The 87,500-nt window shown below is 70.9% G+C and carries 85 protein-coding genes, 1 rRNA gene and 3 pseudogenes (1 of these 89 running past the window's edge); 6 read left to right on the top strand and 83 right to left on the bottom strand.

Annotated elements, in window-relative coordinates; translation table 11 throughout:
- Together E6G06_06555 and E6G06_06550 are read right to left on the bottom strand one after the other, a co-directional pair.
- Positions 1-470, bottom strand: a 16S ribosomal RNA gene (locus E6G06_06555); it reaches 1,060 nt to the left of the window's first position.
- A 386-nt stretch (positions 471-856) separates the two neighbouring features.
- Positions 857-2,152 (bottom strand): tyrosine--tRNA ligase, encoded by a 1,296-nt coding sequence (locus E6G06_06550; protein ID TML92402.1) that lies wholly within the window; start codon positions 2,150-2,152, stop codon positions 857-859.
- A gap of 33 nt (positions 2,153-2,185) precedes the next feature.
- Between E6G06_06550 and E6G06_06545 the strand changes: the two genes are divergently transcribed.
- Positions 2,186-4,513 carry a PBP1A family penicillin-binding protein gene (locus E6G06_06545; protein ID TML92401.1) on the top strand — a complete coding sequence of 776 codons (2,328 nt, stop codon included), beginning with the start codon at positions 2,186-2,188 and terminating at the stop codon, positions 4,511-4,513.
- On the opposite strand, the gene E6G06_06540 is transcribed toward E6G06_06545, so the two are convergent.
- The 16 genes from E6G06_06540 to E6G06_06465 form a co-directional block, all read right to left on the bottom strand.
- Positions 4,500-5,099 (bottom strand): DNA-3-methyladenine glycosylase, encoded by a 600-nt coding sequence (locus tag E6G06_06540; protein ID TML92400.1) that lies wholly within the window; start codon positions 5,097-5,099, stop codon positions 4,500-4,502. The genes E6G06_06545 and E6G06_06540 overlap by 14 nt on opposite strands.
- Positions 5,096-6,490 carry an argininosuccinate lyase gene (gene argH, locus E6G06_06535; protein ID TML92399.1) on the bottom strand — a complete coding sequence of 465 codons (1,395 nt, stop codon included), beginning with the start codon at positions 6,488-6,490 and terminating at the stop codon, positions 5,096-5,098. The genes E6G06_06540 and argH overlap by 4 nt, the downstream gene beginning before the upstream one ends.
- Complete coding sequence (locus E6G06_06530; GenBank protein ID TML92398.1) at positions 6,487-7,704, bottom strand: argininosuccinate synthase; 1,218 nt, start codon at positions 7,702-7,704, stop codon at positions 6,487-6,489. The genes argH and E6G06_06530 overlap by 4 nt, the downstream gene beginning before the upstream one ends.
- Before the next feature lie 20 nt (positions 7,705-7,724).
- On the bottom strand, positions 7,725-8,258 hold the full coding sequence (gene argR, locus E6G06_06525) for an arginine repressor (GenBank protein TML92397.1): 534 nt from the start codon (positions 8,256-8,258) through the stop codon (positions 7,725-7,727).
- Entirely contained in the window at positions 8,189-9,001 is an 813-nt protein-coding gene (gene argF / locus E6G06_06520; GenBank protein TML92416.1) for an ornithine carbamoyltransferase, read from the bottom strand. Before argF ends, argR begins: the two co-directional genes overlap by 70 nt.
- A gap of 41 nt (positions 9,002-9,042) precedes the next feature.
- The gene (locus E6G06_06515; protein TML92415.1) at positions 9,043-10,173 is read right to left on the bottom strand and encodes an acetylornithine transaminase; all 1,131 of its coding nucleotides are present in this window, start codon (positions 10,171-10,173) and stop codon (positions 9,043-9,045) included.
- A 14-nt stretch (positions 10,174-10,187) separates the two neighbouring features.
- Positions 10,188-11,036 (bottom strand): acetylglutamate kinase, encoded by an 849-nt coding sequence (argB, locus tag E6G06_06510; protein TML92396.1) that lies wholly within the window; start codon positions 11,034-11,036, stop codon positions 10,188-10,190.
- 220 nt (positions 11,037-11,256) lie between these two features.
- On the bottom strand, positions 11,257-12,420 hold the full coding sequence (argJ, locus tag E6G06_06505; protein TML92395.1) for a bifunctional glutamate N-acetyltransferase/amino-acid acetyltransferase ArgJ: 1,164 nt from the start codon (positions 12,418-12,420) through the stop codon (positions 11,257-11,259).
- Positions 12,421-12,583: 163 nt separating this feature from the next.
- Positions 12,584-13,600, bottom strand: a complete 1,017-nt coding sequence (locus tag E6G06_06500) for an N-acetyl-gamma-glutamyl-phosphate reductase (protein TML92394.1) — start codon at positions 13,598-13,600, stop codon at positions 12,584-12,586.
- Positions 13,601-13,659: 59 nt separating this feature from the next.
- Positions 13,660-16,026: a phenylalanine--tRNA ligase subunit beta gene (locus E6G06_06495; protein TML92393.1), complete on the bottom strand. Its 2,367-nt coding sequence runs from the start codon at positions 16,024-16,026 to the stop codon at positions 13,660-13,662.
- 9 nt (positions 16,027-16,035) lie between these two features.
- Positions 16,036-17,049, bottom strand: a complete 1,014-nt coding sequence (gene pheS / locus E6G06_06490; protein TML92392.1) for a phenylalanine--tRNA ligase subunit alpha — start codon at positions 17,047-17,049, stop codon at positions 16,036-16,038.
- Complete coding sequence (locus E6G06_06485; GenBank protein ID TML92391.1) at positions 17,046-18,101, bottom strand: PAS domain-containing protein; 1,056 nt, start codon at positions 18,099-18,101, stop codon at positions 17,046-17,048. Before E6G06_06485 ends, pheS begins: the two co-directional genes overlap by 4 nt.
- A complete protein-coding gene (locus E6G06_06480; protein ID TML92390.1) occupies positions 18,098-19,060 on the bottom strand; it encodes an RNA methyltransferase in 963 nt (320 codons plus the stop codon). Before E6G06_06480 ends, E6G06_06485 begins: the two co-directional genes overlap by 4 nt.
- Positions 18,877-19,239 carry a 50S ribosomal protein L20 gene (gene rplT, locus E6G06_06475; GenBank protein TML92389.1) on the bottom strand — a complete coding sequence of 121 codons (363 nt, stop codon included), beginning with the start codon at positions 19,237-19,239 and terminating at the stop codon, positions 18,877-18,879. The genes E6G06_06480 and rplT overlap by 184 nt, the downstream gene beginning before the upstream one ends.
- Positions 19,240-19,340: 101 nt before the next feature.
- Positions 19,341-19,535 (bottom strand): 50S ribosomal protein L35, encoded by a 195-nt coding sequence (rpmI, locus tag E6G06_06470; GenBank protein ID TML92388.1) that lies wholly within the window; start codon positions 19,533-19,535, stop codon positions 19,341-19,343.
- A 1-nt stretch (position 19,536) separates the two neighbouring features.
- Positions 19,537-20,112, bottom strand: a complete 576-nt coding sequence (locus E6G06_06465) for a translation initiation factor IF-3 (GenBank protein TML92387.1) — start codon at positions 20,110-20,112, stop codon at positions 19,537-19,539.
- A 230-nt stretch (positions 20,113-20,342) separates the two neighbouring features.
- Between E6G06_06465 and E6G06_06460 the strand changes: the two genes are divergently transcribed.
- The gene (locus E6G06_06460) at positions 20,343-20,723 is read left to right on the top strand and encodes a hypothetical protein (GenBank protein ID TML92386.1); all 381 of its coding nucleotides are present in this window, start codon (positions 20,343-20,345) and stop codon (positions 20,721-20,723) included.
- A 4-nt stretch (positions 20,724-20,727) separates the two neighbouring features.
- Here the strand turns inward: E6G06_06460 and E6G06_06455 are convergent, their stop codons facing one another.
- The 38 genes from E6G06_06455 to E6G06_06270 form a co-directional block, all read right to left on the bottom strand.
- Positions 20,728-20,940 (bottom strand): hypothetical protein, encoded by a 213-nt coding sequence (locus E6G06_06455; protein ID TML92385.1) that lies wholly within the window; start codon positions 20,938-20,940, stop codon positions 20,728-20,730.
- Positions 20,940-21,815: an ATP phosphoribosyltransferase gene (locus tag E6G06_06450; protein TML92384.1), complete on the bottom strand. Its 876-nt coding sequence runs from the start codon at positions 21,813-21,815 to the stop codon at positions 20,940-20,942. Before E6G06_06450 ends, E6G06_06455 begins: the two co-directional genes overlap by 1 nt.
- A gap of 22 nt (positions 21,816-21,837) precedes the next feature.
- Positions 21,838-22,335 carry a 6,7-dimethyl-8-ribityllumazine synthase gene (locus E6G06_06445; protein ID TML92383.1) on the bottom strand — a complete coding sequence of 166 codons (498 nt, stop codon included), beginning with the start codon at positions 22,333-22,335 and terminating at the stop codon, positions 21,838-21,840.
- A complete protein-coding gene (locus E6G06_06440; protein TML92382.1) occupies positions 22,322-23,542 on the bottom strand; it encodes a bifunctional 3,4-dihydroxy-2-butanone-4-phosphate synthase/GTP cyclohydrolase II in 1,221 nt (406 codons plus the stop codon). Before E6G06_06440 ends, E6G06_06445 begins: the two co-directional genes overlap by 14 nt.
- Positions 23,543-23,577: 35 nt before the next feature.
- On the bottom strand, positions 23,578-24,159 hold the full coding sequence (locus tag E6G06_06435; GenBank protein TML92381.1) for a riboflavin synthase: 582 nt from the start codon (positions 24,157-24,159) through the stop codon (positions 23,578-23,580).
- Entirely contained in the window at positions 24,144-25,151 is a 1,008-nt protein-coding gene (ribD, locus tag E6G06_06430) for a bifunctional diaminohydroxyphosphoribosylaminopyrimidine deaminase/5-amino-6-(5-phosphoribosylamino)uracil reductase RibD (GenBank protein TML92414.1), read from the bottom strand. Before ribD ends, E6G06_06435 begins: the two co-directional genes overlap by 16 nt.
- A gap of 23 nt (positions 25,152-25,174) precedes the next feature.
- Positions 25,175-25,660 carry a MogA/MoaB family molybdenum cofactor biosynthesis protein gene (locus tag E6G06_06425; protein TML92380.1) on the bottom strand — a complete coding sequence of 162 codons (486 nt, stop codon included), beginning with the start codon at positions 25,658-25,660 and terminating at the stop codon, positions 25,175-25,177.
- Positions 25,657-26,304 carry a ribulose-phosphate 3-epimerase gene (gene rpe, locus E6G06_06420; protein TML92379.1) on the bottom strand — a complete coding sequence of 216 codons (648 nt, stop codon included), beginning with the start codon at positions 26,302-26,304 and terminating at the stop codon, positions 25,657-25,659. The genes E6G06_06425 and rpe overlap by 4 nt, the downstream gene beginning before the upstream one ends.
- A 9-nt stretch (positions 26,305-26,313) precedes the next feature.
- Entirely contained in the window at positions 26,314-27,441 is a 1,128-nt protein-coding gene (locus tag E6G06_06415) for a hypothetical protein (GenBank protein TML92378.1), read from the bottom strand.
- Complete coding sequence (locus tag E6G06_06410; protein TML92413.1) at positions 27,438-28,259, bottom strand: methionyl-tRNA formyltransferase; 822 nt, start codon at positions 28,257-28,259, stop codon at positions 27,438-27,440. The genes E6G06_06415 and E6G06_06410 overlap by 4 nt, the downstream gene beginning before the upstream one ends.
- A 2-nt stretch (positions 28,260-28,261) precedes the next feature.
- Positions 28,262-28,792: a peptide deformylase gene (gene def, locus E6G06_06405; GenBank protein TML92377.1), complete on the bottom strand. Its 531-nt coding sequence runs from the start codon at positions 28,790-28,792 to the stop codon at positions 28,262-28,264.
- A 9-nt stretch (positions 28,793-28,801) separates the two neighbouring features.
- On the bottom strand, positions 28,802-30,409 hold the full coding sequence (locus tag E6G06_06400; protein ID TML92376.1) for a hypothetical protein: 1,608 nt from the start codon (positions 30,407-30,409) through the stop codon (positions 28,802-28,804).
- Positions 30,410-30,666: 257 nt separating this feature from the next.
- On the bottom strand, positions 30,667-31,863 hold the full coding sequence (locus E6G06_06395; protein TML92375.1) for a methionine adenosyltransferase: 1,197 nt from the start codon (positions 31,861-31,863) through the stop codon (positions 30,667-30,669).
- Positions 31,860-33,113, bottom strand: a complete 1,254-nt coding sequence (coaBC, locus tag E6G06_06390) for a bifunctional phosphopantothenoylcysteine decarboxylase/phosphopantothenate--cysteine ligase CoaBC (GenBank protein ID TML92412.1) — start codon at positions 33,111-33,113, stop codon at positions 31,860-31,862. The genes E6G06_06395 and coaBC overlap by 4 nt, the downstream gene beginning before the upstream one ends.
- Before the next feature lie 17 nt (positions 33,114-33,130).
- Positions 33,131-33,379, bottom strand: a complete 249-nt coding sequence (gene rpoZ, locus E6G06_06385; protein ID TML92411.1) for a DNA-directed RNA polymerase subunit omega — start codon at positions 33,377-33,379, stop codon at positions 33,131-33,133.
- Positions 33,380-33,406: 27 nt separating this feature from the next.
- Positions 33,407-33,919, bottom strand: coding sequence for a guanylate kinase (locus E6G06_06380; protein TML92410.1), 513 nt, complete (start codon positions 33,917-33,919; stop codon positions 33,407-33,409).
- Positions 33,920-34,030: 111 nt separating this feature from the next.
- Positions 34,031-34,858, bottom strand: coding sequence for a hypothetical protein (locus tag E6G06_06375; protein TML92374.1), 828 nt, complete (start codon positions 34,856-34,858; stop codon positions 34,031-34,033).
- Complete coding sequence (locus E6G06_06370; protein TML92373.1) at positions 34,855-35,529, bottom strand: hypothetical protein; 675 nt, start codon at positions 35,527-35,529, stop codon at positions 34,855-34,857. The genes E6G06_06375 and E6G06_06370 overlap by 4 nt, the downstream gene beginning before the upstream one ends.
- Positions 35,495-35,815, bottom strand: a complete 321-nt coding sequence (locus tag E6G06_06365) for an integration host factor (GenBank protein TML92372.1) — start codon at positions 35,813-35,815, stop codon at positions 35,495-35,497. The genes E6G06_06370 and E6G06_06365 overlap by 35 nt, the downstream gene beginning before the upstream one ends.
- A gap of 27 nt (positions 35,816-35,842) precedes the next feature.
- Complete coding sequence (gene pyrF / locus E6G06_06360) at positions 35,843-36,538, bottom strand: orotidine-5'-phosphate decarboxylase (protein TML92371.1); 696 nt, start codon at positions 36,536-36,538, stop codon at positions 35,843-35,845.
- Complete coding sequence (locus tag E6G06_06355; protein ID TML92409.1) at positions 36,531-37,394, bottom strand: dihydroorotate dehydrogenase; 864 nt, start codon at positions 37,392-37,394, stop codon at positions 36,531-36,533. The genes pyrF and E6G06_06355 overlap by 8 nt, the downstream gene beginning before the upstream one ends.
- 44 nt (positions 37,395-37,438) lie before the next feature.
- Positions 37,439-40,720 carry a carbamoyl-phosphate synthase large subunit gene (gene carB, locus E6G06_06350; GenBank protein ID TML92370.1) on the bottom strand — a complete coding sequence of 1,094 codons (3,282 nt, stop codon included), beginning with the start codon at positions 40,718-40,720 and terminating at the stop codon, positions 37,439-37,441.
- Entirely contained in the window at positions 40,720-41,853 is a 1,134-nt protein-coding gene (gene carA / locus E6G06_06345; protein TML92369.1) for a glutamine-hydrolyzing carbamoyl-phosphate synthase small subunit, read from the bottom strand. The genes carB and carA overlap by 1 nt, the downstream gene beginning before the upstream one ends.
- A complete protein-coding gene (locus E6G06_06340; protein ID TML92368.1) occupies positions 41,850-43,142 on the bottom strand; it encodes a dihydroorotase in 1,293 nt (430 codons plus the stop codon). The genes carA and E6G06_06340 overlap by 4 nt, the downstream gene beginning before the upstream one ends.
- Positions 43,126-44,058 carry an aspartate carbamoyltransferase catalytic subunit gene (locus E6G06_06335; protein TML92367.1) on the bottom strand — a complete coding sequence of 311 codons (933 nt, stop codon included), beginning with the start codon at positions 44,056-44,058 and terminating at the stop codon, positions 43,126-43,128. The genes E6G06_06340 and E6G06_06335 overlap by 17 nt, the downstream gene beginning before the upstream one ends.
- Positions 44,055-44,561 carry a bifunctional pyr operon transcriptional regulator/uracil phosphoribosyltransferase PyrR gene (gene pyrR, locus E6G06_06330; protein TML92408.1) on the bottom strand — a complete coding sequence of 169 codons (507 nt, stop codon included), beginning with the start codon at positions 44,559-44,561 and terminating at the stop codon, positions 44,055-44,057. The genes E6G06_06335 and pyrR overlap by 4 nt, the downstream gene beginning before the upstream one ends.
- A 125-nt stretch (positions 44,562-44,686) precedes the next feature.
- On the bottom strand, positions 44,687-45,109 hold the full coding sequence (gene nusB / locus E6G06_06325) for a transcription antitermination factor NusB (GenBank protein ID TML92366.1): 423 nt from the start codon (positions 45,107-45,109) through the stop codon (positions 44,687-44,689).
- A 16-nt stretch (positions 45,110-45,125) separates the two neighbouring features.
- A complete protein-coding gene (gene efp, locus E6G06_06320; protein ID TML92407.1) occupies positions 45,126-45,656 on the bottom strand; it encodes an elongation factor P in 531 nt (176 codons plus the stop codon).
- Between the two features lie 29 nt (positions 45,657-45,685).
- Entirely contained in the window at positions 45,686-46,777 is a 1,092-nt protein-coding gene (locus tag E6G06_06315) for an aminopeptidase P family protein (GenBank protein ID TML92406.1), read from the bottom strand.
- Positions 46,778-46,800: 23 nt separating this feature from the next.
- Positions 46,801-47,229 carry a 3-dehydroquinate dehydratase gene (locus tag E6G06_06310; protein TML92405.1) on the bottom strand — a complete coding sequence of 143 codons (429 nt, stop codon included), beginning with the start codon at positions 47,227-47,229 and terminating at the stop codon, positions 46,801-46,803.
- A gap of 20 nt (positions 47,230-47,249) precedes the next feature.
- The gene (locus E6G06_06305) at positions 47,250-48,257 is read right to left on the bottom strand and encodes a 3-dehydroquinate synthase (protein TML92365.1); all 1,008 of its coding nucleotides are present in this window, start codon (positions 48,255-48,257) and stop codon (positions 47,250-47,252) included.
- Complete coding sequence (locus E6G06_06300) at positions 48,254-48,811, bottom strand: shikimate kinase (GenBank protein TML92364.1); 558 nt, start codon at positions 48,809-48,811, stop codon at positions 48,254-48,256. The genes E6G06_06305 and E6G06_06300 overlap by 4 nt, the downstream gene beginning before the upstream one ends.
- Positions 48,808-49,962 (bottom strand): chorismate synthase, encoded by a 1,155-nt coding sequence (aroC, locus tag E6G06_06295; protein TML92363.1) that lies wholly within the window; start codon positions 49,960-49,962, stop codon positions 48,808-48,810. Before aroC ends, E6G06_06300 begins: the two co-directional genes overlap by 4 nt.
- A 20-nt stretch (positions 49,963-49,982) precedes the next feature.
- Positions 49,983-50,633, bottom strand: coding sequence for a hypothetical protein (locus tag E6G06_06290; GenBank protein ID TML92362.1), 651 nt, complete (start codon positions 50,631-50,633; stop codon positions 49,983-49,985).
- Entirely contained in the window at positions 50,633-51,313 is a 681-nt protein-coding gene (locus E6G06_06285) for a hypothetical protein (protein ID TML92361.1), read from the bottom strand. The genes E6G06_06290 and E6G06_06285 overlap by 1 nt, the downstream gene beginning before the upstream one ends.
- Entirely contained in the window at positions 51,310-53,028 is a 1,719-nt protein-coding gene (gene pilM, locus E6G06_06280; protein TML92360.1) for a type IV pilus assembly protein PilM, read from the bottom strand. Before pilM ends, E6G06_06285 begins: the two co-directional genes overlap by 4 nt.
- On the bottom strand, positions 53,028-53,204 hold the full coding sequence (locus tag E6G06_06275; GenBank protein TML92359.1) for a helix-turn-helix domain-containing protein: 177 nt from the start codon (positions 53,202-53,204) through the stop codon (positions 53,028-53,030). The genes pilM and E6G06_06275 overlap by 1 nt, the downstream gene beginning before the upstream one ends.
- Before the next feature lie 99 nt (positions 53,205-53,303).
- Positions 53,304-54,089: a prepilin peptidase gene (locus tag E6G06_06270; protein TML92358.1), complete on the bottom strand. Its 786-nt coding sequence runs from the start codon at positions 54,087-54,089 to the stop codon at positions 53,304-53,306.
- A 61-nt stretch (positions 54,090-54,150) separates the two neighbouring features.
- Here E6G06_06270 and E6G06_06265 point away from each other — a divergent pair, with 61 nt between their 5' ends.
- Positions 54,151-55,830, top strand: a complete 1,680-nt coding sequence (locus E6G06_06265) for a hypothetical protein (protein TML92357.1) — start codon at positions 54,151-54,153, stop codon at positions 55,828-55,830.
- Between the two features lie 27 nt (positions 55,831-55,857).
- Here E6G06_06265 and E6G06_06260 read toward each other — a convergent pair whose 3' ends face one another.
- From E6G06_06260 to E6G06_06250, 3 genes are read right to left on the bottom strand one after another with little or no spacing between them, the layout of a single operon-like run.
- Entirely contained in the window at positions 55,858-56,478 is a 621-nt protein-coding gene (locus tag E6G06_06260) for a prepilin-type N-terminal cleavage/methylation domain-containing protein (protein ID TML92356.1), read from the bottom strand.
- Positions 56,479-57,009: a type II secretion system protein gene (locus E6G06_06255; protein ID TML92355.1), complete on the bottom strand. Its 531-nt coding sequence runs from the start codon at positions 57,007-57,009 to the stop codon at positions 56,479-56,481.
- Positions 57,010-57,065: 56 nt separating this feature from the next.
- Positions 57,066-58,106 carry an esterase gene (locus E6G06_06250; protein TML92354.1) on the bottom strand — a complete coding sequence of 347 codons (1,041 nt, stop codon included), beginning with the start codon at positions 58,104-58,106 and terminating at the stop codon, positions 57,066-57,068.
- A 257-nt stretch (positions 58,107-58,363) separates the two neighbouring features.
- On the opposite strand from E6G06_06250, the gene E6G06_06245 reads away from it, so the two are divergent.
- Entirely contained in the window at positions 58,364-58,978 is a 615-nt protein-coding gene (locus E6G06_06245) for a methyltransferase (GenBank protein TML92353.1), read from the top strand.
- 3 nt (positions 58,979-58,981) lie between these two features.
- Here E6G06_06245 and E6G06_06240 read toward each other — a convergent pair whose 3' ends face one another.
- Positions 58,982-60,181: a Dyp-type peroxidase gene (locus E6G06_06240; GenBank protein TML92352.1), complete on the bottom strand. Its 1,200-nt coding sequence runs from the start codon at positions 60,179-60,181 to the stop codon at positions 58,982-58,984.
- A gap of 269 nt (positions 60,182-60,450) precedes the next feature.
- Between E6G06_06240 and E6G06_06235 the strand changes: the two genes are divergently transcribed.
- A complete protein-coding gene (locus E6G06_06235) occupies positions 60,451-62,019 on the top strand; it encodes a hypothetical protein (protein TML92351.1) in 1,569 nt (522 codons plus the stop codon).
- Between the two features lie 44 nt (positions 62,020-62,063).
- On the opposite strand, the gene E6G06_06230 is transcribed toward E6G06_06235, so the two are convergent.
- From E6G06_06230 to E6G06_06215, 4 genes are all read right to left on the bottom strand, one after another.
- Positions 62,064-63,215: an RNA polymerase subunit sigma-24 gene (locus E6G06_06230; protein ID TML92350.1), complete on the bottom strand. Its 1,152-nt coding sequence runs from the start codon at positions 63,213-63,215 to the stop codon at positions 62,064-62,066.
- A 2-nt stretch (positions 63,216-63,217) separates the two neighbouring features.
- Positions 63,218-63,625 carry a hypothetical protein gene (locus E6G06_06225; protein ID TML92349.1) on the bottom strand — a complete coding sequence of 136 codons (408 nt, stop codon included), beginning with the start codon at positions 63,623-63,625 and terminating at the stop codon, positions 63,218-63,220.
- Positions 63,626-63,768: 143 nt separating this feature from the next.
- A complete protein-coding gene (locus E6G06_06220; GenBank protein ID TML92348.1) occupies positions 63,769-64,920 on the bottom strand; it encodes a hypothetical protein in 1,152 nt (383 codons plus the stop codon).
- A 173-nt stretch (positions 64,921-65,093) separates the two neighbouring features.
- On the bottom strand, positions 65,094-66,230 hold the full coding sequence (locus E6G06_06215) for a DUF222 domain-containing protein (protein ID TML92347.1): 1,137 nt from the start codon (positions 66,228-66,230) through the stop codon (positions 65,094-65,096).
- A 357-nt stretch (positions 66,231-66,587) separates the two neighbouring features.
- Between E6G06_06215 and E6G06_06210 the strand changes: the two genes are divergently transcribed.
- Complete coding sequence (locus tag E6G06_06210; GenBank protein TML92346.1) at positions 66,588-69,935, top strand: LuxR family transcriptional regulator; 3,348 nt, start codon at positions 66,588-66,590, stop codon at positions 69,933-69,935.
- An 18-nt stretch (positions 69,936-69,953) separates the two neighbouring features.
- On the opposite strand, the pseudogene E6G06_06205 reads toward E6G06_06210, so the two are convergent.
- From E6G06_06205 to kaiC, 19 genes and pseudogenes are all read right to left on the bottom strand, one after another.
- Positions 69,954-71,164, bottom strand: a pseudogene (locus tag E6G06_06205) (type II secretion system F family protein).
- Positions 71,165-72,301 carry a type IV pilus twitching motility protein PilT gene (locus E6G06_06200; GenBank protein ID TML92345.1) on the bottom strand — a complete coding sequence of 379 codons (1,137 nt, stop codon included), beginning with the start codon at positions 72,299-72,301 and terminating at the stop codon, positions 71,165-71,167.
- Between the two features lie 25 nt (positions 72,302-72,326).
- Complete coding sequence (locus E6G06_06195; GenBank protein ID TML92344.1) at positions 72,327-72,752, bottom strand: hypothetical protein; 426 nt, start codon at positions 72,750-72,752, stop codon at positions 72,327-72,329.
- 55 nt (positions 72,753-72,807) lie between these two features.
- Positions 72,808-74,478, bottom strand: a complete 1,671-nt coding sequence (locus tag E6G06_06190; protein TML92343.1) for a type II secretion system protein GspE — start codon at positions 74,476-74,478, stop codon at positions 72,808-72,810.
- Between the two features lie 82 nt (positions 74,479-74,560).
- A complete protein-coding gene (locus E6G06_06185) occupies positions 74,561-75,571 on the bottom strand; it encodes a DUF4388 domain-containing protein (protein ID TML92342.1) in 1,011 nt (336 codons plus the stop codon).
- Positions 75,572-75,577: 6 nt separating this feature from the next.
- Positions 75,578-76,549 carry a shikimate dehydrogenase gene (locus E6G06_06180; GenBank protein ID TML92341.1) on the bottom strand — a complete coding sequence of 324 codons (972 nt, stop codon included), beginning with the start codon at positions 76,547-76,549 and terminating at the stop codon, positions 75,578-75,580.
- Complete coding sequence (mltG, locus tag E6G06_06175; GenBank protein ID TML92340.1) at positions 76,441-77,616, bottom strand: endolytic transglycosylase MltG; 1,176 nt, start codon at positions 77,614-77,616, stop codon at positions 76,441-76,443. Before mltG ends, E6G06_06180 begins: the two co-directional genes overlap by 109 nt.
- Positions 77,534-77,950 carry a Holliday junction resolvase RuvX gene (gene ruvX, locus E6G06_06170; GenBank protein TML92339.1) on the bottom strand — a complete coding sequence of 139 codons (417 nt, stop codon included), beginning with the start codon at positions 77,948-77,950 and terminating at the stop codon, positions 77,534-77,536. The genes mltG and ruvX overlap by 83 nt, the downstream gene beginning before the upstream one ends.
- The gene (alaS, locus tag E6G06_06165; protein ID TML92338.1) at positions 77,947-80,520 is read right to left on the bottom strand and encodes an alanine--tRNA ligase; all 2,574 of its coding nucleotides are present in this window, start codon (positions 80,518-80,520) and stop codon (positions 77,947-77,949) included. The genes ruvX and alaS overlap by 4 nt, the downstream gene beginning before the upstream one ends.
- Before the next feature lie 6 nt (positions 80,521-80,526).
- A complete protein-coding gene (locus tag E6G06_06160; protein ID TML92337.1) occupies positions 80,527-80,772 on the bottom strand; it encodes a hypothetical protein in 246 nt (81 codons plus the stop codon).
- A gap of 3 nt (positions 80,773-80,775) precedes the next feature.
- The gene (locus E6G06_06155; GenBank protein TML92336.1) at positions 80,776-81,132 is read right to left on the bottom strand and encodes a hypothetical protein; all 357 of its coding nucleotides are present in this window, start codon (positions 81,130-81,132) and stop codon (positions 80,776-80,778) included.
- A 33-nt stretch (positions 81,133-81,165) separates the two neighbouring features.
- Complete coding sequence (locus tag E6G06_06150) at positions 81,166-82,527, bottom strand: replication-associated recombination protein A (protein ID TML92335.1); 1,362 nt, start codon at positions 82,525-82,527, stop codon at positions 81,166-81,168.
- 18 nt (positions 82,528-82,545) lie between these two features.
- Positions 82,546-84,021, bottom strand: coding sequence for a chromosomal replication initiator protein DnaA (dnaA, locus tag E6G06_06145; protein ID TML92334.1), 1,476 nt, complete (start codon positions 84,019-84,021; stop codon positions 82,546-82,548).
- Positions 84,018-84,338 (bottom strand): hypothetical protein, encoded by a 321-nt coding sequence (locus E6G06_06140; protein ID TML92333.1) that lies wholly within the window; start codon positions 84,336-84,338, stop codon positions 84,018-84,020. Before E6G06_06140 ends, dnaA begins: the two co-directional genes overlap by 4 nt.
- A 109-nt stretch (positions 84,339-84,447) precedes the next feature.
- Entirely contained in the window at positions 84,448-84,648 is a 201-nt protein-coding gene (locus E6G06_06135; protein TML92332.1) for a hypothetical protein, read from the bottom strand.
- A 136-nt stretch (positions 84,649-84,784) separates the two neighbouring features.
- The gene (locus tag E6G06_06130) at positions 84,785-85,279 is read right to left on the bottom strand and encodes an ATP-binding protein (protein TML92404.1); all 495 of its coding nucleotides are present in this window, start codon (positions 85,277-85,279) and stop codon (positions 84,785-84,787) included.
- A pseudogene (locus E6G06_06125) lies at positions 85,280-85,594 on the bottom strand (hypothetical protein).
- A 36-nt stretch (positions 85,595-85,630) separates the two neighbouring features.
- Positions 85,631-85,876, bottom strand: a pseudogene (locus E6G06_06120) (PAS domain-containing protein).
- Positions 85,873-87,402, bottom strand: coding sequence for a circadian clock protein KaiC (kaiC, locus tag E6G06_06115; protein ID TML92331.1), 1,530 nt, complete (start codon positions 87,400-87,402; stop codon positions 85,873-85,875). The pseudogene E6G06_06120 and the gene kaiC overlap by 4 nt, the downstream one beginning before the upstream one ends.
- Positions 87,403-87,500: the final 98 nt, after the last annotated feature.

Here is an 87,500-nt window from a genome sequence, read left to right as displayed (position 1 = left end):
CAGGTACCGTCAATTTCGTCCCTGCTGAAAGGGGTTTACAACCCGAGAGCCTTCATCCCCCACGCGGCGTTGCTGCGTCAGGCTTTCGCCCATTGCGCAAGATTCCCCACTGCTGCCTCCCGTAGGAGTCTGGGCCGTGTCTCAGTCCCAGTGTGGCTGGTCGTCCTCTCAGACCAGCTAGCCGTCGTTGCCTTGGTAGGCCGTTACCCCACCAACAAGCTGATAGCCCGCGAGCCCCTCCCGAAGCGGAATCCATTTCCTCACCGAACCATGTGGCCTGGTGGGGACATCCGGTATTAGCACCGGTTTCCCGGTGTTATCCCGGTCTTCGGGACAGGTTGCTCACGTGTTACTCACCCGTTCGCCGCTCGGTCTTCCCTGGTGTTGCCACCAGTTGGACCTCGCTCGACTTGCATGTGTTAAGCACGCCGCCAGCGTTCGTCCTGAGCCAGGATCAAACTCTCCATCGAGATCTCGGGCCCTGGCGGGCCGGTGAGATCGGAGAGCCGGCTCCGGGGTGACTGACCCCATCGCCGACTGGCACCAAGACGGATGTGTTGTCCGTTTCAGTGCAATTGACTTGCGATCACCGAGGTGATCGCCCGCACTGGCTTTTGGCTTTCCTCTGTTCCGTTTTCAAGGAGCGATGAACGCCCGTAGGGACACACGTCTCCCGAGGGAGTGTCCGTGTCCCGGACTATCAGTGTGACGTGAAACGATGTCAGCGAGGGTTGCCGAGCCCCTGCCCGCGATGCGGGCTTCCCGGCACTTCCTCCCGCCGCTCTGTTCTCAAACGGGGGTTCTCAGACCAGGGTCCGAAACCCGAGAGCAGCGCAACCGAGTGAGTATAGCGTGCCTAGTCGAACTCGACCACCAGGTAGTTGTGCTTGCCTCTGCGGAGCACCACCCAGCGGTCGTGGAACAGATCGGCGCGCGTCACCCGCCGGTCGTCGTCGGTCACGGGCGTGCCGTTCACGTGCAGGGCCCCCGCCTTGATGTCACGACGGGCGGCCGAGCGGGACGGCTCGAGGCCACCGTGCGCGGCCAGCTCCACCACGGGCAGTCCGCTGCCGTCGAGATCGGCGCGGGGACGGGTCGCTGAGGGCGCGTCGCCGAACACCTCACGGAACAGGTGCTCGTCGAGCTCGGCGAGCTCCCCGTCACCGAACAGCACCCGTGCCGCCCGTACCGCGGCGCCGGCGTCGCTGTCGCCGTGGACGAGCGCGGTGACCTCCTTGGCCAGCGCCTGCTGCGCCTCCCGGCGCTCCGGATGGTCGGTGGTCGCCTGGTCGAGCTCGCGGATGCGGGCGTGGTCGAGCCACGTGAAGTAGCGCAGATAGCTCGTCACCATGGCGTCGTCGGTGCGTACGAAGAACTGATAGAGCTGGTACGGCGACGTGCGCTCCGGGTCGAGCCACACCGTGCCGGTCTCGGTCTTGCCGAGCTTGGTGCCATCGGCGCTGAGCACGAGCGGCGACGTCAGCCCGAACGCCTGCACGTCGCGCAGCTTGCGGATGAGCTCGACGCCCATCGTGATGTTGCCCCACTGGTCGCTGCCACCGAACTGCAGCCGGCAGCCGTAGGTGTCGCGCAGGTGCAGGAAGTCGTAGGCCTGCAACAGCATGTAGCTGAACTCCGTGTAGGAGATCCCCTGATCGCGCCCCTCGAACCGGGTCTTCACCGACTCCTTCGCCACCATCTGGTTCACGGTGAAGTGCTTGCCGACGTCGCGCAGGAAGTCGAGGACCCGCAGTTCCCCCAGCCACTCACGGTTGTCGACCAGGAGGCCCCGTCCGCCGGAGAGGTCGACGAAGCGCTCGAGCTGGCCGCGCACGGCCCTGAGGTTCGCCTCCAACTGCTCGCCCGTGAGGAGCGCGCGCTCCGCCGTCTTGCCCCCGGGGTCGCCGATCATGCCCGTGCCGCCGCCGGCGAGCACGATGGGGCGGTGGCCCGCCTCCTGGAAGCGCCGCAGGGTGCACAGCTGCATCAGGTTCCCCACCTGCAGGCTCGGCTGCGTCGGGTCGAAGCCCGCATAGACAGTGACGGGCTCGGCCGCCAGCAGCGTGGCGAGCGCGTCGCGATCGGTGACCTGGTAGAGCAGGCCCCGCCATTCGAGCTCCGGGAGCACGTCGACGGGAGCGGCGGGGTCCACGGACGAGCACGGTAGCTGAGGGACAATGGAGCCGTGCACAGGTGGATGCTGCGCGCGCTCGCGGCCGTCGGGTGCACGACACTCGGCGTGGCGGCCACCGGCGCCTGCTCGTACACCACGCCGTCGCTCGACCCGACACCGACCGTCACCCGCCAGACGTCGAAGGTGCTCGCCGCCGACGGCACCCTGCTCACGACCCTCCACGGCGAGGAGAACCGCGAGACGGTCCCGCTGTCGGAGATCCCGAAGGTGCTTCGCGACGCCGTCGTCGCGATCGAGGACGAGCGGTTCTGGGAGCACAAGGGCGTGGACCTGCGCGCCACGCTGCGCGCCGCCTACGAGGACGCGTCCAAGGGCAGGGTGCTCCAGGGCGGGTCGACGATCACCCAGCAGTACGTCAAGAACGCGATGCTCGGCTCGGAGCGCACGGTGGGCCGCAAGGTCCGCGAGGCCGCGCTCGCCTACCACCTCGAGCACCGCGTCACCAAGGAGAAGATCCTCGAGCGCTACCTCAACACCATCTACTTCGGGAACAGCGCCTACGGCGTACAGGCCGCGTCCACCACGTACTTCAACATCCCCGTGAGCCAGCTCGACGTCGCGCAGGCGGCGTTCCTCGCGGGAGTGATCAGCGCCCCCTCCGCCTACGACCCCTTCGTCCATCCAGCGTCCGCCCAGAAGCGGCGCGACGAGGTGCTCGACAAGATGGTCGCGCTGCACCGGCTGGGGCCCGATGTCGCCACCCCGGCCAAGGCCGCCGCGCTCGGCGTCAACCGGCCCACCGCATCGGAGCGCTACCCCGCCGCGTACTTCGTGGACGAGGTGAAGCGCGAGCTCCTCACCGACCCGATCTTCGGCGCCGGCGCGACGCCCGCGGCCCGGGTCGCCAGCGTGTTCGGCGGAGGCCTGCGCGTCCACACCACGCTCGACCCCCGCCGCCAACTCGCTGCGGAGGACGCGGTCTCCAAGGTGCTCGTCCGGCCGGAGAGCGACCCGTCCGCCGCAGTCGTGTCCATCGACCCGCGTAGCGGCTACGTGCAGGCGATGGTCGGGGGGCGCGACTTCTTCGGCGCGGGCCCGCACGACAAGGTCAACCTGGCCACCCAGGCCCAGCGGCAGGCCGGCTCTGCGTTCAAACCGATCGTCCTGGCGGCCGCGCTCCTCGACGGCATCTCGCTGAGCCGCTCCTACCGGGCGCCCCCCGAGATCGAGATCCCCGTCACCCGTCAGAAGCCGTGGAAGGTGCGCAACTACGAGGGCGGTGGCGGCGGCCGCATGAACCTGGTCGAGGCCACCGTCCACTCCAGCAACACCGTCTACGCCCAGCTGATCATGGAGGTCGGGCCCGCGAACGCCATGGGGTTGGCCCGGCGCATGGGCATCGCGTCCCCGCTCCAGCCGTATCCCGCGGCCGTCCTCGGCACCAACGACGTCACGCCGCTCGACATGGCGTCCGCGTACTCGACGCTCGCGGCGCGAGGCGTGCACGTGCCCCCCGTGCTCATCACCAAGGTGACCAAGGCAGATGGCACGGTGCTGTACCAGCACCAGCACCACGAGGATCGGGTGCTGCCCGAGTCGGTCGTCGACGCCGAGGTCCCCGTGCTCGAGCAGGTGGTGCGGCGAGGCACCGGCGTCAACGCCCGCATCGGGCGGCCGGTCGCGGGCAAGACCGGCACGAGCGAGAAGTGGAACGACGGATGGTTCGTCGGCTTCACGCCCGAGCTGGTGACGGCGGTCTGGGTGGGCTTCCCCGAAGGACAGGTCTCGATGGTTCCGCCGCGCACCCGCGTGCGCGTCACGGGCGGCACCTGGCCCGCCGAGATCTGGCAGCTCTACAGCACCACCGCGATGGCCGACCTGCCCGTGACACCGTTCCCGGTCGGCCGGACGGCTCCCGCGCAGCCCGCGGCGAACGGCTCGGCCTTCCCGCCGGGCGCGGTGGTGAAGGAGGTGGCGCGCGTGATCGGGATGATCGCGCCGCGCGCCGAGGACACGCTGTCGCGCGACGGCTGGCGGGTGGTGCGCACGGACGTGCCCAACGGCGACTACCCGCCGGGCTATGTCGTCGCCCAGTCGCCGTGCGCGGGCTGCCAGGCGATCGCGGCCTCGACCGTGACGATCTCGGTGAGCAAGGGCGCCGCCGACCTCGTCGTGGTGCCCAACCTGCTGGGGCTGACCGCGGACGAGGCGCGAACGACGTTGGTCGGAGACGACCTCCGAGCCGTATTGCTCGTCCGCGCCGAACCACCGGCCGCAGGCGCCGGCGGCCGCCGGGGCCTGGTCTGGAAGCAGAACCCGCCCGCCGACGCGGCCGCCGACCGAGGCGCGGCGGTGACGGTCTACGTCAACCCGAGCTGACCGGGCGCGACAGGCCGACCGCGCCGGCGACGTGCCACCGCCACGGGTGCTCGTCGCCGCGTCCGGGCGCGAGACCGATCCGGGTGGTGACGACCGGTCGCGCCGGCGGCGGGGTGCCGTCGTCGATGATCACGACTCCACGGTCGCCCGTGACCAGGTCGGCCCCGTCGAAGGCCCGGCCGAGGCCGAAGGCTGCGCACAGCTTGGCGGGGCCGTTGCAGAGGTCGGTGTCGCGACGGGCCGCGGGTCGGTTCCGCCGCATGTGGCCCAACCCGCTCAGCGGCGTGAGGCCGCGCAACAGCACGGCCACCCCCTCGCCTTCCTCGCCGCACACCGCGTTCGCGCAGAAGTGCATCCCGTAGGTGAAGTAGACGTACAGCAGACCGGGGCGCCCGAACATCGTCGCGTTGCGATTCGTGCGACCCCGGTACGCGTGACTGCCGGGGTCGATCGGGCCGCAGTACGCCTCGACCTCGACGATGCGCCCCGTCCGCCGCCCGCGCACGAGCACCTTGTTAAGCAGTTCGGGAGCCACCGCGCGCGGGTCGCGCCGGTAGAACGCGCGCGGCGGGCGCGCGGCCGTCAACCGTCTGCCGCGTCGAGACGCGCTCGATCGCGCGCCAGGTGATCACGAAACTGCTTCATCTGCTCGGCCACGGCCGCGGGCCCTGCACCGCCCGGCGTGCGACGTCGGCTGACGGCGACGCCCGGCTCCAACAGGCGCACGGCCTCGTCGTCGAAGGCGGGGTGCGCCTCCACCAGCTCGGTCAGCGGCACGTGACGTTCGAGCGCGTCGCGCACGAGGGCGCCCACCAGCGCGTGGGCGTCGCGGAAGGGCGTACCCTTCCCCACGAGGTGGTCGGCCAGGTCGACGGCCGCCGCCTCGGGCCGCTCGGCGGCCGCGCCCATGCGGTCGGCGTCGAAGGTGGCCGTGGCCAGCAGTCCCCCGAGCGCGGCCAGGGCAAGGACCACCTGGTCGACCGCGTCGAAGAGCGGCTCCTTGTCCTCCTGCAGGTCGCGGTTGTACGCGAGCGGCAAACCCTTGAGGGTGGTGAGGACGGCCGTGAGATGACCCACGAGGCGGCCCGCCTTTCCCCTCGCCAACTCGGCCACGTCGGGGTTCTTCTTCTGCGGCAGCATCGAAGAACCGGTGGCGTAGGCGTCGGCCAGATGGAGGAAGCCGAACTCCTCGGTCGACCACAGCACGACCTCCTCGCCGATGCGACTGAGGTGCACGCCGAGCAGGGCGAGGTCGAAGAGCGCCTCCGCGACGAAGTCGCGATCGCTCACCGCGTCGATGGAGTTCTCGAACCGGCGGGCGAAGCCGAGGTCGGCCGCCACACCGTCGGGGTCGAGCGCCAGCGACGAGCCTGCGAGCGCGCCCGCGCCGAGCGGCGACACGTCGAGGCGGCGCCGAGTGTCGAGCAAGCGGTCGACGTCGCGCGACAGCGCCCACGCGTGGGCGAGCAGATGATGGGCGAGCGGCACCGGCTGGGCCCGTTGCATGTGCGTGTAGCCCGGCAGCTGGATGTCGGCGGCCATCGCCGCCTTGGCCCGATCGTGCAGGACCTGCTGCAGCTCGACGACCCTGCCGGCGACCTCGAGCAGGGCGCGCTTGGCGAACAGCCGCACGTCGGTGGCGACCTGGTCGTTGCGGCTGCGTCCGGTGTGGAGCTTGGCCCCGGCCGGACCCGCCAGCTCCGTGACCCGCCGCTCGATCGCGGTATGCACGTCCTCGTCACCGGGACCGAACTTGAAGGTGCCCTGGGCGAGCTCCTCCTCGACGCGGTCGAGCGCGGTCAGCACGATGCCGACCTCGTCGTGGGTCATCACCCCGGCGCGCTCGAGCCCGCGCACGTGGGCGCGCGACCCGGCGAGGTCGTCGGGTGCGAGTCGGAGGTCGAAGCCGAGGCTCGAGGTGAAGGCGATGAGCTCCTCGGCCGGCTCGGCACCGAACCGGCCCTGCCACAGCGTCATTGGCGTTCGTCGCGCCGGCGGGGCTCGCCGCTCAGGGCCTGGCGCGCCGCCCAGGTCTCGACGCCGAGACCCCAGAGCCGCACGAAGCCCTCGGAGTGGTCGTGGCGGAAGCGGTCGGCGGCCTCGTAGGTCGCCAGCCCGTAGTCGTAGAGCCCCACCTCGCTCCGCCGCCCCACTGCGAGGCAGCGACCGGGCACCTCGCAGCGAAGCCGCACCTCGCCGGTGACGAAGCGCTGGCTCTCGTCGACGAACGCGTCGAGCGCCTGCTTCAGCGGCGAGAACCAGAGACCGTCGTACACGAGGTCGGCGTAGCGCGGCTCGAGGCGCGCCTTCTCGTGGGCCAGGTCACGTTCGAGGGTGATGTCCTCGAGATCGGCGTGCGCCATCAGGAGCGCGAGCGCACCGGGGCACTCGTAGACCTCTCGGCTCTTGATGCCCACCCGCCGGTTCTCGACCATGTCGATCCTCCCCCAACCGTACGACCCCACCACGCGTGTCACCTCGTCGACCAGCTCGTGAAGCGGCAGAACGCGGCCGTCGATCGCCACGGGCACGCCCTGCTCGAAGCGCAGGACGAGCTCGGTGGGCTCGGTGGCCGTCGGAGTCGTGAGCTCGTAGACCTCCTCCGGCGGCTGCTCCCACGGATCCTCGAGGATGCCGCACTCGATGGTGCGGCCCCAGAGGTTCTGGTCGATGGAGTACGGGCTCGCCTTCGTGACCGTGATCGGGATGTCGAAGCGCTCGGCGTACTCGATCGACTGCTCGCGGGTGAGGCCCCAGCCGCGCACCGGCGCCACCACGTCGAGGTCGGGCGCGAGCGCGCGCGTCGACACCTCGAAGCGCACCTGGTCGTTGCCCTTGCCCGTGCACCCGTGAGCGACGGCATCGGCACCGTGCTCGCGTGCCGCCGCGACCATGTGCTTGGCGATCAGCGGACGCGAGAGCGCGGACACCAACGGGTACTTGCCCTCGTACTTCGCGTTCGCCTTGAGGGCGGGTGCCACGAAATCGCGCGCGAACTCCTCGCGACAGTCGACGACGACAGCCTCGACCGCGCCCGCCGCGAGCGCCCGACGGCGGATCTCGTCGAAGTCGCCTCCCTGGCCCACGTCGGCGGCCAGCGCGATCACCTCCACCCCGAGCTCCTCCCCCAGCCAGCGCACCGCGACCGACGTGTCGAGGCCACCGCTGTACGCCAGCACCACCCGCTTCAAAGTCCCACCTTCCTCATCGTTCAGAGACCCGCGAGCGCGCTCAAGCGCCGGGCAACCTTGGCGCCGCCTGCCCGCTCCGACACCACGACCATCAGCGTGTCGTCGCCCGCCACCGTACCCAGGACGTCGGCCAGTCCCGCACGGTCGATCGCGCTGGCGACGACATGGGCCGACCCGGGCGGTGTGCGCAGGATCACCAGGTTGGCGGAGTGCGCCACCTCCACCACCCAGTCGCCGAACACCCGCTTGAGATGGTCCTCGGGGGCGATCCGCTCCTTCGCGTGCTCGGGGATGGCGTAGACGGTGTCGCCGCCCGGCACCCGCACCTTGACCGCGCCCAGCTCGTCGAGGTCACGCGAGACGGTTGCCTGTGTGGCGAGCACGCCGTCGGCTGCGAGCAGCTCGACCGCCTGCGCCTGGCTGGACACGGCGTGGTTCTCCAGCAGGCGGGCCAGCCGGTGCTGGCGTTGCGGCTTCGCCAGCCTCAAGCGTGCTCCAGGAGCCACAGGAGCAGACCGCGCTGCGCGTGCAGGCGGTTCCGCGCCTGCTGCCACACCGCGCTCTGCGGCCCGTCGATCACCTCGGCGGCCACCTCTTCACCCCGGTGGGCAGGGAGGCAGTGCAGGAAGATCGCGTCCGGCCGGGCCTGCTGCATGAGCTGCGGGGTCACCGTGAACCCCGCGAACGCGCGCCGGCGGGCCACCGCCTCGTCCTCGCGCCCCATCGACGCCCACACGTCGGTGCAGACGACGTTCGCCTCCTTCACCGCCTCGACCGGGTCGTCGGTGACGTGGGCCGGCACGCCGGGCTCGTAGCCCGAAGGCGTGGCCACGCGCATCTCCATCCCGGCCCGGTCGGCCGCCAGCACCAACGAGCGGCACACGTTGTTGCCGTCGCCCACCCACGCCACGGTCAGGCCCGCGAGCGATCCGAAGCGCTGCCGGATGGTCAACAGGTCGGCCAGGGACTGGCATGGATGGGCGTCGTCAGAGAGCAGGTTCACGACCGGCACCGTCGCCGCGGTGGCCAATCGCAGCACCTTGCTGTGCTCGAAGACCCGCGCCGCGATGACCGCGTGGTAGCACGACAAGGTGCGCGCCACGTCCTCCACGCTCTCGCGGCTGTCGAAGCCCAACTCGTCGCCGCGCATGCTGATGGGATGGCCACCCAGTTGCACCACGGCCATCTCCATCGAGTTGCGGGTGCGGTTGGACGGCTTCTCGAACAACAGGGCCGCACCGAGTCCGGCCAGCACCGGTGGCGGCGACGGTTGCTCGGCGCGGTCGAGCACGGCCATCAGCTCCTCGGCCGAGAGGTCGTCGACGTCGAGGAAGTGCCTCACGCGAGGACCGCCGTCAGGATGGAGACGGCTTCGTCGACCTCGTCGTCGGTGACGAGAAGCGACGGGGCCAGCCGCACCGCCGACTCGGTCACCGCGTTCACCACGAGGCCGGCGTCGAGGGCAGCCGCCACCGCGTCGCGACTCGGGCGGTCGCGCAGCTCGGCGGCCACCAGCAGACCGAGCCCGCGCACGCGGGCGATGGCCGCGATCGAGTCGAGCCCCTTTGTGAGCCGCGCACCTGCCGCAGTCGCACGCGCCCGCACGTCCTCGCGCTGCATCACCTCGAGCACCGCGCGCGCCGCCGAGGTCGCGAGCGGCTGCCCGCCGAAGGTCGTGGCGTGGTCGCCGGGCACGAAGGCGGCGGCCACGTCGTCGCGCGCCCAGCACGCACCGATGGGCACGCCGTTGCCGAGCGCCTTCGCCATGGTGACGACGTCGGGTTCGACGCCGAGGTGCTGGAAGCCGAACCACTTTCCCGTGCGCCCGAGACCCGTCTGCACCTCGTCGACGATGAGGAGGCACCCGCGCTCGTCGCACAGGCGCCGCACGCCCTGGAAGTACGCCGGCGTGGCGGGGTTCACCCCGCCCTCCCCCTGCACCGGCTCGAGCAGCACCGCGGCGACGACCGACGCGTCGAGGCTGGCGTCCAGCGCGTCGAGGTCGTCCCACGCGACATGGCGGAAGCCTTCCGGCAGGGGTTGGAAGGGCTCGTGCTTCTGGGGCTGGCCGGTCGCGTGCAGCGTGGCGAGCGTGCGCCCGTGGAACGACCCGTAGGCGCTGACGACCGCGTAGCGACCTGGTCCGGCCCACTTGCGCGCCAGCTTGATGGCGCATTCGTTGGCCTCGGCCCCCGAGTTGCAGAAGAACACGCGCCCGGAGGGTCCCCCGACGAGGCGGTCGAGAGTGGCCGCCACCTCGGGTCCGACGGTGGTGCCGAACAGGTTCGACACGTGCAGCAGGGTGCGGGCCTGGTCGCACAGCGCGTCGGCCACCTCGGGGTGGGCGTGGCCGAGCGACGTGACGGCCAGTCCCCCCAGGAAGTCGAGGTAGCACTTGCCGTCGGCGTCCCACAGACGCGCGCCTTCACCGCGCACGAACGTCACCGGCGGCTCCGGGTACGTGGGCATCAGCGGGCTGGAGCTCACGGGCTCACCATGGTGCCGACGCCTTCGGGCGTGAAGATCTCGAGCAGCAGGGCGTGCGGCATCCGCCCGTCGAGGATGTGGGCGTGGCCCACGCCCTTGCGCACGGCCCGCACGCACGATGTGACCTTCGGGATCATCCCGCCTTCGAGCGCGCCCGAGTCGATCATGGCCTCCAGCTCGTCGACCGCGATCGACGAGACGAGGGTGGCGGGGTCGTCGGCGTCCCTGCGCAGGCCCTCGACGTTGGTGAGGTACACGAGCTTCTCCGCGCCGAGCGCTTCAGCCACCGCGCCGGCCGCCGTGTCGGCGTTGATGTTGTACGCCTGGCCACCGACGTCGCTGCCGATGGTGGCGACCACGGGGATGAGGCCCTGGGCGAGCACGCGCTCGAGGATGGATGCGTTTACGGTGTCGACGTCGCCCACGAAGCCGAGCTCGGGCGAGCGCGCGGTGGCCGTGATGAGGCCCGCGTCCTCGCCCGACATCCCGACGGCCAAGGGGTCGTGCACGTTGATGGCAGACACGATGTCGCGGTTCACCTTGCCCACCAGCACCATGCGGGCGATGTCGAGTGTGTCCGCGTCGGTGACGCGCAGACCATCGCGAAACTCGGGCTCCTTGCCGAGCCGCGCCATGAGCTGACCGATCTGAGGCCCGCCACCGTGCACGACGACCGGTCGCATGCCGACCGAGCGCATGAGCACGATGTCCTGCGCGAACAGCACCGCCTGCGCGGGATCGTCCATGGCCGCACCGCCGTACTTGACGACCACGACCTTGTCCCAGAACCGCCGGATGTACGGCAACGCCTCCGCCAACACATGCGCCTTCCCCGACGCATTCACAAGCAGAGCACCGGCCGAAGGCCGGTTCCTTTCAGCTGCGCGAATGGGTGGGACGCCGGACGAGCAGCCGAAGGCCCGCGCGAGGACGGGTGGCCCGTAGGGAGGGCCCCGTCCGGGAGGGGCCCCGAAGGGGAAGATCGCGGACGGGAGGGACCCTGAGGGACAGGACCCGTCCGGGGGCGTTCCCGGGTGACCCGAGCCGTCCGGCGTCTCGGGAACCTCATGAGGTCCTCATGTTCTCGTCGATGTACGCCGGCGTGAGGTCGTTGGTGAGCATGCTGGCCTCCGCATCGCCCATGCCGAGGTGGGCGACGATCTCGACGTGGCGGCCGGCGAGATGCCCGCGGACCGAGGCGGCGTCGTGGTCGACGGCCACGCCGTCGCTCGCCACCACCGTGTCGCCGTACGCGACCGACGCCCGCTCGGGATCGAAGCCCACCCCCGCGCTGCCCAGCTCGCTCATGACCCGGCCCCAGTAGGGGTCGGCGCCGAACAGCGAGCACTTCACGAGCTGGCTCTCGGCCACCTTGCGCGCCGCGCGTCGCGCGTCGTCGACCGACTGCGCCCCCTTGACCCGCACGCGTACCACCCTGGTGGCGCCCTCCGCGTCACCTGCCATCTGCTCGGCAAGGTCGCGACAGGCGCGAGCCACCGCGTCGCGCAGCGAGTCCGCGCTCGCGGGACCGGCCCGCCCCCCGGCCAGGATGATGACGGTGTCGTTGGTCGACGTGCACCCGTCGACCGAGAGCGAGTTGAAGGACTCGTCCATCGCGTCGACGAGCGCGGCGCGCAGCGTCGACGGATCGCACGCCGCGTCGGTCGTGAGCACCGCGAGCATCGTCGCCATGTCGGGCGCGAGCATCGCCGCGCCCTTCGCCATACCGCCCACCGTGAAGCCGTGACCCCGCACCACCACCTCCTTGCGGTGGGTGTCGGTGGTGCGGATGGCTTCGGCCGCGTCGCCTCCACCGTCGGGCGACCGACCGCGCACGAGAGGTTTCACCCCATTTTCGATCGCGGTCATCGGCAACGGGATGCCGATGAGTCCCGTCGAGCAGACCAACACCTCTTCGACGGCGCAGCCGAGCTCACCCGCGACGAGCGCGCACATGCGCTCCGCGTCGTCGTGGCCCGGCTTGCCGGTGGCGGCATTGGCGTTGCCGCTGTTGAGCACCACCGCAGCGGCCCGCCCCCACGTCGCACCCAGGTGGGCGCGACTGACCAACACCGGCGCGGCCGTGGCCAGGTTCGAGGTGAACACCGCCGCCGCGCTCACGGGCGATGCGTCGTCGGTCGCCACGAGCGCCAGGTCGGGCACCCCCCCGGCCTTGATCCCGCAATGCACCCCCGCGGCGACGAACCCGGCAGCAGCAGTGACGCTCACGAGAACACCACCGGCCGAACCGGCAACCGAGCCGGTGGGCGGGTGGCCCGTAGGGAGGGCCCCGTCGGGGAGGGGCCCCGAGGGGGAGGATCCCGGACGGGAGGGACCCTGAGGGACAGGACCCGCCCGCCGGCGGAAGCGGGACCCGCGAACCCGCGACCCCTCACGGGTACACCCCCACGGTCGGGAGCCCGGCCGTCTCGTCGAGCCCGAGGAGCAGGTTGGCGCACTGGATCGCCTGCCCGCTCGCACCCTTGACCAGGTTGTCGATGGCGCAGAGCACGACGACCCAGCCCGTGCGCGCGTCGAAGCGGGCCGTGAGGTGCGCGGTGTTCGATCCCCACGTCGCCTTGGTCGACGGCGGTTCCTCGGACACGACCACGAACGGCTCCGCGTCGTAACGCGCGTGGAGCAGCTCGAGCAGAGACGCCGTCGACGTCGCGCCGCGCGGACGCGCGTAACACGTGGCCAGGATGCCGCGGGTCATCGGAGCCAGGTGCGGGGTGAAGAGCACCGACGCCCGGCTCGCCTGCTCGATCTCGGGCGTGTGCCGGTGGTCGAGCAACCCGTAGGCCGTGAAGTCCTCGTTGGCCGTGCCGAAGTGCGTCGTCTGCTTCAGGCTCCGGCCGGCGCCCGACACCCCGCTGGCCGCGTCGACGACCACCCCGCCAGGGTCGATCGTGCCTGCCGCCACCAACGGCGCCAGCGCGAGCGCAGCTGCGGTCGGGTAGCACCCTGCCGCGGCCACGGCATCGGCGGCCGCGATCTCGGGCCGGAACAGCTCGGGCAGTCCGTAGGCGAAGTCCGCGATCAGGTCGGGGCACTGGTGGGCCTCGCCGTACCACTGGCGGTACACGGCCGGGTCGCGCAAGCGGAAGTCGGCGGCCAGGTCGACGACCCGGCCGACTCGCTTGCGCAGCTCGGGCATGAGCTGCTGCGATTCACCGTGGGGCAGGCCGCAGAAGACGAGGTCGAGGCCGTCGGCCGCGCTCGCGTCGTAGCGGCCGAACGTGAGCGACGGATAGGCGGCCGAAAGGCTCGGGTACACCGCCGCCACCCGGTTGCCCGCCTGGGTGTCGCCTGTGGCCCACGCCACGTCCAGCTCGGGATGGGCGGCCAGGAGCCGCAGCAGCTCGGCCCCCGTATAGCCCGAGGCACCCACGATGCCGGTCCGGTGCATCCCCCGACTATACGTGGTTGCGCATAATCATGCAGGACAGTGCCGGCGCAAGGGCCCGCTCACCCCCGGAGGCGCGCGGGATGGGTGGCCTCGACCGCGTCGATGCACCGGCGACGCGCCTCGGCCACCTCGTCGTCCGTGAGCGTGCGGTCGAGGGCGCAGAAGCTGAGGCGGTAGGCGAGGCTCCGCCTGCCCTCGGCGAGCCCTGGGCCGCGGTAGACGTCGAAGAGCCGGAGGTCGTCGAGCAGGGGCCCGCCCGCTTCGCGGAGGGTCGCCTCCACCGCGGCCGCGGGCGTCGACTCCTCGACCTCGAAGGCCAGGTCGATGTCGTTCGACGGAAAGCGGCTGACGGGTCGCGCCTGGTCGCTCCGGCGGGCGGTGGCGAGCAAGCGGCCGAGATCGCACTCGATCCACCCGACGCGTCCGGCGATCGCGTGGGCCTGCAGCACGTCGGGGTCGACCTCACCGACCACGCCCAGCTCCTCGCCGTTGCGGTCGAGCAGCCGCGCCGTGCGCGTGGGGTGCAGGCCGGCAACACGCCCCGCATCGAGCCGGACGCCGTCGAGCCGGAGCGCGCCGGCAAGGACACTCCACACGCGCGCGGCTCCCACCGCGTCGCCACCGAGACCGGTGAGCACGACCGCCAGACGCTCGCGCTCGTCGGGCAGCGGCTGCTCGGGCGACTCGGGCCTCGGGTACACGTTCCCGATCTCGAACAGCCGGAGGTCGTGGCGCTGGTGGGAGTGGTTGAACGTGACCGCCCGGAGCATCCCCGGCAACATCGACGTGCGCAGCACCGACTCCTCGCGCACGAGCGGGTTCGTCAGCACGAGCGGGCGGTCGTCCAGACCGGCGCGCTCGAGGTCGCCCGGCGCGAGGAGCGACAGACCGAACGCCTCCGTGCACCCGGCGCCGAGGAGGATGTCGCGCACGAGGCGCCGCTCGCGCTGGTAAGGCGTGAGGTTCCCGACGAGGGGGCTCGGCGGCACCGTGCGTTCGATGTTGGCGTAGCCGTGGTGGCGGGCCACCTCCTCGATGACGTCGATCTCGCGCTCGGAGTCGGGCCGGAACGTCGGGATCTCGACCTCGTTCAGGCCGTCGCCCACCGGCTCGGTGCGGAAGCCGATGGGGGTGAGGTAGCTGCGAACCTGCGCGTCGCTCAGCTGCGTACCGAGGATCGCGTTCACGCGGGCGGTGCGCACCTCGACCCGGCGGGGCGTCGGCAGGTACCTCGGGGCGTCGACCACGAACGGGCCCGCCTGCACGGCGGCGTCGGGCAGCAGCTCGCAGAAGCGGGCGATCGCGCGGTCGACGCTCTCGGGGTCGCACCCCCGCTCGAACCGCACCGAGGCCTCGCTCCGCACGCCGACTCGCTTGGCCGTGCGCGCGATCGCCATGGGCGTGAAGTAGGCGGCCTCGAGCAAGACGGTCGTCGTGTCGGTGGCGATCTCCGACGAAGCACCGCCCATGATCCCCGCGATTCCGACCGGCGTGGATTCGGCGTCGCAAATCAGGCAGTCGGGCGACGGGCCCTCGCCCAGGACACGCTCCACGCCGTCGAGCGTCACCAGCCGCTCGCCCGGGCGGGCGGCGCGCACGCGGAGTCCCCCGCCCGGCAGGCGCGCCAGGTCGTAGGGGTGCGTCGGCTGGCCCAGCTCGAGCATCACGTAGTTCGACGCATCGACGACATTGTTGATCGGTCGCATGCCCGCGACCGTGAGCCGCCGCTGCACCATTCGCGACGACGCCGTCACCTTCACCCCGCCGAGCACCGTGGCCGAGAAGCGTGGGCACAGCTCGGGGCTCTCGATCTCGATGTTGACCTCGGTGCCCGGTCCGGGTGGTGACGGGTCGGGCAGGACGAACGGGAGACGGAGCTTGGCTGCGACGTCGCGTGCCACACCCGCCATGCACAGGGCATCGGGACGATTGGTCTCGATGTCGAGGTCGAACACGACGTCGGGGGTGAGGCCGAGCGCCTCGGCGAGGGTCTGACCCGGTGTGCCCGTCGCGAGCACCATGATCCCCTCGGCGTCGTGACCGAGATGGAGCTCACGCGCCGAGCAGATCATCCCGTTCGACTCGACGCCCTTCAGCTTGCGCCGCGTGATCTCGACGTCGCCCGGCAACACCGCGCCGACGCGCGCCAGCGCGACGAGATCGCCGGCCCCGAAGTTGCGCGCCCCGCACACGACCTCCACGACGTCGCCCGGACCCGCGTCGAGGGCGACGCGCTGGATGTAGTCGGCCCCCGCGATCGGGCCGACTTCCAACACCCTGGCCACCACCACGTCGTCGAGGCCCTTCCCCACCGTCTCGACTCCGTCCACCACGAGGCCGAGCTCGTTGAACGTGTCGGTCAGCGCGCGGGCATCGTCGCCCAGGTCGGGCGCGAAATCGCGGAGCCACGAGAGGGGGACGAGCATGAGTCGATCCTAAAACTGGGACAGGAAGCGGATGTCGTTGTCGAGGAAGACACGCATGTCCTCCAGCCCGTACTTCATCTGGGCGAGGCGGTCGATGCCGAAGCCGAAGGCGAAGCCCGACCACTCCTCGGCATCGATGCCGACCGCGGCGAAGACGTTGGGATCGACCATGCCGCAGCCCCCCAGCTCGATCCAGCCGGTGTGCGAGCACGTGCGGCACCCGCTGCCCCCGCAGACGTGGCAGGTGACCTCAAACTCGGCGGATGGCTCGGTGAACGGGAAGAAGCCGGGCCGGAGGCGGGAGTGGCGGCCGGGGCCGAAGTATTCGCCGGTGAACAGCTCGATGGTGCCGGCCAGGTCGCCGAACGTGATGTCGCGGTCGACGACCAGCCCCTCGATCTGGCTGAAGCCGGGCAGGTGGCGCGCATCGGGGGTGTCGCGCCGGTGGGACTTGCCGGGTATCACCGTGTAGATGGGCGGCGGCTGCGACTCCATCACCCGGATCTGGACGGGCGAGGTGTGGGTGCGCAACAGCGTGGACTCCGGGGCACCCCAGTCGAGGAACAGCGTGTCGTGCATGCTGCGCGCCGGGTGTCCGGGCGGGAAGTTGAGCGCCTCGAAGTTGTACCAGTCGGTCTCGACGTGGGGGCCCTCGCTCACCGTGAACCCCATTCCGACGAACAGGTCCTCGAGGACCTGCTGGGTGCGCGTCACGAGATGCAGGTGGCCACGGCCGAACGGGTCGGGCGGCACCTCGGTGAGATCCAGGCGATCCGCCGCCAGCTGTGCCTCGCGCTCCAGCGCACCGTGGGCGGCGCGCGACTCGGCGAACCAACGCTCGAGCTCGTCTCGCGCCTCATTGAGCCGGCGACCCGCCTCCCGCCGTCGATCGGGCTCGAGGCCGCCCAGCTGGCGGTGCAGTCGCGCCAGGCGGCCGCGCTTGCCCACCACCTCCTGCTCGGGCAGGTCGGGAGCCTGCGCGCGGATGGCCTCGATCTCGGCCACCACCTCGTCGAACGTCATGCCCGGTGCCGCTCCTCCACACCGCCGGACGGCAGGGTGAAGCGGAAGGTCGAGCCCTGCCCCATCACCGACTGGGCCGTCAGCTTGCCACCGTGGGCCTCGACCAGCCCGCGACTTATCCAGAGACCGAGCCCGGAGCCCGTCGGACGGGTCTCCGCGCTGCGGTAGAACTTGTCGAAGACCCGGTGCAGCTCGTGCTCCGGGATGCCCGCACCCTGGTCGACAACCGCCAGCGCCACCTCGTCGATGCCGACCTGGCCGAGCACCCGCAGGCCACGCGGGTCCGCGTACTTCGTCGCGTTCTCCACCAGGTTGGTGAGCACCTGCTCGACCTTGTCGGGGTCGGCCCACACCGCGGGGAAGCCCTCGGGGAACGACGTCTCCGCCTCGAGCTCGGCGTACTCGAGCTGGAGCTTCTCGACGACCGCGGCGGCGACGTCGACCAGGTTGACGAGCTGGCGACGCAGCACCAGCCGTCCACTCTCCAACCGGCTGATGTCGAGCAGCTCGGTGACCAGGCGCGTCACACGATCGGCGTCGTGGTGCACCTGCTCGAGCATCATCTTCTTCTGTTCGTCACCGAGTCGGTCCCAGCGGTTGAGGAGCAGGCTCGTGTAGCCCTTCACCGACGTGAGTGGCGACCGGAGCTCGTGGCTGACGGTAGACACGATCTCGATACCCGACGCACTCGAGCGACCGCGCCGTTCGGCGTCGCGCAGCACGAGGATGGCGCCCACGAGCGCGCCCCGTTCATCGCGCTCGTAACGGCCGGTGAGGTTCACCTTCAGCTCGCGGTCCCCGGCACCGCGCAGCCGCACCTCTTGCTCGGGGATGCGGCTCACGCTGCGCAATCGGGCCGAGGAGTGCCAGCCGCTGTCGACCAGCGGCTTGCCGTTGCGCGCGCGCGGGTCGAACAGGTCCTCGCAGCGCCGGCCGACCATCTCTTCGAGGCGCAGACCGGTCAGGAGCTCGGTGGCGGCATTCGACCCCACGACACGACGTTGGGCGTCCAGCTGCAGCACCGCGTCGGGGAAACGGTCCACGTCGATCATCGGGACCGCCGTTGGCGCGCCGCCTCGAAGCAGAGCACCGCCGCCGCCATGCCGACGTTCAGCGAATCGGTGCGGCCCACCATGGGGATGGTGACGCGCCGGTCCAGGCACGCGTCGATCGCTTCCGGCAGGCCGTTGGCCTCGTTGCCGAGCGCGAACGCCACCGGCGCGCGCAGGTCGACCTCGTCAGGGGCGTCACCACCCCGGGCCACCGTGCCCAATCGCTGCAGCCCCGCCGTCCCCAGCCGCTCGAGTACCTCCACCGGTTCCCCTCCGGCCACCACGGGGACGTGAAAGAGCGCGCCCGCCGACGCGCGTACCACCTTCGGGTTGTACAGGTCGACGGAACCGTCGCAGCAGACTACCCCTCCGGCCCCCGCGCCCTCGGCGCTCCGGAGCACGGTTCCGAGGTTGCCCGGGTCACGGATGTCGACGCACACCACCACCAGTGTGGCGGGCAGAACGGCATCGAGCGCGACATCTACGAAGCCGACGACGCCGACGACCGATTGCGGGGTGACGGTGTCGGCGACCCGTTCCATCACGCCGGGCTCGAGCTCGAACACCGGCACCGCCGCCTCGCGGGCCCGATCGACCGTCGGGTCCTCGGTGCCGGCGACCACGAACACCGCTTCGACAACGACGCCCGCGGCCAACGCCTCCGCGAGGACGCGCGAGCCCTCGAGGACGAAGGTCCTCTCGTCGTGGCGAGCCCGGCGACGCTCGACCAGGCGTCGGAGCCGCTGGACCTTCGGGTGGCGGAAGCCGAGCACGCTCAGCTGGCTTGACGCGCTCCCTCCGCCACCTTCACGAGGGCGGCGAATGCGGCGGGATCGGAGACGGCGAGGTCCGCCAGGATCTTGCGGTCGACCTCGACCCCTGCGATGCGGAGGCCGGAGATGAAGCGGCTGTAGCTCATCCCGTTCTGGCGGGCGGCCGCGTTGATGCGCTGGATCCACAGCTGTCGGAAGTCGCCCTTGCGCGCCCGGCGATCGCGGTACGCGTACTGCAGCGAGTGCATCACCTGCTCGCTGGCGGCGCGGAAGGACCGGCTCTTGTTGCCGTAGTACCCCTGCGCGCGCTCGAGCACCGCACGACGGTGCTTCTTGCTGTGGACGGCGCGTTTCACCCTTGCCATCGGACGCTCCTTTCGGGACGGTGGGAGGAGAAGCCGGCAGCGGGAGGCTCCGCTTGCTGGGACGGGCTTCCTGGCGGCTCGGCTTCGTGGAGGCGGACTCGCTAGAGGCCGAGCAGGCGCTTCACGTTGGCCCGGTCGCCGCCCGTGACCTCCACGTCGCGGGCGAGGCGACGGGTGCGCACGGACGACTTCTTCTCGTAGTTGTGGCCCCGGAAGGCCTTGCGGCGCATCAGCTTGCCGCTGCCGGTCACCCGGAACCGCTTGGCCAGACCCCGGTGCGTCTTCATCTTGGGCATCTCAGCTCTCCTGCTCGCTGGGGACCGGCTGGTCGCCGTTGGGATGTGCCTCCGACGCGGCCGCCTTCGCGGCCGCCTGCTGGGCCCGCTTGTCGGGTGCGAGCACCATGATCATGTTGCGTCCGTCGAGCTTCGGGTGCGCCTCGATCTTCGCCAGCGGATGCAGTTGCTCGGCGATCTTGTCGAGTATCCGCTTGCCCAGCTCGGGATGTGCCATCTCTCGTCCCCGGAACATGATCGTGATCTTCACCTTGTGCCCGTGGCCCAGGAACTGGCCGACCTTGCGCGTCTTGGTGTCGAAGTCGCCCTCGCTGATCTTGGGCCGGTACTTCATCTCCTTGATCGCGACGTTCGTCGCGCGCCGTCTCGACTCCTTCACCCGCTGCGCGGCTTCGTACTTGAACTTTCCGTAGTCCATGATCCGGCAGACGGGTGGGTTCGATTGCGCAGCCACCTCGACCAGGTCGAGATCGAGCTCGCGGGCGATGTGGAGGGCCTCGGGGAGCGGTTTGATCCCCAGCTGCTCCCCATCAGCGGAGATGAGGCGAACCTCGCGAGCCCTGATGCGATCGTTGATCCTGGGCTCATTGGTGGCCGGTGCGGCTATGCGGCATCACTCCTTGGCGACGGTCGTCGAACCGTCCGCTCCGTTCGCGCGGAATCCGTGCACGCGAAAAAGGCGGACGTCGGGAAAGCAACGTCCGCCCTCGGCGGTCGATCGACCCGGTGCACCAGCGACGAGCTGCCGGCCGGGTGGGGGTTCGCGACCCCGCTTTCCGTCTTCTGTTGTGGGTTTAGGGTAGCAGCATGGGCACGATCTGGACACCAAGCGGCGAGCGACCGGTGGGGCGCGACGAGCCGTCGGCCGAGGCTGCACCCGAGCCCGAACCGGAGCTGAGCGACGAACAGATCGCGGCAGAGATGGCCGAGGCGCAGCGGCAGTTGCTCGCCGCGCCGGTCTCTGTCGTCGTCGCCAACCACTGCATCGGTCTCTTCCAACTGGCCGCGCTCCACCTCAACCAACCCGAGCCCGACCTGGTGCAGGCATCGGTGGCGATCGACGCCCTCGCAGCCATCGTCGAGACGCTCGGGTCGCGCCTCGGCGACGACGAGTCCACGCTGCGCGACGCGCTGGCGCAGCTGCGTCTCGCCTTCGTGCAGGTGACGAAGGCGACAGGCGGCACCTGAACCGCTACGCGCGCGGCGCCACATGTGCCGCCTCCCACGTCCCCAGGTGCCCGGGACGAACCTCGAAGCTCACGGGCGTGCCCGCCGCGATCGTGCGGCTGCCGTCGGCGACCTGGGTACAGTGGAAGAGCCAGCGCTCGTCTCCGGCCTCGACCCAGCCGATGCCGCGTCCCTCGTCGAACTCGGCGACACGCCCTTGCACGACGCGTCCCCCCATCAGTGCACGATCTTGGAGATGGGCAGCTCGATGATGTCGGTGGCGCCGTGGTCCTTGAGAGCAGGGATGAGCGTGTTGATGTCGGACTTGGGCACGACCGTCTCCACCGCGTAGCCGCCTTCGCCGAACAGCTTCGACACGGTGGGTGACTTGAGCGCGGGCAGGATCTCGATGATGCCGTCGAGGTCGACCTCGGCCACGTTGAGCTTGACGAGGACGCGCCCGCGCGCCTCCAGCGTCCCCTCGAGCAGTGACTGGATCTGGCTCATGGCGTGACGCTTCGGCAGGTCTTCGTAGGCCGCCGGGTTGGCGATGAGCTCGGTGAACGACACGAGGATCGTGTCGATGATGCGAAGGCCCGCGGCGCGCAGCGCGCTCCCCGTCTCGGTGAGGTCGACGATGGCATCGACGATGTCGGGAACCTTGGCCTCGGTGGCGCCGTAGGAGAGGCGGATGTCGACGTCGAGGCCGTGCCGCGTGAAGAAGCGGCGCGTGAGCTCGGGGAACTCGGTGGAGACGCGCGCGCCGCGCTTGAGGTACTCGATGCGCTCGACCCCGGAGTCCGCGTGCACGGCCACGACGATCCGCACGGGTCGCGCGGTGGCCTTCGAGTAGTGGAGCTGACAGAGCGAGACGACGTCACTGCCCGTCTCCTCGATCCAGTCGCGGCCGGTGATGCCGATGTCGAACAGTCCCTCGGCGACGTAGCGCGGGATCTCCTGCGGGCGCAGGATGCGCACCTCGTCGATGCGCGGGTCGGCGATCGTGGCGCGGTAGGTGACGTCGGAGGAGCGCTGCACCCCGAGGTCGGCCTCGTCGAAGAGCTCGAGGGTGGCGCGCTCGAGCGAGCCCTTCGGGAGGACGAGCTTCAGCATCCGGTCGACCGGCCCGACCCGGTCAGGTCGTGCCCTTCGGCAGCTGGCGCAGGAGGTCGACCATCTCGATCGCAGTCATGGCCGCCTCGAAGCCCTTGTTGCCCGCCTTGGTTCCCGCCCGCTCGATCGCCTGCTCGATGGTGTCGGTGGTGAGCACGCCGAACACGACCGGGACGCCGGTGTCGAGCTGGGCCCGCTGGATGCCTGCCGCGCACTGCCCGGCCACGTGCTCGTAGTGCCCGGTGGCGCCACGGATGACCGCGCCGAGGCAGATGACCGCGTCGAAGTCGCCCGAGGCGGCGAAGCGCTGGGCCACGAGCGGGAGCTCGAAGGCGCCCGGCGCCCACGCGACCGTCACGGACGCGTCGTCGACGCCGTGGCGCAGCAGACCGTCGCGGCAACCGGCGAGCAGACGCTCGGTGATGAGGTCGTTGAAGCGCGCGCATGCGATGGCGACTCGCAGCCCCTCGCCGCGCAGCTGGCCGCTCACATCGGCGGCTCCCCGGCTATAGGACGTCATCGAGGCCCTCCAACAGGTGGCCCATCCGCGCCTTCTTGGTGCGGAGATAGTGGATGTTGTGGGGGTTGGGCTCGACCTCGAGCGGCACCCGCTCGATGATCTCCAGGCCGAATCCCTCGAGTCCACCGTACTTGGCCGGGTTGTTGGTCAGTAACCGCATTGTCGTGATGCCCAGGTCGACGAGGATCTGAGCCCCGATGCCGTACTCACGACTGTCCACCGGCAGGCCCAGACGGAGGTTGGCGTCGACGGTGTCGGCGCCTTCGTCCTGCAACTTGTAGGCCGCGAGCTTGTGGGCGATGCCGATGCCCCTGCCCTCGTGGCCCCGCAGGTACACGACCGCGCCCAACCCCTGCTCGGCGATGCGTTGCATCGACGCCTCGAGCTGCGGGCCGCAGTCGCAGCGCAGCGAGCCGAAGACGTCGCCCGTGAGGCACTCGCTGTGCATGCGCACGAGCACGTTCTCCTCACCCTGCACCGCCCCCTTGACGAAGGCGAGGTGCTGGTCCTGGTTCAGGACCGATTCGTACGCGTAGCAGGTGAACTCGCCCCACTCGGTTGGTATCGGGGCCTCGGCGATGCGCTTGACCAGCTTCTCGCGCTGGCGCCGGTGACGGATGAGATCGGCGATGGAGATGAGCAGCAGCTCGTGCTCCTCGCAGAAGCGCTCCAGGTCGGGCAGCCGCGCCATGTCGGTCTTCTTCTCGTCGACCACCTCGCACAGCACGCCCGCCGGGTAGAGGCCCGCCATGCGCGCCAGGTCGACCGCCGCCTCGGTGTGGCCGGCGCGCTTGAGCACGCCGCCTTCGCGATAGCGAAGGGGATAGATGTGACCGGGGCGGGCGAGGTCGCCGGGACGGGTGGCCGGATCGATGAGCGCCTGAATGGTGGTCGAGCGGTCGAAGGCCGAGATACCGGTGCTCGTGCCCTGCCGGGCGTCGACGGAGACGGTGAACGCGGTGCGGTTCGACTCGGTGTTCACCGGGACCATCAGCGGCAGGTCGAGCTCGTCGAGCCGGTCGCCCGTCATGGGCACGCAGATCACACCGGAGGTGTGTTGGAGGAAGAACGCGATCTTCTCGGGAGTCGCGGCTTCCGCAGCCATGATGAGGTCGCCCTCGTTCTCGCGCTCCTCGTCGTCGGTGACGACCACGATCTCGCCGCGGCCCACGGCCGCGATCGCATCTTCGACCCGGGCGAACGGCATCGGTCTCTCCTTCACATCACTCTCCGGCACATCACTCACTCCGGCACAGCTGGATCTTGGTGGTGCAGCAGTCGTTCGACGTACTTGGCCATGACGTCGACCTCCACGTTGACGCGCCCGCCCCGGCCCTTCCGGCCGAACGTGGTGACGGCCATGGTGTGTGGGATCACGGCCACGGTGAACCCGTCGTCGAGTGGCTGCACGACCGTGAGGCTGCACCCATCGACGGTGATCGAGCCCTTCTCCACGACGTAGCGGATGAGCTCGGCGGGCACGCGCACCCTGAGGTCGGGCGCGGGCTCGACGATCTCACCGACGGCGACGACGTGGCCCTGCACGAGATGCCCGCCGACACGGTCTGCCAACCGCAGCGGGCGCTCGAGGTTCACGGAGTCACCCGGGCGCAGGTCGTCGAGGTTGGTGCGCGAGAGGGTCTCGTCGACTGCGTGCGCCTCCCACCACCCCGCCCCGACCTCGGTGACGGTCACGCAGCAGCCGTTGACCGCGATCGAGTCGCCGATCTTCGCGTCCTCACTCGTCAGCGGGGCGTGGAAGCGGAAGCGGCCGCCGTCGCGCGTCTCGACCCGGCCCAGCTCCTCGACTATCCCGGTGAACACGATTCCCCCGTGACCGGCGCGAGCTCGACCCTCAGGTCGCCGCCGAGCTGCTCGACCGACTCGATGCGGCCGCGCCACACCTCGGCGATCGTCGCCGCGCCGGGACCCGCGAACAGCGGCCGGGAGTCGTCGCCGCCGGACAACGCGGGCGCCAGGTACAGCACATAGCGGTCGACGAGGCCGGCCCGATGGAAGGCGCCCGCCACGGTGGCGCCGCCCTCCACCAGGAGCTGCACGACGTCGCGCTGCCCCAGCTCGTCGAGCACGCCGTCGAGCCCGCCGCTCAGCTCGACGCACGGCTGACAGCGCGCGCCCGCTGGTGCGCTGCCGAGCACGACGCGCAACGGATCGCGGACGTCACTCCGTCCGGCCCCGGCGGCGGGCGCCGGACGGGCGGTCAGCGCGGGGTCGTCGGCCTTCACCGTGCCCGCCCCGACGAGCACTGCGTCGCTCTCGGCCCGCAACCGATGGGCGTCGGCGCGCGCCGCCTCACCGGTGATCCACTGACTCGTGCCGTCGGGCGCCGCGATACGGCCGTCGAGCGTGGCGGCCAGCTTGAGCACGACCCAGGGACGGCCCGTTGTGCGGTGCTTGATGTACGGCGCGAGCTGCGCACGCGCCTCGCGCGCGCACACGCCGAGCGTGACTTCGATGCCGGCCGCGCGCAGACGGGCGACCCCCCGCCCGTGCACCCGCGGGTCGGGGTCGTCGATCGCGACGACGACCCGCCGCACGCCCGCGGCCACCAACGCGTCCGCGCACGGCGCGGTGCGGCCGGTGTGCGAACAGGGCTCGAGCGTGACCCAGAGGGTGGCACCGCGTGCCGCGTCGCCCGCCCGTTCGAGCGCGACCGCCTCTGCGTGGGCCTGGCCCGGAGGCAGGGTCGCGCCTTCGAAGGTGTGACCGTCGACACTCTCGACGACGCAGCCGACCCAGGGATTGGGATGCGCGGTGGCGCGCACCGATGCGCCCAGCTCGATCGCCCGTCGCATGGCTCGCTCGTCGTCCACCACCATCAAGTGTGGTGGCTCGTGGGCTCGTCGGCCAACAGCCGCAGCGCGTGGGGCAGGATGTCGAGCACGCCGGAGAGGCACTCGACCGCACCGGTCGGCGAACCCGGCGTGTTCAAGACGATGCAGCGCCCGATGGTGCCGGCCGCGTTGCGCGACAAGCGCCCCTTGTCGCGGTTCACCGCGAGCATGCCGAGGATCAGGCCCGGAGCCTCGCGCTCGAGCACCCGCCGGGTCCCCTCCGGCGTGAGGTCGCGTGGCGAGAACCCGGTGCCGCCCGTCGTCACGATCAGCCCTGCGAAGCCCTGCGCCATCGACGTGATCGCGCTGGCCACCTCGTCGATGCCGTCGCTCACAACGCCCCGACTCACGACCTCGAACCCGTTCGCCGCCAGCTGGTCGGCCAGGGCGCGACCCGACTCGTCCTCGCGCGTGCCCGCGACCACACCGTCCGACACGGTGAGCACCTTGGCGCGCAACGAGCGGCTCACCCGATGGCCGCGCGCAACCGACGCGCCGCGCCGAGCGCGTCGTCGGCACCGAAGATGGCGTTCCCCGCCACGAACGTGTCGGCCCCGGCCGCGGCGGCGACCGGGGCGGTCTCCTCGTTGATGCCCCCGTCGACCTGCAGCGCCACCCGCAGTCCGCGGCGGTCGATCGCTTCCCGCGCCCGGGCCACCTTGGGCATCACCTCGTGCATGAACGTCTGGCCACCGAAGCCGGGGTGCACCGTCATGAGGAGCAGCAGGTCGATCTGGTCGAGATAGGGCTCGGCCGCTTCGAACGGTGTCTCCGGGTTGACGGCCAGGCCGACGTCGAGGTGCAGACGACGCATCTCCGCACACAGCTCAGCGGTGCCGTCGATCTCGACGTGCACCGAGCATCCGTTCGCACCCGCGTCGGCGAACGCCTCGAGGTAGTCGCAGGGGTTGTCGATCATGAGGTGACAATCGAGGTAGAGCGCGGTGTGGGGGCGCAACGACTTCACGACTGGCGGCCCGATGGTGAGGTTGGGCACGAAGTGGCCGTCCATCACGTCGACGTGGAGCAGGTCGGCCTCGGGTGTGACGTCGTCGATCTCGCGTGCGAGCGCGGCGAAGTCCGCGGACAGAATCGACGGAGCCAGGCGCGCCATGGGGCGATCCTACCGACGCCGCTTCAGGCCGAGCAGGAACATCCCGTCGGTGCCGGCCGTCTGTGGCAACAGCCGGGCGCCGCGACCCGCGGGCATCCACGGCTCCTCCGGCGGATCGAGCGCGAGGAGCTCGGGACGCGCGACGGCCAGCCAGTCGTCGACGGCCGTCGTCTCCGTGCGCGTCAAGGTGCAGACCGCGTAGAAGACCGTTCCTCCGGGGCGCACCATGTCGGCGGCGGCGACGAGCAGCTCGCGTTGGAGGACGGCGAGGGTGTCGACATCCTCCGGTTGCACGTGCCAGCGGGCGTCGGGGCGCCGGCGAAGCACCCCGAGACCGGAGCACGGGGCATCGACGAGCACCCGGTCGAACGTGCCGGCGCGGTGCGGCGGACGGCGGCCGTCGGCGATCAAGGTGGCGAGGCTCGTCGCGCCGAGCCGCCTCGCGTTGGCCGCGACCAGGCGGGCGCGACCGGGGCGCACGTCGGCCGCGGTCACCGATGCACCCGTCGCCGCCATCAACGTCGCCTTGCCCCCGGGCGCGGCACACACGTCGGCGACCCGCTCACCCGGCTTGGCATCGACGTAGTCCGCCACCCATTGCGACGCCCGGTCCTGCACGTAGCCGTCAGCGCGCTCGTCCACCTCTCCCGCCACGTTCATCTGCTGCAGGGCGCCGAGGGCGCAGTCCGCGCCGAGGTCCGCGGCCAATCGGGCCACCATCCAGTCGGGGTAGCTCAGCCGGGTCGGCGGATCGGGCCAGCGCACGGGCTCGGATGCGACCTTGCGCAACACCGCGTTGACGAGCCCGCGGGCGCGCTCGGGCGCGAGGTCGACAGAGGTGGCCACCGCCGCGTGCGCAGGGGTACGGAGGAAGACGAGCTGGTAGGAGCCGAGGCGCAGCACGTTGCGCACGATCGGCTCGATCCGCTCCGGTTCCTTCACGAAACGGCCCGCGACCCAATCACATGCCCGACGCATGCGCGTCGTCCCGTACACGAGCTCGGTGACGAACGCGCGATCGCGCGCGCCAAGGCGGCTGCCGTGGAGCATCGGCGGGAGCACGAGGTTGGCGTAGGCGCCTTCGGTGTCGATGCGGAGCAGCGCGTCGAGCGCGACCCGGCGGGCGGACGGGGTCATGTCCCGAGTGCTTCGCCGGGCTGCCACCGGGCCCCTCGGGCCCAGTCGGATGCGTTCATGCGGCCCTTGCCTTCAGGCTGCACCACGAGCAGCTCGAGCTCACCGTCGTGCACGCGCGCCCGATGCACCTTGAGCCGCTTGCCGCGGAAGGTCGTCCACGCGCCGCCGACGCGCACCACCCGCTCGAGCTGCTCGGGCGGTTGCGACCAGTCGAGGCGCAGCTCCTGCGGTGCCAGCTTCTCCGCGTACGTCGGCTCGCCCACCTGGGGCCTGGGCTCCGGCAGGCCGCGCCCATCCGAGGCATGACGGAGCAGCTGCAGCAACAGGTTCGTGCCCAGCCCGGTGAGCCGGGCGCGCAGCTCCGCGGCCGTCTCGTGGGGCAGGACCTGCACGACGTGCTCGGCGTAGATGGGGCCGGTGTCGAGGTTCTCCTCCAACCGCATGATGCCGACACCCGTGGTGAGGTCGCCCGCGAGGATGGCGCGCTCGACCGGCGCGGCACCGCGCCAACGTGGGAGCAGGGAGAAATGCATGTTGATCATGGGCACCGCGTCGAGCACCGGCTTCTTGATGAGTCGCCCGAAGGCGACGACCACCGCGAGATCGGCACCTGCGTCGACCACGTCGTCGACCTTGTCGGTGACGGGCAGGCCCAGCTCGAGCGCGGCCGCCTTGACCGGGCTGGGGAGCAGCGCTCCGCCGCGCCCGCGGCGTTTGTCGGGGCGGCTCACGACGAGGAGCACATCGTGGCCGTCGGCCACCAGTGCCCGAAGGGGCGGGACGCCCACCTCGGGCGTGCCCAGGTAGGCCAGCCGCAGGGCTACAAGGCTCCTGCGCGCTCGGACCGGGGCGGATCGACCGGAAGCCCGAGCGCGCGCTGTCGCAGGATGCGGCGCGCCTCCTTCTGCTGGTCCGGCTCGAGGTGCTGGAGCAGGAGCACGCCGTCGAGGTGGTCGAGCTCGTGCTGGAACAGCCGGGCCAGCAGCTCGTCGGCCTCCAGGGAGACCTCGTTGCCGTCGAGGTCGAGGCCGGTGAGGTGGACCTCCTTGGGCCGCACGATCGGCCACGAGAGCTCGGGCACCGACAGGCACCCTTCCTCGAAGGTCCACTCGCCACGGCTCTCGTCGATGACCGGGTTCACGAGCACGTCGGCGCCGTCGCCGATGTCGTAGACGAAGAGTCGCTTCTGCACACCCACCTGCGGGGCGGCCAGCCCGACACCCGGCGCGGCGTGCATGGTGGTGATCATGTCCTCGGCCAGGCGCACCAGCGTGGCGTCGATGTTCTCCACCTCCGACGCGCGCTGTCGGAGGACGGGGTCGCCGAACAGGCGGATGGTGTACGGAGCCACGACGCCAGACTAGCGGGACGGGTCCACGTTCACGCGCAGCCGCCCCGTCGGTCTGGGCGCCATCGCGAGCGCGTCGCACAGCCGTTCGTGGTCGGGCGCCCGCACGAGCCAACGTCCGTCCGCCGGCCCCAGGATCTCGAGGCCCGTCACCGTCCCTTGCGCCGACAGGGCGCGCAGCGTGTCGACGTAGGCGCCGGCTGCCTCACCGGAGACCATCGCCATCGCGGTGACGGGCGGGAACCGGAGCTGGGCCCGACGGGCGCGCTCCGGCGCGATCAGCCGGTCGGGGTCGGCGTGCACCGCGGCGCTGATGACCTCGTGGTCGGGCAGCCGGGTCTGCAGGAGGAGACGCCCGCCCCCGGCGCGACCACCGACCAGGCGCGCCGCGCGCGCGAGCAGCGCCATGGCCTGTTCGGCCGCCCGGTAGCGCGGCGCCAACAGCTCCTGGTCGAGGTCGAGGAACACGACCACGTCGGCGCTGCGCACGCGGTGCAGCACCGCTTCGGTGCCCACGAGGATGGGAGCTCGCTGCTTGCTGGCGCCGTCGGCAGTTACCTCCGCGACGGGCCGGCGCACGAGCGCCTCGAGCTCCTCCGCGGCGCGCGTCACACCCATGCGAAGCGTCTTGAGCCGGGCGCTGCCGCACGCGGCGCAAACCGACGGACGCGTCGTGCCGCACCGCGTGCAGCGCAAGCCCTCACCGTCCTGTTGCATGGCCGCTCCACAAGCCTCGCAACGCACGAGCTCGCCGCATGCGACGCACGCGAGGAGGCGGGCGCGGCCCTTGCGGTTCAGGACGCACACCACGCGCTGCGCATGACGTGCGACCGTGACCAGGCGCTCTGAGAACAGCCCGAGACCCGGTGGCTCCCGGCGCCGGTCGACCACCTCGACGATCGGCCAGCCGGCGCGCTCGTCGGCTCGCGTTGGCGTGATCAACGCGCCCGCGTCGAGCGCCTCGAGCGATGGACACGGCGACACGAGCGTGCAAGGCGCTCCGGCGCGATGGGCGCGCTCGACCGCGACGTCTCGCGCGTGCCATGTCGGCGCCCGCTCCTCCTGGTAGGCCTCGTCGTGCTCGTCCAACACGAGCACGGCATCGAGGCGCGGACGCGGCGCCCATGCCGCGGCCCGCGTGCCGATCGCGACGCAGCCCCCGGACGTGGCGCGGGACCAGTCGTCTGGCAACAGCGCGGTCGCCACGCCCTCCGTGCGCAGCCGACCGGCCAGGCTCGTCGCCATCGCGTGGTTCGGCGCGAGCACGAGCGCTTCGCCCGAACCGGCAGCGTCGCGTACGAGCGGGAGGAGGTCGGCCGCGGGGGGCACGCGCCTGACCTCGACGGGGTGCGCGGCACCTGGCCCCGGTGCCGCGACCGCATCGACGCGCGTGCGCACGACCCGTGGGGGTGACGCGGTGCGGAGGAACACCGCGGTGCGACCCGCCCAACGCCACGACGCCCACCGCGACAGATCGACGAGCTCGGGCGCGGGCCCGTCGCCGGTCACCTTGGCGATCGGCTTCAGCGGGCGGTCGGGGGGCATGTCGTCGAGCGCCACCACCCAGCCGCCCACCCGCCGCCCGTGCAGCTCGACGCGGACGATCGTGCCCACTCGCACGGCCGACGCGAGGTGCTCGGGGACGAGGTAGTCGAACGCCTTGTCGAGCCCGGCGACGTCGGGGACGACCGTGGCGACGGTCAGCCGCCCGACGACGTGACCTCCGCGCCGGCGGGGTTGGGGTCCCCGCCGGCATAGTGATGAGCGCTTGCGCGAAGGCAGATCACCTCAGGCACTGTGCACCTCGCCCGCGCCGGCAGGGTTGGGGTCCCCGCCGGCACCGCGATGAGCGCTTGCGCGAAGAGCCATCAGCAGAGTCAGCTCAAGCCCAGGGCCCGCTTCACGTCGTCGAGACGGTTGAGGCGCTCCCAGGTGAACTCCTTGTCGGACCGTCCGAAGTGACCGTAGGCCGCGGTGCGCTTGTAGATGGGCCGGCGCAGGTCGAGGTCGCGGATGATCGCCGCGGGCCGCAGGTCGAACACCTCCGGCACCATCGCCTCGATGCGACCCGGGTCGACGGTCTCGGTGCCGAACGTCTCGACCATCACCGAGACGGGTCGGGCGACGCCGATGGCGTAGGCCACCTGGATCTCGCACCTGCGGGCCGCGCCCGACCCGACCACGTGCTTGGCCACCCAGCGCGCCGCGTAGGCGGCCGAGCGGTCGACCTTGCTCGGGTCCTTGCCCGAGAAGGCCCCGCCGCCGTGGCGGGCAGCGCCGCCGTAGGTGTCGACGATGATCTTGCGGCCGGTGAGGCCCGTGTCCGCGTGCGGGCCCCCCAGCTCGAAGAGGCCGGTGGGGTTGGCCAGGATCTCGTAGCGGTCGTCCGCGAACTGGCTGGGCAGCAGCGGATGGATGACGTGATCGCGCAGATCGGGCTTGAGGAGGGTCTCGATGTCGATGCCGGGCTGGTGCTGGGTCGAGATGAGCACGGTCTTCAGCGCCGTCGGCCGGCCGTCCTCGTAGTCGACGGTGACCTGGGTCTTGCCGTCGGGGCGCAGGTAGGGCAGCACCCCGGCCTTCCGCACCTCGGCCATGCGCTGGGCGAGGCGGTGGGCGAGCCAGATCGGGAGCGGCATGAGGTCGTCGGTCTCGTCGCACGCGAAGCCGAACATCATCCCCTGATCGCCGGCGCCCTGCGCGTTGAGGATGTCCTCGCCGCTCGTGCCCGTGCGCACCTCCTGGGCGAGGTCGACGCCCTGGGCGATGTCGGGCGACTGCTCGTCGATCGCGGTGATGACCCCGCAGGTGTTTCCGTCGAAGCCGTAGGACTCTCGGTCGTAGCCGATGCCGCAGACCGTCTCGCGCACGATCTTGGGGATGTCGACGTAGGCCTTGGTGCTGATCTCACCCGCGACCACGACCAGTCCGGTGGTCAGGAGCGTCTCGCACGCCACCCGTCCGTGGGGGTCCTCGGCCATGATGGCGTCGAGGATCGCGTCGGATACCTGGTCGGCCATCTTGTCGGGATGGCCCTCGGTGACCGATTCCGAGGTGAACGTCCAACGGCTCACGTGTCGCTCTCCTTGTTTCCTGGGTGGTTGCCTGTGCCGGGGCTCGCCTGTCGCCGCGGCGACGTGGCGTGCCGGCGCAGGGAGACGACGGCGTCGAGCACCGCTCGCGCCACGTCCCGCTTGTCGACGAGGGCCGTATCCTGCTCGAAACCGTCGCGGCCCACCATGTGGACGCGGTTGGTGTCGTGCTCGAAGCCGACCTCGGCTGCGGCGACGTCGTTGCCAACGATCAGGTCGACGCCCTTCGCGTGCAGCTTCTCGGCCGCCTGGGTGCGCATGTCGCGCGTCTCGGCGGCGAAGCCAACGAGCGTCTGGCCCGGCGTCCGCCGCCGGCCGAGCTCGGCCAGGATGTCGAGGGTCGGCTCGAGCACGAGCTCGGGCACGCCGTCGGCCTTCTTCAGCTTCTCCGGGGCCGACGCCTTGGGGCGGAAGTCCGCCACGGCCGCCGCCATCACCACGACATCGGCCTCCCCCGCCCCGTCGAGCACTGCCTTCTCCATGTCCGCGGCCGTCTCGACCCGCACGACCACGGCACCCGAGGGTACCGGGAGGCCCACGGTGGTGACCAACGTGACCTCGGCGCCGCGCGCCGCCGCCTCGTGCGCCAGCGCGTGGCCCTGCTTCCCCGACGAGCGGTTGCCGACGTAGCGCACCGGGTCGATGGGCTCGCGGGTGCCCCCGGCGCTGACCAGGACCCGTAGGCCGGCGAAGTCCTGCGGGGCGAGGACGCGCTCGACCGCCGCCACGATCGTGCCCGGCTCGGGCAGGCGTCCGGCGCCGATGTCGCCGCCTGCCAGACGGCCGGTCGCGGGCTCGACGACATGCACGCCCCGGCGCCGGAGGGTTGCGAGGTTGTCCTGCGTCGCCGGGTGCTCCCACATCTCGGTGTGCATGGCGGGGCACACGACGACGGGCGCACGGGTGGCGAGGAGCGTGGCGGTGAGCAGGTCGTTGGAGATCCCTGCGGCGTAGGACCCGATCAGGCGTGCGGTGGCGGGAACGACCACGACCACGTCGGCCGACCGGCCGAGGCGCGTGTGCGGGATCGGGTCGCGTTCGGACCAGAGCGAGGTCTGCACGGGCTCCGACGCGAGGGCCGACAGTGTGACCTCACCGAGGAAGCGGGTGGCACCCCTCGTCATCACCGGAGAGACGTGCGCGCCGGCGTCGACGAGCCGGCGACAGACCTCGACGGCCTTGTAGGCGGCGATCCCGCCACAGACGCCCAGCACGACGCGGCGCCCGGCCAGTGCGCCCGCCACGACGCCTACTTGATCGCTTCCTCGACCTCGTCGGGGCGCTGATAGGTGATCTTGTCGGCCGCGATCTCCTCGAGGGCGATCGACAGGGGCTTGCGCGAGACCGACGCCACCTGCGGGGGAACGATCGACCCCAGGCCCTCGCCCAACTGGCTGAAGTAGGAGTTGATCTGACGGCCACGCTTGGACGACAGGCTCACGAGGGTGAACTTCGAGTCCACCTTCTCGAGGAGCTGCTCGATCGGGGGGTACATCATCGTGGCGCGCTGCGCTAACGGGGCCATTTACGTGGTTTCTCCAGACGAAGACCGCTTCCGGTGCTGCTCGAGGATAGCAGCCACCTCCTCGACCGCCCGGCCCAGGTCGTCGTTGACGATCACGTGATCGGCCATCGCCCGCCCGACGGAGTCGAGCTCTTCCGCCTTGGCGACGCGGTCCCGGATCCGCTCGGGTGCGTCACCACGTCCCCGCAGGCGCGCCTCCTGCACGGAGCGCGAAGGCGGCACCACGAAGAGGAGGATGGCGTCGGGGTGCAGCTGCTTGACCTGCCGGGCGCCCTCGAGCTCGATCTCGAGCAGGACGTCACGGCCCGCCGGCGGCTCGAGCGTCGGCGTGCCGTACAGCGCGCCGAGGAAGTCCTCCCACTCGAGGAAGCCCCCGTCGTCGATCCGCCGCTGGAAGGTGGCCCGGTCGACGAACTCGTACCAGTCGCCCGGCTCGTCGGGCCGGGGCGGGCGGGTGGTCCACGAGCGGCTGAGCCAGAGACGGGCGTCCCGCTGGAGGAGCGCGGACACCATGGCCCCTTTTCCCGCCCCGCCGGGGCCGGCGATGATCACGATCACCGCGGTCCTCCCCCCATGCGTGTCGTGCTCAACCGTCGTCAGGACGGCGGGCTGCGCCGAGGTGGGTCAGCGCTCGCGGACCGCCTGCAGCTCCCGTACCGGGAAGTCGAGCGTGCCGACGGTCTGGAGCCCCTCCTCGATCGCGCCCTGCTCGCCGTTGGTTGCGTTCCACGTGGCCGTCCATTGCTGGCGCACGGTAACGCGGTAGGCGCCGTCGGCCTGGTACGGGTGCCTGATCTCGCCTGTCGGCCAGGCACCGCCCTGGCTCGTGAGCCCGTGCGCGAACGAGCCGTCGCCCCAGTCGACCTCGTAGCGGCTGTGAGGGGTGATGGTGATCGTGTAGCCGAGGGCGTTGAACGTCCACGTGCCCGGTTCGCGTTCGCCGCCGATCTCGAGGTACGCCTCCTTGCCCACGATCCCCCACCCGGGCGCGATGCGCGGCGCGGGCGGTGGCAACTTCACCTGGTCGCGCCACAGGGCCAGCGCGACCGCGCCGGCGGAGAGCCGGGGCGGCACCGGTGCGCTGCCGGAGCACAACGGGTAGTTGCGCAGCAACCGCAGCACGCGCGCCTCGGCGTCGAGCGCGGCCCGGGAGTTGCCCGCGCCGAGCACGAACCGCTGGCCCACCTGCACACAGCTCCCGCCGAGTGTCGCGTCGAACCGCAACTGCACGTCCATGAGGTAGTTCGCCGGGTCGTTCCTCGGGTCGTTCGGATCGAAGGAGACGCGAACGACCCGTCGACGAATAGCGCCCGGTCCCTCGCCCGTGCCCTCTCGGCCGCGAGCGTCGATGACGTCGTTCCCCCCTGGCTGAACGTCGAACTCGGCAGCGAATCCCGCACTCGGGAGCAGGACAGCGGCGAGCGACGTCACGCAACCAGCAACCAACTTCATACGCATGGGTTCGTAGGCTCCTCTCCGGTACTCGTCGCCCCATCGAGTCCGATCATCCAAGCCGTCGGATTCCTACGAGCGGGATCGAGCTCGGGCTTCTTCAGCCCGAAGCCGATGTAGCCCTTCTTGAGCTCATCTGTCGGTGGCACCTTGAGAATCGGTCCAAAGTCCCTCGTGACCGCCGCAAACACGCAATCACCCGTGACCTTGATGATCCGGTCGATCCTGGTCACCGGATCCTCCGGGTGAGCCCTCAACTCGATCATCTCCTGCGCGGCGCTCCGGCCGTATGACGACTGCACCCGGTCGAACTGCGGATCGAGATAAATCGCGCGTATGCGCTCATAGAACGCGCGATTGGGCTCCCGCGCGCCCACGAGCGCTCGAACGGCATCCCCTTCGACGTGGTCGAGGACGTCGATGACCGCTTGGACGTAGGCGACGTCGATGACGGCCGGTACCCGGTCGACGGGGACGACCGACGTCGTCGTGGCCGGCGGCTCCTTGCGCACGGTGGCCGACGGTGCGCGCGTCGTGTCGTCGCCATGGTCGGAGCAGCCGACGACGGCGAGCACTCCCACGAGCACCGCGGTCACCCCCCTCCTCAGTGACCTTGACCTCATGTGAACCCCAGGGTCAGGCCTGCGCGAACTCCTTGAGCAGCGCCTCACGCTGCTGAGCGCCGAGCCCGCGGACCCGGCGGGTGTCGCTGATGCCGATCTCGTCCATGTAGCGGCGGGCCTTGACCTTGCCCACGCCGGGGAGCGATTCGAGCACACTGACGACTTTCATCTTGCCGATCACGTCGTCGCGCTCAGCTGAGTCGAGCAGCTCGCGCAGGGTCGTCGACCCCATCTTGAGCTTCTCCTTGAGCTCGGCGCGCTGGCGACGCGCCGCAGCGGCCTTCTGGAGCGCGGCTTGGCGTTGATCCGGCGTGAGAGCGGGAGGCAACGGCATGGTTCGGCACCCTAGCGCGCTCGCTGCTCAGGTCAACCCGGCGAGCAGCGCCTCGGCCGCAGCGGCCCGGTCGGACGCCAGCGTGACGGCCCGGCCGATGACCACGAGGTCGGCGCCCGCGTCGAACGCCTGCTGCGGTGTCGCGGCGCGCGCCTGGTCGTGCGTCTCGGTGCCCTCGGCGCGGATGCCCGTCACCGCCACGAGCAGACGCGGCGCCAGCTGCTTCGCCTCTTGCGCGTCGGCCGCCGCGCAGACGACCCCGCCACACTTCCCTTCGACCGCCGAAGCGACGCGCTGACCCAGTATGTGCGCCGGCGCGCCTCTGTCACTGGTGAGCACCGTGACCGCGAGCGCGGTCGCCGGTGGAAGTCCGGCGGCATGCGCGCCGTCGTTGAGCCCGTCGACGCCCGCGCGGAGCATCACCGGCCCGCCATGCGCATGGAGCGTGAGGTAGCTCGCTCCGAAAGAGCCGATCACGCGCGCCGCCTTGTTGACCGTCGTGGGGATGTCGTGCAGCTTCAGGTCGAGGAACACCTTGAAGCCCGCCTCTGACAACAGTCCGACAACGTCGGGGCCGGCTGCCGCGAACAGCTCGAGCCCGACCTTGGCCACACCGAACCAGGGCTTCACGTCGCGGGCCATGCGCAGAGCCACCACCAGGTCGTCGACGTCGAGCGCGACGGCCAGCTTGTCGCGCCGGTCGTTGTTCGACTCGTTACTCATGCGCAGCTCCGATCAGGTCAGGCACTCGCCGCACGCCATGCTGGTCGCACCAGCGCGTGAGTTGGTGGACCACCCGCAGGGGCGTCCGGGGATCGTAGAACGTGGCCGTGCCGACCTCGACCGCGTTCGCCCCTGCGAGCAACAGCTCCACTGCGTGGTCTCCGGTCGCAACCCCGCCGACGCCGACGATGGCCGCGTCCGGGAACGCCTCGCGGCACTCGTAGACGGCGCGCACCGCGACCGGGCGAATGGCCGGTCCCGACAGGCCTCCCCCGCCCGCGCCGAGTCGGGGGCGGCGGGTCTCGGGGTCGATCGCCATCCCCATCACGGTGTTCGTCAACGTCAGTGCGTCGGCCCCCGCGCGCAACGCGGCGTCCGCGATCTCGACGAGGTCGGTGACGTTCGGGCTCAACTTCGCCCAACGCGGCCGGTCGCAGACGCGCGTCGCGTCGATCGCGTCGGCGGTCGCCGAGGCCGAGTGCGCGAACATCCGCCGACGGTCTTCCACGTTGGGGCACGACACGTTGACCTCGACCGCGATCACCGCAGGTGGCGCGTCGACCAGCAGCTTGGCGGCGAGCGCGAAGTCCTCGACGGTGAAGCCCCAGATGCTCGCGACCACACGCGCGCCGGCGCGTGCGAGCGCAGGGAGCTCGTCGGCGAGCCAGGCCTCGACACCGGGGTTCTGGAGCCCGACGCTGTTGAGCATTCCCGCGTCGGTCTCGTGCAGGCGCGGGGCGGGGTTGCCCGCCCATGGCGATGCCGACAGTGACTTGACGACGACCGCACCGAGCGCCGAGAGCTCGAAGTAGCGACCGAGCTCGTCCGCGTGACCCGACGTGCCGGACGCCGTCATCACCGGGTTGGACAACGTCACCGAGCCCACGCGCGTGGCGAGGTCTACAGCGGCAGACGTAGCTGATCACCCCGGTGGAACTCCTGCAGGCTGCGCACGCGCAAGCCGTGCGCCGACCAGTCGGCCACACCCGCGACCGCGGCCAGCGCCGCCGCCGCGGTCGTGAGGCACGGGATGCCGTGCACGCTGGCCGCCAGCCGGATGTAGGCGCCGTCGGCGCGAGGGCCCCGGCCCCGGGGCGTGTTGACGACCAGGTCGATCTTCCCGGCCGCAATCAGGTCGACCGCGTTCGACGAGCCCTCCCCCATCTTCGGCACCACGCCGGCGACGGGCACGCCCTGCTGACGCAAGGCGTCGGCCGTCCCGGCCGTGGCGACGACGGAGAAGCCCAGATCGACGAAGCGGCGGGCGGCGAGGATCCCGCCGGGCTTGTCGCGATCGTTGAGCGACATGAACACGGTGCCCTTCTCCGGGAGGCGGTCGCCCGCGGCGATCTGGCTCTTGGCGAAGGCGAGGCCGAAGGTGACGTCGACGCCCATCACCTCGCCGGTGGAGCGCATCTCCGGTCCCAGCAGCGTGTCGACGTCGGGGAAGCGGTTGAACGGCAGCACGGCCTCCTTCACCGACACGTGCCCGCCCGTCACCGCGGGGCGTAGCAGTCCCTCGGTCCGCAGCTCCGCGAGCGTGGCGCCGACCATGACCCGCGCCGCCACCTTGGCAAGGGGCACGCCGGTCGCCTTCGCAACGAACGGCACGGTCCGCGACGCGCGCGGGTTGGCCTCGATGACGAACACCTGTCCCTGCTTGACCGCATACTGCACGTTCACGAGGCCGATCACACCGAGCTCTTCCGCGATGTTGCGCGTGTGTGTCTCGATCACCTCGACGACCGCGTTGGACAGGTTCTGCGGCGGGATGACGCACGCGCTGTCACCCGAGTGCACGCCCGCCTCCTCGACGTGCTCCATCACCGCGCCGATCACGACCTCGCCGGTGCCGTCGCGCACCGCGTCGACGTCGACCTCGGTCGCGTCCTCGAGGAACCGGTCGATCAGCACGGGGCGCTCGGCCGAGAGCCCGCCTTCCCGGCCCAGCGAGCCGAAACCCGCGAGCTCGGCCATCGCCCGCCGCAGCCCGTTCTCGTCGTACACGATCTCCATGGCGCGCCCGCCGAGCACGTACGAGGGCCGCACGAGCGCGGGGTAGCCAACGCGCCCCACCACCGCGAGCGCGTCGTCGACGGTGGCGGCCGTGCCCCCGGCGGGTTGGGGGATCTCGAGCCGGGCACACAGCGCGTTCCACCGCTCGCGGTCCTCGGCCAGGTCGATGGACTCGGGGCTGGTTCCGAGGACCGACCCCTCGGGCAGCCGCCCGGCGAGCTTGAGCGGTGTCTGGCCGCCGAGCGACACGATCACGCCGTCGGGCCGCTCGGCCTCGAGCACGTTCATCACGTCCTCGTAGGTGAGGGGCTCGAAGTAGAGCCGGTCGCTCGTGTCGTAGTCGGTGGAGACGGTCTCGGGGTTGCAATTGACCATCACCGTCTCGTAGCCCGCGTCGCGCAACGCGAAGGACGCGTGCACGCAGCAGTAGTCGAACTCGATGCCCTGCCCGATACGGTTCGGGCCCGAGCCGAGGATGACGACCTTGCGCCGGTCGTTCCGCTGCACCTCGTCCTCGTCCTCGTAGGTCGAGTAGTGGTAGGGCGTCTTCGCGTCGAACTCGGCACCGCACGTGTCGACGGTCTTGAAGGTGGCGCCGACACCGAGCTCCAGTCGTCGGGCACGCACCGCGTCCTCGCCCACGCTCCAGAGCCACCCCAGCTGGGCATCGCTGAAGCCGAGGCGCTTGACCCTGCGCCAGCCGCGTCTGGTCATGTCGTCGACGCGCACGTCGGCGAGCCACGCCCGCGCCTCGGTGATCATGGCGATCTGGTCGAGGAACCAGGGGTCGACGCGCGTGGCCGCGTAGAGCCGCTCGACGGTGATGCCCCGGCGCAGGGCGGCCTCGAGTTGGAAGGGACGGTCGGGGGTGGCGATGGCGGCCCGTCGAACCAGCTCGTCGTCGTCCAGGTCGTCGAGCGTCGCCTCCGCTGGATCGCAGTTGAGGCCCCAGCGACCGTGCTCGAGCGAGCGCAGGCCCTTCTGCAGCGACTCCGTGAACGTGCGCCCGATGGCCATGGCCTCGCCGACGGACTGCATTCGGGTGCCGAGCACGTCGGAGCTTCCGGGGAACTTCTCGAACGCCCAGCGGGGCACCTTCGTGACCACGTAGTCGATGGTGGGCTCGAAGCTGGCGGGCGTCTCGCGGGTGATGTCGTTGGCGATCTCGTCGAGCGTGTAGCCCACCGCGAGCCGAGCTGCGATCTTGGCGATCGGGAAACCGGTCGCCTTCGACGCGAGGGCGCTGCTGCGCGACACGCGCGGGTTCATCTCGATCACCACCAGCTCGCCGTCGTCGGGGTTCACCGCGAACTGGATGTTGGAGCCGCCGGTGTCGACACCGATGCGCCGGATGCACGCGAAGCCGGCGTCGCGCATGCGCTGGTACTCGACGTCGGAGAGCGTCTGCGCCGGCGCCACGGTGATCGAGTCACCGGTGTGGACGCCCATCGGATCGAGGTTCTCGATGGAGCACACGACGACGCAGTTGTCGGCCCGGTCGCGCATGACCTCGAGCTCGTACTCCTTCCAGCCCGCGATGCTCCGCTCGATGAGGATCTCGGAGATGGGGCTGGCTGCGAGGCCGACCTCAGCGATGCGATGGAGCTCGTCGGCATTCGCCGCGATCCCCGACCCCTTGCCACCGAGGATGAACGAGGGCCGCACGATCACGGGGTAACCGACGTCGTCGCCGATCCGCTCGGCCTCCTCAAGCGAGTAGGCGAAGCCCGAGGCGGGCACCGCCAGACCGATCTCCGTCATGGCGGTCTTGAAGCGCTCGCGGTCCTCCGCGGTGCGGATCGCCTCGACGCTCGCGCCGATGAGCTCCACGCCGTAGCGGTCGAGCACGCCGTTGTCCGCGAGCTCCATCGCCAGGTTGAGCGCGGTCTGGCCGCCGACGGTGGGGAGCAGGGCGTCGGGACGCTCGCGCTCGACGATGGCCGTGAGCACCTCGACGTCGAGGGGCTCGATGTAGGTGCGGTGGGCGAAGTCGGGGTCGGTCATGATCGTGGCCGGGTTGGAGTTGGCCAGCACGACGCGATAGCCCTCCTCGCCGAGCACACGGCAGGCCTGCGTCCCCGAGTAGTCGAACTCGCACGCCTGGCCGATCACGATGGGACCGCTGCCGATCAGCAGGATCGTCCGCAGGTCGTCGCGCTTCGGCATTACGCGCCCGCTCGCATCAGGGCGCGGAACTGCTCGAACAGATAGCGGGCGTCGTGCGGACCGGGCCCCGCCTCCGGGTGGTACTGCACCCCGAATGCCGGCACGTCGCGACACCGCAGGCCCTCGATCACACCGTCGTTCAGGTTGACGTGGGTGACGTCGGCACCCGCGATCGAGCCCTCGACGACCGCGTAGTTGTGGTTCTGACTCGTGATCTCGACCGCGCCCGTCTCCACCCGACGTACCGGGTGGTTGCCGCCGTGGTGACCGAACTTCAGCTTGAACGTGTCACCGTCGAGCGCGCGCGCGAGCAGCTGGTGACCGAGGCAGATGCCGAAGACGGGGACCCGGCCCAGCAGCCCCCGGATGGTGTCGACCGCGTACGTGACCGCAGCCGGGTCGCCCGGACCGTTCGACAGGAACACGCCGTGGGGGGCGCGGGCGATCACGTCGTCCGCCGCGGTCGAGGCGGGCACCACCTCGACGGTGGCGACGTGGGCGAGGTGGCGGAGGATCGTCGTCTTGATGCCGTAGTCGAAGGCGACGACGTGCAGCGGGTAGCCGTCGCGCTCGGCTCCCGCCGCCGCGTCCACGACATAGGGCGCCTCGCACGTGACGGTGGCGACGAGGTCGACACCGTCGGTGCCGGGCTCGTCCATCGCCGCCTGCTTCAGCTCTCGCTCGCCCACGCCGGCGTCTGCGCCGGCGCCGACGGGACCGAACGCGCACGGCATGGCCCCCGCCTCGCGGATGTGGCGGGTGAGGCGGCGGGTGTCGACGCCGGCGATGCCCGGCACGCCGTGGCGCGTGAGCCAGGTGCCCAGGTCGTCGACCGCGCGCCAGCTGGACGGGCGCCGGGCCAGCTCGCGCACGACGACGCCACGACAGTGCGGCCGGCGGCTCTCGTGGTCGTCGGGGCTGACCCCGTAGTTGCCGATGTGCGGGTAGGTGAACGCGATCACCTGGCCCGCATAGGACGGGTCGGTGATGACCTCCTGATAGCCCGACAGAACGGTGTTGAACACCACCTCGCCGGTGGCAACGCCGCCGGGCGGCACCGCCCCGATCGCCTCGCCCTCGAACGTGGTGCCGTCGCCCAGGACGAGCAGCGCCTCCCGCCGCGGCGGGCTCACCGCTGCGCCTGTCCGTCGATCACGACCGCCTCGCCGCCGAGGACGGTGTGGCGCACGCGGCCGGTCAGCTTGCGCCCCCCGTACGGCGTGTTGCGGCTGCGGCTCGCCAGCTTCTCGGGCTCGACCACCCACACGGTCGCCGGGTCGATGACGCACAGGTGGGCGGGGCGGCCCTCGGCGACCGGCCCGCCGTGCTCGGCCTCGAGGCCTGCGATGCGCGCCGGCTGCCACGACAGGAGCGCGAGCACGCGCTCGAGCGGGAGGCTCAACTCGGTAAGCGCGAGCGCCAGGGCGGTCTCGAGCCCGAGCATGCCCGGCGGCGCCTCGTCGAAGGGTGCCTCCTTGTCCTCCTGCGTGTGGGGCGCATGGTCGGTGGCGATGGCGTCGAGCGTGCCGTCGCCGAGCGCGACCCGCACCGCTTCGACATCGGCGGTCGGGCGCAGCGGGGGGTTGACCTTGAAGACGGGGTCGTACGACGCGACGACCGAGTCGTCCAGCGTGAAGTGGTGGGGCGCGGCCTCGGCGGTGACGGGCAGGCCCGCGCCCTTGGCCGCGCGCACCGCGTCGAGCGCCGCCGCGACCGACAGGTGCAGGAAGTGCATGCGCGTCCCGGTCAGCCGCGCCAACGCGATGTCGCGCAGCACCATCAGCTCCTCGGCCTCGGCCGGAACGCCGGGGATGCCGAGGTGGCTCGACCACTCACCTTCGTGCATGTGCCCGCCGCTCGCCAGCGCCGCGTCCTCGCAGTGCTGGGCGAGCGTGATGTCGAGCGCGGAGGCGTACTCGAGCGCGCGGCGCATGAGCCGCGAGTCCTGCACGCCCGCACCGTCGTCGGTGAAGAGGCGCACGCCCAGCGCCGCCATCTCGGCCAGCGGCGCCAGTCGCTGCCCCGCCCGGCCCACGGTGATGGCGCCCGCCACGTGCACGTCGCACGCCGCCGTCGAACCCAGGTCGAGCACCTCGCGGACGACGGCTGCGCAGTCGATGGCCGGGTCGGTGTTGGGCATCGCGACGACGGCCGTGTAGCCCCCGAGCGCGGCGGCGCGGGCGCCGGTGTCGACTGTCTCCGCCTCTTCACGGCCGGGTTGACGGAGATGCGCGTGCAGGTCGACGAGGCCGGGCGCGACCGTGCAGCCCGACGCGTCGAGCACCTCGGCACGCGCCGGCGGGTCGATGTCGTCGGCCACGGCGACGATGTGTCCGGCGCGCACGAGCACGTCGGCGCGCCGCGTGCCGGTGGCGTCGACCACCGTGCCGCCGCGGACGACGAGGTCACGCACCACGGCCAACCCCCGTCGACCCGAGCATGAGGAACAGCACGGCCATCCGCACTGCGACCCCGTTGGCCACCTGCCGGGTGATCATCGACCTCGGCAGGTCGGCCACGTCGGCCGCGATCTCGACACCGCGGTTCATCGGACCGGGGTGCATGACGAGGGCGTCGTCGGACAGGAGCCGCGCCCGCTCGCGCGTGAGCCCGTAGCGGGCGGTGTACTCCCGCAACGAGGGCAGGAGCGACTCGATCTGGCGCTCCTTCTGCATGCGCAGGAGGTAGACCACGTCGGCCTTGGGCAGCACGCCGTCGAGGTCGTGGCTCACGGCGACGGGCCAACCCGTGAGGTTGGGCGGGAGGAGCGTCGGTGGCGCGACCAGCGTGACTTCGGCGCCGAGTCCGGTGAAGGCGAGCACGTTGGAGCGGGCGACGCGCGAGTGCTTCACGTCGCCGACGATGGCGATCCGCAACCCCGCGAGCGAGCCGCGCGACTGGCGGATCGTGTAACAGTCGAGCAGGGCCTGGGTGGGGTGCTCGTGCCAGCCGTCGCCCGCGTTGATCACCGGCGCGTCCACCCACCGGGCGATCTGCCACGGCACCCCCGCCGACGCGTGGCGCACGACGACCGCGTCGATGCCCATCGCCTCGATCGTCTCGACCGTGTCGCGCAGCGACTCGCCCTTCTTCACCGACGAGGTCGACACCGAGAAGTTCATGGTGTCGGCCGACAGCCGCTTGGCCGCGGTCTCGAAGGACAGCCGGGTGCGCGTCGACTCCTCGAAGAAGAGCGAGACGACCGTGCGCCCCCGCAGCGTGGGGACCTTGGGGATCGCCCGCTCGCTCACCTCGACGAAGGAGTCGGTGAGACGGAGGATCTCGTCGATCTCGTCGAGCCCGAGGTCGGCGATCGACAGCAGGTGCTTGCCTGTCATCGGGTCCGCCGCACCTCGCCCAGCTCCACGCCGTCGCGGGTGACGCTCACCATCTCGTCGCGACGCGTCGGCAGGTTCTTGCCCACGTAGTCGGGACGGATCGGCAGCTCGCGGTGGCCCCGGTCGACCATGACCGCCAGCTGCACCGAGCGGGGCCGGCCGTAGTAGTTCAGGGCGTCGAGCGCGGCCCGCACCGTGCGCCCGGTGAACAACACGTCGTCGACCAGCACCACCACCTCGCCGGTGAGGTCGAAGGGGATGTCGGTGGGCGCCTCCGGCATGACCGGGCGGATCCCGATGTCGTCGCGGTGGAGGGCGACGTCGAGCCGGCCCACGGGCACCTCGGTGCCTTCGATGTCGCGCAGCACCTCCGCCAGCCGGCTCGCCAGCGGCACGCCGCCGGTCTGCAGGCCGATGACGATGACGTGCTCGAGCCCGTGGTTGTGCTCGACGACCTCGTGGGCGATGCGGGTGACGGCCCGACGCAGGTCGTCGGGGCCCATGACCCGGGTGCGGGGAACGAAAACGCCCCCGTACGGGGGCGCTGCGGCGCGTTCTCGCTCGGCCAAGCCTGGCTCCTGTCATCCGTGCCGGCCTCGCGGAACCGGCGTTAACGGTTGTGCGCAGGTTAGCGCGGCGCTCCCGCCTCGCCCCGCACCTCTTCCGCGATGCGGCCGAGCATGCCGTTCACGAAGCGGCCCGACTCGTCGGTGGAGTAGCGCTGGGCCAGCTCGACCGCCTCGGAGATCACGGCGCCGGTGGGCACGTCGGGCCGGTGGAGCAGCTCGTAGACGCCCATCCGGAGGAGGGTGCGGTCGACCGTCGGCATGCGCTCGAGCGACCAGTCGCGGGCGAAGCGACGGATGTAGTCGTCGACCTCCGCCTGATGGTCGCCCACCCCACGCACCAGCTCGGCCGCGAAAGGCTCGGGCTCGACCGGCAGCTCGGCCAGCACCTCGGCCGGCTTGCAGCTCTTGGCCTCCGCCTCGTAGAGGAGCGACAGCGCCCGCTCCCGCGCCTGACGCCGGCTGCCCAGCGGCCCCGCGCTCACCGGCTCGCCCGTCACGTCATGCCCGCGTGAGGTACTCGCCGGAGCGGGTGTCGACCTTGATGCGGTCGCCGGTGTTCACGAACAGCGGCACCTGCACGACGAGCCCGGTCTCGACCGTCGCCGGCTTGCGCCCGGCGGAGCTGCGGTCGCCCTGGACGCCGGGCTCGGTCTGGACGACCGCGAGCTCGACCGCGGCCGGAAGGTCGGTGCCGACGACCTCGTCGCGGTACATCTGCAGCACTGCCGTGTCGCCCGGCTTCAGGTACTTCACCGCGTCGCCGAGCGTCGTCGCCTCGATGTGCAGCTGGTCGTAGGTCACGTTGTCCATGAACACGAAGCTCTCGTCACCCTCGCGGTAGAGGTACTGCATCTCGCGCTTGTCGATGATCGCCTGCTCGAGCTTCTCGTCGGCCCGATAGGTGCGATCGAGCACCGCCCCGGTGCGGACGTTCTTCAGCTTCGTGCGTACGAACGCGCCACCCTTGCCCGGCTTGACGTGTTGGAACTCGACCACGGTGAACAGGCCCTCCGGGAGGGCGATGGCCATGCCGTTCTTGAGGTCGTTGGTCGAGATGCTCACGCGACGACGAGGTCCTTCGGCGCGTGGGTGAGCGGTGAGCACCCGCGATCGGTCACGATCACGGTGTCCTCGATGCGCACGCCACCCTCGTGGGGCAGGTAGACGCCGGGCTCGACGGTCACCACGTGACCCGACATCAGCGTGTCGGTCGAGGCCGACGAGACCCGGGGTGCTTCGTGGATCTCGAGGCCGACGCCGTGGCCGGTGCCGTGGACGAACGCGTCGGCCCAGCCCGCGTCGGCGATCACCGCACGGCATGCCTCGTCGACCTGCCTGCCGGAGACACCCGCGGCCACCGCGGCCACGCCCGCCCGCTGACTCGCGGTCACGACCTCGACCATGCGCCTGGCGGTGGCCGAGGTGGGCTCTCCGACGCACACGGTACGAGTCATGTCGGAGCAGTAGCCGTCGACGACCGCGCCGAAGTCGATCACCACCAGCTCCCCCCGCTCGATACGCCGGGTCGACGGCCGGGCGTGCGGCTTGGCGCCGTTGGGACCCGCAGCCACGATCGTCTCGAACGACGGGCCCGACGCGCCTGCGCGCCGCATCTCGACTTCGAGCGCGAGCGCCACTTCCCGCTCCTCGGGTCGCGCCGCGAGCATCGGCAGCACCGTCGCCAGCGCGCCATCGGCGGCCGCGGCCGCGGCCCGCACCCGCGCCACCTCACCCTCGTCCTTCAGCCCGCGCAGCCCCTCGACCAGGCCGGCCGTCGGCACCAGCTCGGTTCCCGGGAACGAGTCGGACGCGAAGCGCCGCTGCTGCGCCCAGGTCACGGACTCCGCTTCGAGCCCGAGCCGCTGCACCCCCGTGGCCCCCGCCTGGAGCGCAGCCTGCTGACCGGTCATGGTCGTCGACACCTCGATGGTCGCCGCCACCCCGGCTGCGCCGAGCTGCTCGGCCGACTGCTCGCCGTAACGCCCATCCGTGACGAAGACGAGATCGTCCGCCCGCACGAGCAGCAGCGCCGCCGACCCCGTGAAGCCCGTGAGGTAGCGGATGTTCACGAGCCGGGTGACGAGCAACGCGTCGCACCCCGCGTCTGCGAGAGAGGTGCGCAGCCGGTCGGCTCGCCGGGCGGTCGCCATGGGCGGGAGGGTGAGGACGGACGTCACTTCAGCAACCTTGCCACCGCCTCGACCGCCAGCGCGTAACCCTGCCCTCGGAAGCCCACGATGCACCCGGTGGCCACGGGGGCGATCACCGAGATGTTCCGCCACGGCTCGCGCGCGTTGGGGTTCGAGAGGTGCAGCTCGACCACGATCCCGTCGAAGCTGGCCAGCGCGTCGTGCAGGGACCACCCGTAGTGCGTCAGCGCCGCCGCATTGACGATGATTGCGGCGCACCGACCCCGCGCCCGCTGCACCGCGTCCACCAACTCGCCCTCGTGGTTCGACTGCACGTGCTCGAGCTCGAGCCCGTGGTCGGCCGCCGTCGTGCGCGCCGTGCGCACGTGGTCGTCGAGCGTCTCGGTGCCGTAGACCTCGGGCTCCCGCTCCCCCAACAGGTTCAGGTTGGGACCGGAGAGCAGCAGGACCACCCGCTCGCTTCGGTCCTCGCTCACGTGAGCTCCTTCAGCGCGGCCACGACGTCGTCGCGCTCGATGTCGGGCACGACCTCGACGCCGCGCGGCCCGTCGAGCACGAACGTGTGCCCGGCCCGCGCCTTCTTGTCGCGCGCCATCAGGTCGACCAGGTCGTCGAGCTGTCGGGTCGCGCCCGGGGGGAGCTTGGTCGGCAGGTCGTAGCCGCCGACCACCGCGTGGTGCTCGGCGACGCGTGCTTCGTCGATGCGACCGACGCGCTGCGCGAGGTGGGCCGCGAAGACCAGCCCGACCGCGACCGCCTCGCCATGACGCAGGTCGTACCCGCCGGCCGTCTCGAGGGCATGGCCCAACGTGTGGCCGTAGTTGAGGAGCGCGCGCAACCCGGACTCGCGCTCGTCCGCGGCGACGATCGCGGCTTTGCAGCGGACGCACGCGGCAATGGCTTCATCGAGCGCCAGGTCGGGGAGTCGCTCGACGCCGAGGAACGCGTACTTCGCCATCTCGCCGAGGCCGCTGCGGTACTCCCGCGGCGGCAGGGTCTCGAGCACCTCGGTGTCGCACAGCACCGCGGCAGGTTGCCAGAACGCGCCCACCAGGTTCTTCCCCTCGGGAAGGTTCACGCCCGTCTTGCCACCGATGGCCGCGTCGACCTGGGCGAGCAGCGACGTCGCCACGTGCACGACCGGCAGGCCCCGGTGGTACACGGCTGCGGCGAAGCCGACCGTGTCGGTCACGACGCCGCCACCGACGGAGACGATGGCGTCGGCCCGGTTGAGGCCCCACCGCGAGAACTGGCGGCAGAGCTCCTCGACCGTCTCGAGGTCCTTCGCCCGCTCGCCGTCGCCCATGAGGAACGTGCGTTGCTCGAGCCCGGTGTCGACGACGACGTCGATGCCCCGCTGGGTGACGACCGCCGCCCGGTGCACGCCCATCGGCATCACCTCGAGCAAGCGGTGGCGGGCGCCCACCCCGATGATGACGTCATAGGAGCGGTCGTCCAGCGACACCGGCACGGTGATCACGCCACCAGCTCCGCGATCCGCGCCGCGGCCTCGTCGGGCGAGAGCTCGCCGACGTCGAGGACGGCGTCCGCCACCTCCCGGTACAGCGGGGTGCGCTCGGCGTCGAGCCGGCGCAGGACACCCAACGCGTCATCGCCGAGCAGCGGCCGGTGGTCGTGGTCGCCCACCCGCGTCGCCAGCACCTCGGGCCGGGCGCGCAGCCAGACCACGGTGCCCGCCCGAGCGAGCAGCTCCCGGTTGCGCGCGTCGAGGACGACACCTCCGGCGGCGGCGATGACCGAGCGCGCGGGCGACCCGACGGCCGCGGCGAGCGCCTCCGCCTCCAGTCGCCGGAACGCAGGCTCGCCGTCGGTCTCGAAGATCTCGCGCACGGTGCGGCCGTGGCGGCGCTCGATCTGCTCGTCGCTGTCGACGAACGCCAGGCCCAGGCGGCCGGCCAGCTGCCGCCCCACCCGGGTCTTTCCCGAGCCCATCATCCCGACGAGCACGACGTGGTCGGCGCCGCTTGTTTGGACCGAGCTGCGCGCCTCCGCTCCGCTTCGGTGCTCGCTCACTCGAGGGCGCCGAGGAACCCGTCGCGATTGCGCACGAGCTCGTCGACGGAATCGCCGCCGAACTTCCGCAGGGCCTCCGACGCGAGCACGAGCGCCACCATCGTCTCGGCCACCACGCCCATGGCGGGCACGGCGGTGACGTCGGTGCGCTCCTTGAACGACACCGTCTCCTCCTTGGTCGCCACGTCGACCGTCTTGAGCACCGGACGGTTGAGCGTGGCCAGGGGCTTCATGGCGGCGCGCGCGACGAGCAGCGCCCCCGTCGACATCCCTCCCTCGGTGCCGCCGGCGCGGTCCGAGTCGCGGCGGTACTCCCCCGAGGCATCGTCCCAGCTGATGGGGTCGTGGGCCTCCGAGCCCCGCCGGCCGGCGACGTCGAAGCCCTCACCGAGCTCGACGCCCTTCACCGCCTGAATGCTCATGAGCGCCTGCGCGAGCAGCCCGTCGAGCCTACGGTCCCAGTGCACGTGGCTGCCCAGGCCGACGGACACGCCGTACGCGAGGACCTCGACGACCCCCCCGACCGAGTCACCCGCCTTCGCGGCCGCCTTCACCTCCGCGATCATGGCGGCCTCGGCCTCGCGGTCGAAGCAGCGCACGGGTGACTCGTCGACGCGCGCCAGGTCGTGCGGCTCGGGCCGGGCGGCCGCCTTGCTCTCCACCGGGCCGAGCTGCACCACGTGCGACAACACCGAGACGCCCAGGCGGGCGAGCAGCGCCTTCGCGCAGGTGCCGGCGGCCACGCGCGCGGCCGTCTCGCGCGCCGACGCCCGCTCGAGCACGTTGCGGGCGTCGTCGAAGCCGTACTTCTGCATCCCCGCCAGGTCGGCGTGGCCCGGGCGGGGCTGGGTCAACGGGCGCTCGGTGCGTCCCGGGGCGGGCGACATCTCGTCCTCCCACTTGGGCCACTCGGTGTTGCCGATGAGGATCCCCACCGGCGCGCCGAGGGTGGTGCCGTGCCGGACACCGGCCACCAGCGTGACGTCGTCCTGCTCGAAGCGCATGCGCGGCCCGCGGCCGAAGCCGAGCCGGCGCCGGGCCAGCTCCGCCTGCACCTCCTCGACCGTGAGGGGCAGGCCCGCGGGAAGGCCCTCGACGATGACCATGAGGGCCCGTCCGTGCGACTCGCCCGCGGTGAGGAACCTCAACATCGATCGCCAGGCTACGCCGACTACTTCAGGACCTCTTCGCCTTTGCAGAGGCGAAAGCGCTCGTCACCGAACAGGAAGCTTCCGCAGGTGCCCTCGAGGGAGACGACCTTGTAGCTGCCTGCGAACTCCTCCCCCGCTGCCAGCTGTGTGTAGACGGTGCTGTTCACGCGCACGTCGGCCACGGTGGCGCCACCCAGCTGGTAGACGTCGAGGAGGGCGACACGCTGACTCGAGCGTGGCTCGGTCCCGGCGCCGCTGGCACCGCCGCCGCCGTCGGTGGCGGGGATGGTCGTTCCCGTGCCACCGCCGGTGGCTCCGGTCGGGCTGCCCGGTGCGGTCGTACCCGTTGTGCCGCCGCCACCCGCGCCGGGCGTGCCGTTCGGCGGCTGGAAGGGGTTCTTGCTCCCGAAGACCTCGAACGTCTCCTCGGGCGCGGATGCCGTCGTCGTGGTCGTGGCCTTGGCCGTCGTCGGTGTGGTGATGGGCGGCGGCAGCGCCTCCTTGTTGCCCTTGCCGTCGCCGCTGAGCAGCAGTGGCCGGACGACGAAGAACAGGAGCATCGCGAGCGCGAGGAAGGCGCCGAGGACGATGAGCGCGCGCCGGTTCGGGTCCATCGGTGCTCTCGTCCGCTCGCGCGCGGCCGGTGCGTCGGGTGTGACGGGCTCGGTCATCAGGGGCTCGTCGTCGTCGTGGCGGAACCGGGCGCGGTGGTCGTGGTCGCCCCGCCCGGTGTGATCGGTGCGCCCGTCGTACCCGCGACCGGCGTGGCCTCGCGTACGAACATCCGGGCGCTGATGGAGACCGTCAGCCCCGTGGAGGTCCCCGTCTGCGCGGCTCCGGTGAGGCCGAGCGAGTCGATCACGACGAGGCGCGGGAGCCCGTCGAGGCGGTTGACGAAGTCGACGACCTGGAAGTAGCCGCCCGAGATCGACAGCTGCAGGTTGATGGCCGCGGGCCGCGCCCCGGCAGCGGGCGTCGTCGGGGAGGCCGGCGCGGACGACCCGGCCGGGCCCGTCGCGGGTGCAGGCGGCGATGGCGAGATCGACAGGAACTGGATGCCGGAGACGTTGGCGGCGGTGTTCGCGTCGAGGATGAACTGCGCCAGGTTGGGCTCGTCGGGGATCGCCACCCGCAGGTTCTCCAGCTGCGCCCGCTTCTGCGGCTCCTGCTGCTGGAGGCTCTTGAAGCGCGCGATCCGGACCTGCAGGTCCTGTTGCTCGCTCTCCGCCTGCTTCTTGCGTTCGTTGGCCTTGGAGATCTTCGATCCCTGCGGGCTCCACAGGAAGACGAACCAGATCACGAGGACGGCGAGCGCCGCCCCCACCCCGATCATCAGCGGACGCCTGCTCACGAGCCGCCCCCGAGGTACTTGTCGCGCCGGTCGTTCCCCGACTTGGCCTGGGGCGTGAGGGTCGCGGTGGACGAGAACGTGACCGTGCCTCCGTTCTCGCCCGACCGGGTCGACGAGGACAGCCAGAGGCCGCTGAGCGACTGCAGGTCACCCACCCGGAGCAGCCAGCGTGCCGCCGAGCTCTGGTCGAACCCCTGGCCGGTCACGTTGATCGAGCCCACGCCTGTCGTCCCCGCGCTGGGCGCGCTCCCGCGGACCGGGGCCTGACCGCTGCTCTTCTGACCGGTGAACGCGGTCAGCCAGACGTCGTTGGGCAGAACGGTCGCGATCTCCTGGAGGAGCCGGGTCCAGGCCACGTCGTCGGAGAGCGCCGACTCCACCATCGCCCGCCGTTCCTGCAGCTGGGTGTCGACGGTCGTCACCTGTGACAGGCGCGCCGCGTCCTGACGGAGCGCGCTCGCCGCCGCCTCGGCCCGTTCGGCCTTGTCGCGTGCGCTGGACACCTGGGTGCGACGTCCGACGTAGGCGACGAGCAGGAGCACGGCCAACACGACCACGGACACCACGACGAGCGACGATTGCCGGCGCCGCTCGCGGACGACCGCGACGTCGGGCGGCAGCAGCGACATGCGCCGCGCCGCGCCCTCCGTCGGGTGACCCGCGAGCGCGAGCCCGATCGGCACCGTGAGGAGCGGCTCGCTGTCGATCAGCCGGTCCTCGGGGATGCCGACGCGTCCGACGCGCACGCCGAGCAAGGGGTGGCCGATCTCGACCGGGACATGGAGCACCTGCCGCAACCGGTCGGCCAACCCCGGCACCTGGCTCCCGCCGCCGGTCAGCAGCACACGGCTGATCTCCCCACCGTCGGCGGCCTGCGCCCGGTAGTAGTCGATCGAGCCCCGCACCTCCTCGACGAACGGAGACAGGCGGTCGGTCGTGATGCGCCCGGCACGCGCCTCGAGCTCGTCGGCCGAGCCCGCGTCGGCGCGACGCTTCAGGTCCTCGGCGGTGTCGGGGTCGATGTGCAGCTCCGAGGCGATGGCCTCGGTGATCTCGTTGCCGCCGGTGATCAGCATGCGCACGAACCGCGGCACGCCCCGCTCGTGCACGACCACGTTGGTGACGCCGCCGCCGACGCAGACGATCGCCTCGTTCGCCGGTCCCGTCTCGCCGAACGAGAGCTCGGTCGAGGCCAGCGCGCGGATGAGGGCGAACGGGATCACGTCGACGAGCGACGCGGAGAGGCCGGCTCCGTCGATCGCCGCCAGCAGTGAGCGCACCATGTCGCTCTGCGCCGCGACCAGCAGGATCCGCATCATCGGCTCCTGCTCGGGCCCCACGAACTGCTCGACGATCTGGAAGTCGAGGATGGCCTCGTCCACCGGGATGGGGATCAGCTCTTGAACCTGATACCGCAGCGCCGACCGCAGGTCCTCCTCCGCCATGGCGGGCAGATCGGCCTGGCGCACGATCACCCGCTGGTTGGCCACCCCGACGACGACGTCGCGACCCTTGAACCCGGCCTCGGTCCAGAGACGGCGGATCGCGGCGGCGACCGCCGGCGGGTCGACGACCTCGCCGTCGCTGACCGCGCCGAGGGGCAGGGCCACCTGGCCGAAGCGGTTGAGCACCGGCTGGTCGCCGCGGCCGAGGGCCATCTCCGCGGCCCGGACCGCGTGGGTGCCGATGTCGAGGCCGACGCTGCGGACCGGCATCAGGCGATGCCCCTGCTCAGGTAGGAGTTGACGTCACCCTGGCGGAGGCGGTAGCTGCGCCCCACCCGGATCGCCCGGAGGTCGCCTGCCTGGATCAGCCGGTAGACCGTCATGTTCGACACGCGCATGCGCGCCGCGACTTCTCTCACGGTCAGCAGGCGGTCTTCACTGGGCACGTACGTCCTCGCGCGTTCGGACCCCAGCCCATCTTCAACGTTAGACAACACCAATCACAGCGTCAACATCGGCAACACAGGCAACAGACCTGAATTTCCTCATCGCCCGAAGTAGGCGGTCAGGATCGGGGACCCCACGAAGATGGCGACCACCGTCCCCCCGGCCAGGAAGGGCCCGAAGGGGATGTGGTCCTTGCGGGTCCGTAGGCGCAGCCCCATGAGGGTCAGCCCCACGATCGACCCGAGGGCGAAGCCCAGGAACAGGCCCAGGAAGACGTGGCCGTAGGGGTACGGGTCGAGCCAGCCGAGGAAGAGCCCGAGGATGAACGCAAGGCGGACGTCGCCGAAGCCCATGCCCCGCCCGCCCGAGGCCACGTGGGCGACGAACAGCACGGTCCACGCGCCGGCGCCGCCGATGAGCGCGTGCTGCAACGGCTCCCATCGGTGCTGGGCCGCGGCCGCCATCGCGAGGAGCGGCAGGGCGATGGCGATCGTCGGGTACACGATGCGGTTCGGGATGATGTACAGCTCGAGGTCGATGGCGCTGATCGCCAGCAGCGAGGCGAACAGCACGAGGTACGCGGGCAGGTCCCACGACGCCCCGAACCGGAGCGCACCGGCCACGAACAGCGCGGCCGTCGCCAACTCCACCAGCGGGTAGCGGATGGAGATCGACGCGCCGCACTGGCGACACTTCCCTCGCAGCAGCAGCCACGACACGATGGGGATGTTGTCGCGCGCCGAGACCGGGTGGTCGCATTGCGGGCAGCGGGAGCGCGGCGCCACCACGGACTCCTTGCGCGGGACCCGGTGGATCACCACGTTGAGGAACGAGCCGACAGCGAGGCCCAACACCCCGCAGACCGCGGCCAGCAGCGCGTTCACGCGGCGAAGGCTACCGGCGGGATCCCACCGTGCCGTGTCATCGTGACCGTACCCTTCGGGCGTGCGGCGCCCTGCTCTGGCCGTGTTCGCGGGTGCGCTCGCATTCCTGCTTCCCCTTCTCTTCTCGACCGTCGTGATGGGCACGTTCTGGTCGCCGCGCTTCGCGCTGCTGGCCGTCGAGGCCGCGGTCGGACTCCCCGTCCTCGTCACCCTCCTGCGCTCTGATGGTCGGCGGGCGGCGGTCGCGGCCTTAGCGTTCGCGGCCTGGGCGCTGGTCTCCTTCGCCTGGGCGCCCAACCGGACGCTCGCCTTCTGGGGCGCGTTCCTCTGGGGGACGGGCGCACTCTTCGTGTTGGCCCTCGTCGGGTGCTGGGCGGTCGGCGTCGCGGCCGGGCCCCGCGCCACTGCGTGGGTCGAGAAGGCGCTCCTCGTCGGCGCAGGGGCCAACGCGGTGGTCGCCGTCCTGCAGACGACGACCGACCTCTCGTCCTTTCAGCTGTGGCGGGTCGACGGCCGCTCCTCGGGGTTCTGGGGCAACCCCGTCTACCTGTCCGGCTTCCTCCTGGGCGCCGTCTGGCTGGTCGTCCCCCGCCTCCGGGCCCGCCCGGCCGCGTGGGGGCCGTTCACGGTGCTGCTCGCCGCCGCCCTGCAGGTCGCGGGCGGGCGCTTCGCGGCCGCGCTGCTCGCGGCCGCGGTCGCGGGAGCGTGGCGCGTCGCCGGCGGGCGCACGGCCGCGCTGCTCGCCGTGTGTCTGGGCGCGGGCCTGCTCCTCGGCGCCGGCCTCGCACTGCAACACGGCGGGGTGAGCGTGGCCAGCCGGGCGAGCGTCGCCTCGGCCACCGGCGTCCGGCCCCGGCTCGAGTCATGGTTGTCGGCCCGCCACGCCATCGCCGAACGTCCCCTGCTGGGGCACGGGCCGGGTCGCTACCGCGGGGCCACGGGCCCCTTCCGCACGATGCGCCTCGCCCGGGACGAGGGGCCGGACCGCCTCTACGCGGACGCCCACAACCTCGTCGTCGAGTACGGGGTCACGACCGGGCTCCCGGGGCTCGGGCTGCTCCTCGCGTGGCTGGGTCTGGCGATCCGGCGCGCCGGCTGGCGCGCACCACTCGCCGGCTTCGCCCTCCTCGTGCTCGCCATGCACCTCCTCGAGCCGCAGAACGTCGGGTTGACGCCGCTCGCGCTCCTTGCCCTCGGCGCGGCGGCGCCCCTGGCCGCTCCACCGGCCGCACGTCTCCCGAGCGGGCTGCGCGCCGTCGTGATCGCCGCCGGAGTCGCGCTCGCCGGAGTCATCCTGCTGGGCACGTACCGGTTCGAGCAGGCGCGGCTCGACTTCCGGCTCGCCGACGCCCGCCAGGCGCGCGAGCTGCTGCCCCCGTGGCCGGAGGTGCGCGACCAGACCGCGCGCATCTACAGCTTCCGGGGCAAGTCGGAGCGAGACACGGCACTGCTCGCCCGTGCCCGGCGGTGGCGCGGGGCGGCGGCGCGTGCCGATCCGGACGACCCGTCGTGGTGGAACGACCTCGCCGAAGCCGAGCTCAACGCCAAGCTGCTCCCCGCCGCCACCCGTCATTTCGGCGAGGCGCTTCGACGCAACCCCTGGTCGGCACGGGCGATGAACGGCCTCGGGCGCATCGCGCTCGTCGAGGGTCACCGCTCGCGCGCCCAGTCGCTCTTCCGCCGGTCACTCCGTGCCGACTCCGACCAGCGCGCGATCCGCCAGATGCTGGCCGGCGGGTGATCCCGCGGGATCACCCGCCGGCGTCGACTACCAGCTGCTCGTCATCGCCGTGGTGTCGTTGGGAACCGAGCCGGAGCACGGCGAGCTCGTCTGCAGGTACTGCGTCCCCGGTGCCCCGGTCGTGTCCCGCACCCAGAAGCACTTCCCCGACCCGCTCTGGGCTCCCACCACGAGTGTCGTCGCGGGCGTGCCGTACACCTTGATGTAGACGATGTTGCCGGTCGCCGCCATCGACGCGGCCGTGTTCGTGTAGGAGAGCGACGGCTCGATCGCGGTCATGTCCGAGGCCTGCTCGGTGTACGCCTGACCATCGGTGAAGAAGGTCTTCTCCGCGGTCAGCGCGTTCCGCACGTTCGATTGCGCGGCGCGGTCCTGGGCCCGCTGCCGGGCGCCGAGGAAGGTGGGGATGGCGATGGCGATCAGGATGGCGATGATCAGCACCACCACCATGAGCTCGATGAGCGTGAAGCCCCGCTCCTCCCGCTCCGACCGCTGGCAAAGACGTTCGATCACTTCAGGTTTCTCCTTGGATGACGGGCGCGAACGGGCGAAGAGCCCATTCCGCAGCTGTTGCGGCTGCTCCGTCACTTGATCGTCCCGACCCGGCCATGGCTTGATGGCCATTCTCGAATAGCCCGATCGGCCCATTCAGCTCGAGCTCCAGCCGTCCGACCAGCCGGGATCGGCCGGATCGGGCACCGGGCAGGCGGCGGAGCCCGGGACCTTGCGGTCGTAGAACGTGCCTGCGGTGGCGCCGCCCATGACGTCCTTCAGGTAGAAGCAGCGGCCCTCCTTCGTGCGCCCGATCACGACGACGGTCTGGGCCGTCGACGGCGTGTCGAACGTGGCGATGAAGACGGAGCGGTCGCTCGACGCGCCGTCGAGCGGGGTCGTGGTCCAGGTCAGAGACGGCTCGACCGCGACCATCTCGACCGGATCGGCCGTGTACTGCAGTCGCTCGTTGTAGTAGATGCGCGTCGCCGAGAAGGCGTTGCGCACGTTGCCCTGCGTGGCCCGGTCGCCGGCCGTGCGGCGCGCGCCGAGGAACGTCGGGATCGCGATGGCCATGAGGATGGCGATGACCAACACGACCACGGACAGCTCGATGAGCGAGAAGCCCTGCTCGTCCTCCTGCTTCCGACCGGCTCGCATGCCATCCCTATCGGCCCGTCCGGCCATCCCACTTCATAGGCCGGGTGGGTCACTGTGCACCCCCGATCGGACTAGTCCTCCCCTCACCTGGGTGCGTGCGCGGGGGCCTCCCCGGCCGTCCGGTGGCGCGACACGTACTCGGCGAAGTTCCACGCCGGATGGCCGGCACCGCCGTCCAGGAACCTCGTCGCCGCCCGCCGGCCACTGTCGTAGAGCTGCTGCTGGATGGTCCGGTCGATGTCGAAGTCCGTGGCGCGCACACTGAGGGTGTCCACGAAGATCGTACGGGCGACGACCGCAGGATCGTCGAGGTGCTGTTGGTCGTGGAAGCTCGTCATCGTCGCGAGCATGGCGCGGGCGAGGCTGAAGGCGCCGTGGACGTCGTTGGGAACGCCCTGGAGCGCACCCGCGCGACTCGACAGCTTGATCCCGAAGGTGGGCCAGCGGGGGGGCGCGCCGTCGGCGCGATCGAACACGTCGACGGGGAAGTTCGAGAGCATGCCGCCGTCGACCAACCAGCAGGTCTGGCCGACCAGGCGGTCCTTCAGCTTCACCGGCTCGTAGAAGAACGGGATGGACATGCTCGCCCGCACTGCATCGACGACCGGCACCGCGAAGGGGTCGAGCCCGTAGCGCTCCCGATAGTCCCACGGCAGGCGCCGCAGGCGTCCCTGGGAGACGTCCGAGGCCATCACCACCAGGCGGTACGCCTGCTCGCGGGGGAACGATCCCCCTCGATCGTCGACGACGAGGTCCGCGAACGTACGCACCCCGAGGTCGCCGAGCAGGTCGCGGAGCCAGCCGCGCAGGTACTCGCCGCGGTAGATGCCTTCGTCCACGAGGACCGACGTCGCCTTGCCGAGCGGGCCGAGGTGGTCGAGCAGGTCGCCGTCACGAAAGCGCCGGTAGTCGACGGTGTTCATCACCTCGCGCAGATCGGGGGCGCGCAGACCGCCCGCGACCAGCGCTCCGACGATGGCACCCGCCGAGGTCCCCGCGACGCGGCGGAACCCGTAGCCGCGCTCTTCCAGCACCGAGATCGCACCGACGAGCGCGATGCCCTTGACGCCCCCACCCTCCAGCACGAGGTCGGCGGCCAGCTGACGCGATCGGCTCCCTGTCATGAGTGGGATGTCGGACGTTCCGCGCCCCCGGGTAAGGCGTTCGTGTCCCGGCGCTACCCTCGGTCGGTGCCCCATGGCGCGTTCGTGGTGGTGGCGGCGGCGCGGGGTCATCGCCGAGTGGCGGTCGACGAGCTGCGCGCCCGCGGAGCCATGTCGGTCGAGGAACGCTCGGTGGCACACGACCGCGCCCTGGTCTACGCCCGCTTCGCCCACGATTCCTCCGCCCGCCGGGTCGTCGCGGACCTGCGCTCGCGTGGCTGGCCCGCGGTCGTCCGCCCCGTGGGCGGCGGTCACCTGGCCGCCTGGCACGCCAACACGCGCCCGGTCGTCGTCGACGATCGACTGTCGGTGTGCTTCCCGTGGACGGAGGTCGACCGGGAGGGGGCGGGTCTCCTCGTCGAGATCGACCCGGGGCCGGCGTTCGGGGCCGGTGGTCATCCGTCGACCGTGCTGTTGCTGGTCGAGCTCGCGCGTCGGATGACGTGGGGTGCGGGAGCGGGGTGCTGTCGGTGAGCGCGGCGCTTCTCGGCGCGGCGTCGGTCACCGCGGTCGACGTCGACAAGGGGGCGATCGTGTCCACCCGCGCCAACGCGGCGCGCAACGGCGTGGGCGCCACCGTCGTCGCGTCGACAACGCCGGCAGCCGAGCTGACAGGCACGTTCGACGTGATCGTCGCCAACATCGGCGCCGCGACCCTCATCGAGCTCGCCCCCGCGCTGCAGCCGCGCCTCGCGCCGCGGGGCTGGCTGGGGCTGAGTGGCCTCTCACCCGCGCAGGTGTCGGTGGTAGCCGCCGCCTATCGCCCGACGCGCGTGATCGCCACGCCTACTCGCGACGACTGGGCCGCGGTGGTGGTCACGCCTGACGGCTGACCTCTAACGCAGGCCGGCGTCGAGCGCCTCGACCGACGGCGCGAAGTAGAACGAGCCCGAGGCCGGGTTGCTGAAGTCGGTCAGACGATCGCGCACGCCGCCGTCCGCGCCGTACATCGCCCGGAGCCGTTCGCGCAGGGGCGCCTGCGTCTTGCAGAAGGCCATGAAGTAGAGGCCGACGTCGCCGGTGTGCAGCGCGTACGGCGTCGAGCGGCGGACGAGCTCGTCGCGCTTGGGCTTGGTGGCGTCGGCGGTAGCGCCTTCACGCAGCTCCACGTGGGCGACGTGTGACGTCTCCGGCTGCTCGTCGAGGCGGGTCGACTCGGCCTTGGTGCGGCCGAAGACCGCCTCCTGCTCCTTGACCGGCAGCTTCTCCCACGCCTCGAGATCATGGACCCAGCGCTGGGCGTTGATGAAGCTGCCACCGGCGCCGGGCTCGCCGTCGGGCACGACCGCGGCGGCCCGCTCGGCGGCTTCGCCCTGCGGGTTGCCCGTGCCGTCGATGAAGCCGGTCATGTCGAGCGACGCGCCGTAGATGAAGGTGATCGTCTCGCGGGCGACCGCCATGTGACCCTTCAGGGCCTGGCGGGCGTCCCACTGCGCCTTCCAGTTGCGGTCCTTGTGAGCGCTCGTCATCCAGAAGAGCAGCTCCTCCTGCGTCCCTTTCGCCTCGCGGCCGCTGCCGTCGGTGGACTTGATGGTCTCGAAGGGCTGGAAGTCGTTCGGCATCTCCGCGCCGATGTCGGCCAGCAGCGTGGGCCCGAACCCCAGCACCAGGTTGATGTCCTGGTCGGCGCACGCGGCGCGGAGGTCGCGCACCACGCCCTTGATCGTCGCCAGATCGGCACCTTCGGTGCGGCTGAGATGGACGTACCACTGGTGCTCACCCATGTCGTTGAAGATCGCCGGTTGAGCCGTGGGCATGCTTCCTCCCTCTCTGGGATCCACGTCGGGATCCGTCCGATCGTCCGCGCCGCCGGCATGTTCGCGCAGACTCGCTCTGCCCCGCGCAACGGGCGCCCGTCTGCGATTCCGAGAGTTCCCTTCGGGGTACGCGTCGATGCCCGGCGGAACCCCGCACCGAAGACCAGCGGACCACACGCAGAGGAGAGGCCCCGTGACGGACGACCCGGACGACCTGCGCCACGACGACCCGGAGGGCGGCCACGACCCCGACGCGCTCGAGGAGGGCGCTCGCCGCATGGGAGCGACGAAGGCCGGCGACGAGACCGAGCGAGATCCCGATCCCACCGGCGACCACGACCCCGAGGCGCTCGAGGACGCGGCGGACAAGATGGGAGCCGACCCGGAGTAGAACCCACATCCTCGCTCTCTGTGACCACACAGTGACGCTGAGTCGAAAGACCTATTGCGGACGTTGGAACCCTTCGTAGCATTCATCCCAGTTGCGAGCACGACCGGGGGCGGCGCTGCGGGGACGGGTGCGAGTGGATCTGCGGCGGGGTGGACGCGTGTTGTCCGCCTCAGCCATCGGGGCGGCCCTGCTGGGCGCGCTGGCGACGCAGGCCGCCGCCGCGCCGGTCGCGCAGGGATTCCGCGACCGGTCCTACGCCGGCACCACCGCGCCGACCGCGGAGAAGCCGCAGAGCAAGCTCTGGTTCCACGACGGCAGCTGGTGGGGCGTCCTCTTCCGTCCGTCGAACGCGGGTGGGGGCAAGTTCACGATCCAGAGGCTCGACCTCGCCACCCAGACCTGGGTCGACACCGGGGTCGCCGCGGACAGACGCGAGAGCGTGCACCTCGACGCGCTCTCCGACGGCAACAAGCTCTATGTCGCGTCGTCACGCGGGAGCGCGAATCCGTCGCTCAACCGCAAGGTCCGGGTCTGGGGCTACACCTATGACGCGACCGCGCGGGCGTACACCCCCGACCGCGGCTTCCCGGTCGACATCGCCGACGGCGAGATCAACGAGGTCGTCATCGACCGGGACGGCACGGGCATCCTCTGGGCGACGTTCGTGCTGCACGGTCGGGTGATGGTGACGCACACGGAGGCACGTGCCGACCGATGGGTCACGCCGTACGTCCTGCCGGTCGGTCCGGCGGCGATCGTGAGGCCCGACCCCCAAGGGGACCAGTCGGGCATCGTGCGGTTCGGCGGCGACGAGGTCGGGATCATGTTCAGCAGCCAGATCGACCCCACCGGCCTCGGGGTCATGTACTGGGCCACGCACGTCGACGGCACCGGTGACCACACGTGGAACCTCACGCAGGCGTTCTCGGGCAACCGGCTGGCCGACGAGCACATCAACCTGAAGGCGCTGCCGAACGGCGACCCCGCCGGGCTGGTGCTCGCGGCCGTGAAGACGTCGCTGCACGCGAGCACGCAGATGCGGGTCCACGTGCTTCGTCTCGGCAACGACGGCACCTGGACGAGCCACGAGGTCGGAACCGTCACCGACAACCAGACCCGCCCGCTGGTGCAGATCGACACCGACAACCGCCGGATCTACGTGTTCGCGACGTCGCCGTGCTGCCGGGGCGCCGTCATCTACGTGAAGGTGGCGAGCCTCGACGACATCGTGTTCCCGCCCGGACCCGGCACGCCGTTCATCCAGAGCGCCCGCGACACGAACATCAACAACCCGAGCGGAACCAAGCAGACCGTGGGGAACGCCTCGGGCCTGCTCGTGCTCGCGGGCGACGACGTCACTCACGTCTACCTGCACAACTACGAGCCGCTCGGCCCGTCGGTCCCGGGTCCGCCGCCGGCACCGGGTGGGTCGGGCGCGTCGCCCGTACCCGGCGGTTCGACGGGCGGGACCGGTCCCGGGTCGTCCGGGTTGCCGACTGCCGGCGCGTCCACCGAGACCGAGGTCCTGGGGAGCCGCCTGGCGCGCGACGAGGCGCTCATCGGCGCCCCCGAGCCTCGGAACGACTTCTTCGGGTTCTTCGGGCCGTTCATCGCATTCACCGGCCGCGACATCCTCACCCTGGTCGGCGCGGCAGCCGTCACGCTGCTCTCGGGCATCGCCACGGTCGCGGTTGCCCGTCGGCGCGTCCGCCGCACCTCCGCCTGACGGCGAGAGCCGCGCAACGACTGCCTCGCTCTCCACGCCCGAGGTCATCTGTGGTGTCGCAGGTGCTGGTTGAGTCGCGCGGCTTGGCGCGTCTGATGGTCGCGTTCTGCGAGGTTCGGTGCGTTGCGGGCGGCGTCTGCGTAGAGGCGGGCCGCGAGCTCGAGATCGCCGTTCTTCTCATGGAGGTACGCGGCGACCGCTTCGCGCCGCGGGATGTGTTCCTCGACCTCGGCCAGTGCCGCCAGTCCTGCGGGCGCGCCGTCGACCTCGCCGACCGCGACCGCACGGTTGAGCCGGACGATCGGCGTGTCGGCGAACCGGAGAAGCTCGTCGTACCACTCCACGATCTGCACCCAGTCGGTCTCCTCGACGCGCGGCGCGTCGGCATGGAGCGCGGCGATCGCCGCTTGCGCCTGGTATTCGCCGAGCTGATCGCGCGCGAGCGCAGCGTGTGTGATGTCGATTCCCTCCGTGATGAGCGCTGTGTCCCACTGGCTGCGGTCCTGATCGGCGAGGGGCACGATGCTTCCGTCCGGTCGGGTGCGGCTGCGGCGGCGGGCATGGTGCAGGAGCATCAGGGCGAGCAACCCGTGCACCTCGGGGTCGTCCACCAGGGCAGCCAGCTGCCGGGTCAGTCGGATCGCCTCGGCCGCGAGATCGACGTCGCCGGAATAGCCCTCGTTGAAGACGAGGTACAGCACCCGCATCACCGTGCGCACGTCGCCGGGACGATCGACGCCGGCCCGATTGACGATGCGCTTGGCGCGGCTGATGCGCTGCGCCATGGTGCGCTCGGGCACGAGGTATGCTCGAGCGATCTGGCGTGTGGTGAGGCCACCCACGGCTCGGAGGGTCAACGCAACCGCCGACGACGGCGTCAGATCGGGATGCGCGCACAGGAAGTAGAGGCGCAGCGTCTCGTCGGCGCTCGGGATCGTGCCGGCGGGCGGTTCGGTGTCGACTCGGAGCTCTCGGTCGCGGCGCGCCGCGTCTGACCGCGTCATGTCGAGGAAGGCTCTCCACGCGACCGTGATGAGCCAACCCGTGGGGTCGGCGGGCAACTCGTCCCCCCACGCAGAGAGCGCCCGGATGAGCGCCTCTTGCACGGCGTCCTCGGCCGTCGCGAAGTCCGCACCGCGACGGACGAGGACGCTCAAGACCCGTGGGACGAGCTCGCGCAGCTCGACCTCGTCCACGGTCAGTGGGTGAAGTTTGGCGGGGCGGCCAGGAACGGCCGGACCTCCAGCCATTCGTGGATTGGTTTGCCACCGGCCCCAGGTGCTGCCGACAGCTCACCGGCGAGCTCGATCGCGCGCTCGTAGCTGTCGACGTCGATCACCATCCATCCCGCGATCAGGTCCTTCGTCTCGGCGAACGGGCCGTCGGTCACCGGCGGCCGCCCCTCGCCGTCGTAGCGGACCCACACGCCGTCGGGCGACAGCGCCTGTCCGTCGATGAACTCGCCGCTGCTCTCGAGCCGAGCTGCGAAGTCGTTCATGAACCCGATGTGTGCCTCGACCTCGTCGGGCCTCCACTGGTCCATCGGGACATTGTTGACGGGCGCCGGCGCGCCTCGGTAGTGCTTGAGCAACAGGTACTTGGCCATGGTGTTCTCCTCGTGTGACGCCGGCCCTGCCGGCCGGATGCTCCCTGGGACGGAGCAGGGCCCGAATTCTCGACATCGTCGCCGGGAATTCTGACGATCCTCCGCACCGGAGTGGCGCCGCTGCCCGGCCTCGGAACTCCCGTTTACGCGTCTACCAGCCGGGCGTGAACCCAGCCCATGATCGCCCCCAGGTAGTCCGCCGGCGTGGCCGGATCCGTGTTCACCAGGCCCGGCTTGTTGGTGACCACGTGGGTCGAGCAGTCCGGCGTGGCGTCGTCGTCGACGCACACGGGCAGGTTGGTGGAGCGACTGGCGGGGCCCTGTGCGATCGCGGCGCGCATCGGCTCGTGGATGCAGTCCGTCACGCCCATCGTCACCCGTGATCCGTCGCGGATCGGACAGGAGATCGCGACCGATCCGCAGGTGTTCACGTCGCCGTGGTTCCAGATGTGCATCAGGGGCACGGTGAGCCTGCCGTCCGTCACCAGCTTGTCGGGCTCGTTGTCGATGTCGCCGAGCGCGGGATGCACGCGGGCGGTGACCGGATCGAGCCGGGCCGGGTCGTTCTTGTCCACGCAGACGCCCTGCGCGAACGCCGCGTCGAACGCCTCGCGGTTGACCACGCTCGCGTCGGCGACGACACCAGCCGGCGCGATGCCTTGCAGCTGCATCGACCACGCGACCCCGAATGCCCCGGCCGAGCCCGCGCTGCCGCCGTGCAGGAACGTCTTCGTCGTCGGGTAGAGCGCGTGGGCGTACTGCACCGCGGCCTTGGTCGACAGCACGCCGTTGGTCGTGCGGGGCTTGCCGTCGGGCGTCGTGTTCGGATTGTGGGGATCGGGAGTGTTCGCACCGGCGTAGACGTCGTGACTGCAGTACGACACCGCCAGCGTGCGAAATGCCGCGGCGTCGGCGCGCACGCTCGCCAAGAGACCGCCGTTGGTGAGGCGGCCACGGAGTGACGTGGCCGATTCCTCGATCTTCTGTGCGCTGCTGGGGATCGGGTTCCCGTTGGTGTCGAAGTAGCCGACACCGCCGCCGTGCATGAACGTCCACAGAGGCGCCGGCGCGGTCGTCGACGAACCGATCTTGGTGCCGATCACGAACGTCTGGTAGCCGCTGACACTGCACGGGTATGCGTTGTTCCTGTAGTAGTCGTACTTCCAGCCGTTCAGGGTGCTCGAGCTCACCAGCTGCACCGACCTCACGTCGCCGGGAGTCTCGAGCGGCGGAGAGCACGCGCTCACCGCGAAGACGACCAGACCGGCAACGATCAGTCCTCCGAGACGGCGCATGGTCCGACCTCCCTCGTCGCGGGACGGTAAGGGGACGTTCGTAGCCGGTCAAGGACGCGGCAGCGAACATCACAGAACCCTCATCTTTCGCGCGATCACCTACGACGCCGTCGCGTCAGACGGTGCGCGGTCGGAGTCGACAGTTCGCGGGGTCGCCGCCGCCGGAGCGGCGGCTACGGTCGTCGGTGGCGCAGACGGTTGTGGTAGCCGCAGGCGGCACGCCCGTTTCCGTCGACGGTCAGCCCGCCCGCCGAGTACGGCTGCACGTGGTCGATCTGGCAGTCCGCGGCGGGGATGTCGCAGAACTCATGGAAGCACTCGCGGTCGCGCACCTCGACCGAGCGGCGGGTCGCGCCGGTGAAGATGCGCCGGCGCGAGCCGAGGTTCCTCACCCGGTCGGGACCGTCGAACACCACGCGTTCCACCCAACCATCCTCGAGCCACCCCACCAGGCTCCCCGGCGTGACGACGGTGCCCTCAGCCAGCTCACAGATGCGCCCGGCGAAGGTCTCATAGCCCACGAACACGGTGAACAGCGGCTCCGGCAGGCGGGCACCAGGAGGCACGGCGCGGGCTCGGCGCGCCATCTCCACCGCCGCGTCGGCCCGGCGCTGTGCGGGCGCGCGGACCAGGTCGGCGGCGCACACGCCGGCACCCACCCGCGCCCGGGCCTCGGCCCAGTCGGCTTCGAACAACTCGTGCTCGATGCCCGCGAGCGTGCGATGGAGCACGGCGCCGCCGATGGGATCGAAGGTGCCGTCGAGGACCCAACCGCCGCCGAAGCTCTGGGACAGATGGAGGCGTCGGGCCGCTTGCTCGGCGCGCGCGCCGTCCTCCACGCCGTCGGGATCCGCCCGCTGCAGCCAGTAGGCCAGCGCCCGCGCGAAGTGCCGGTGGCTCAGGCGCGCGGCCTGCTCCACCAGCAGCGTCTCGTCGCGCTCGAAGCAGGCCGCGCTCACCGGCGTACGCGCGTCAGCCAGCGCCGCCACCCGCGCCGCGTCGATGTCGCCAGCGAGCCAGGCCGCCTCTGCATTCTCCATGTGCCTGAGCGCGCGCCCCAGCCGCAGGCGGCGACGGGCGGCTGTGACCGGCACGCGACAGCGTGTGGCGACCCACGCCGCGGCCGAGCGAGCACCGTCGGCCTCCCATGTGCCGGCGGCCTCGAACGCCGAGGTGGCCCGCGTGGTCGCCGCGTCGAGTCGCTCCAGCTGGCGGTGCAGCGCCTGAATGGTCTCGCGGTCGGCGAGCTGCGCAGGATCGGCGTCGCATATGACGTCGATCGCATTGGTGAGCTCGTCGAGAACGTTCATCGCTTCTCCACGCCGGCGGTACGACACAGGACCATGGCGTGCGCCAGATGGTCGAGACGGGGGAAGCGACGACCTCAGCACCACTCTACTCGAACACCAGTTCGATTGCAAGGGCAAATGCGCGCTGATGTTGAACTTGCCGGCCGCGTGTCGCGATGTTCTGGCGCGCGGCGTCGGCCTTCCCCGATGAGCAGTTGCGGACGTGGCCCAGTTCGGCTCGGCCCGTCCTCATGCCATCCGAACGACAGCTGAGCGTCGCGGTCTGCGAGGCCACGGCAACAAGCACGGGTCGGCTCCACGGCGCAGACCCGCCATCTGGGGGGTGTCTCGCGGCGGTTGTGCGCTCATGGTGACAGCATGGACGCGGCGTTGACAGGCAGGGCCATTCATTGGGGAGATCCACCGATGAAGCCTCGAGAGCACAGCAAGGACGCCTTTGTGTTGCCGGTGGGCACCGTGACCCTGCTGCTATCGGATCAGGCCGGCTCGGTGGACGCTTGGGAGTCCGATGCGGGGGCGATGAGCGAGGCGGTGGCCCGCCTCGACGCACTGATCAGCGATGCGGTCGGGCGACACCGGGGTGTGCGCCCCGTCGAGCAGGGTGAGGGTGACAGCTTCGTCGCCGCGTTCGCTCGGGCGAGCGACGCGCTGGCCTGCGCGCTCGACATCCAGCTCGCGACGCAGGCCGACGACTGGCCGGGTCGACTGGGCCCAAGACTGCGGATGGCGCTGCACACCGGAGAGGTGCAGTTGCGCGACGAGGGCAACTATGTCGGGCGCACCATCAATCGTTGTGGCCGGCTTCGTAGCCTCGCCGCCGGCGGCCAGGTCCTCGTGTCGCGCAGCACCGCCGAGCTGGTCGCAGACGCTCTGCCCGAGCACGCCTCGATGATCGATCTCGGCACCCACAGGCTGCGCGATCTTGCGCGGCCGGAACAGATCTTCCAGCTCGCGCATCCCGGCTTGGCGTCAGCGTTCCCTGCACTGCGCTCGCTCGACGAGGTGCCGAACAACCTGCCCGTCCAGCTCACGAACCTCGTCGGACGCCGGCCTGAGCTCGCCGAGCTCGCCCACCTCCTCGACGAGTGCCGGCTGTTGACGCTGGTCGGCTCGGGCGGCTGCGGCAAGACCCGTCTCGCGCTCCAGGCCGCGGCCGACGCCACCGAAGGCTTCGTGGATGGAGCGTGGTTCGTCGACCTCGCGCCGCTCGGCGATCCCGGGATGCTGCCTCGCGCGGTGGCGGACGCGTTCGGCGTCAAAGAAGAGGGCGCGCGCGACGTGACCGCGACGGTGCTCGAGCATCTACAGTCACGGCGCGCGCTCGTGCTGCTCGACAACTGTGAACATGTCATCGACGCAGCCGCTACCTTCGCCGACGCCCTGTTGCGCGCGTGCCCGTCGGTGACGTTGCTCGCCACCAGCCGCGAGCCGCTCGACGTGGACGGTGAGCTCTGCTGGCGAGTCCCGTCGATGAGCCTGCCGGCCGACGACGAGCCTGCCCCCGTCGAGGCTCTCGCGACCTCTGATGCGGTGCGCCTCTTCGTCGAGCGTGCCGCGCACCGCCGTCCAAGCTTCCGAATGACCGATGAGAACGCGTCGGCGATCGCGGCGATCTGCCGTCGACTCGACGGCATCCCGCTTGCGATCGAGCTCGCAGCGGCGCGCATCCGCGCCCTGTCACCACGACAGATCTCTGACCACCTGGATGATCGGTTCCGAGTGCTCACGGGCGGTCTGCGCACCGCCATGCCTCGCCAGCAGACCCTTGAAGCCTCCGTCGCGTGGGGCTACGACCTCCTCGACGAGCGCGAGCAGACGCTGCTCCGGCGCCTCACCATCTTCTCCGGCGGGTTCACCCTCGAACTCGCCGAAGCCGTCTGCAGCGCGGAGCCGCTCGATCAGTGGGGCGTCTTCGACGTGCTGTGCTCACTCGTCGACAAGTCACTCGTGCAAGCCGACGAGGGAGAGCTCGCCCGCTATCGGCTGCTGGAGACGGTCCGCCAGTTCGGCCGCGGCCACTTACGTGCCCGCGGGGAGGAAGACGAGCTCGCCGACCGGCACCTCGCCACGCTCGTGGAGCTCGTCGAGCGCATCGAACCCGAGCTCTACTCCGGTGCCGACCAAAACCTCTGGCTCGACACGGTCGGAGCCGAGCACGCCAACCTGCGGGCCGCGCTCGACTGGGCTGAGTCGGCCGACCGGAGCGAGCTCGGATTGCGCTTGGCCACGGCCACTACGCAGTTCTGGTACACGCGGGGCTATCTCCAGGAGGGTTTCCGCCGGACGCAGCGGATGCTCGGCGCGACGCCGGAGCCGACGCCCGCCCTGGAGGCGCGGGCCACCTTCTCGCTCGGCGTGCTGGGCTGGAACATCGGCGAGTACGTGGCCGCAACCGCGGCCGGTACGCGCTCGCTCGAGCTCGCGACCGCGCTCGGCGACCCTCTCAGCCTCGCCCGCGCCCACAGTCTGCTTGGCTTCATCTGGCTGTTCCCCGACACCCGAGGAGCCATCGAGCATCTGGAGCAGGGCCGCCGCTTCGCGGCCGAGTGCGACGACCCGTACAGCCTCGCCAACTCCTCGTGCTTCCTGGGTGTGGCCCGCGCGTATTGCGGCTCGCACGCCGACTCGGTTGCCGCGTTCGAGCAAGGCGCGGCCATCGCCATCCGCCGGAACCGCCCGCAGCAGCTGGGGATGACGCTCACCGCGCACGCGTTCATCTCCCTGTGGAACGGGTCCGGCGATGCGGAGGCACTACTGGCCGACGGCCGCGCCGCCCTCGAGCAGGTGGACGATGTGCTGTGGCTATTGCTCAGCTCGCTGGTCCGTGCCGAGCTGGTGCGGCGAAGGGGAGACGCCCCCGAGTCCGTGAGGTTGAGCGAGGAGACGCTCGACGCGGGCCTGGCTTCCGGATCACCGTTCGTCATCGACCTCGCCATGCTCATCTCCGGAGCAGCCCTNNNNGACGACGCCGTCGCGCTCTGCCGCGAGATCTTGCTGATGCCCTATGTCGCGTTTGGGCTCACCTGGTTGGCCGACGTTCTTCGCGCCCTCGGCCGCACCGACGACGCCCGCGCCGCCGCGGATGAGGCCCTCGAGATCTCGAGGTCGTGCGGGTACCGCCAGTACGAGGCCGACGCCCTCGCGTGCCGAGCGGCGATCGCCACGGCCGACGGCGATGATGCCGAGGCGGAGGACCTCGCGCACCAAGCGCTTCGCATCGCTCGGGAGATCAGCGATCGGATCGGCTCCGTCGACTGCCTCGAGCAGCTCGCGGCCATCGCCGCCCGCCAAGAGAGTTACAAGGAGTCGGCGCGCATCCTTGCCGCCGCAGCCGCCGAGCACGGTCTCGTGGGTCTCCGCGCCTTCCAGCTCCGGGTCGCAGCGGTCGCGCGAACTAAAGCGTGCGTCATCGACGCCCTCGGCCGCGATGAGTTCGAGACCGCCTGGGCCGTCGACGACGCCGTCGCATATGCCAGCCGCGGCCGCGGCGGGCGAAAGCGACCGTCTTCCGGGTGGGCGAGCCTCACACCAACCGAGCGCGAGGTCGTCCGGCTGACCGCCGAGGGTCTCACCAACCCCAAGATCGCCGAGCGCCTGTTCGTCGCGCCGAGCACCGTAAAGGGCCATCTCTCGAGCATCTTCACCAAGCTCGGCTATACCACCCGCGCGGAGCTGGCAGCCGAAGCTGCCCGGCGAGCGATGTGAGGTAGAGACCCCAGCGGGCTACTTGATCAGCTTGATGATGTTGAACATCGGCATGTAGAGCGAGATGACCATGCCACCGACGGCGGCGCCCATGACGACGATGAGCATGGGCTCGAGCAGCGACGTGAGGGCGTTCACCGTTGCCTCCACCTCCTGGTCGCAGAAGTCGGCGATCTTCTCGAGCATGGTGTCGACCGCGCCGGTCTCCTCATCTGCACGACCATGGGTGGGAACACGGAGTGCGCGGCGAGCGGGCGTGCCATCGACTCACCGGTCTTCACCGCCGACTGCACGTCCTTGACTCCCCGCGACACGACGTCGTTGTTGACGGTCTCGGACGTGATCTCCAGCGACTCCAGGATGGGCACGCCCGAACGCAGCAGCACGGCGAGTGTGCGCGCGAAGCGCGTGAGCGCCGTCTTGTGCACGAGCTTGCCGAACACGGGGATGCGGAGCTTGATCGCGTCCCAGCGGGCGCGACCCCGGCTGGTGGCGACCCACCGCTTGAGGGCGAACACGACGCCGACGTCGATGAGCGCCATCAGCCACCACACCTTGGTGACCAGGGCGGAGATCCCCATGAGGAGACGGGTCGGCAGTGGGAGCGTGCCGCCCAACTGCGTGTAGAGGTCCTTGAACATCGGGACCACGAACAGCAGCATCGCGCTGACGATCATCAACACCAGCGCGAAGACCACGACCGGGTAGGTCATGGCCGACTTGACCTTGCGGCGCAGCTCGACCTGCTTCTCGATCGTCTCCGCCAGCTGGAGCAGCACCGAGTCGAGCACGCCGCCCGTCTCGCCGGCCCGCACCATTGCGACGTACAGGCGGCTGAACGTCTTGGGGTGGCGGGCCAGCGCCTGCGACAGCGACGAGCCCTTCTCGACGTCCTGGCGCACCTGGTTCAGCACCGCCGCGAGCAACTTGTTGTCGGTCTGGTCGGCCAGGATGTAGAGGCTGCGGAGCAGGGAGAGCCCCGAGTTGATCATGGTGGCGAACTGGCGGCTGAACACCGCGATGTCCTTGAGCTTGACCCGCTTGCCCTGACCGAAGGGCAGCTTGATCTCCTTCTGGAAACCGGTGTCGTCCTTCTTGTCGATCGCGAGCGGGATGTAGCCCATCTGGCGCAGCCGGTTGGCGACGAGCGTCGTGCTGTCGGCCTCGAGCGAGCCTTCGAGCAGCTTTCCCTGCCGGTCGCGTACCTTGTACTGGTAGGTGTCGGGCATTTACTTGCCTCCTACCAGTCGCTTCAGATCGTCTTCGTTCGCGCAGCGCTCGATCGCGGTCTCCATGGTGATGGCCCGCGCCGTCACCAGGAGGGCGAGGGACTGGTCCATGGTCTGCATCCCGTAGCGCCCGCCCGACTGCATGGCCGAGTAGATCTGGTGGACCTTGCCCTCGCGGATCAGGTTGCGCACCGCGGGGGTCACGATGAGCACCTCGGCTGCGGCGACCCGTCCGCCGCCCTGCGCGGTGGGGACCAGTTGCTGCGTGACCACCGCCTGCAGGGTGGCAGCCAGCTGCACCCTCACCTGCTGCTGTTGCTCGGGCGGGAACACGTCGATCACCCGGTCGATCGACTGCGGCGCGTCCTGCGTGTGCAGCGTTGCGAAGACGAGGTGCCCGGTCTCCGCCGCGGTCAACGCGGTGGAGATCGTCTCCAGGTCACGCATCTCACCCACGAGGATGACGTCGGGGTCCTGCCGGAGCACGTGCTTGAGCGCCCGGGAGAAGGAGAAGGTGTCCTCGCCCACCTCGCGCTGGTTCACCACCGACAGCTTGTGTGTGTGGAGGAACTCGATTGGATCCTCGACCGTCATGATGTGCACGGGCTTGGAGGTGTTGATGATGTCGAGCAGCGAGGCGAGCGTCGTCGACTTGCCCGAGCCCGTCGGGCCGGTGACGAACACGAGACCGCGCGGCAGATCTGCCAGACCGAGCACCGCCGCAGGCAGGTTCAGCTGCTCCAGGGCCACGATCTCGAAGGGGATCGTCCGCATCACCGCGCCCACCGAGTCGCGCTGCTGGAAGACGTTGACCCGGAAGCGGCAACGGCCGGGGATCGAATGCGACGTGTCGAGCTCGAGCTCGGTCTCGAAGCGTTCCCGTTGCTTCTGGGTGAGCACCGCGTAGACCATCCGTCTGATCTCCGACCCGTTCATGACGGGGAACTCCGTCAGCGCCTTGAGCTCGCCGTGCACGCGAACGGTCGGGTGCGCTCCCGAGGAGAGGTGGAGGTCGGAGCCGCCGAGGTCGAGCACCCGCTCGAGCAGGTCGTCGACATGCAGCTCGTCCGGCGTGGTCTCGCCGAGCAACCTCGGCGCATGCAACTGAGGTCGGGGCTCCTCGTCGAGCGCCACCATGATGTCGTGGCTCTCCGGCTGGGGGCTACATGGCGTCGACGACGCGACGCAGCTCGGTGCGTTCCGCCACCGCGGCCACCGCGTTCCACCCATCGACCTCCGGGCACTGACGAACGGCGTCGATCTGAGACGGGTCGGCCATGGCGACGATGAGGTCGCCTCCCTCCGCGCCGACCGCCACGGCGAGCAGGGAGCGGGCCAGGTCGGTCGGCAGGAGCCCGTCGAGCTCCTTGGGGATCTGGGTGTCGACGAGGTCGACGAAGCGCATGCCGACCTGGTTGGCGACCGCGGCGACGAGGTCCTTCTCCCCCACCAGTCCCGAGGAGATGAGCAGACGCGGCAACGGCACCTCTTCCGCCTCCTCGCGTGCGAGCATCTCCTCCAGCGCGTCCCTGGAGAGGACCTTGCGCTCGACGAGGAACTCGCCCAGTCGGCGCGAAGCGGGGTTCATGCCCGGGGTATCGGCGTCTTGCCCGACGACGTTGAGCGGCCAGTCGGCCCGGGGGCTACACGATGACCCTCAGGACCTCCTCGACCGAGGTCATGCCGTTGCACACCTGGACCATCCCGGCGCCGCGCAGGGTGATCATGCCCTGGGCGATCGCCACCTTCTTGATGTCCTCCGTGTGGGCGCGCTCCACGATCATGCGTTCGATGTCCTCGCTCACGAGCAGCACCTCGTGGATGGCGAAGCGGCCGTGGTACCCGGTGCGTCCGCACGCCCCGCAGCCCACCGGACGGAACAGCTCCGGCGGGTCGTCCTCGCCGTCCCACCCCACCGCTTCGAGGTCGGAGGCGGTCGGCGCGTAGTGCTCCTTGCAGCGCGTGCAGAGCTTGCGGGCCAGACGTTGGGCCACGATGCAGTCGAGGGAGCTGCCCACGAGGAACGGCTCGACGCCCATCTCCACCAGCCGCGTCGCCGTCGACGCGGCGTCGTTGGTGTGGAGCGTGGAGAGCACGAGGTGGCCGGTGAGCGCGGCCTCGACCGCGGTGGTCGCGGTCTCCCGGTCGCGGATCTCGCCCACGAGCACGATGTCGGGATCGGAACGCAGGATCGAGCGCAGCGCGGCCGCGAAGGTCATCCCGGCCTTGTTGTTCACCTGCACCTGGTTGATGCCGGCGAGCCGGTACTCGACCGGATCCTCCACCGTGATGATGTTCTTGGCCGGGTCGTTGATCTGGTTGAGGGTGGCGTAGAGGGTGGTCGACTTCCCCGAGCCGGTGGGGCCGGTCAGCAGGATGGTGCCGTACGGCTTCCTGTAGGCCGTCTCGTAGCGCTCGAGCGCCTCGGGCAGGAACCCGAGATCGGCCAGCTGCAGCAATGCCGTGCTCTTGTCGAGGATCCGCATCACGACCTTCTCCCCGTACACCGTGGGGAGCGTGGCGACGCGCAGGTCGACCGCCTTGCCGGCGATCACCGCGGAGACGCGCCCGTCCTGAGGCACGCGCCGTTCGGCGATGTTGATGTCCGCCATGATCTTCAGCCGCGAGATCACGCCCGCCTGGATGTTCTTGGGTGAGCGCATCACCTCGTGCAGCACACCGTCGATCCGGTAGCGCACACGAACGTCCTTCTCGGCCGGCTCGATGTGGATGTCCGACGCCCGGTCCTGCACCGCCTGGGTGATGAGCAGGTTGACGAGCTTGACGATCGGGGCGTCCTCCACCACCTCCTTCACCGAGGCGAGGTCCTGTTCGTCCTCCCATTCGCGCGCGGCTTCGGCGGAGATGTTCTCGACATCGCCGTCCATGCGGTGGTGGCGGTCGATGGCGTCCAGGATCGACGCGCGGGTCGCGACCACGGTTCTGACCTCTGCGTGGGTGACCGTGCGGATGTCGTCGATCGCGAAGACGTTCGACGGGTCGGCCATCGCCACGACCAGGCGGCCCTCGTCCCATGCCACCGGCAGGGCCTGGTAGCGGCGGGCCAGGGCGTCGGTGATGAGCCCCGCCGCGCTCGGGTCGATGGCGAACTCGCTGAGGTCGAGGAAGTCGAGGCCGATCTGGGCCGCGAGCGTGGCGACCAGGTCCGACTCGGTGACCAGTTGCTGGTCGATGAGGACGCGCCCGAGCGACTTGCGCGTCCGCGACTGCTCGTCGAGCGCCGCCGTCAACTGCTCGCGGGTGAGCAGCTGACGAGTGACGAGCAGCTCTCCCAGCTGGTTGGCGTCTGACATCACGCCACCCGCCGCCGAGGGAGGAGGGCGCCGGCCGAAGTGCTCCACCGCGCTGACGCGTGGGCCACCACGATGTTGACCGTTACGAGCGGACCGACGACAGGAACTTGAGGAGCAGGCCCCGGTTGATGGGCTCGCCGTGCTCGTCGGTGAGCACGCCCTTCAGAGCGGCGGCACGCTCTTCCGGTGTCGCGGCGCGCGCCGCGGCTGCGACTGCGTCGGCCGCCTCGGTCCCGAGATCGGCGAGCTCCGATGCGAGAGCGCGCGCCTTCTCGGGCGAGAGGGCGGCCATCGCCGCGTCGATCTCCTCCTGGTTGCCGAGGAGCTCGTCCTCCAGTTGCTGCTGCGCCTCCCGGGCGGCGCGCGCGTCGGCCAGTGTGCGCACCGGCGTCTCGGGCTCTTCGGGCTCCGGCGGGGCGTCGGACACGCGGCGGCGGCGCTTCGGGATCTCCACCAGATGGTCGATGTCACCGGTGTTGGTGGCGGACGTCGCCGCGAAGTGGGCGCCCGCGTCCTCGACCTCGACCAGGCCCGCGTCGACCAGGCGCTTGACCACCTGGCAGGCGCCGAACTCACCGAGGGTCAGTGCCTGGGCGACCGCGTCCACGGGCGCGCCGCCGGCGACGACCGCGAGCACCTCCCACTGCTCCGCCGTGACGGACACCTCGGGAGCGGGGGCGTGGGCGACCATGCGCACACGGACGGACAGCGACGGGACCACGACCTCGATCGAGCGCCACTCGGATAGGCGGTGCTGGGCGTCGCGCAGGACGGGCTCGACGGCCACCGCCTCGCCGTCGGGGACGCCCGCCCCCGCGTCGAAGACGAAGGTGCCCTCCTCCTCGCGGAGCAGCTCGAAGAAGACCTCGGGGAGGGTCCGGGCCCGGGGCGCCTCGCCACCGACCACCAGTCCCTGGTCCATCCAGACCCTGCCCTCGGACCTGTCCCCCCGGACGTAGAGCTCACCGCTCTTCTTGGTCGAGGCCAACAGGGCCAGCACGTCGGGCAACGCAAACGCGTCGAGAGACCCCTGCAGGGACACGCCAAACCTCCGATGTACCGATGTCGCTGTCATCATCGGCAGGTCGACCACGGAGAGTTAGCCCCGACGGGCCAATTCTCCGAGCGCAGCGGCCGACATGACCTCCAGGGGCGGATCCTCGCCCGTCCAGATGCGGATGGTGTGGGCCGCCTGGTGGATGAGCATCCCCAGGCCGTTGGTCGCGGCTGCGCCGCGGGCCCGGGCCGCGTCGACGAGCGGGGTGACCGCCGGGTGGTACACGAGGTCGACGACGAGCTGGCCCGGTCCCAGGCCGGCCGGGTCGAGGGGAAGGTCGGGCCCGTCTTCTCCCCGCATGCCCAACGGAGTCGCGTTGACGATGAGGTCGGCGTCGGCCGCGTCGCCCGGTTGCCCCACCCGGCCCGCGGCACCGGCCAGGGCGGCCGCGGCGACGGCCCGGTCGGCGGTGCGGTTCACCACCGTGACGGCGGCGGCGCCCGCCTCGGCCAGGGCGCGCACGACCGCGCGACCCGCACCGCCGGCGCCCACCACGACGCACCGGCGCCCAGCGGGCTCGAAGCCCTCGTCGATGCGCAGCGCGTCGATGAAGCCGGCGCCATCGGTGTTCTCACCGACGAGCTCGTCGCGACGCGGCCCCCGCGTCACGGTGTTCACCGCGCCGAGCGCCGCGGCCGCAGGCGTGAGCCGGTCGACCGCGCCGGCCACGTCGCTCTTGTGGGGCATGGTCACGTTGAGGCCGTCGATGTCGAGAGCGCGCATTCCATGTATCGCGTGTCGTCCCGCCCCGGGTGCGACCTCGAAGGCCACGTAAACCCAGTCGAGACCGAGGGCGCGGTAGGCCGCGTTGTGCAGCACCGGCGAGAGCGAGTGGCGCACCGGGCAGCCGATGACCGCGGCCACGTGCGTCGACCCCTGCGGAGAGAACGCTGACGGCGGCGCCGTCAAAGCAGACCCTTGGCCTGGGCCTGACGGCGGAGGCGTTCGAAGTCCGCCGCGGTGACCGCGAACGCGTGCCGGCCGTCCTGATCGGCGAGCACGTAGTAGAGCCATGGTCCCGGCTCGGGCGCGAGCGCCGCCTGCAGCGCGGCTCGGCCGGGGCTGGCGATCGGTGTCGGCGGAAGGCCCTTGCGGCGGTAGGTGTTGTAGGGCGACTCGGAGTCGAGGTCGCTGTTGAGCAGACGCTCCTTGTTGCCACCGAGGCCATAGATCAGCGTCGCGTCGACCTGCAGGAGCATGTCGCCTTGGAGGCGGTTGTAGATGACCCGTGCGATCTTCGCTCTGTCCTCAGGCACCTTGGCCTCGCGCTCCACCATCGACGCCACGATCACTGTCTCGTACGGCGAGCGCCCGACGGCCTGCGGTGCGCCGGCGTAACCCAGCTCGCCCGCGACCTGATCGAAGCGCGCCACCATCCGGGTGAGGATCTCCAACTCGGTGTCTTTGTCGCTGACGTAGTAGGTGTCGGGATAGAGCAGCCCCTCGAGGTTCGTCGCGCCCGGTGGTTGGAGCTGCGAGCGCACCCGGCCCGACACCGCGGCCTGCTTGAACGCCTCGGCCGAACGTCCCGGCAGGCGCCCGACGCGCGCCGCGATCTGCTCGAGGGTCAAGCCTTCGGGAATCGTGATCCGGTCGCGACGCACGTCGGGCCCCCGCTCGAGCACGTCGATGACCCGCTTCATGTCGTCGCGACGCCGGAAGGTGAAGTCACCCGCTTCGAACGGGCCCGCGCTCAGAAGCCTGACGTACCACCGGAAGACGCGCGCGTCGCCGACCACGCCTTTGGCCTCGAGCAGCTCGCCGATGCGCATCGTCGACGAGCCCGGCGGGATGGTGACCGCCACCTGCCCACCCACCGGACCGGGTGGATGGATCTGCCGATCCACCCATCGCACCCCCAACCCGACCGCAACCAGCAACCCGACCAGCAGGACGAGGAACACGGCGAGGGCCCGGTGCCCGCGTCTGGGTTCGGGAAACTCCTCGTAGTCGTCGTCCTCCTGCGGCGCGTCGCGCGCGTCGCGCCCGTCGCTCGCGTCAGTCACGGGGGGCGTCGAGCCAGGACTGGAGGATGACGGCAGCCGCGACCTTGTCGACGACGCGACGCCGATCGCGCGCACGGACCTTCTGCGCGGTCAGGGCCCGCTCCGCGCTGACGGTCGTGAGCCGCTCGTCGTGGGCTTCGACGGGCACGGGAAGGAGCGCCGCCAGCGCCTCGATCTCGTCGCGTACCGCGCTCGCCGCCGGACCCACCGTGCCGTCGAGCGAGAGCGGCAGCCCGACGACGACTCGCTCGGCCCTCAGCTCCGCGACCAAGGCGGCGATGGTCGCATGGTCGGTGACGGTGTCGCCCCGACGCTCGAGCACCGAGTGGGGTGACGCGACCGTGCCCGAAGCGTCGGACACGGCGACTCCGATGCGCCGCCCACCCAGGTCGAGCCCGACGACCCTCAACGACCGATGCCGGCGGCGGCTCGGGCCTGTTCGAGGGCTGCGTCGAGCTTGGAGGCGTCACGGCCGCCGGCGATGCTCAGCTCGGGGTTCTTGCCCTTGCCGGCGCCGCCGCCGACGGTGCGCGCCGCATCGACGATGAGGTCGTACGCCGCCAACCCGCTTTCCTTGGTGGTCGCGGCCACGAGCGTCACGCCGCCGCCGTCGGGCGCCCCACCGAGCACGACGGCGCGCATACCCGGGCGATCGCGCAGGGCCACCGCCAGCTCGCGCAGGTCGTCGCGCGAGCCGCCGTCTCGGCGCGCCACCACCACGCCGTCGACGGCATCGGCCGCGAGGCGGTCCGCGTCACCGCCCGCGGCCTGCCGGCGCACCTGCTCGAGCTCGTGCTCGAGCGCACGCCGCTCGTCGAGGGCCTTCTCGATCCGCTCGGGGACCTCGTCGGGAGTCACGCGTAGCAGGGCCGCAGCGCGATTCAGCGTGTCGTCGCGCCGGCGGAACCGAGCGAAGCTGGCCTCGCCCGTGAGCGCCTCGATGCGGCGGAGGTTGGCGCCTATCGATCCCTCCGACACGACGGTGATGGGCCCGATCATCCCCAGCGCGCCGACGTGCGTGCCGCCGCAGAGCTCGACCGAGCGACCGCCCGCCTCGACGACGCGCACGAACTCGCCGTACTTGTCGCCGAAGAACGCGATGGCGCCGATGCGCTCGGCCTCCTCCTTGGTCGTCTCGTAGGCGCGCACGGGCTCGTTGGCGAGCACCCGCTCGTTGGCCAGCGCCTCGACGCGCACGAGCTCTTCGGGAGCCAGCGGCCCGTAGTGGCTGAAGTCGAAGCGCAGCCGATCGGGGGCGACCAGCGAGCCCGCCTGCTTCACGTGGGTGCCCAGCACCTCGCGCAGCGCCCAGTGCAGGATGTGCGTGCCCGTGTGGTTGCGCCGGATCGCCTCACGGCGCGGTGCGTCGATCGTCGCCGTCGCCTCCTGGCCCGGGGTCAACCCGCCTTCGACGACGCGCACGCGGTGGCTGTGCAGCCCCGGCAGCGCATACGTCGTGTCGAGCACCTCGGCCCGACCGGTGTCCGTGACGATCGTGCCGGTGTCTCCCACCTGTCCGCCGCCTTCCGCGTAGAACGGCGTGCGGTCGAGGAACAGCTCGTCGCCCACGAGCGCGAGCACGCGTCCCTTGCTCTCGTACTCGGAGTAGCCCACGAACTCCGTGGGCCCGAACTGGTCGAGCAGCTCTCGGTACGTCTCCGCGCCGGTGCCCGCCTCGTCCGACCGCGTGGCGGCCTCACGGGCCCGCCGACGTTGCTGGTCCATCTCCGACTCGAAGCCCGCGAGGTCGACGTCGATGCCGCGCTCGCGCGCGATCTCGCGCGTGAGCTCGATGGGGAAGCCCAGCGTGTCGTGCAGGTGGAACGCGGTGGCGCCCGAGATCGACGTCGTTCCCGAGGCGACCAGGTCGTCGAGAAGCACGAGCCCGGCCCGGAGCGTGTGACGGAACCGTTCCTCCTCGCGCTGGACGACACCGCTGATGAAGTCGTGGTTGCGTGCCAGCTCCGGATAGGCGTCGGCCATGACCTCGATGGTCGCGGCGACGAGCGCGGGCGTGACCAGCCGCTCGACGTCCATCTGGAAGGCCTGTCGCACGGCCCGCCGGATGATGCGACGCAGCACGTAGCCGCGATCTTCGTTCGACGGAAAGACGCCGTCGTTGATGAGGAACGTCATGCCGCGTCCGTGATCGGCGAGGATCCGCAGGGCGACGTCGGTGTCCGCGTCGGCGCCGTAGCGGCGCCCGGTGACCGATTCGGCGCCGCCGATGATGGGCCGGAGCACGTCGATGTCCCAGACCGAGTCGCGTCCCTGGAGGATCGAGAGCACGCGCTCGAGGCCCGCGCCGGTGTCGATGTTCCTCCGCGGCAGCGCGGCGAGCTTCCCGTCGGCCTGCCGGTCGTACTGCATGAACACCAGGTTCCAGAACTCGACGAAGCGTCCTTCGTCGCCTTCGAGCGGGCCACCCTCGCGTCCGTACTCCGCGCCCTTGTCGTAGTAGATCTCCGACGAGGGCCCGCACGGACCGGTCTCGCCCATCTCCCAGAAGTTGTCGCCTCCCATGCGTTGGATCCGCTCGACCGGCACACCGACCTCGTCGTGCCAGATGTCGGCCGCTTCGTCGTCGTCGACGTGAACGGTGATCCAGAGGCGGTCTCCGTCGAGACCGAAGATCTCGGTGACGAGCTCCCAGGCGTAAGGGATCGCGTCGGCCTTGAAGTAGTCGCCGAAGGAGAAGTTCCCGAGCATCTCGAACAGGCTGAGGTGGGTGTTGTCGCGCCCGATCAGCTCGATGTCGTCGTCCTTTCCCCTGATACGCACGCACTTCTGCACCGAGGTCGCTCGCGGGTAGGGCGGGGACTCCTCGCCGAGGAGGTACGGGAGGAACTGGTTCATCCCCGCGTTGGTGAACAGCGGCGCACGCGGGTGGTGCGGGATCAGGCCCGACGACGGGACGAGCGTGTGCCCACGCTCGACGAAGAAGCCGGTGAACGCCCTACGCAGCTGGTTGGCATCCATCTCGGCTCAGCCTACCGGTGGTCCCGCCGCTCTCTCGTAGCGTTGCTCGAGCTCGGCGCGAAGCTCCCGCTCACGCGCGCGCATCGCCTCGCGCCCCTCGGTGACTGCAGCTTTTACCGTGTTGGTGAGCTCGTTGGACACCCGCGTCGGTGAGAGACGCGCCATCGTCGTGCGCACAGTCCGCGTCACCCAGAACGAGGCGCCGAAGCCGAACCCCGCACCTACGGTGAGCCAGAAGATCCGCTTGAACACGACTCAGCCGTCCGCGCGGAGGCGGCGGTAGGCGCGCGACGTTCCCGTGGCGAGTGCCATCGCCTTCACCACCGGGTTGGAGAACGCCCGGTACGCGAGCCGGGACGCCGAGTCGACCGTCGAGCTCAGCGACTCGGCCGTCTGGAGCACCGCGCCGGCCCGTTCGAGGTCGTTGCTCGCCCGGCGGGCGGTCTTCTGCACGTCGGTGACCAGCGGGATCGTCTCCGCACGCAGGGTGTCGATCGTCTGTTGCAGCGCGCCCAGCGTACGAAGGAGCGTCGCCATCGTGACCACGAGCCCGACGACGGCCACCGCGGCAACGCCCGCGACCGCGACCGCCGCCCACTCGCCCGCGCTCATCGTGCTTCCTGGGCTCGCATGACCGGGAGGAGCTTAGTGATTCTCGGGCGGGTCATCGGCCGGGCGCTCGGTCGCTCGGCGCCGCTCGGCCACGCCCACCTCGCACCCGTGGTCCGACGGCTCGTAGTACACGCGGCCCTCGACCTCGGCCGGTCGGTACGACTGCGGCACCCAGCCGCGCGGGTCGTCGTGCGGGTACTCGTAGCCCTTGCCGTGGCCGAGCTTGCGCGCGCTGCGATAGCTGGCGTCTCGCAGGTGCGCGGGCACGAGGCCCGCGGGCCGGTCGCGCACGTCGGCCAAGGCCCGCCACAGCCCCACCGCCACCCGGTTGGACTTCGGGGCGGTGGCCAGGTGCACCACCGCCTGTGCCAGGTTCAGCTGCGCCTCGGGTAGACCGACGAACTCGACCGCGCGCGCCGCCGCGTCGGCGACGATGAGCGCCAGGGGGTCGGCGAGACCGATGTCCTCCGAGGCCAGGATCACGAGGCGGCGCGCGATGTACCGGGCGTCCTCCCCCGCTTCGAGCATGCGGGCCAGCCAGTAGAGACCGGCGTCGGGATCGGACCCGCGGATGCTCTTGATGAACGCGGAGATGACGTCGTAGTGCTCGTCGCGCTCATAGCGGAGAGCGCGTGCGCTCAGGGCCGCCTCGGCCTCGGCGAGGGTGACGCGCGGCGGATCTCCCCTTGCGGCGGCGAGGGCGACAGCCACCTCGAGCGCGTTCAGCGCAGCGCGCGCGTCGCCGTCGGCCCGGTCCGCCAGGTGGGCCAGGGCGTCGTCGTCGGCCTGCGCGTGCTCGGTCGTCAGGCCGCGGTCCAGCAGCACCCGCAGCGCGTCGTTGCTCAGCGGCTGCAACCGGAAGAGCGTCGATCGCGACAGGAGCGGAGCGTTGACCTCGAAGTAGGGGTTCTCGGTGGTGGCGCCGATCAGGGTGAGCACACCCTCTTCGACCGAGGGCAGCAGGGCGTCCTGCTGCGCCTTGTTGAAGCGGTGCACCTCGTCGAGGAACAGGATCGTGCCCTGCCCGTGCTCCGCCAAGCGGCGGCGCGCGAGCTCGACGACGTCGCGCACGTCCTTCACACCTGCCGTCACCGCCGAGCGCGGCTCGAAGGCCCGGCTGGTCGCGCCCGCCACCAGCCGGGCGAGCGTGGTCTTGCCCGTGCCCGGCGGTCCCCACAGGATCACCGACGACAGCCGGTCGGCCTCGATGAGGGTGCGCAGCGGCTTTCCCGGGCCGAGGAGTCCCTCCTGGCCCACCACCTCGTCGAGCGACGACGGGCGCAGCCGGGCCGCGAGCGGCGCCTGGGCCGCCAACCGCTCCTGCAGCGCGGCCCCGAAGAGGTCGCCTTCGTCGGCCGGGGTCACCGCCGCGACGCTAGTGCCGGTTCTCGACAGCCCTCGGAGCGGTGAGCGTCAGCTCCGGCTCTTGATCCGGCGGATGAGCTCGGTCACCTGGTCGTAGATCTGCCGGCGCTCCTTCATGAGCCTCGAGATCTTCTCGACCGCGTGCATCACGGTGGTGTGGTCGCGGCCCCCGAACTCCCGCGCGATCGCCGGGTAGCTGAGGTCGGTGAGCTCGCGATGGACGTACATGCCGATCTGTCGCGCGGTGACGAGCGGTTGCCACCGACTGGTGCCGCACAGGTCGACGGTGGTGACCCCGAACATCTCACCGGTGGCGTCAAGGATCATCCTCGGGGTCACGACCCGGTTGTCATCCTTCGTCGCCAGGTCGGACAGCACCCGCTCCGCCAGGTCCCGGGTCAGGCCTTCACGCGTCAGCGTCGCGTAGGCGATCACCCGGATGAGGGCGCCCTCGAGCTCGCGGATGTTGTCGGTTATGTGGGCGGCGATGAACTCCAGCACCTCGTGGGGGACATGAGAGCCGTCGACGTCGGCCTTGTGCCGGAGGATCGCGAGTCGCGTCTCGACATCGGGGGGTTGCACATCCGTGATCAGACCCCACTCGAAGCGGGTGCGCAGGCGGTCCTCGAGGGTCGCGATCGACTTCGGCGGGCGGTCGGACGTGAGCACGATCTGGCGCCCCGATCCGTGCAGCGAGTTGAAGGTGTGGAAGAACTCCTCCTGCGTCCGCTCCTTGCTCTCGAGGAACTGGATGTCGTCGACGAGCAGCACGTCGCACTCGCGATAGCGCTGCTTGAGTTGGGTCGAGTTCCCGGTGCGGATGGCATCGATGAACTCGTTGGTGAACGTCTCGGTCGAGACGTAGCGCACCTCCCAACCCGGATAGTTCTGACGCGTGTAATGGCCGATGGCATGGAGGAGGTGCGTCTTGCCCAGCCCGGTGGCCCCGTAGATGAACAGAGGGTTGTACGACTTGCCGGGCGTCTCGGCCACCGACAGGGCGGCCGCGTGGGCGAAGCGGTTCGACGAGCCCGGCACGAACGTCTCGAACAGATAGCGGGCGTTGAGCGGACCGTCGGACGCCCTCCCGTTCTGAGGAGGCCCGACCGCGCCGGTCACCCCCCGTCGCGACTCCGACGGCAGGAGGTCGTCGAGCAGGGGGAGCAGCTCCCGGATGAGCCCGTCCGGGAGCCCGTCCTTGTCGAGGTACGCGACCGCCCCCTGCGCGAGCGCGGCGGCAGCCATGCGGCGGGCCTCGAACCCGCTCAGCGCCACCACCCTGCTCATCGGCGACGAGGTCAGGATGGCGGGGAGCGCCTGGAGCCCGTCCATCACCGGCATCGCGAGGTCGAGCAGGACGACGTCGGGTCGGTGCCGGGCCGCGAGCTCGACCGCTTCGGCGCCGTCGCTGGCTTCGGCCACCACCTCGAAGCGCCCGGTCGCCTCGAGCAGGTCGCGGACGAGGGAGCGGAGGTCGCTGGTGTCGTCGGCGATCAGAACGCTCGACGCGGCGGGGGCGCTCATGGTTGCGGCTCGTCGAGCGATGCGGCGCCCGCAGCGGGCGACCGCACCAGGTCACCCGGCTGCACGGGCCGCTCGCCGAGGAGGTCGCTCGCCAGCCGGCGCGCCGTGGCCAGGGTGCGGCTCACGATCGCGAGACCCTGCTCCCGCCCGCACCCCAGCGCGAGGCTGATCTGCGCGAGCACCAAACCCTGCACGATGCTGTCGTTGATCTCCAACGCCAGGCGGCGGGCCTCCGAGGATCGCTGCTCACCCTCGAGTCGCTGGGCCTCCGTCGACTTCTGTTCAGTGCTGTCTCGCCGAACGGCGATGAGCGTCAACGGTTCCTGGTCGAGCGGGACGACCGACGCCCTCGCAGGGAGATGAGTGCCGTCCTGGCACGGTCTCGACACCTCGACGGCCCACCGGTCCCCGAGCGCCCCCCGCCCGTCACAGCCGGTCGTAGCGAAGCCGCGCCCGCTCCTCGGCGATGTCCTCCGCGCTGATCGACACCGGCAGGACTACTCCGTCCGAGATTCGCCTGATTCGATAGCTCTCGCCGTCATCGCCCACGCCGACGATCTCGAATCCTCGGCACCACGACCCGTCGAACCGGGAACGCACCTCCACGCGGACATCGCGCTCCGCCACGTCTCTCACCTCCCGTCGGAGAATGGGACCTTCCCCACGGGACAGGTCCCCCTAAGCCAATCTCGCCCTCTGCCGGGGGTTCCGCAACAGCGTCATTGAAGCGGCCCAAAGAGGGGGGCTCAGCCGCAGGCTCCCGTCACGCGCTGCGTGGTCGTCCGGTTCCGTCCGGCGGCTCCGACGCCGTGTCGCTCGGTACCCGGACGCCGAAGCAGGCCCCCGCGGGGTGACGCGCCTCGTACCATGCCTCGCCCCCTACGGCCTCGGCGAGGCTGCGCACGATGGAGAGGCCGAGGCCGGCCCCCTCCGCCTGCCGCTGGGCTCCGGGACCGCGGCTGAAGCGCTCGAACAGGCGGGCCACGAACTCGTCGGGGACGCCGGGGCCGACGTCGCACACCTCCAGCTCGACCCAGCCGTCGCGCTCCGTGACCGACACCTCGACGGGAGGTGCCCCGTATTTGAAGGCGTTCTCGATGTAGTTGGCGAGGATCTGCCACACGTGCTCCGGGTCGGCCCAGGCGACCAGGCCGGGAACGCATTCCACCCGCACGTCGCGGGACCGGTCGCCCAGCTCCGGCAGCCTCGAGAGGACGAGCTCCGAGGTGTCGAAGGCCACGGGTTCGGCCCCGAGCATGCCCGCCTCGATGCGCGACAGGGTCAGCAACGTCCGCACGAGCCGTCTGAGCTGGTGAGCCTGCTTCGCGATCAGCTCGACGAGGTGCAGCCTCCTGTCCTCCGGAAGCTCGGCCCAGCCGTCGCGGAGGATCTCCGACATCCCGAGGATCACCGCGAGGGGGGTTCGCAGCTCGTGTGCGGCGACCGCCAACACCGTGTCGCGTTGCTCGACCGCGAGCTTGAGCTCGCGCTCGATGTGCCAGCGGGCGCCGATGTCGCGCAGCGACGCGACAGAGACCGCATCCCCTTCCCATGTCGTCTCCGTGACCCGCATCTCGACGACCCGCGAGCCACCGTCCGGCAGGAGGAGGTCGATCTCGCTGGTCTCGCCGGGTGCCACCGGAAACCCGAGCTCGGCACCGACGAGCTCCTCCCACTGCCGCCCGAAGAGCTCCTGCGCAGCCGGGTTCCCGTAACGCACGACGCCGAGGGTGTCGACGACCACGATCGCGTCCGCCACCGCCGACACGAGGTGCCCGAGAACCTCGTGTCCGGCCGGCTCGACGGCAGCCTGCGCCCCCGGTTGCTCGCGAGACTGGCTCGACGCCACCGTCAGCGGGCCTCCTCGTCCTCGAGCACCAGCGTCCTCGTGACCTGCGCCAGATCGGCCGCGGACAGGAGGGTGGGAGTGCCGGACAGGATGCCCGCCAGGTGCCGGAACGGCTGGCCGATGTGCATGCCATCGCCATCGATCCTGAACTCGAGGATGCGGTGGTCGTGGGCCGAGCCCCGCGCCTTGAGCACGGCGACGGCTCGCCGCACGTCGCCGGCGACCTCCACGTAGCGGAGCAGGATGATGGTGTCGGCGAGGCTGGAGATGTTCGCTTCGGTCGCGGAACCACCGCCGGACAACGTGGCGGTGGCCGACGTGAAGAGGCAGGTGATTTCCTCGCGCCTCAGGAAGGCGGCGAGACCGACGACGAAGTCGCGCAGCCCCCGCGGGGTCGAGATCCGCTCGAGGGCCGACAGGTTGTCGATCGCCAGCCGGCTCGGCTTGAACGCGTCGATCCGCTGTCTGATGAGGATGAAATGGTCGTCGAGCGATGCCACCTCCGGGTAGTCGCAGACGATCTGCAGGCGGCCCGAGCGCTCCATCGCGTCGAGGTCGAAGCCCCAGCTGCTCGCGTTCCTGAACAACTGGTCGCGGCTCTCCTCGAAGGAGAACAGCACGCAGCGCTCGCCTGCGGTCACCCCGGCGGCGGCGAAGTGGTTCGCGAGCAGCGTCTTTCCTGTGCCCGTCGCCCCGGAGACAAAGGTGACCGAGTCGCGGTAGAGCCCTCCGCCGCACATGAGGTCGAGCTCTGCGTTGCCCGCGGAGACCCGGATCGACGACGCCACCTGCTGCAACTCGACGAGCGAGAACGGGATCACGGTGAGCCCGGCCTCGGGATCGATCGCGAACGAGAACTCTCCGCTCCGGTGCGGTGCACCGCGGAGCTTCAGGATCTCGACGGTGCGGCGCCGCTTCTCCTGCTCGAGCACGTTGCGCAGGATGACCACGTTGTCGGCCACGAACTCCTCGACGCCGAACCGGCTGATCCCGTCGTGGTCGTGGGCGCGCTCCGCGGTGATCACAGATGTGACTCCCATGTTGTTGACCGCGGCCGCCACCTCGAACAGCTGCCTGCGCACGCTTCCGGAATCCGCGAAGCGACTGAAGATCGCCTCCAGCGAATCGATCGAGAGCCGTTTGGCCCCGATGCGCTCGACTGCGTGGTCGATGCGCGAGACGAGGGCGCCGAAGTCGTAGGCCCCCACCTCCACCTGCTCCTCCGACTCCCCGCGCGACGCGTCGACGAAGGCCCACTTGCCCATCTCCTCCCAGCCGGCGATGTCGAAGCCGAGTGATGCGACATTGCGCCGTATCGCCGAGGGCGTCTCCTCGAAGGTGACGAGCACGCCGGGCTGGTCGAACTGCCGGACGCCCTCGGCGAGGAATTGCACCGCGAGCAGCGTCTTCCCGCTCCCGGTCGTTCCCGTCACGATGGTCGGTCGGCCCTCCGGCAGGCCGCCGAGCGCCATCTCGTCGAAGCCACTGACCCCCGTCCGGAGCTTGGCGACCGCCTCCATCCTGTCGGTCATGCCGGCCTCCTCACGCGGAACCGGGATCGGGGAGCCCGAGGGAGACGGCCGTCAGACGGAGGTCCGACAGGTCGCCGACCACCCGGCGTGTCGGTGGC

It is taken from the genome of Actinomycetota bacterium (genome assembly GCA_005888325.1).
In the GTDB taxonomy this organism is placed as follows: domain Bacteria; phylum Actinomycetota; class Acidimicrobiia; order Acidimicrobiales; family AC-14; genus AC-14.
The sequence above is the reverse complement of the archived record's forward strand: the minus strand, read 5'-3'. Positions and strand labels throughout refer to the sequence as shown.

Bases quoted from the DNA above. Each gene is read 5' to 3' on its own strand.
- argH (TML92399.1), bottom strand. From the start codon at position 6,490: ATGACGCTGTGGCAGGGCCGGTTCGGTGCCGAGCCGGCCGAGGAGCTC.
- argF (TML92416.1), bottom strand. From the start codon at position 9,001: ATGGCCGTGCTCGACCGCGCCGAGCAACCGTCGCCGCCACCGGTGCTG.
- E6G06_06515 (TML92415.1), bottom strand. From the start codon at position 10,173: ATGCCCACGTACCCGGAGCCGCCGGTGACGTTCGTGCGCGGTGAAGGC.
- E6G06_06500 (TML92394.1), bottom strand. From the start codon at position 13,600: ATGCACCGGACCGGCATCGTGGGTGCCTCGGGCTATACGGGGGCCGAG.
- E6G06_06495 (TML92393.1), bottom strand. From the start codon at position 16,026: ATGCTCGTCCCCCTCTCGTGGCTCCGCGATTTCGCGCCCGACCTGGGC.
- pheS (TML92392.1), bottom strand. From the start codon at position 17,049: ATGACGTTCGACGAGGTGGTGGCCGAGATCGAGGCCATCCGCGCGCAG.
- E6G06_06485 (TML92391.1), bottom strand. From the start codon at position 18,101: ATGATCGACGTGGACCGTTTCCCCGACGCGGTGCTGCAGCTGGACGCC.
- rplT (TML92389.1), bottom strand. From the start codon at position 19,239: ATGGCAAGGGTGAAACGCGCCGTCCACAGCAAGAAGCACCGTCGTGCG.
- rpmI (TML92388.1), bottom strand. From the start codon at position 19,535: ATGCCCAAGATGAAGACGCACCGGGGTCTGGCCAAGCGGTTCCGGGTG.
- E6G06_06460 (TML92386.1), top strand. From the start codon at position 20,343: ATGGGCACGATCTGGACACCAAGCGGCGAGCGACCGGTGGGGCGCGAC.
- E6G06_06455 (TML92385.1), bottom strand. From the start codon at position 20,940: ATGGGGGGACGCGTCGTGCAAGGGCGTGTCGCCGAGTTCGACGAGGGA.
- E6G06_06450 (TML92384.1), bottom strand. From the start codon at position 21,815: ATGCTGAAGCTCGTCCTCCCGAAGGGCTCGCTCGAGCGCGCCACCCTC.
- E6G06_06445 (TML92383.1), bottom strand. From the start codon at position 22,335: ATGACGTCCTATAGCCGGGGAGCCGCCGATGTGAGCGGCCAGCTGCGC.
- E6G06_06440 (TML92382.1), bottom strand. From the start codon at position 23,542: ATGCCGTTCGCCCGGGTCGAAGATGCGATCGCGGCCGTGGGCCGCGGC.
- ribD (TML92414.1), bottom strand. From the start codon at position 25,151: ATGCGACGGGCGATCGAGCTGGGCGCATCGGTGCGCGCCACCGCGCAT.
- rpe (TML92379.1), bottom strand. From the start codon at position 26,304: ATGGCGCGCCTGGCTCCGTCGATTCTGTCCGCGGACTTCGCCGCGCTC.
- E6G06_06415 (TML92378.1), bottom strand. From the start codon at position 27,441: ATGACCCCGTCCGCCCGCCGGGTCGCGCTCGACGCGCTGCTCCGCATC.
- rpoZ (TML92411.1), bottom strand. From the start codon at position 33,379: ATGATGTACCCCCCGATCGAGCAGCTCCTCGAGAAGGTGGACTCGAAG.
- E6G06_06380 (TML92410.1), bottom strand. From the start codon at position 33,919: ATGGTGTCCGCGCTCCTCCAGCGGGACGCCCGTCTCTGGCTCAGCCGC.
- E6G06_06375 (TML92374.1), bottom strand. From the start codon at position 34,858: ATGAAGTTGGTTGCTGGTTGCGTGACGTCGCTCGCCGCTGTCCTGCTC.
- E6G06_06365 (TML92372.1), bottom strand. From the start codon at position 35,815: ATGCCGTTGCCTCCCGCTCTCACGCCGGATCAACGCCAAGCCGCGCTC.
- pyrF (TML92371.1), bottom strand. From the start codon at position 36,538: ATGAGTAACGAGTCGAACAACGACCGGCGCGACAAGCTGGCCGTCGCG.
- E6G06_06355 (TML92409.1), bottom strand. From the start codon at position 37,394: ATGACGGCGTCCGGCACGTCGGGTCACGCGGACGAGCTCGGTCGCTAC.
- carB (TML92370.1), bottom strand. From the start codon at position 40,720: ATGCCGAAGCGCGACGACCTGCGGACGATCCTGCTGATCGGCAGCGGT.
- E6G06_06335 (TML92367.1), bottom strand. From the start codon at position 44,058: ATGACAGGCAAGCACCTGCTGTCGATCGCCGACCTCGGGCTCGACGAG.
- pyrR (TML92408.1), bottom strand. From the start codon at position 44,561: ATGGGCCCCGACGACCTGCGTCGGGCCGTCACCCGCATCGCCCACGAG.
- efp (TML92407.1), bottom strand. From the start codon at position 45,656: ATGGCCATCGCCCTCCCGGAGGGCCTGTTCACCGTGGTCGAGTTCCAA.
- E6G06_06315 (TML92406.1), bottom strand. From the start codon at position 46,777: ATGGCGACCGCCCGGCGAGCCGACCGGCTGCGCACCTCTCTCGCAGAC.
- aroC (TML92363.1), bottom strand. From the start codon at position 49,962: ATGTTGAGGTTCCTCACCGCGGGCGAGTCGCACGGACGGGCCCTCATG.
- E6G06_06290 (TML92362.1), bottom strand. From the start codon at position 50,633: ATGACCGAGCCCGTCACACCCGACGCACCGGCCGCGCGCGAGCGGACG.
- pilM (TML92360.1), bottom strand. From the start codon at position 53,028: ATGCCGGTCCGCAGCGTCGGCCTCGACATCGGCACCCACGCGGTCCGG.
- E6G06_06260 (TML92356.1), bottom strand. From the start codon at position 56,478: ATGGGCCGATCGGGCTATTCGAGAATGGCCATCAAGCCATGGCCGGGT.
- E6G06_06255 (TML92355.1), bottom strand. From the start codon at position 57,009: ATGGCCGGACGGGCCGATAGGGATGGCATGCGAGCCGGTCGGAAGCAG.
- E6G06_06250 (TML92354.1), bottom strand. From the start codon at position 58,106: ATGACAGGGAGCCGATCGCGTCAGCTGGCCGCCGACCTCGTGCTGGAG.
- E6G06_06240 (TML92352.1), bottom strand. From the start codon at position 60,181: ATGCGGCGAGCGCCCTCCTCGAGCGCGTCGGGGTCGTGGCCGCCCTCC.
- E6G06_06225 (TML92349.1), bottom strand. From the start codon at position 63,625: ATGGCCAAGTACCTGTTGCTCAAGCACTACCGAGGCGCGCCGGCGCCC.
- E6G06_06220 (TML92348.1), bottom strand. From the start codon at position 64,920: ATGCGCCGTCTCGGAGGACTGATCGTTGCCGGTCTGGTCGTCTTCGCG.
- E6G06_06215 (TML92347.1), bottom strand. From the start codon at position 66,230: ATGAACGTTCTCGACGAGCTCACCAATGCGATCGACGTCATATGCGAC.
- E6G06_06200 (TML92345.1), bottom strand. From the start codon at position 72,301: ATGGTGGCGCTCGACGAGGAGCCCCGACCTCAGTTGCATGCGCCGAGG.
- E6G06_06195 (TML92344.1), bottom strand. From the start codon at position 72,752: ATGAACCCCGCTTCGCGCCGACTGGGCGAGTTCCTCGTCGAGCGCAAG.
- E6G06_06190 (TML92343.1), bottom strand. From the start codon at position 74,478: ATGTCAGACGCCAACCAGCTGGGAGAGCTGCTCGTCACTCGTCAGCTG.
- E6G06_06180 (TML92341.1), bottom strand. From the start codon at position 76,549: ATGGCTCTACTACGTGCTCGCCGATCAGGACGGCCGGCACGCGTTCGC.
- alaS (TML92338.1), bottom strand. From the start codon at position 80,520: ATGGATGCCAACCAGCTGCGTAGGGCGTTCACCGGCTTCTTCGTCGAG.
- E6G06_06155 (TML92336.1), bottom strand. From the start codon at position 81,132: ATGAGCGCGGGCGAGTGGGCGGCGGTCGCGGTCGCGGGCGTTGCCGCG.
- dnaA (TML92334.1), bottom strand. From the start codon at position 84,021: ATGAGCGCCCCCGCCGCGTCGAGCGTTCTGATCGCCGACGACACCAGC.
- E6G06_06130 (TML92404.1), bottom strand. From the start codon at position 85,279: ATGCTCGGGGCCGAACCCGTGGCCTTCGACACCTCGGAGCTCGTCCTC.
- kaiC (TML92331.1), bottom strand. From the start codon at position 87,402: ATGACCGACAGGATGGAGGCGGTCGCCAAGCTCCGGACGGGGGTCAGT.